The organism is Polaromonas sp. P1_F9, assembly GCF_056405615.1.
On sequence record NZ_JBFUBT010000010.1, the window covers coordinates 1 to 89,316 of the forward strand.

The 89,316-nt window shown below is 61.8% G+C and carries 82 protein-coding genes and 1 pseudogene; 48 read left to right on the forward strand and 35 right to left on the reverse strand.

The window, feature by feature from the left end:
• The first annotated feature begins 55 nt into the window (after positions 1-55).
• Positions 56-310, forward strand: coding sequence for a thioredoxin domain-containing protein (locus tag AC1DYR_RS21220; protein WP_477706831.1), 255 nt, complete (start codon positions 56-58; stop codon positions 308-310).
• 175 nt (positions 311-485) lie between these two features.
• A pseudogene (locus AC1DYR_RS21225) lies at positions 486-854 on the forward strand (glutathione binding-like protein); the annotation flags it as partial.
• Positions 855-910: 56 nt separating this feature from the next.
• Here the strand turns inward: AC1DYR_RS21225 and AC1DYR_RS21230 are convergent.
• From AC1DYR_RS21230 to AC1DYR_RS21240, 3 genes are all read right to left on the reverse strand, one after another.
• A complete protein-coding gene (locus tag AC1DYR_RS21230; RefSeq protein ID WP_477706832.1) occupies positions 911-1,663 on the reverse strand; it encodes a DUF2325 domain-containing protein in 753 nt (250 codons plus the stop codon).
• Positions 1,664-1,888: 225 nt separating this feature from the next.
• Entirely contained in the window at positions 1,889-3,613 is a 1,725-nt protein-coding gene (gene recJ, locus AC1DYR_RS21235) for a single-stranded-DNA-specific exonuclease RecJ (RefSeq protein ID WP_477706833.1), read from the reverse strand.
• Positions 3,614-3,631: 18 nt separating this feature from the next.
• Positions 3,632-4,648, reverse strand: coding sequence for a hypothetical protein (locus AC1DYR_RS21240; RefSeq protein WP_477706834.1), 1,017 nt, complete (start codon positions 4,646-4,648; stop codon positions 3,632-3,634).
• Between the two features lie 128 nt (positions 4,649-4,776).
• On the opposite strand from AC1DYR_RS21240, the gene AC1DYR_RS21245 reads away from it, so the two are divergent.
• Entirely contained in the window at positions 4,777-6,030 is a 1,254-nt protein-coding gene (locus AC1DYR_RS21245) for a lipoprotein-releasing ABC transporter permease subunit (protein WP_477706835.1), read from the forward strand.
• Positions 6,023-6,757, forward strand: coding sequence for a lipoprotein-releasing ABC transporter ATP-binding protein LolD (lolD, locus tag AC1DYR_RS21250; RefSeq protein WP_477706836.1), 735 nt, complete (start codon positions 6,023-6,025; stop codon positions 6,755-6,757). The genes AC1DYR_RS21245 and lolD overlap by 8 nt, the downstream gene beginning before the upstream one ends.
• A gap of 705 nt (positions 6,758-7,462) precedes the next feature.
• Here the strand turns inward: lolD and AC1DYR_RS21255 are convergent.
• Entirely contained in the window at positions 7,463-7,834 is a 372-nt protein-coding gene (locus AC1DYR_RS21255) for a lysozyme inhibitor LprI family protein (protein ID WP_477706837.1), read from the reverse strand.
• 403 nt (positions 7,835-8,237) lie between these two features.
• Here AC1DYR_RS21255 and AC1DYR_RS21260 point away from each other — a divergent pair, with 403 nt between their 5' ends.
• From AC1DYR_RS21260 to AC1DYR_RS21275, 4 genes are read left to right on the forward strand one after another with little or no spacing between them, the layout of a single operon-like run.
• Positions 8,238-8,513: a DnaJ domain-containing protein gene (locus AC1DYR_RS21260; RefSeq protein WP_477706838.1), complete on the forward strand. Its 276-nt coding sequence runs from the start codon at positions 8,238-8,240 to the stop codon at positions 8,511-8,513.
• A gap of 45 nt (positions 8,514-8,558) precedes the next feature.
• A complete protein-coding gene (locus AC1DYR_RS21265) occupies positions 8,559-9,155 on the forward strand; it encodes a hypothetical protein (RefSeq protein ID WP_477706839.1) in 597 nt (198 codons plus the stop codon).
• A gap of 34 nt (positions 9,156-9,189) precedes the next feature.
• Positions 9,190-9,945, forward strand: coding sequence for a hypothetical protein (locus AC1DYR_RS21270; RefSeq protein WP_477706840.1), 756 nt, complete (start codon positions 9,190-9,192; stop codon positions 9,943-9,945).
• A gap of 14 nt (positions 9,946-9,959) precedes the next feature.
• Positions 9,960-11,183, forward strand: a complete 1,224-nt coding sequence (locus AC1DYR_RS21275; protein ID WP_477706841.1) for a hypothetical protein — start codon at positions 9,960-9,962, stop codon at positions 11,181-11,183.
• 369 nt (positions 11,184-11,552) lie between these two features.
• Here AC1DYR_RS21275 and AC1DYR_RS21280 read toward each other — a convergent pair whose 3' ends face one another.
• On the reverse strand, positions 11,553-12,041 hold the full coding sequence (locus AC1DYR_RS21280; protein ID WP_477706842.1) for a nuclear transport factor 2 family protein: 489 nt from the start codon (positions 12,039-12,041) through the stop codon (positions 11,553-11,555).
• A gap of 76 nt (positions 12,042-12,117) precedes the next feature.
• A complete protein-coding gene (locus tag AC1DYR_RS21285; RefSeq protein WP_477706843.1) occupies positions 12,118-12,510 on the reverse strand; it encodes a hypothetical protein in 393 nt (130 codons plus the stop codon).
• Between the two features lie 352 nt (positions 12,511-12,862).
• On the opposite strand from AC1DYR_RS21285, the gene AC1DYR_RS21290 reads away from it, so the two are divergent.
• The 6 genes from AC1DYR_RS21290 (at position 12,863) to AC1DYR_RS21315 (ending at position 15,906) form a co-directional block, all read left to right on the forward strand.
• Positions 12,863-13,156, forward strand: coding sequence for a hypothetical protein (locus AC1DYR_RS21290; protein ID WP_477706844.1), 294 nt, complete (start codon positions 12,863-12,865; stop codon positions 13,154-13,156).
• A 60-nt stretch (positions 13,157-13,216) separates the two neighbouring features.
• Entirely contained in the window at positions 13,217-13,441 is a 225-nt protein-coding gene (locus tag AC1DYR_RS21295) for a DUF2188 domain-containing protein (RefSeq protein ID WP_477648033.1), read from the forward strand.
• A gap of 114 nt (positions 13,442-13,555) precedes the next feature.
• The gene (locus AC1DYR_RS21300) at positions 13,556-14,047 is read left to right on the forward strand and encodes a VOC family protein (RefSeq protein ID WP_477706845.1); all 492 of its coding nucleotides are present in this window, start codon (positions 13,556-13,558) and stop codon (positions 14,045-14,047) included.
• A gap of 312 nt (positions 14,048-14,359) precedes the next feature.
• Positions 14,360-14,575: a glycine zipper 2TM domain-containing protein gene (locus tag AC1DYR_RS21305; RefSeq protein WP_477706846.1), complete on the forward strand. Its 216-nt coding sequence runs from the start codon at positions 14,360-14,362 to the stop codon at positions 14,573-14,575.
• Between the two features lie 82 nt (positions 14,576-14,657).
• On the forward strand, positions 14,658-15,509 hold the full coding sequence (locus AC1DYR_RS21310) for an alpha/beta fold hydrolase (protein WP_477706847.1): 852 nt from the start codon (positions 14,658-14,660) through the stop codon (positions 15,507-15,509).
• Positions 15,510-15,549: 40 nt separating this feature from the next.
• Positions 15,550-15,906 (forward strand): nuclear transport factor 2 family protein, encoded by a 357-nt coding sequence (locus tag AC1DYR_RS21315; protein ID WP_477706848.1) that lies wholly within the window; start codon positions 15,550-15,552, stop codon positions 15,904-15,906.
• A gap of 46 nt (positions 15,907-15,952) precedes the next feature.
• Here AC1DYR_RS21315 and AC1DYR_RS21320 read toward each other — a convergent pair whose 3' ends face one another.
• The 8 genes from AC1DYR_RS21320 to AC1DYR_RS21355 all read right to left on the reverse strand — a co-directional run bounded on the left by AC1DYR_RS21320 (position 15,953) and on the right by AC1DYR_RS21355 (position 24,435).
• Positions 15,953-17,050, reverse strand: a complete 1,098-nt coding sequence (locus tag AC1DYR_RS21320; protein WP_477706849.1) for a VWA domain-containing protein — start codon at positions 17,048-17,050, stop codon at positions 15,953-15,955.
• Between the two features lie 21 nt (positions 17,051-17,071).
• A complete protein-coding gene (locus AC1DYR_RS21325) occupies positions 17,072-18,022 on the reverse strand; it encodes a DUF58 domain-containing protein (RefSeq protein WP_477706850.1) in 951 nt (316 codons plus the stop codon).
• 114 nt (positions 18,023-18,136) lie between these two features.
• On the reverse strand, positions 18,137-19,159 hold the full coding sequence (locus tag AC1DYR_RS21330) for an AAA family ATPase (protein ID WP_477706851.1): 1,023 nt from the start codon (positions 19,157-19,159) through the stop codon (positions 18,137-18,139).
• Between the two features lie 21 nt (positions 19,160-19,180).
• Positions 19,181-20,125 carry a S1C family serine protease gene (locus AC1DYR_RS21335; protein ID WP_477706852.1) on the reverse strand — a complete coding sequence of 315 codons (945 nt, stop codon included), beginning with the start codon at positions 20,123-20,125 and terminating at the stop codon, positions 19,181-19,183.
• Between the two features lie 209 nt (positions 20,126-20,334).
• Positions 20,335-21,195 carry an ABC transporter permease gene (locus AC1DYR_RS21340; RefSeq protein ID WP_477706853.1) on the reverse strand — a complete coding sequence of 287 codons (861 nt, stop codon included), beginning with the start codon at positions 21,193-21,195 and terminating at the stop codon, positions 20,335-20,337.
• Positions 21,196-21,313: 118 nt separating this feature from the next.
• Entirely contained in the window at positions 21,314-22,201 is an 888-nt protein-coding gene (locus AC1DYR_RS21345; protein WP_477706854.1) for an ABC transporter permease, read from the reverse strand.
• A gap of 30 nt (positions 22,202-22,231) precedes the next feature.
• Positions 22,232-23,335 (reverse strand): ABC transporter ATP-binding protein, encoded by a 1,104-nt coding sequence (locus tag AC1DYR_RS21350; protein ID WP_477706855.1) that lies wholly within the window; start codon positions 23,333-23,335, stop codon positions 22,232-22,234.
• Positions 23,336-23,358: 23 nt separating this feature from the next.
• Positions 23,359-24,435: an extracellular solute-binding protein gene (locus AC1DYR_RS21355; protein ID WP_477706856.1), complete on the reverse strand. Its 1,077-nt coding sequence runs from the start codon at positions 24,433-24,435 to the stop codon at positions 23,359-23,361.
• A gap of 245 nt (positions 24,436-24,680) precedes the next feature.
• Between AC1DYR_RS21355 and AC1DYR_RS21360 the strand changes: the two genes are divergently transcribed.
• The 9 genes from AC1DYR_RS21360 (at position 24,681) to AC1DYR_RS21400 (ending at position 34,590) form a co-directional block, all read left to right on the forward strand.
• Complete coding sequence (locus AC1DYR_RS21360) at positions 24,681-25,526, forward strand: TatD family hydrolase (protein ID WP_477706857.1); 846 nt, start codon at positions 24,681-24,683, stop codon at positions 25,524-25,526.
• On the forward strand, positions 25,523-26,044 hold the full coding sequence (locus AC1DYR_RS21365) for a DNA-deoxyinosine glycosylase (RefSeq protein ID WP_477706858.1): 522 nt from the start codon (positions 25,523-25,525) through the stop codon (positions 26,042-26,044). The genes AC1DYR_RS21360 and AC1DYR_RS21365 overlap by 4 nt, the downstream gene beginning before the upstream one ends.
• Positions 26,044-26,811, forward strand: coding sequence for a class I SAM-dependent methyltransferase (locus AC1DYR_RS21370; RefSeq protein ID WP_477706859.1), 768 nt, complete (start codon positions 26,044-26,046; stop codon positions 26,809-26,811). The genes AC1DYR_RS21365 and AC1DYR_RS21370 overlap by 1 nt, the downstream gene beginning before the upstream one ends.
• A 54-nt stretch (positions 26,812-26,865) precedes the next feature.
• Positions 26,866-28,668, forward strand: coding sequence for a type IV pilus assembly ATPase TfpB (gene tfpB, locus AC1DYR_RS21375; RefSeq protein ID WP_477706860.1), 1,803 nt, complete (start codon positions 26,866-26,868; stop codon positions 28,666-28,668).
• A gap of 151 nt (positions 28,669-28,819) precedes the next feature.
• Positions 28,820-29,305 carry a tripartite tricarboxylate transporter TctB family protein gene (locus AC1DYR_RS21380; protein WP_477648017.1) on the forward strand — a complete coding sequence of 162 codons (486 nt, stop codon included), beginning with the start codon at positions 28,820-28,822 and terminating at the stop codon, positions 29,303-29,305.
• 13 nt (positions 29,306-29,318) lie between these two features.
• A complete protein-coding gene (locus AC1DYR_RS21385; protein ID WP_477706861.1) occupies positions 29,319-30,830 on the forward strand; it encodes a tripartite tricarboxylate transporter permease in 1,512 nt (503 codons plus the stop codon).
• A 108-nt stretch (positions 30,831-30,938) separates the two neighbouring features.
• Positions 30,939-31,907 (forward strand): Bug family tripartite tricarboxylate transporter substrate binding protein, encoded by a 969-nt coding sequence (locus tag AC1DYR_RS21390; RefSeq protein WP_477706862.1) that lies wholly within the window; start codon positions 30,939-30,941, stop codon positions 31,905-31,907.
• Positions 31,908-32,031: 124 nt separating this feature from the next.
• Positions 32,032-33,642, forward strand: coding sequence for a gamma-glutamyltransferase family protein (locus AC1DYR_RS21395; RefSeq protein ID WP_477706863.1), 1,611 nt, complete (start codon positions 32,032-32,034; stop codon positions 33,640-33,642).
• A gap of 9 nt (positions 33,643-33,651) precedes the next feature.
• Positions 33,652-34,590 (forward strand): DMT family transporter, encoded by a 939-nt coding sequence (locus tag AC1DYR_RS21400; protein ID WP_477706864.1) that lies wholly within the window; start codon positions 33,652-33,654, stop codon positions 34,588-34,590.
• A 145-nt stretch (positions 34,591-34,735) separates the two neighbouring features.
• Here AC1DYR_RS21400 and AC1DYR_RS21405 read toward each other — a convergent pair whose 3' ends face one another.
• Together AC1DYR_RS21405 and AC1DYR_RS21410 are read right to left on the reverse strand one after the other, a co-directional pair.
• A complete protein-coding gene (locus tag AC1DYR_RS21405; RefSeq protein WP_477706865.1) occupies positions 34,736-35,797 on the reverse strand; it encodes a M48 family metalloprotease in 1,062 nt (353 codons plus the stop codon).
• A gap of 22 nt (positions 35,798-35,819) precedes the next feature.
• Positions 35,820-36,389 carry an SH3 domain-containing protein gene (locus AC1DYR_RS21410; protein ID WP_457279521.1) on the reverse strand — a complete coding sequence of 190 codons (570 nt, stop codon included), beginning with the start codon at positions 36,387-36,389 and terminating at the stop codon, positions 35,820-35,822.
• 70 nt (positions 36,390-36,459) lie between these two features.
• Here AC1DYR_RS21410 and AC1DYR_RS21415 point away from each other — a divergent pair, with 70 nt between their 5' ends.
• Complete coding sequence (locus tag AC1DYR_RS21415; protein WP_477666163.1) at positions 36,460-37,254, forward strand: SDR family oxidoreductase; 795 nt, start codon at positions 36,460-36,462, stop codon at positions 37,252-37,254.
• A 16-nt stretch (positions 37,255-37,270) separates the two neighbouring features.
• A complete protein-coding gene (locus AC1DYR_RS21420) occupies positions 37,271-37,645 on the forward strand; it encodes a hypothetical protein (RefSeq protein WP_477666164.1) in 375 nt (124 codons plus the stop codon).
• 38 nt (positions 37,646-37,683) lie between these two features.
• On the opposite strand, the gene AC1DYR_RS21425 is transcribed toward AC1DYR_RS21420, so the two are convergent.
• The 3 genes from AC1DYR_RS21425 to AC1DYR_RS21435 all read right to left on the reverse strand — a co-directional run bounded on the left by AC1DYR_RS21425 (position 37,684) and on the right by AC1DYR_RS21435 (position 41,162).
• Entirely contained in the window at positions 37,684-39,675 is a 1,992-nt protein-coding gene (locus AC1DYR_RS21425; RefSeq protein WP_477706866.1) for an AAA family ATPase, read from the reverse strand.
• Between the two features lie 13 nt (positions 39,676-39,688).
• A complete protein-coding gene (locus AC1DYR_RS21430; protein WP_477706867.1) occupies positions 39,689-39,925 on the reverse strand; it encodes a hypothetical protein in 237 nt (78 codons plus the stop codon).
• 337 nt (positions 39,926-40,262) lie between these two features.
• Positions 40,263-41,162: a DMT family transporter gene (locus tag AC1DYR_RS21435; RefSeq protein ID WP_457279515.1), complete on the reverse strand. Its 900-nt coding sequence runs from the start codon at positions 41,160-41,162 to the stop codon at positions 40,263-40,265.
• Between the two features lie 140 nt (positions 41,163-41,302).
• On the opposite strand from AC1DYR_RS21435, the gene AC1DYR_RS21440 reads away from it, so the two are divergent.
• From AC1DYR_RS21440 to AC1DYR_RS21455, 4 genes are all read left to right on the forward strand, one after another.
• The gene (locus tag AC1DYR_RS21440; protein WP_477706868.1) at positions 41,303-42,298 is read left to right on the forward strand and encodes a quinone oxidoreductase family protein; all 996 of its coding nucleotides are present in this window, start codon (positions 41,303-41,305) and stop codon (positions 42,296-42,298) included.
• 113 nt (positions 42,299-42,411) lie between these two features.
• Positions 42,412-43,845 (forward strand): DUF1800 domain-containing protein, encoded by a 1,434-nt coding sequence (locus AC1DYR_RS21445; protein ID WP_477706869.1) that lies wholly within the window; start codon positions 42,412-42,414, stop codon positions 43,843-43,845.
• Positions 43,846-43,967: 122 nt separating this feature from the next.
• Positions 43,968-45,335, forward strand: a complete 1,368-nt coding sequence (locus AC1DYR_RS21450; RefSeq protein ID WP_477706870.1) for a DUF1501 domain-containing protein — start codon at positions 43,968-43,970, stop codon at positions 45,333-45,335.
• 239 nt (positions 45,336-45,574) lie between these two features.
• Positions 45,575-46,396, forward strand: coding sequence for an NUDIX hydrolase (locus AC1DYR_RS21455; RefSeq protein WP_477706871.1), 822 nt, complete (start codon positions 45,575-45,577; stop codon positions 46,394-46,396).
• On the opposite strand, the gene AC1DYR_RS21460 is transcribed toward AC1DYR_RS21455, so the two are convergent.
• The 4 genes from AC1DYR_RS21460 to AC1DYR_RS21475 form a co-directional block, all read right to left on the reverse strand.
• On the reverse strand, positions 46,393-48,051 hold the full coding sequence (locus AC1DYR_RS21460) for a Na/Pi cotransporter family protein (protein ID WP_457279510.1): 1,659 nt from the start codon (positions 48,049-48,051) through the stop codon (positions 46,393-46,395). The genes AC1DYR_RS21455 and AC1DYR_RS21460 overlap by 4 nt on opposite strands.
• A gap of 56 nt (positions 48,052-48,107) precedes the next feature.
• Positions 48,108-48,608, reverse strand: a complete 501-nt coding sequence (lspA, locus tag AC1DYR_RS21465; RefSeq protein WP_477685899.1) for a signal peptidase II — start codon at positions 48,606-48,608, stop codon at positions 48,108-48,110.
• Complete coding sequence (gene ileS, locus AC1DYR_RS21470) at positions 48,608-51,427, reverse strand: isoleucine--tRNA ligase (RefSeq protein WP_477706872.1); 2,820 nt, start codon at positions 51,425-51,427, stop codon at positions 48,608-48,610. Before ileS ends, lspA begins: the two co-directional genes overlap by 1 nt.
• A 117-nt stretch (positions 51,428-51,544) precedes the next feature.
• Positions 51,545-52,579 carry a bifunctional riboflavin kinase/FAD synthetase gene (locus AC1DYR_RS21475; protein WP_477666172.1) on the reverse strand — a complete coding sequence of 345 codons (1,035 nt, stop codon included), beginning with the start codon at positions 52,577-52,579 and terminating at the stop codon, positions 51,545-51,547.
• Positions 52,580-52,741: 162 nt separating this feature from the next.
• On the opposite strand from AC1DYR_RS21475, the gene AC1DYR_RS21480 reads away from it, so the two are divergent.
• On the forward strand, positions 52,742-53,299 hold the full coding sequence (locus tag AC1DYR_RS21480) for an HNH endonuclease (protein ID WP_092128654.1): 558 nt from the start codon (positions 52,742-52,744) through the stop codon (positions 53,297-53,299).
• Between the two features lie 120 nt (positions 53,300-53,419).
• Here AC1DYR_RS21480 and AC1DYR_RS21485 read toward each other — a convergent pair whose 3' ends face one another.
• Positions 53,420-54,535 carry an acyl-CoA dehydrogenase family protein gene (locus AC1DYR_RS21485; protein WP_477706873.1) on the reverse strand — a complete coding sequence of 372 codons (1,116 nt, stop codon included), beginning with the start codon at positions 54,533-54,535 and terminating at the stop codon, positions 53,420-53,422.
• A gap of 36 nt (positions 54,536-54,571) precedes the next feature.
• A complete protein-coding gene (locus AC1DYR_RS21490; protein WP_477706874.1) occupies positions 54,572-55,753 on the reverse strand; it encodes an acyl-CoA dehydrogenase family protein in 1,182 nt (393 codons plus the stop codon).
• Positions 55,754-55,924: 171 nt separating this feature from the next.
• Here AC1DYR_RS21490 and purN point away from each other — a divergent pair, with 171 nt between their 5' ends.
• Complete coding sequence (gene purN / locus AC1DYR_RS21495; RefSeq protein ID WP_477706875.1) at positions 55,925-56,521, forward strand: phosphoribosylglycinamide formyltransferase; 597 nt, start codon at positions 55,925-55,927, stop codon at positions 56,519-56,521.
• A gap of 161 nt (positions 56,522-56,682) precedes the next feature.
• Positions 56,683-57,237, forward strand: coding sequence for a fasciclin domain-containing protein (locus AC1DYR_RS21500; protein WP_477706876.1), 555 nt, complete (start codon positions 56,683-56,685; stop codon positions 57,235-57,237).
• 66 nt (positions 57,238-57,303) lie between these two features.
• Here the strand turns inward: AC1DYR_RS21500 and mdeB are convergent, their stop codons facing one another.
• Positions 57,304-60,000 carry an alpha-ketoglutarate dehydrogenase gene (gene mdeB, locus AC1DYR_RS21505; RefSeq protein ID WP_477706877.1) on the reverse strand — a complete coding sequence of 899 codons (2,697 nt, stop codon included), beginning with the start codon at positions 59,998-60,000 and terminating at the stop codon, positions 57,304-57,306.
• A 106-nt stretch (positions 60,001-60,106) separates the two neighbouring features.
• Here mdeB and AC1DYR_RS21510 point away from each other — a divergent pair, with 106 nt between their 5' ends.
• Entirely contained in the window at positions 60,107-60,616 is a 510-nt protein-coding gene (locus AC1DYR_RS21510) for an Lrp/AsnC family transcriptional regulator (protein WP_477706894.1), read from the forward strand.
• Here the strand turns inward: AC1DYR_RS21510 and AC1DYR_RS21515 are convergent.
• Positions 60,599-62,452: a sensor domain-containing diguanylate cyclase gene (locus AC1DYR_RS21515; RefSeq protein WP_477706878.1), complete on the reverse strand. Its 1,854-nt coding sequence runs from the start codon at positions 62,450-62,452 to the stop codon at positions 60,599-60,601. The two genes, AC1DYR_RS21510 and AC1DYR_RS21515, sit on opposite strands and share 18 nt — an antisense overlap.
• A 142-nt stretch (positions 62,453-62,594) precedes the next feature.
• Here AC1DYR_RS21515 and AC1DYR_RS21520 point away from each other — a divergent pair, with 142 nt between their 5' ends.
• Entirely contained in the window at positions 62,595-63,986 is a 1,392-nt protein-coding gene (locus AC1DYR_RS21520) for an esterase-like activity of phytase family protein (protein ID WP_477706879.1), read from the forward strand.
• A gap of 84 nt (positions 63,987-64,070) precedes the next feature.
• Here the strand turns inward: AC1DYR_RS21520 and AC1DYR_RS21525 are convergent, their stop codons facing one another.
• Together AC1DYR_RS21525 and AC1DYR_RS21530 are read right to left on the reverse strand one after the other, a co-directional pair.
• Positions 64,071-65,696 carry a peptide chain release factor 3 gene (locus AC1DYR_RS21525; protein ID WP_457279498.1) on the reverse strand — a complete coding sequence of 542 codons (1,626 nt, stop codon included), beginning with the start codon at positions 65,694-65,696 and terminating at the stop codon, positions 64,071-64,073.
• A gap of 25 nt (positions 65,697-65,721) precedes the next feature.
• On the reverse strand, positions 65,722-65,982 hold the full coding sequence (locus AC1DYR_RS21530; RefSeq protein ID WP_477706880.1) for a DUF1653 domain-containing protein: 261 nt from the start codon (positions 65,980-65,982) through the stop codon (positions 65,722-65,724).
• A gap of 55 nt (positions 65,983-66,037) precedes the next feature.
• Between AC1DYR_RS21530 and AC1DYR_RS21535 the strand changes: the two genes are divergently transcribed.
• On the forward strand, positions 66,038-67,294 hold the full coding sequence (locus AC1DYR_RS21535) for an RsmB/NOP family class I SAM-dependent RNA methyltransferase (protein WP_477706881.1): 1,257 nt from the start codon (positions 66,038-66,040) through the stop codon (positions 67,292-67,294).
• Positions 67,295-67,493: 199 nt separating this feature from the next.
• The gene (locus AC1DYR_RS21540) at positions 67,494-68,693 is read left to right on the forward strand and encodes a DesA family fatty acid desaturase (protein ID WP_477706882.1); all 1,200 of its coding nucleotides are present in this window, start codon (positions 67,494-67,496) and stop codon (positions 68,691-68,693) included.
• Between the two features lie 376 nt (positions 68,694-69,069).
• Here the strand turns inward: AC1DYR_RS21540 and rpmG are convergent, their stop codons facing one another.
• The 3 genes from rpmG to trxB all read right to left on the reverse strand — a co-directional run bounded on the left by rpmG (position 69,070) and on the right by trxB (position 70,627).
• Positions 69,070-69,237: a 50S ribosomal protein L33 gene (gene rpmG / locus AC1DYR_RS21545; protein WP_007863188.1), complete on the reverse strand. Its 168-nt coding sequence runs from the start codon at positions 69,235-69,237 to the stop codon at positions 69,070-69,072.
• Between the two features lie 11 nt (positions 69,238-69,248).
• Positions 69,249-69,482 carry a 50S ribosomal protein L28 gene (rpmB, locus tag AC1DYR_RS21550; RefSeq protein WP_293403299.1) on the reverse strand — a complete coding sequence of 78 codons (234 nt, stop codon included), beginning with the start codon at positions 69,480-69,482 and terminating at the stop codon, positions 69,249-69,251.
• 200 nt (positions 69,483-69,682) lie between these two features.
• Positions 69,683-70,627, reverse strand: a complete 945-nt coding sequence (gene trxB / locus AC1DYR_RS21555; protein ID WP_477706883.1) for a thioredoxin-disulfide reductase — start codon at positions 70,625-70,627, stop codon at positions 69,683-69,685.
• A 177-nt stretch (positions 70,628-70,804) separates the two neighbouring features.
• Here trxB and AC1DYR_RS21560 point away from each other — a divergent pair, with 177 nt between their 5' ends.
• The 3 genes from AC1DYR_RS21560 (at position 70,805) to lolA (ending at position 74,735) form a co-directional block, all read left to right on the forward strand.
• The gene (locus tag AC1DYR_RS21560) at positions 70,805-71,482 is read left to right on the forward strand and encodes a Crp/Fnr family transcriptional regulator (RefSeq protein WP_431097946.1); all 678 of its coding nucleotides are present in this window, start codon (positions 70,805-70,807) and stop codon (positions 71,480-71,482) included.
• Positions 71,483-71,730: 248 nt separating this feature from the next.
• Positions 71,731-74,085: a DNA translocase FtsK gene (locus tag AC1DYR_RS21565; RefSeq protein WP_477706884.1), complete on the forward strand. Its 2,355-nt coding sequence runs from the start codon at positions 71,731-71,733 to the stop codon at positions 74,083-74,085.
• 5 nt (positions 74,086-74,090) lie between these two features.
• Positions 74,091-74,735, forward strand: coding sequence for an outer membrane lipoprotein periplasmic chaperone LolA (gene lolA, locus AC1DYR_RS21570; RefSeq protein ID WP_477706885.1), 645 nt, complete (start codon positions 74,091-74,093; stop codon positions 74,733-74,735).
• A 54-nt stretch (positions 74,736-74,789) separates the two neighbouring features.
• Here lolA and AC1DYR_RS21575 read toward each other — a convergent pair whose 3' ends face one another.
• Positions 74,790-75,362: a class I SAM-dependent methyltransferase gene (locus AC1DYR_RS21575; protein WP_477706886.1), complete on the reverse strand. Its 573-nt coding sequence runs from the start codon at positions 75,360-75,362 to the stop codon at positions 74,790-74,792.
• 125 nt (positions 75,363-75,487) lie between these two features.
• Between AC1DYR_RS21575 and AC1DYR_RS21580 the strand changes: the two genes are divergently transcribed.
• From AC1DYR_RS21580 to AC1DYR_RS21605, 6 genes are all read left to right on the forward strand, one after another.
• Complete coding sequence (locus AC1DYR_RS21580) at positions 75,488-76,780, forward strand: replication-associated recombination protein A (RefSeq protein ID WP_477706887.1); 1,293 nt, start codon at positions 75,488-75,490, stop codon at positions 76,778-76,780.
• A 264-nt stretch (positions 76,781-77,044) separates the two neighbouring features.
• On the forward strand, positions 77,045-77,974 hold the full coding sequence (locus AC1DYR_RS21585) for a branched-chain amino acid ABC transporter permease (protein ID WP_477669667.1): 930 nt from the start codon (positions 77,045-77,047) through the stop codon (positions 77,972-77,974).
• Positions 77,975-78,008: 34 nt separating this feature from the next.
• Positions 78,009-79,127 (forward strand): ABC transporter permease subunit, encoded by a 1,119-nt coding sequence (locus AC1DYR_RS21590; RefSeq protein ID WP_477647332.1) that lies wholly within the window; start codon positions 78,009-78,011, stop codon positions 79,125-79,127.
• 11 nt (positions 79,128-79,138) lie between these two features.
• On the forward strand, positions 79,139-79,906 hold the full coding sequence (locus AC1DYR_RS21595; RefSeq protein WP_477706888.1) for an ABC transporter ATP-binding protein: 768 nt from the start codon (positions 79,139-79,141) through the stop codon (positions 79,904-79,906).
• 14 nt (positions 79,907-79,920) lie between these two features.
• Entirely contained in the window at positions 79,921-80,637 is a 717-nt protein-coding gene (locus AC1DYR_RS21600) for an ABC transporter ATP-binding protein (protein ID WP_457279484.1), read from the forward strand.
• Positions 80,638-80,799: 162 nt separating this feature from the next.
• The gene (locus AC1DYR_RS21605) at positions 80,800-81,189 is read left to right on the forward strand and encodes a DUF2845 domain-containing protein (RefSeq protein WP_477706889.1); all 390 of its coding nucleotides are present in this window, start codon (positions 80,800-80,802) and stop codon (positions 81,187-81,189) included.
• A gap of 336 nt (positions 81,190-81,525) precedes the next feature.
• Here AC1DYR_RS21605 and AC1DYR_RS21610 read toward each other — a convergent pair whose 3' ends face one another.
• Positions 81,526-82,455, reverse strand: coding sequence for a Bug family tripartite tricarboxylate transporter substrate binding protein (locus AC1DYR_RS21610; protein WP_477706895.1), 930 nt, complete (start codon positions 82,453-82,455; stop codon positions 81,526-81,528).
• A 236-nt stretch (positions 82,456-82,691) separates the two neighbouring features.
• On the opposite strand from AC1DYR_RS21610, the gene AC1DYR_RS21615 reads away from it, so the two are divergent.
• Positions 82,692-83,054 (forward strand): hypothetical protein, encoded by a 363-nt coding sequence (locus AC1DYR_RS21615; protein WP_477706890.1) that lies wholly within the window; start codon positions 82,692-82,694, stop codon positions 83,052-83,054.
• Between the two features lie 103 nt (positions 83,055-83,157).
• Here AC1DYR_RS21615 and AC1DYR_RS21620 read toward each other — a convergent pair whose 3' ends face one another.
• The gene (locus AC1DYR_RS21620; protein ID WP_477706891.1) at positions 83,158-84,210 is read right to left on the reverse strand and encodes a CDP-6-deoxy-delta-3,4-glucoseen reductase; all 1,053 of its coding nucleotides are present in this window, start codon (positions 84,208-84,210) and stop codon (positions 83,158-83,160) included.
• A 404-nt stretch (positions 84,211-84,614) separates the two neighbouring features.
• On the opposite strand from AC1DYR_RS21620, the gene AC1DYR_RS21625 reads away from it, so the two are divergent.
• Positions 84,615-85,529, forward strand: coding sequence for an SDR family oxidoreductase (locus AC1DYR_RS21625; protein ID WP_477706892.1), 915 nt, complete (start codon positions 84,615-84,617; stop codon positions 85,527-85,529).
• A gap of 304 nt (positions 85,530-85,833) precedes the next feature.
• On the forward strand, positions 85,834-89,316 hold a 3,483-nt coding region (locus AC1DYR_RS21630), incomplete at its 3' end, for a beta strand repeat-containing protein (RefSeq protein WP_477706893.1).

Genomic DNA, 89,316 nt, shown 5'->3' on the forward strand with positions numbered 1-89,316 from the left:
GCGCCGCGCCTTGCATCCCATCCCGAGAAGGCGCTTGCGCGGCCCCGTTTAGACCGTGAACAGGTTCTTTGGCAAATCGCCGGTGATCACCGACGGTGAGTTCACGCTGGCCGAGTCGGGCGCCATCATTGAATACCTGGTGGCGCGCTACGGCGCCGGCCGCCTGGCCCGAGGCCGGCACACCGGCGCACCTGCGCTACACCTACTGGATGCACTAGGGCCTGTTAACGCTATTTATGCAAATGCGAATGGGGTGAAAACAGCGCCAATCAAGGCGCGCGACGACGCCCAGACCGGGCGTCTGGGCTAGGAGCGCAACGCGGAGTGGCGCTGTTTTCACCCCATTCCCTCCGGGTTGCGATCAAAAGGGCCCTGCGCGGCGTTGCAAAGCCTTGACGGGGTCTACCCCGCCTGCGTTTTGCGCCTTGCTCATGGCCCTTTTGACTCGCAACGCATCTTGCATAAATAGCGTTAACAGGCCCTAGGCCGAAGGCTCGGCCATGCCGCCGCTTTTGCTCAAGCTGGTATTCGACAAGGTAGAAAACTCGCCCATGCCTTTTTTCGTCAAGCCGATTGCCCGCGCCATCGCCGGCAAGGTCAAGAAGACGTTTATCGAGCCGCAACTGCGGCAGCACCTGGATTACCTGGAAATGTCGCTGAGCCAGAGCGACTGGTTTGCCGGCGCCGAGTTCAGCGGCGCAGACATCCAGATGAGCTTTCCGCTGGAGGCGGCCGCCGCGCGCGGCGGGCTGAACGAGAGCCGGCCCAGGCTGATGGATTTCCTGGCGCGTATCCATGCCCGGCCCGCCTACCAGCGTGCGATTGCGCGTGGTGGGGAGTTTGCGTTGCAGTGACGATCGGCAAGATTTGCTGAGGGTGCTATTAAATCAATAGCTGCTCGCGCTCGTCCCTAAAGGGCCGGAGCCGTTTTTGGCTTGATATTCTGGGTTTCTGGAGTGATTGGCAGGCCAGGCGCCTGCCGGCTGCGCACAAACTCCATGGCTTGCGGCTGGCCCACCAGCACACACTGCTTGCCGGTGCGCCGGCAGTGGTCCTGTACACGCCAGTAGGCGTCGTGGCTTACGCAGCCGGTCTGGCAGATCACCAGGTCGGCAGTGACCAGACTGGCCTCCAGCGCGGCTGCGTCCTGCAGGTCGTCACCCGCATGGTGCAAAAAGTGTCCGCCGGCCATTTCAACAACGCGCCGGGCTGCGGCGGTGCCAGCGCCTTGCTCGCCCACGCACAGCACAGACTTTTCATGCAGGGCGGCCGTGGCTTCTGACGCTGATAACGCCGCCGCCAGCGTGGCGGCAGCCCGCGGCGCCGCTGCGTTCTTTTGCCGGCCCAGGCGTTCCCGCACCAGGCCCTGCAAATCATGGACACGGCCCATCAGCCACTCCACCCGGCGCGCCAGCGTCAGCCGTTTGGGCAGGCCGGGGATGGCCGCCTCCACGGCCTGGCGGTCTTCACGCTCCCAGGCCAGCGCTGTCTCCCGCACCATCGCCGCCGCACGCAGGCGCGTTGCCTGGGATTGCAGGCGCGAGATTTCTGCGGCCTGCGCGGCAATCACCGTGCTGCAGCGCTTCTGGATCTCACCGTACTGGGCGAGCAGGGCGCGGTGCTCACGGTCAAGGCCGGGCAGAGAAGTACAGGGTCCTTGCATGTCGGATCTCCAGAAGATGAAGGTGTCCCACTCAACAGCGGCGATCCGCAGCCGAAGAAAGGGGCAAAACCCATCTTAAATGAGAATTGCTCTCATTTGTAGCAAAGATTGAGCACCTCTCCAGTCAACCGATGAAGCCCGGTTTGCTATGAATTCAGGAGCTGCTCGCGCATGTTCCTATTGCCCAGAACCCCGATTTCACTTGAAATTTGGGCGCCAGGGCCGTCAGAGTTCAGCCGCTTCCACCAGAAACCGCACCCGCTTCACGCCCTGCCATTCGTCCGCATCCAGCCGGAAGGCCAGCTTGACCCGCGCGGGGAGTGATTCGGTGTGGCCAAACCAGATGCCGTCGACCGGCTGGCCCTGGTGCTTGAGCTTGAGCGCCAGGTGTTTTTCACCCACCAGCCGCTGCGACACGACTTCCACCACTTCGCTGAAGGTCGGCGCCGCAAACCCCTGGCCCCAGACTTCCTTGTGCAGCGTGTCGACCACGTCGGTGCGGCGGTATTCGGCCGGCAGCGGGCCGTCGGTGTCCATGCGGCGCGTCAGCGTGGCGGCGTCCAGCCATTCGTGGGCTACCTGCTGCAGCGCGCTTTCGAACACCTCAAAGTGCTCTTCGGCAATGGTGCAGCCGGCCGCCATGGCGTGGCCGCCAAAGCGCAGCAGCACGCCGGGGTGACGCTTGGCCACCAAATCGAGCGCATCGCGCAAATGAAAGCCGGGAATCGAGCGGCCCGAGCCTTTGAGCTCGTGCTCTTTGCCGTCGGCCTGGCTGGCGGCAAACACGAACGTCGGCCGGTGCAGCTTGTCTTTGACGCGTGAGGCGACGATGCCGACCACGCCTTCATGGAACTCGGGGTCGAAGATGGCAATCGCCGGCGGCGGCTCCTCATCTTCGTCAATCATTGCGTCGGCCGCCAGTTGCGCCTGCTCGCGCATGCCGGCTTCGATGTCGCGGCGCTCGCGGTTGATGCCGTCCAGCATTTGCGCCAGCTCATCGCCGCGCGCCGCGTCGTCGGTCAGCAGGCATTCAATGCCCAGCGTCATGTCGCTGAGCCGCCCTGCCGCATTGATGCGTGGGCCCAGCGCAAAGGCAAAGTCAAACGTGGTGGCCACCGGCGCCTGCCGACCCGCGGCCTTGAACAAACTCGCCAGGCCTGCAGGCAAATGGCCCGTGCGTATGCGCTTGAGACCCTGCGCCACCAGCCGGCGGTTGTTGGCATCCAGCTTCACCACGTCGGCTACGGTGCCCAGCGCAACGAGCGGTAGCAGCGTATCAAGCTTCGGCTGTGTGGCTGCATTAAAGGCACCACGTTCGCGCAGCTCGGCCCGCAGCGCCAGCAGCACATAAAACATCACGCCCACGCCCGCAATCGATTTGCTTTCAAAGCTGCAGGCGGGCTGGTTCGGGTTGACGATCACGTCGGACTCGGGCAGCACCACTTCGCCGTCTCTCAGCGCGGGCAGGTGGTGGTCTGTCACCAGCACCTGCATGCCCAGCGCCTTGGCGCGCGCCACACCTTCGATGCTGGCGATGCCGTTGTCCACCGTCACCAGCACGTCAGCGCCAGCGGCTTTCACGCGCTCGGCAATCGGCGGTGTGAGGCCATAGCCATCGGTGACGCGGTCAGGCACCAGGTAGCTGACATGCTGCGCACCCAGCAGCTTGAGGCCACGCAGCGCCACGGCGCAGGCGGTGGCGCCGTCACAGTCGTAGTCGGCCACCACGCAGATTTTTTTGCCGGCCGCCATCGCGTCGGCCAGCAAGCGCGCGGCCTCAGCGGCGCCGTGCAGTGAAGCGGGCGGCAGCAGCCGGGCCAGGCCGTCGTCCAGCTCGTCTGCCGCATTCACGCCGCGCGCGGCATACAGCTGCGCCAGCAGCGGGTGAATGCCGGCCTGCTGCAACGCCCAGACGCTGCGCGGGGGCACATCGCGTACCTGTATTTTCATATGTGTTCACTATCTTTTTTATAGCTGCTCGCGCAGGTACCATAAGGGCTGTGGCATCAAAAGGCTTGAAATTTTGGCCATGAAGCCGGCCTGGTGCGTCTCAAAAATCTGCCAGCCGCGCTCGCCGCACAGCGTCAGCCGCACGGCCTCGCCTGCGCGCTGACGGGCCAGCAGCTGCGCAATCTCGCCTGCATCCAGCGCAGCCCAGACCTGGGCATAGGCTTGCCAGTCGTCAGCAAAAACGGCTTGCGCCAGGCTGCGCGGCACGGTCGGCGCCTGGCTGGGAGGTTCATACCCGGCGGGCAGGGCACCGCTGCCGCTCAGCCAGAAAGAATTGACCGGTAGCTGGCGGCGCTCGGCGCGTTCATCGTTCAGCGCGTGGGTGTACAGCAGCATCTGCATTTCGTTTTGCAGCAGCTTCATCTTGCGGGCCGTAGCGTTGGTGTCGTCCTTGTTCTGCTTGGGCAGCCAGGGGTCTACGTTGCGGCCCAGCACGCGATCCAGCGAGGCGGTGGGCAGGGTGCGAAACAGCTCACCCTCGGCCAGCCAGCGCGACGGCCCCAGCGCCGGCACGTAGTGCATCGTGATGCCGTCGCCATCAAAGTAAGGTTGCATGGCCGCCAGCAGCGCGCGGGATTCGGCTTCAGTCAGGCCCAGTGCAGCCGGGTCCGTCAGCGTGGCATGCTCGCGGCCCATGGCCCAGTGGCAGGGCGTTACCCAGGCCCAAGCCTTGCCGGCGCCGGCTTTCAGGTGCTGCGCCGCGTCCCGCGCTGCCCACGGAATCAGCCCGTCAGGCGTATCCGTGGTGGCAAGGCCCAGCGCCTGGCCCAAGGCCCGCTCATGCGGTGGTGACAGCGTGTGTGCGTCTGCCATATCAGTGTGTACTGACTTCATGCCCTTGAGCAATTGCTTGAGGTTGCGCGTGCTGTCGGCCGGCAGCGCCTTCATCGTCGGCAGCCAGGCCTCTGCGCTGCAGGCCGCAAAGGGAAGCAGCAGCTGCGGCCCTGCAAAAGGAGTGGGGGAATTGGCTGACATGGGGCTATTGTCCGGGATGCCACAATTGGCGTTCAAATTTGGGCGCTCAATTTGGGCGCTTAAATCGCACCCTATAAGAATCCGTTCGAGCTGGCCACCCGTGGCCCGCAACGACTACCAGGTTGAGTATGCAAATTCCTTATGAGCTGATAGTGGGCTGGCGCTACACCCGCGCCGGCCGCGCCACCCGGCGCAACGGCTTTATCTCTTTTATTTCAGGCGTTTCCATGCTGGGCATTGCGCTCGGTGTGGCCGCGCTCATCATCGTGCTCAGCGTGATGAACGGCTTCCAGAAAGAAGTGCGTGACCGCATGCTGGGTGTCATCTCGCACATCGAGGTGTTCGCCCCCAACGGCGTGGCCCTGCCAAACCCGCAAAAAACGCTGGCAGAAATCAAGGCCAACCCGCAAGTCGTCGGCGCCGCCACCTTCATCGCCGCGCAGGCCCTGCTGGCGCGCGGTGAAGACATGAAGGGCACCGTCGTGCGCGGCATTGACCCGGCGCTGGAAGGCCAGGTCACCGACCTTGCCGTGACGTCTGGCCCCACGCTGGCCAAGCTGGTTCCCGGCGCGTTCGGTGTGGTGCTGGGCGGCGAGCTGGCCCGTGCCATGGGCGTGCGCGAGGGCGACAGCGTCACGCTGATCGCGCCCAGCGGCCAGGTCACCCCGGCGGGCGTGGTGCCGCGCCTCAAACAAATGACGGTGGTCGGCACCTTTGACTCCGGCCATTTTGAGTACGACTCGGCGCTGGTCATGATGCACCAGGACGACGCCGCGCGGATCTTCCGCCTCGAAGGACCTACCGGCATCCGCATCAAGCTGAAAGATCTGCACCAGGCGCGCGAAGTCGCATTTGAGCTGTCAAGAAGCCTGAGCGGTGATTTGCTGATTCGCGACTGGACACGCCAGAACAAAACCTGGTTTGCCGCTGTGCAACTTGAAAAACGCATGATGTTCATCATCCTCACGCTCATCGTGGCGGTGGCGGCCTTCAACCTCGTCAGCACGCTGGTCATGACGGTGACCGACAAGCGCGCCGACATCGCCATCTTGCGCACGCTGGGCGCCAGCCCCAAAAGCATCATGAAAATCTTCATGGTGCAGGGCGCGCTGGTCGGCGTCATCGGCACGCTATCGGGCCTGATTCTGGGCCTGGGCATTGCCTTCAACATCGACGTCATCGTGCCGGCGATTGAGCGCGCCCTCAACGCCAGCTTTTTGCCCAAAGACATTTACCTCATCAGCCGCATGCCGAGTGAACCGCAATACGCCGACATCATGCCCATCGTCGTCATCTCTTTAGTGTTGTCCTTCCTGGCCACCATCTACCCCAGCTGGCGCGCCAGCCGCGTGAACCCGGCGGAGGCCCTGCGCTATGAGTGAACTCAAGAACGATATGACCGCAACGCTGCAAAGCGCCAATGCCAACGGCGAAGTGGTGCTGAAAGCCAGCGGCCTCACCAAACGCTTCCACGAAGGCCTCATAGACCTGACCGTGCTGCACGGTGTAGACCTGCAAGTGCACGCCGGTGAAACCCTGGCCATCGTCGGCGCCTCAGGCTCCGGCAAAAGCACGCTGCTGCATTTGATGGGCGGCCTCGACGCCCCCACCAGCGGCCAGGTTGAACTCAAGGGCCAAACCCTGTCGTCGCTGTCACCCCAACAACAAGGCGACCTGCGCAACAAACACCTGGGTTTTGTCTACCAGTTCCACCACCTGCTGCCCGAATTCAGCGCACTCGACAACGTAGCCATGCCCCTGTGGATCCGCCGCGAATCCCCCGCAGAATGCGCACGGGTCGCCACCAAGATGCTGGCAGCTGTGGGGCTGCAAGATCGCATTCACCACCGCCCTGCAGAACTCTCAGGCGGTGAGCGCCAGCGCGTGGCGATTGCGCGAGCGCTTGTCACGCAGCCCGCATGCGTGCTGGCTGATGAGCCGACCGGTAATCTGGATCGATCGACCGCCGACGGCGTGTTTGAGTTGATGCTGCAATTGGCACGCGACTTCGGCACGGCCTTTGTACTGGTCACGCACGATGAAACGCTGGCCTCGCGTTGCGGGCGGCGCTTCAGGCTGGTGTCGGGGCGCTTGTCGGAGTGGGGTTGATTTGCTGCGTCGATAAGTGACGTGCTTGTCGAGGGTCGTGTTCTATATCGCTCTCAACGTGAGGTAACGTTGGCGCTGCCTGACGGGCAGCCAACGACGCGAAGCGGCATTCGGAGGCTGCACGTCCGCGCCGAGCGACGGGTTAGCTTTCATTTCGCCCCGAGAAACTTATGCTCAGCTAGCGCTTGAATGTAAGCAAACCCCCATAGCGTGAGTTGGGGCTTAAATTTGTCAAAAACCGTGGCTGTGCGAACATGCTCCAAACCGCGCATGACGATACCACTTGGTTCACCCAAACCACTTAGAAATACTTTGGGTTTTATGCGCTCCAAATCAAGCGGCCTTAGACCCAGTACTGAACCGCCAGTTTCACGTATGCACTTCACGTGTGCCTTGCCTTGGGCTAGGCATTTAGCTCCTGCAATGGTGCTTTCGGTAGGCGCAACATTCTTGTGCCAATCCATTAGGCCAGCCAGAAAGATTACGCGTGAGGCACCAGGGCGCTGCACAGCCGGTTGAAGAACTCGCCCGCACCCGAACGACCCGTCACGGAGCGGTACGGCCCAAAACTCGCCAGCGGATAGCGAAACAGCAGATTTCGGGACGAATGGGTAAGAGGTGGCAGCCATGGAAGCTAACGTTTGACTTAAGCGGCGCCGGCAGGCGTCCGTTTGAAGGAGGGGTTAGGTCTGAGGCGGCGATGGCTCATCGCTTGCTGCCTTCCTTGCGTAGCTGCTCCGTACGCCTCTCGGTTTGCTCCGTTTGGCACTGCCTTTCAGCGTTCACGCACCACGTCGTGTTGCATTGGCCTCCCCATTCGCGCTCCGCTTGTGCCAAGCACGAACTGTCACGCTCGAGTATCCATGCGCGCTGAGCGGCCCGGAGGTCTGCGCGCTTGGCCTTCGGCAAACGTGTTATTACCCTTTTGTATTCGGCGTTGAGCTCAGCGTCGGCACGCGCATAGCTGGCTTCGAGCCGACTTTGGGCGCAAAGGGCACTGCTCGCAGGCTCGCATTCCTGTGCCGCAACAACAGCTGAATAGACAAGCACCAATGAGCCGATGAACGTGCGGAGCATCGAGGCCTAACGTAATGTATACCGCAAGGTCTGCGGTATAACATCGCGCCTGCGGTATACCCTGGCCGCCAAAAAACCAGCCAAGTGCTTGTTATTAAAAGACTTATTGTCCATTGTGAGTTTCGGTCAGGTCGATAAAAAGAATACCAAACACCGCAAACCGATTCTAGGCGGGCAGCGTGGTTACCGCCTCCTCAATATTGACGAGCGCAGCTGTACCTGTGGCGAACTACGGGCGGCAAGTGCCAAACAAGGCCATTTACCTCCCGCCAGCCTGCACAGCGTTAGATAGGCATAATCCTTGATCCCTCCGCCGTGCGCGCAGGCGTATCCCCTCACTCCGTGAGTCTTTCAACATGCCGTGCAGCTCCCTGCCTGCGGTCCAGGACACAGCCACCTTCGCATGACCGATCACTACACCGCCCTCGGGCTGGACAGCGCAGCAACGCTGGCCGATATCAAAAAAGCCTTTCGCCTGAAGGCCTCCTTCTGGCACCCGGACAAAAATCCCAGCCCCGAGGCGCCCGAGCGTTTCAGGGCGGTGCAGCAGGCCTATGAGGTGCTGTCGGATGCGGACAAGCGCCAGGCCTATGACGACAACCGCCGCCGCAACCTGCTCGACAGCCCGATAGACACGGCGCGTGCCATCTGGGCCGACTATCTCAACCCGCTACTGTGACCCTTGCTGACCGAAAGAAGAACACCCTATGAAAAACCCGGCAGCATGAGCGTCTCCCCCTACTTCCTCGACCTGCGCTCAGCCTACCAGTCCGAGATGGATGACCTGCGATTCGACTCCGAGGGGCGTGACGTGCTGCACCATCGCCTGGCGGGCAAACGCCAGGAGATGGCCTTTCTGGTCCAGATGATGGACACCAGCCCCGAGATGGTGGCGGTGGTGTTTCACCAGGGTTTTGATTTCACGGAAAAAGCCGTGATGGACCACCTGCTCACCCACGATAGCCACGACGCCGATGGCTTTCCGGCCTGGGGCAGCCTGGCGAGTGGCTTTGTGCTGGCGCCCTGGGCGCAGGACCTGGCGCACATCGTTCTGCAGGCGCCCGGCGGGGAGAAATTCCTGACGCTGACGGCGGGGCTGGAATACATGGCCGGTCTGCCGGTGGCCGCATCCATCATGAACGCCGAAGCAGATGGTGACGGCGACGACTGCGATGACGACGAAGACAGTGATGAGAACGGCGACGGCGCCCCGGTGATGTTTGAGGGCGATGACGATCGTGAGCAAAGCGCCGATGCCCGGGCACGCCACGAGGCAGGTTCCGAATGGCTGGTCCAGCAGGGCTTTGACGCCAAAGACTGACGCAATCACGCATGAACTGGAAGGTAAAACCCTGATGACGAAGCATCTCGCCTTGATCGAAAAAACCCAAAGCCTGATTGCGGCCGGCGACATCGTCGGCGCCGAGGCTGCGCTGGTCGCGCTGGCCGACGACGAAGGTGATGCTGCGCTGATGGTGGTGCTGGAGCAGTTGCCGCCCAAGGACGTCCTGGCTGTCATTCGCGAGTATGACAACTCCAAGGAGTCGGTGGTCAGCCTGCTGGTCACGCCCGCGCAGTTTGCCCGCGCCGTGGTGATTGAAAAGCTCTACAAGGACCTGACCCGCACGCACCTGCGCGGCATGGTCAATGCGGTGATCTTCCGGGAAGACGCGGACCCGCTGGAATTTCTCACCGCGATCGGCGACCTGGAAGGTGGCAGCGAAGCCCTCGCCGATTATTTTTCGGACCAGTGGAGCCGTGTCGAGGCCTTTGCGCGCAGCGGCAGCTTTGAGCTGGCCGACGAGTACGGCAAGATGCTGTCCCAGTCCGCCCTGCTGGCTTCGGCCTACGAGAGACCGCGTGTCCAGCTGGATGAAATCGCCGACCAGGACTGGATGCAGCTCGCCTGGCTGCTGCGTTACGAGCTGCCGGACCTCTTCATTGAAATGCTGATGGTGCTGCGCGCCAAGGGCAGTGCCCACAAGGCAGCTTCCGATGAGGAGGATGAGGACGATGCGCAGGACGACGACGGCAAGGTCGAGACCGGCGACACCGATCGCGGCAAGGCCACACCGACGGCGCGCGAGTCCGACGAGGAATCGGCGATCTGAACTTGCAAACGCCCATGTCCTCGCCTTCCGTCATCTCGCTCTACGATACGCGCGCTTTTTTTGAAAAGGCGCTGCAGTACGGCGTGCAGCACGGCATCATTGGCACCGAAAAAATCGAAGCCATGCGGGTCGAAGGCCCCAAGGGCATGGTGCAGATTGCGCGTTATTTCGGCAATGAGTATTTGCGCCCGGACCTTGAAAAAGCCCGCGATCGCATGGTGAACCTGATCAGCCTGTACCTTGAACATTCCTGTGAGGGTGACCTCCACCAGGCGGCTGAATCGCTGCGCGATTTCTCGCTGCTGTCTCGCTCCAAGGGCGGCTCGGACATGCTCAAGGCCCTGATCGCCATGCCGCAAAACAGCCACTTCGGCATGAATGAACGCGGCGGCTTCACCGACGAGCACATTCCGCTGCTGGCCAAATGGTCGCTGCGCAACCTGGCCGACTACCAGGCCGAACTTGCCAGGCGCAGCCACGTGGCGCAGGTGGTGGATGCGGCCGTCTGGCTTGCCGGCGAGCTGGGCATGGACGCCGCCGAACTCGAAGACGCGGGCAAGGATGCCGAAGCGGTGATTCGCACCGCCTTGCTGGTGCTGGCGACGAGCCGCACCGAGATGCCCGACTGGGTCGCGTTCGAGAAGATGATTGCCGCCTTACGCAAAAAACACGGGGCCGTTCCGACTGCGGTTACGGCTTCGCTGCCACTCGCCGTTCCGAAAAAGCTGCCTGCCCACCTGCGGGATGTGGTGGAGGCGGTGCGGCAGTCCGTGATGGCCGACGTGCCAAAAATACTCGATCCGGCCTTGCCGACGCGCCAGCTGTTTGACCGCAGCCCGGCCTTCATGGGCCGGTATTTCTGGGTGGAAGACGGCCTGAACGAGGTGGATCACCATGATCGTCAGGCATCCGCTGTGTGGAGCAAGGTGACCGGCGGCAATGCGGACGATGGTTCGCTGCTAACCCTTTTCCTGTGCGTGGCCGCCGGGTCCGCGCCCAAGACCCTGCTGACCGAGAAAAGCGCCGCAACCCTCCTGCGCAAGATCCGCAAATCCGGTTTCGAGCCCGCGCTGGCCCACCAGTACATCGTGGACCACGCGCCGGTGCAGCACCAGGACGCCTACGCCAGCTTGTGGGATGACTTTGTGGACGATGCGCAGGTCACGCTACAAAGCGATGCCGTTCATGCGCTCCACGACGCGCTGGCGTTGCTGCGGCGGGAATGCCACGTGCAATAGGCGGTTTGAGCCTGCGGTGGCGGCCCGTAATACACGACAGCTACTCTCTGCCTCGAATCGCGACCCAGAACATCAAACCGGCGAGTGCAAGCAGGAGTCCGCGTATACCCCAAGGGCCAAGAAAATAGTAGGCGGCTTGAAATAGCGGCTCCAGCAGATTGCCGCAACCGGTTGCGCAGAGAGTTGGCTTGGCGAAGCTTAGCAAGGCAACGCTGAGGAGAAAAACTCCGAGCAATGCCGCGATGAGTCTCGAATTCATTGAGCCGAGATCCGATGTTTGGGTTGGGTGCTCACATCCGAACAGCGACCAAGACGGCGTAGCTGGCCTGGCATCCGTTTGATGGGTCGGTTAGGTTGCTGCGACAAGGCCTACGGCTTTACGGCCGGATCCCAGTGCTCCGCAATCTTGCCGGCCTCAATGCGGAACATGTCAAACCACGTCGTCGTGTACTTCTTCGACGGATCTTTGGGATCCGTCTGCTCGCGCACAAAACTAAGGATGACCAGGTTTCCTTCAGCCGTAATGGCCACGAGTGGAGCTGCGACCTTGGTTTCTATCGGCTTCGGCTTCTTGAACTTGCCGAAGAACTCGACAAACGCTGCGCGGCCAGTGGGAACGTTCGGGTTGTGCTGGATGTAGTTTTCAGCCAGGTACTTCTCTGCCAGCTCGAGCTGGCCGGCTTCGAAGACTTCGCGCCAGAAGTCATAGACCAGGCGCTTGTTTTCCAAAAGTTTTGGATCTGCGCTTTGCAGAAGGGTGGAATGATCCGGCGCCGGGGTAACAGCAACTTGTGCGAAGGCTGCACTGGCAGCAGCAGCGCCAAGAAGAAGGGCAACGATGGTGTTTCTCGTACTCATGAATTACCTCGGTTGTGATTTGGAATACCTGACATTTGGCATGAGCGGCGGCTGGAGACACGCCAAGCTCGCGTAACTATCGAAGCTTGGGATCCGGAAATGGCAACTGATCCTGCGAGCTGCTCGGCTGGGCCACCCATTTATTGCCGCGACGGAAAAAATCTGCCTGGGTTTCAGAACTTCCAGCCCCAATTTTCAATGACACCGTGCAAGCGATTTGACCTGGGTGCTTGGCATCAACAGCCGGGATGCAGGTGCCGAGCTTGAGTTCGGCAGTTTTGTACTCTTGCATCTCCATCATCAGAAGGAATGCTTGTGTAGCCTCTTTTGCGTCGGGCAATACGAGTGCAGTGGCAGCGGCGGGTGCGGTGGCGGGCACTGTGGGCGTAATGACAGCGGCAGGTGGAGACGATGTCTCGCTGCAGGCGGAGCAAAGCAGCAATGTTGACAGGATGACTGTGTAACGCATGAAGAATTCTTTGCTTTTTAGTTCGATAAAAGAGGGGGCCTACGCTTCGCGAACGATTCTAGGCGGACAGCCTGCCAACTGCCTCTTCAATATGAACGACCGCACGTAAACAGCTCATTCCCTTTTTGACCATCGACGCCTATAACCGGTCCGAAAGCCATGATCATCAGAATGCTTCCAGCGCCTTTGCGCCCCGCAGCAACTGGCTCGTGTCTTACAGCTGCCAGTTCGATACCCTTACAAAGCAGCCGCTGAAGTCAGCGTGCAATAGCATTAACCGCTTGTCGGCTGTGCGACAGCCCCCGTCGAGCCCGTGGCAAATGCCACTCATCTGTCTCGAAGGGGAATCAACATGTCAACCAAAGAGCGCAAGGAATGGCGCAGAAGTTTTACGGAAACCATCATGGGTCTGGCCGGAGGCACGGTCGATGTGCTCGAGGCGGCAATCTGGGCGATGGAGGCGCAGCATGCGCAGGGCCACCGCGATCCGCAAGAGGCGGCGTACGAGCAGTTCAAGAACGTTGCGATGCCCATACCGGCAAACCGCAACGGCCCCCAAGACGAGCCCATGTCTACGCTGGCCGCGACCCCGGAATTTTTTCAGCACCGGCCTGCTGAAAGTCGACTTGATGTCGGCAATCCATAGGCGCCGTCCTACAGCGGAGTTTCGAAGCCTGCCAATACGATGGCTTTTTTTGGAGACCGTATGGACAACTATCACATCAAGACGCACAACGGCCACTGGGATCTGACGCGGCAGGGCGCCGACCGCGCGGCCATCAGCAAGCCCACGAAGGCGGAGATTCTGGAGGCAACGCGAGAGTTCATGGTGGGCAAAACTGCCTCGGTCAAAATCCATCGCGCCGACGGAACGTTCGAAGAAGAGCGGACCTATCCAGGCTCTGCTGACCCTTCCAGGTCGAAAGGTTAGGAACAGCCAGGAACCGGCGCCGGGACCTTTGGCCCCGGTGCCCGAAATTGAATACGATGGGAGTCCTTTGCACTCTGGCGGGCGCCGGGTGCCCAACCTTTCAGGAGACACGACATGGCCAGCAAAAAGACCAGCAAGAACACGATCTGCCTGTGGTACGACGGTGGCGCCGTTGAGGCCGCAAACTTCTATGCCAAGACCTTCCCAGACAGCACTGTGGGCAAACTCTTTTATGCGCCGGGTGACTACCCCGACGGCAAGCAGGGTGACGTGCTCACGGTCGAGTTCACCGTTGCCGGCATTCCCTGCATCGGGCTGAACGGTGGCCCGCTTTTCAAGCATAACGAGTCTTTCTCTTTCATGATTGCCACCGATGACCAGGCGGAAACCGACCGCTTGTGGAACGCGATCGTCAGCAATGGGGGGCAGGAAAGCGAATGCGGCTGGTGCAAGGACAAGTGGGGCCTGTCATGGCAGATCACCCCGCGCGCGCTCACTGACGGTATAGCCGACCCCGACCCCAAGGTGGCCAAGCGCGTGTTCGACGCGATGATGACCATGAAAAAGATCGACGTCGCCGCGATAGAGGCGGCACGGCGGGGCTGAGACGCTTGATGGAATGACGCGCGTTTGCGTCCCGCTGCGCATGCGCTCCTGTTCAGGCTTGAGAAGTGGTCTGGGCGTGATTTGCATGCGAAATTTCCTCCGAAGGTACCGGGCGTAGTACGTACCGATATCGGGAGTTCGTCCTACACCGCCGAACGCGCAGCCTCCTAGCATGAAGACACCAGCAATGAAAAGCCCACCCCGGCGTGCAGCCGGTAACGGTGTGCGATTCATTCACGTGAAGAAGGGTTTGATGACGTGGTCAAGCGGCATTTGCTCTTCACTTTCATCAACGTTCTCAAGGAGACCGAAATGACTGGAATCAAACAAGCTGCGCTTTGCGCGCTGATATTGGCAGGCTTGGCGGGCTGTAGCGGCATGACCCAGCAAGAGAAAAACACAGCTATAGGCGCCGGTGTCGGCGGCGTAGCCGGCTCGGCCCTTACCGGCGGCAGTCCCTTGGGAACCGTAGGCGGCGCCGCAGTCGGCGGTGTGATCGGGCATGAGGTCAGCAAGCCCAAAAGGTAAACCAACCCGGTTCACAGATTGGCTCATACGCGCGTGAGGCACCTCTTTGGCGCTCCATGCGCGTGCATTTGTACATTGCCGTATGCGCGTCGACACCGTAAAGCATGAAGGCCTGAGCCTGGGTGTGCTGGCGGCGGGTGATTCCGCCAGGCCTGCTATCGTTTTATTGCACGGCTGGCCCCAGTGCAAGGAAGTCTATACACCAGTGGTCGATGCATTTGCCGCCGAACACTTTGTCCTGGCTTTTGACTTGCCGGCGATAGGAGATTCGCGCGGCGCGCCGCCCTCTGCTGAAAAAACCATCCTGGCCGACATTGTCGTCAGTGCGGCAGAACGCGCCGGCGCGCGCTCAATGGTGGTGGCTGGCTTTGATGTCGGCGGCATGATCGCCTATGCAGCCGCACGTGACCATGGGCACCGCATCGCGGGGGCTGTGGTCATGAATACCGTCATCCCGGGCATAGATCCCTGGGAGAAGGTGCTGTCGGATCCTCGTATCTGGCACTTTGCATTTCATGCGTTGCCGAAGCTGCCAGAGCTCCTGGTTTCAGGCCACCAGCGTGCCTACTTCGATTTTTTCACGGACTTCCTGGCAGGCAACAAGGAGGCCGTGACCGAAGCACATCGCAACGCGTTTGCACGCGCCTATGAGCGCCCAGAGGCGCTGAAGGCCGGCTTCGACTGGTACCGTACCTTGCAGTCCGACGCCCAGCACAACAGCCGGCACAAGAACATCGAAACACCGATGCTCTACCTTCGCGGCGACGCCGACGGGCGTTCGCCGGACGACTATCTTCCCGCCTTGAAGGCCGCCGGCGCCAGGCGCATCAAAGGCGAAGTACTGCGCGGCAGTGGCGAATTCGCGCCGCTGGAGGTCGCTGAAGCCTTCACGCAGGCGCTGACTTCGTTCGCGAAGGAATGCCAGAAGCATTGAACGGGTAGAACTGCGGCAGTCTCAAAAAGGGGATTTTTTGATGTCAGAGAGGCACAGAGAGATTCTGAAGAAGGCCAACGCGGCTATCGCCGAGGGCGATGTTGAAGGATTCCTGAAGTTCTGCACGGAAGATTCAGAATGGATTTTTGTGGGCGACAGGACGATCAAAGGGAAAGAAGCCGTTCGCCAGTGGATGATGACCGCGTACCAACAGCCACCGAAGTTTGAAGTCCACCACATGATCGCCGAGAACGACTTTGTCGCGGCGCTCGGCGAAATCACCTTGAAGGACGAAGAGGGGAAGGCGGTCCGCCATGCCTACTGTGATGTCTGGCGCTTTCGGGATGGAAGGATGGCCGGGCTGCGGGCCTTTGTCATCAAGGCTGGATCGACCTGATCCGATCACTTTTGCGTCGTAATCGCCGCTGCCTGGGGGCTTTCCCTCAAAGAATCCGGTTAAACCACAGCAGCGATAAACTCGCCGACACCAGCGCCAGCGCGGCGGCAAGAAGCGCCAGCAACCCCGAAACCTCGGTTTCCTTTTTCTCAATCGCGATGCGCGAACTGAGGGTTTCATAGACCTTCTTCAAATCGGCCGCCGTACCTGCGTAAAAGTACTCGGCCTGTGTTGCACGGGCAATGCCCTTGAGGGTTTCTTCGTCGAGCTTGACGCGCATGGACCAGCCTTCAAAACCAATCGTTTCGCCATCCACCGTGCCCACCCCGACGGTGTAGATACGGACACCGCGGTCTGCTGCGAGCTTGGCGGCGTCGATCGAATCCACACCCGTGGTGCGCTGGCCGTCGGTCAGCAGGATGATGGCGGCCGACGTGTAGGAACCGGGAGCGACGGGGGTGAATTCTTTCTTCGCGTTCTTGTCGGGGTTCAGGGCCTGGTCCAGCGATGTGCCGCGGGGTTTTTCCCTTCCGTATTGCATGGAGGCGATGTCGATGCCTGCGTCGGGGAACAGCTCGGCCAGCGACACGACAATGCCGTTGCCGATGGCGGTGCCGCGCTGCAACTGGAATTTGTCAATGGCTGCCGTCAGGTCTTCGCGGCTGAGGGTGGGCTGCTGCACGACGGCGGCGGTGCCGGCAAACGCAACGATGCCGACGCGTACATTGCGCGGCAAATCGGCCAGGAAAGCCTTGGCGGCATTTTGTGCGGCGACCAGGCGGTTGGGCTGCACGTCGGTGGCGCGCATGCTGCCTGAGACGTCCATGGCGAGGATGATGGTTTCGCGTTGAGAGGGAAGGCTGATCACGGCAAAGGGGCGTGATGCCGCCACCAGCATGGCGGCGATGGACAGCAAAAACAGCAGGGGCGGAACATGCCGGCGAAAGCTTTGGCCGCGGCCCATGGCCTCGCGCACGATGGAGAGGCTGGCGTAGCGCAGCGCCATTTTTTTCTTGCGGCGCAGCAGCCACACATACACGGCCACCAGCAGGGGAATGGCCAGCAGCAGCCACAAAAATTCCGGCCAGAGGAAAGTCGGCAGGGGAAGCTTTGACATGAAAGAGGTCAACCAGCTGAAGTTCATGGATGTTCCTTGGCGGCTTCTTCAGGCGGCGTGTTTCAGGTGGGCCGGCAGCTTGCCGCCTGCTGCGTTGGCGCCTGATGTACGGCTGCGCCGTTTGCGGAGCTCGGTAAACCGCAGGATGGCGTCAACCAGGTTGTCGTCGGTGGAAAGCTCCAGGGTGTCCACGCCGGCGCGCGCCAGCGACTGCCGCAGCTCCGCCTCGCGCTGGGCGGCGATGCGTGCAAAACGTTTGCGGAAGCCCGCGTCGTGTGTGTCGACCAGCAGTTGCTCGCCGGTTTCGACATCACGGATGGGGATCAGGCCCAGGTCGGGCAAGTCCAGCTCCAGCGGATCGAGCAGGCGCACGGCGACCACTTCATGCCGGCGGGCGAGTTGGCCCAGCGGCTTTTCCCAGCCGGGCTCGCTGATGAAGTCGGACACCACAAACACGGTGGAGCGCCGGCGTATGAAGCTGGCCGCGGACTCGAGCAACTCATGCAGGCGTGTAGGGCCGAGCTGAGTGGTTTCGGGCCGGGCCTGCAAGGTGTGCAGCAAATGGAGAACGTGGTGGCGGCCGCCGCGTGCGGGAATCACGGCATCAACACCGGAGCCATAGAGCATGGCGCCCACCCGGTTGCCGTGGCGCGTCAGCATGCGGGCCAGCACGGCGACAAATTCAGCGGATACGTTGCGTTTGCGAAGCTCGCTGGAGCCAAAGTCCATCGAGGGACTCAGGTCCAGCAGGAACCAGGCGCTCATTTCGCGGTCTTCGGTGAAGACGCGCACATGGGGTTGCTCCAGCCGGGCGGTGACGTTCCAGTCGATATGGCGCACGTCGTCGTGGTGCTGGTACTCACGCAGGTCGGCCAGGTCCATGCCGGTGCCGCGCAGCAGGGTGCGGTAGTCGCCCTGCAGCAGGCCGTCGAGCCGGCGCAGCACAGTCCACTCCAGCCGGCGCAGCAACTGCTCTGCGTTGGATGAAGGTGCGCTCATGGCGATCCTCCGAAACCAGCATGAGCCGCGGAACCGGCTTTGCCGGGCCGCAGGCGGGCGGCCCCCTCGGGGGGCAGCGACCCGCGGAGCGGCAGAGCGTGGGGGCTCACATTTTTAGGCTGCGAGTTTTTCATGCTCTAGGGGTTTGGCGGGCGGGGGAATCTTGGCCATGATTTTGGCGACCAATCGATCGGCGGAGAGCCCTTCAGACAGCGCTTCATACGACAACACCAGCCGGTGGCGCAGCACGTCGGGCACCAGGTCGGTCATGTCTTCGGGCAGGGCGTAGCTGCGTCCGCGCAGCATGGCCAGCGCACGGGCGCCTTCGGTCAGGTTGATGGTGGCGCGCGGGCTGGCGCCAAAGGTGATGAAGCGCTGCAAATCCTTGAGCCCATGCTTGACGGGTGTGCGGGTGGCCGAGACCAGGCGCACGGCGTACTGCACCAGCGAGGGGTCGACGTAGATGCGGCGACATTCGGCCTGCAGCGCGGCCAGCTGTTCGGTGGTGGCGACAGCGCTTACGGCGACGGCCGGGCCGGTCACGCGCTGGACGATGACAAATTCTTCCTCGTCGGTGGGGTAGTCCACCAGCACCTTCATCATGAAGCGGTCGACCTGCGCTTCGGGCAGCGGGTAGGTACCTTCGGTTTCAATCGGGTTTTGTGTGGCCATGACCAGGAAGGGCTCGGGCACCTTGTGGGTGATGCCGGCAATCGTGACCTGGCGCTCCTGCATCACTTCCAGCAGCGCGCTTTGCACCTTGGCGGGCGCGCGGTTGATTTCGTCGGCCAGCAGCAGGTTGGTAAACACCGGCCCGAGCGAGGTGGTGAACTCGCCGGTTTTCTGGTTATAGATGCGCGTGCCCACCAGATCGGCCGGCACCAGGTCGGGGGTGAACTGGATGCGCTTGAAATTGCCCTGCACGGTGTTGGCCAGCGTCTTGATGGTCAGCGTCTTGGCCAGGCCGGGAACGCCTTCCACCAGCAAATGGCCCTGAGCCAGGATGGCGACCATGACGCGTTCGAGGAAGCGGTCTTGCCCCACCACCACGCGTTTGACTTCATAGAGAATCTGCTCCATCAGCTGCGCGGTGGCGTCGTGGCCGGTAGCGGAATGTTCGGGCGTGTGCTGTTCCATGCGTCGATGTCCTTAAAGTCTTCAGAAGGGGGGCATGCCGGCGGCCGAGGCTGCGTTTTCAATCGGCACCGCAAAACCGATGCCGACAAACGTGCGCTGCTGGTTGGGGTTGAAGATGGCGGTCACGATGCCGACCACTTCGCCGTCCATGGTGACAAGCGGGCCGCCCGAGTTGCCGGGGTTGGCGGCGGCGTCGAACTGGATCAGGTTGCTCATCATCTGCTTGCCTTCGGGCGAGCGGAAGTTGCGCTTGAGCCCGGAGATCACGCCCTGCGAGGCCGAGGGGCCTATGCCGAAGGGGTAGCCCACGGCCATGACCTGGTCGCCGGGGGCCAGGTCGGCGGTGGAGCGCATGGTGGCGGCAATCAGGTCGTCGGGAATCTTGTGGGCCTGCAGCACGGCCAGGTCGTTTTCGGGCTGCACGCCGGTGATGCTGGCGGTGGATTCGAGGCCGTCTGCGAACGTGACCTTGATGGTTGTGGCGCCCTGCACCACGTGCAGGTTGGTCAGGATGATGCCCTTGTCGACGATGACCACGCCGGTGCCCACGCTGCGCTCGCCATCTTCCTTGCCGTCCTTGTCTTTTCCCAGCCCCACGATACGCACGACAGAGGGGATGATGGTGTCGTAAGCCCGGGTTCCGGGGGAGGGCAGGACTGTGGTCTCCAGCGTTTTGAGGACGGCCGCGTTGATGTCTTCCTGCGTCAGCTTGCGGGCCGCAGGCCGCAGCGGAGAGGCAAAGCTGATGGCCAGCAACAGGGCCAACAGGCCGACGACCGACCAGAGCAGGTAAAGCTGGTTTTGGGCAAGCCGTTTGGCCAGGCGGGAGGCGCGGGGGAAGCGGGAAGGTGCGGGGGCCGGAACGGCGCCGTCTGGGCCGGCAGCCTGCTCGGGTGGCTGCGTCTGGGCATCACCCGCGCCCTGCGCCGGACGGTTTGAACTGCTGTAAAGGGCTGGCCTGCGCATCCGTTCACCTGTGAGGTCAATGTCAAAACCGGGCTGATACCACCGGGCGTGAAAACCTGCTTCAGGCCCCGTATTTACAGTTGCACCGTATCACGATTTGTGCATCCGTGCACGTGATTTGGGTATAGGCGTAGGGGGCTTTGTAAAGCGCGTGTTACTGCGCAGTCTGGGCTCGATTCGAGCCCGATTTTGGGGCGGCCTGGACTGTTTCAGGCGCCGGGGCTGTCGGCGGGCTTGCGCAGCAGGGTCAGCGCCAGGGCCGCCGAGGCCAGCATGAGGAACAGGCTCACGGCATTGAGCACCGGCGTGGCGCCCTCGCGCATGCGGCCGTACATCATGACGGTCAAGGGCGCGTCCGAGCCGACCAGCATCAGCGTGGTGTTGAAGTTCTCGAAGGACATCAAAAACGAGATCGCAGCGGCACCTATCAGCGCAGGCTTCAGGTAAGGCAGGGTGATGGTGGCGAAGACCGCGGCGCGTGAGGCCCCCAGGTTGTAGGCGGCTTCTTCCAGCGTGATGTCAAAACGTTTCAGGCGGGCGGAAATGATGAGCGTGGCGATGGATACGATGTAGGAAAACTGGCCCAGCACTACCAGCGGCAGCCCCGGCCGCAGGAAATCCAGCTCCAGTCCCCACCAGTCGTCGGCAAACTGGGCCAGGCGGCTGGCAAAGGCCAGGATCGAAATACCCAGGATGACGCCGGGAATCACCAGCGGCGCCAGCATCAGCATCGACAGCACCTGTTTGCCCGGAAAGCGGCTGCGTTCAATCAAAAAGGCGTTGGTCGTGCCCACCAGCACCGCCAGCAGCGTGACCCAGCCGGCCACCACCACGCTGGTCCACAGGCTGGCGAGCATGGGGCGATCGGCAAAAAGGCCTGTGCGTCCGGACTTGCTGCCAAAAAACCAGTCGAGCGTGAAGCCGCGCCAGGGCGGTGCCGGATAGGGGGCGTCATTGAAGGCAAACACCGCGACCACGACCAGCGGCAGGAACAGGAAGGCAAAAAAGGCCAGCCCATACACGACCGTGCCGGCGCGCAGCCAGGCGGGGCGGGGCAGGGAGGCGATCATCTAACACTCTCCCCAAGTCTTCGCCAGTGACGGCGCGGAACCGGCTTTGCCGGGCCGCAGCGGTCGCCCCCTGCTAGGGGGGAGGGAGCTACACGCAGTGAGGTCCAACGGGGGTGTGTCATGTTTTTCTCATCACTTCACCGAACTTCTGGCCAGTTAGCTTGAGCCCTAGCCAGACGATGGCAGTGGACAAACCCAGCAGCAAAAAGCCGAAAGCCGCGCCTTGCTCCCAATTGAAGCGCGTGATGAACTGGGTGTAGATCTGCTCGGTGAACCAGAGCGAATTTTTTCCACCCAGCAAGGTAGGCGTGAGGTAGTTGCCCAAGGTCAGCATGAAGACCACAATGCAGCCGGCCAAAATGCCGGGCGCGGCATGCGGAATGACGATTTGCCGCAGGATGGAAGGGCCGTTGCCGCCCAGGTCATACGCCGCTTCAATCAGCGTGTCGTCCAGGCTTTCAAGCGCGCCGATCAGCGGCACCACCATGAACAGCATGGAGGTATAGACCAGGCCGACCAGGATGGTGGCGTCGCGATAGAGCAGCTCTACAGGTGCATCAGTGAGGCCCAGCTGCACCAGCACGGCGGGCAGCACGCCCGATTCGCGCAGCAGAATCATCCAGCCCAGGGTACGCACGGTTTCGCTGACCCAAAAAGGAATCAGGCACATCACCAGCAGCAGCGACTTGGCACGGCCGCGCACCAGCTTGGCAATCGTCCAGGCGATGGGAAACGCCAGCAGCAGTGTGATCAGCGTGGCCAGGATGGACATGACGGCCGTGCGCACAAAGGTGTGCCAGTACAGCGGTTCGTCGATGAAGGTGCGGTACTGCGCGATGCTGGGTGCGTATTGCCGGGGTGCGATGCGTTCGCGCAGCGACAGGATGGCCAGGTCGATATGTGGCAACACGATGAGGCCCACCAGCCAGATCAGCGCCGGCGCGAGCAACAACAGCAGGATGAGCCTGGCCTGCGCCGATGCGGGTCCGGCATTTGCTGCGGGCATGGCGGCTGCGGCTTGCATCGTTTGCGGGCGCTAGGCGCCGGCTGTCCCGAAACAGGTGGCTTGTGCGGGGTCGAAGCTGAAGGCCACTGTTTCACCGACACGCAGGTCGGCAAAGCGGCCGGTCTGCGGCAGCGCAATGCGAAATTCTGTACGGCTGGTGGTTTCGCGCAGCAAGACGGCCGAGTTTGCACCGTCGAAGAGCAGGCTCTCGACCTGGCCCGCATAGGCGGTGTGGTCAGCGGGCAGCTCTGCGGCGTCGCGGGCCAGGCTGATCGCTTCGGGCCGTACAAACGCCTGCACGGACTGGTCGGTCAGGATTTTGCCGACAGCGCGGGCCCGCATGGCAAGGCCCTGGCCGGTCGTCAGCGCCACCACGTTGCCGGCTTCCGTGCCGGCGGCGGCACTGCCCTGCAGCTTGTTGTTGGCGCCCACAAAGCCCGCCACAAAAGGCGTTTGCGGCTGGTAGTACAGCTCTTGCGGTGTACCCACCTGCTCAAAACTGCCGGCATTCATGACCGCGACATGATCGGACAGCACCAATGCCTCGGATTGGTCGTGCGTGATGTAGACAAAGGTGGTGCCGAAGGCGGCCTGCAGCTGCTTGAGCTCGACTTTCATGTGCTCGCGCAGCTTTAAATCCAGCGCGCCCAGGGGTTCGTCGAGCAGCAGCAGGGTGGGCTCGAGCACCAGGCTTCGCGCAATCGCCACGCGCTGCCGCTGCCCGCCCGATAGCTGGTCGACCCGCTTGTCCTGCATGCCGGGCAGGCTCACGCGTTCGAGCATGGCGCCGACCTTGGCAGCGATGTCTGCGCGTGACAGGCCGCGCCGCGCCAGGCCATAGCCTACGTTTTCACCGACCGACATCATGGGAAACAGTGCCAGGTGCTGGAACACCATGTTGACGGGCCGCTGGTTGGGCGGCACGCCGTTCATGGGTCTGCCGCCGATGTGGATCTGGCCCGCATCGGGCGACAGAAAGCCGGCGATCATGCGCAGCAGCGTGGTCTTGCCGCAGCCCGAAGGGCCGAGGATGGAAAAGAAGCTGCCGCGCTCCACGGTAAAGGACAAGTCCTTGACCGCGGGCTGGCCGGCGTAGGTTTTACCGACGTGTTCGGCTTGAAGGTCTGCGTGCACCGGGTGTTGGAGCCGGTGGCTGTTTACTGTGCGGCCTTAATACGGTCGAGCACGCGGCCTTCGATGTCTTCGATGCCGGCGGGAACGGCTGGGTACCACTTCACATTTTTCAGAGCAGCCTCAGGGAAGCTGGCAGCGAACTGGGCTTTCAGCTTGGGGTCGGCCAGCTGGTCGGCACCCTTGGAGGCGGTGAAGTTGCCGGCAGAACCCGCGACCTTGGCAGCGATCTCGGGGCGCATGTTGAAGTTGATCCAGGCGTAGGCGGCGGCATCGTTGCGGCCTTTGGCCGGGATGGCGAAGGTGTCGATCCAGCCGAGTGCGCCCGACTTCGGTGCGATGTATTGGATTTCAGGTTTTTCGGCATTGAGCTTCCAGCCGCCGGTATCCCACATCATGGCTCCTACCACTTCGCCGGCGCGCATGCCGTTGAGCAGCTGGTCTTTGTTGTCCCAGTAGAACTTGATGTTGCTCTTGCAGGCAATCATGGTCTTGCCGACTTCATCCATCAGCGCACCATAGGCCTTCGGGTCCTTGTAGAGCGCAAACGGGTCTTTGCCGGACGCAAAGGCGAAGGCCAGCAGGGTGGGGCGCTTCAGGCGCACGGCGGTTTTTCCCTTGACGTCGGCCTTGCACAGGTCAGGGTAGTCGGTCATCTTGGCCAGCTTGGTATTGACGACAAGGCCGTCGGTGCCCCAGATGTGCGGCAGGCCATAAACCTTGCCATCGAGCGTGGTGTTTTTCTTGGTGGCTTCCAGCATGGACGGGATAAACAGATCAGACTTGATCTTGCTGAGGTCCATGGGCTTGTAGATGCCGAACTCCTGCTGCGGGCCGGTGATGCGGTCCTGCGAGGGCTGGGCCAGGTCAAAGCCGGCGCCGCCGGTAGCGCGCAGCTTGGAGATCATTTCTTCGTTGTTCGAGAGGGTTAGCTCCACGTCGATCCCGGTCTCTTTCTTGAACTGCGCCACGACATCGGCCGGCACATAGTCGGCCCAGGTAATCAGCCGCAACTTCTGGTCTTGTGCCCAGGCGGGGCTTGCCATGCTTGAAACAACGAGGCCGGCTCCGAGAATGTGGCTCATCAGACGGGATAATTTCATGTTGGCTTTTCCTTGGGTTATCTATCAGTCGATGGTGGTTGACAGAGGTTGACGAAAAGAGATCGGGGGCAAAAACGGCAACGAAAAAACGGTAACGAATTGCGCGTGCATTTCCTCAAAAAAAGCATAGCGTGTCCCGATTTCATTTCTGTGTCAATATCTTCCGCAAGCAAGGCCTGCGCCAGGTCGTTCCTTTTTCTGTACCTTTTCTTTTCACATCCCGGGTGCCCTGCCGCATTGACTGAATGACTTTCTGGGTAGACACACACTGCCATCTCGACGCCGGTGAACTGGCCGCCGATGTCGCCGAAGTTCGTGCGCGGGCAGCCGCTGCAGGCGTTGGACACTGCGTGCTGCCGGCGGTGGGCGTGTTCAATTTCGAGGAAGTCCGTGTGTTGGCGCACCGGTTTTCCGACAGCTATGCGTTGGGCATCCATCCGCTGTGTGTGCCCCAGGCACAGGACGCCGACCTGCAGGCACTGGATAACGAACTTGCGTTGAGGCGGTCTGATCCGCGATTGGTCGCGGTGGGTGAAATCGGCCTTGATTATTTTGTGCCTGCCCTCACGCAAAGCCCGATGCGGGAACGCCAGGAGCACTTCTACCGCGAACAACTCAAGCTGGCGCGCAAGCACGGCCTCCCGGTCATCCTGCACGTGCGGCGTTCGGCTGACAAATTGCTCAAGCACCTGCGGGACCTGGCGCCCGAGGGCGGCTGGCACGGCATCGGCCATGCGTTCAACGGCAGCGAGCAACAGGCGGGGGAATTCATCAAGCTGGGCCTGAAGCTGGGCTTTGGCGGCGCCGTGACGTTTGAGCCTGCCTTGCAACTCAGGCGCCTGGCGGCAGAACTGCCCCTGGAGGCGCTGGTGATGGAAACGGATTCGCCTGACATTCCACCCCACTGGATCTACAAAACCGCGGCGGAGCGCGAAGCGGGCCAGGCCCAGGGCCGCAATGAACCGGGCGAGTTGCCGCGCATTGCGCAGCAGGTGGCGGATTTGCGCGGGATTCCGCTGGCAACGCTGGCAAGCGCGACGACAGCCAACGCGCTGCGGGCGCTGCCCAAACTGGGCGCGTTGCTGGAATGAAAAAGGATACGGAAAAGCCCGTGCTGGCGGGCCTGGCGCCGCTGGTTTCTCCCGACACCCGCCTGCTGGTACTGGGGAGTTTTCCGGGCGCCGCCTCGCTGGCTGCGCAGCAGTATTACGGGCACCCCCAAAACCATTTCTGGAGGATTTTGAAAGCCATTTGGCCAGATGGCCCAATAGAAACAATCCTGAGTAGCTATCAAATTCATAGCAAATGGCTGCTGTCCAAAAGGCTTGGCCTGTGGGACGTGTACGCTGTCTGTGAGCGCGAGGGCAGCCTGGACAGCGCGATTCGCAATGCGCAGGTGAACGACCTCGCAAGCCTGCGGCGGCTGTGCCCGGCGCTGGAAGCGATTGCCCACAACGGCGGCGAAAGCTTCAAGCATTCGAAGCACACTTTGCAACTGGGCCTGCCGGTCTACAAACTTCCTTCCACCAGCCCGGCCAATGCGTCCTGGAGCTTTGAGCGCAAACTCGCTGCCTGGCGTGAAGTTTTTCAAAAGCATGGACTGGTTTGATGTCAAAAAAAGAAACAGCGAAAACGGTGGCTGAATTGCCCGAAGTCAATTTCTCCGACTACGGCGAGGTGCGCTTTTTGCATCTGGGTACCGAATGGGTGCAAGGCTCCATGCTGCGTGATGCACCGTATGACATCGAACTGGAGTATGTGCAGCGCATGATGGCGGGGCTGCTGTTCACCGACGCGGCGGCTGTGTCTAAAAAGCATGCCATGCAGCTGGGCTTGGGCTCTGCCGCGCTGACCAAGTTTTGCTATAAAAAGCTGCGCATGAAAACCACGGCGATTGAAATCAATCCGCAGGTGATCACGGCCTGCCGGCTCTGGTTCAAGCTGCCGCGGGACGACTTGAGGCTGCATGTCATTGAAGCCGATGCGGCACTGGAAATCAAAAAACCTGCGCACCAGGGAACGGTAGATTTTCTCCATGTCGACCTGTATGACCACGAAGCGGCGGCCCCGGTGCTGGACAGTTCGGATTTTTATGAGGACTGCCGCGGGCTTCTGGCGGAAGACGGCGTGATGACGGTGAATCTTTTTGGCCGCGATTCCAGTTATGTGCAGTCGCTGACAAAAATCGCAGAAGCGTTCGGGCCCGAGGCGGTCTGGGCGTTCCGGCCGACGCGCGAAGGCAACACTGTGGTGCTGGCCCAACGTGACCCGACGCGTCCCGAGCGGGCCGACCTGCTGCAGCAAGCCGGTGTCATCGAGTCGCGCTGGGACCTGCCTGCAAAAAAATGGCTGCGGCTCTTCGCGCCGGCGGCTTAATGATGCGGCCGGGCGGATGGTAAAGACCCGGGTGGATGGGGTACAGTGCGACCCATGAGCGCCGTGACGCACCCCAAACACCCCAAAGACCTGCACGTGAAAAAGACCCACACCGGGCTGCTGGACTGGCGCATGCTGGTTGAATGGCTCAGTGAAGATGGTGTCATTAGCGCCGCCGAAGCACAGCGAACGATTGCGCGCTGCTCGCAGGTGCAAAGTGCGCAGCCGCCCCTGACCCGGCTGGCCAGTGTCGGCATGACACGTGTGGCCGACGGCAAACCCCTGGACATGGAAACAATTACGCAGTGGCTGGCCGGACGGGCCGGCCTCGCCTACCTGCGGATCGACCCGCTCAAGGTGGATGTGGGCAAGGTGGCGGACACCATGTCGGCCATGTACGCCGAACGGCACAAGGTGCTGCCGGTGCAGGTGACGTCCAGCGAAGTGGTCATTGCCACCTCGGAGCCTTTTGTGACTGACTGGGTGCAGGAGGTCGAACGTCAGGCCAAGCGCAGCGTGCGCCTTGTGGTTGCCAGCCCCCTCGAAATCACCAAGTTCACCGCCGAATTTTTTGCCCTGGCCAAATCCGTCAAGGCAGCGATCAAGGCCGGCGGAGGGTCGACATCGGCGAGCTTTGAACAACTGGTTGAGCTGAACAAAAGCAACAAGCAGCTGGACGCCAATGACCAGGGCGTGGTGCAGGTGGTGGACTGGCTCTGGCAGTACGCCTTTGATCAGCGCGCCAGCGACATCCACCTGGAGCCGCGGCGTGAGCAGGGCGTGATCCGTTTTCGCATCGATGGCGTGCTGCATCCCGTGTATCAATTGCCCATGGGCGTGCACAACGCCATGACAGCCCGCATCAAGCTGCTGGGCCGCATGGATGTGGTGGAAAAGCGCCGGCCGCAGGATGGCCGCATCAAGACCCGCAACCCGCGCGGCGACGAGATTGAAATGCGCCTGTCTACCTTGCCCACAGCCTTCGGCGAGAAGATGGTCATGCGTATTTTTGATCCGGACACCACGGTCAAGGACCTGGATGCGCTGGGTTTTTCGCAGCACGACGCCGAGCGCTGGGAGCAATTGGTCAAGCGGCCCTATGGCATCGTCCTGGTCACGGGGCCCACCGGTTCCGGCAAGACCACCACACTTTATTCCACGCTCAAGCGGCTTGCGACTGAAGAAGTCAACGTCAGCACGATTGAGGACCCGATCGAAATGATCGAGGCCTCCTTTAACCAGACGCAGGTCCAGCCGCATCTGGATTTCGATTTTCCCGAAGGGCTGCGCGCGCTGATGCGGCAGGATCCGGACATCATCATGGTGGGCGAAATCCGCGACCTGCAGACGGCCGAGATGGCCGTGCAAGCCGCGCTGACCGGCCACCTGGTTTTCAGCACGCTGCATACCAATGATGCCCCGTCGGCGGTGTCCCGGCTGATGGAGCTCGGTGTTCCTTCCTACCTGATCAACGCCACGCTGCTGGGCGTGCTGGCCCAGCGGCTGGTGCGCACCTTGTGCAGCAATTGCCGACAGCCCGACGAGGCCGCCTCACGTGAAACACTCGCCGACCTGGTCAAACCCTGGCAAATCAGTGGCGGCTACCGGCCGTACAAGCCGGTGGGCTGTGTGGATTGCCGGATGACCGGTTTCCGTGGGCGCATGGGTCTTTATGAGCTGCTGACGGTCACGGAAGGCTTCAAGGAAAAGGTCTCGAAAGAGCCCAACATCGATGCGCTGCGCCGCCAGGCGGTCAGTGAAGGTATGCGTCCGCTTCGGTTGGCCGGCGCGCTGAAAGTGGCAGAGGGCCTGACAACCATCGAGGAAATTTTGGCCTCCACCCCGCCTTTGGCCTGAGTCCTTGCGGCCTATTACAGCGGTCGGCCCGTTGTAAGCAAGAGGTAAGCCAAAAGATTACGAAAGGTAAGTGAAAGCCACATGGCGGGGGCCGGGTGATTGAATGCACAATCCACCGATTCTTTCTTTTATATGTATTGAGGAGACAGCCGTGAATATCAAGAGTCAGAAAGACTTTTTCTCCGGCCTCATGTTCATGGGCGTCGGTGTGGCGTTCGCATGGGGGGCTACCACCTACAACGTGGGTGAAGGTGCCCGTATGGGACCGGGGTACTTCCCCCTCATGCTGGGTATTTTGATGACCGTTCTGGGTGCCGCGATCACTTTCAAGGCACTGGTTGTGGAAACCGTGGGCGGCGACAAGATCGGCAAGTGGGCATGGAAGCCCCTTTCCTTCATCATCCTGGCCAATCTGGTATTCGGCATTTTGCTGGCCGGTTTGCCGAGCATCAAGATTCCCGCCATGGGCATGATCGTGGCAATCTATGCGCTGACCTTCATTTCCAGCATGGCTGAAGAAGGCTGGAAGGTCAAAAACACCTTCATTCTTGCGACGGTGCTGGCCATCGGCAGTTACCTCGCTTTTGTCGTTCTGCTCAAGTTGCAGTTCCCGGTCTGGCCATTCTTTATCGGCTAAGGAGATTAAAAAAATGGAATTGCTGTCTCACCTGTCGATAGGCTTTGGCGTGGCATTCACGCCGATCAATTTGTTGTACTGCCTGATCGGTTGTATTTTGGGTACCCTGATTGGTGTTCTGCCGGGTATCGGCCCTGTGGCTACGATCGCCATGCTGCTGCCGGCAACCTATGCGCTGCCACCCGTGTCGGCACTGATCATGCTGGCTGGTATTTATTACGGCGCCCAGTACGGTGGTTCCACCACCGCCATTCTGGTGAATCTGCCAGGGGAGTCGTCTTCAGTGGTGACCTGTATTGACGGGTACCAGATGGCGAGAAAAGGCCGGGCCGGGCCGGCGCTTGCTGCGGCGGGTCTGGGATCTTTCTTTGCCGGTTGCGTGGGCACCCTGATCCTGGCGGCTTTCGCCCCCCCGCTGACCGAACTGGCCTTCAAGTTCGGCCCTGCTGAATATTTTGCCCTGATGGTTCTGGGCCTGATCGGCGCCGTGGTGCTGGCTTCCGGTTCGTTGCTCAAGGCCATTGCCATGATCGTGCTGGGCCTGCTGCTGGGCCTGGTCGGCACCGACGTGAATTCCGGCGTTGCCCGCTTCAGTTTTGACATTCCCGAACTGACCGACGGCATCGGCTTCGTGACCATCGCCATGGGTGTGTTCGGTTACGGCGAAATCATCAGCAACCTGGCGCAGCCTGAGCATGAGCGCGAGGTGTTCACCGCCAAGGTGTCGGGCCTGTTCCCGACCAAGGAGGACTTCAAGAACATGTTGCCGGCCGTGCTGCGCGGTACCTTCCTGGGTTCTGCACTGGGCATTTTGCCGGGCGGCGGCGCGCTGCTCGCGGCCTTCGCTGCCTATGCACTGGAAAAGAAGATCAAATCGAAGCCGGGCGAGGTGCCTTTCGGCCAGGGCAACATCCGCGGCGTGGCCGCCCCCGAGTCGGCCAACAATGCCGGCGCGCAGACGTCCTTCATTCCGTTGCTCACTTTGGGTATTCCGCCCAATGCCGTGATGGCCTTGATGGTGGGCGCCATGACGATTCACAACATCCAGCCCGGCCCGCAGGTCATGACAAGCAACCCTGAACTGTTCTGGGGCCTGATCGCTTCGATGTGGATCGGCAACGCGATGCTCGTGATCCTGAACCTGCCGCTGATCGGCATGTGGATCAAGCTGCTGACCGTGCCTTACCGCTACCTGTTCCCGGCCATCGTGCTTTTCTGCGCGATTGGCGTGTATTCCACCAACAACAACACCTTCGACATCTGGATGGTGGGCATCTTTGGTGTGATCGGCTACATGTTCGTCAAGCTCGGCTGCGAGCCAGCTCCCTTGCTGCTGGGCTTCATCCTGGGCCCCATGATGGAAGAGAACCTGCGCCGGGCCCTGCTGCTGTCGCGCGGCGACTGGAGCGTGTTTGTGACGCGTCCGCTGTCGGCCGGACTGCTGGGAGCTGCCTTGCTGCTGCTGATCATCGTGTTGCTGCCGAGCATCAAAAACAAACGGGAAGAAGCTTTCGTCGAGGAGTAATCGACAGAGCCGGCGCGAAAGCGCATGCGAAAAAAGGCACCTTCGGGTGCCTTTTGTTTTGCCTGTTTGCTACATAGTCAGCGCTCAAAATCGTTGCACAATGGCCAGATGAAACGTAGACATATTATTTCCCTGGCTGCGGCTTCCGCCGTGACTCTCGCGGGCCCCGTCATGGCCCAGAACTATCCGTTCAAACCCATTCGCATGATCGTGCCGTTTCCGGCAGGCGGCGCGACGGACATCCTGGCACGGGCTCTGTCGCAAAAACTGGGCGAGAAAATCGGCCAAACGGTCGTGGTCGAAAACCGGCCGGGCGCCGGTGGCACGATAGGGGCAGATGCGGCGTCCAAATCTGCGCCGGACGGTTACACGCTGCTGCTGGCCACATCCAGCACCCACAGTATCGGGCCGGCCATCAATCCGCGGATTCCCTACAACGCAGAAACCGACTTCACGCCGATTGCCTATGTGGCAAGTTCGCCCAACGTCGTGCTCGTGCCCAACACGTCCCCGGCAAAGGCCATGGGCGAATTCATCGACCATGCGCGCAAAAATCCCGGGCGCCTGAACTATGCCTCCAGCGGCAACGGCACCATCATCCACCTGACGAGTGAGTACTTCAAGGCGCAATCGGGGACCTTCATCCTGCACATCCCTTACCGCGGCACGGCGCTGGCCATGCCGGACCTGATCAGCGGCAAGATCGACGTGCTGTTCGACTCTTTCGTCACCGGTATGCCGCATGTGAAAGACGGAAAGCTGCGGGCCCTTGCGGTCACCAGCCTCAAACGAACGGCGCTCGCTCCCGATCTGCCGGCGGTGGCGGAGACCCTGCCGGGGTTTGAGTCAGTCACCTGGTTCGGGGTGTACGGCCCGAAAGGCATGCCGCCAGACCTGGTGGGCAAGGTCAACCAGGCCGTGAACGCAGCCCTGGCCGATACCGATGTGAAAGACCGTTTTGCCAGACTGGGCGCGGAACCCACAGGCGGCACCCCGCAGGCCTTTGCGGCCATGGTGAAGACGGACACGGCCAAGTGGAAGAAAATCATTATCGAGCGGAAAATCAGCGCCGATTGATGCCTTTCACCGCATCGCGTCACCGGTGGTGACGATGCCGGTCAGTTTGACTTTCCCGCCTGCGGTTGCACACCATGACCGCCAGCACCCATTTTTTCTTTGCCTTGCCTTCAACAGGTGAACCATGAATTTCAACTACAGCAACCCCTACACCTCCACCCGCCTGCCGCTGTTTGCCCGCAACGTTGTTTCGACTTCGCACCCGTTGGCCGCGCAGGCCGGTTTGCGCATGATGCTCAAGGGCGGCAATGCGGTGGATGCCGCGATCGCCGCCGCCGCCGCCATGACCATTGTCGAACCTGTCAGCAACGGCTTGGGCAGCGATGCTTTCTGCATCCTCTGGGACGGCAAGGAACTGCATGGACTGAATGCATCGGGCCGCGCGCCGCAAAGCTGGACGCCGGATTACTTCAAGCGCAAATACGGTAGCGATGCGCAGACGCCGCCCAAGCGCGGCATGGATTCCGTGAGTGTGCCGGGCGCGGTGGCCAGCTGGGTAGCCTTGAGCGAGCGTTTCGGCAAGCTGCCCTTCGCCGACCTGATGGAGCCTGCAATTGAAATCGCCGAGCGCGGCTATTTGTTGCCGCCTGTGGTGCAGCAGAAGTGGGCGGCCGCTACGGGGGAGTTGAAGTCGCAGCCGGGTTTTGCGCAATCTTTCCTGCCCTGGGGCCGTGCGCCGAATGTCGGTGAACTGTTCCAGTTCAAGGCGGCTGCCAAAGCGCTGCGGTCGATTGCGCAAACCAATGGCACGGCGTATTACGGCGGCGCCATTGCCCAAGCCATCGAAAAATTCTCTTCACAAAACGGCGGCAGCATCACCGCCAAAGACTTTGAAAGCTACAAGCCGGAATGGGTCAAACCCATCGGCAAGGATTACCGGGGCTACACCCTGCACGAGATCCCGCCCAACGGGCAGGGCATCGCTGCGCTGATTGCGCTGGGCATCCTCGATAAATTCGATGTGGCAGGGCTGCCGGTTGACGGCGTGGATTCCCAGCATTTGCAGATCGAAGCCATGAAGCTGGCTTTTGCCGATATTTACCGGTACGTGGCAGAGCCTTCGTCAATGGAGGTGACGGCCGAGCAAATGCTCGATGACGCGTACCTTGCTTCCCGTGCCAAACTCATCGACATGAAAAATGCACAGGACTTTGGCGCGGGCAACCCCGTCAAGGGCGGAACGATTTACCTCACGGCAGCCGATGAAAACGGCATGATGGTGAGCTTCATCCAGAGCAACTACATGGGTTTTGGTTCGGGCTGCGTCGAGCCCGAGTTCGGCATCAGCCTGCAGAACCGTGGGCATGCCTTCAGCCTGCAACCGGGCGCCAACCAGGTCGCACCGGGCAAGCGGCCTTTCCACACCATCATTCCGGCTTTCCTCAGCAAGGACGGCCAGCCGGTGATGAGCTACGGCGTGATGGGCGCGAACATGCAGCCGCAGGGCCACATGCAGACACTGGTGCGCATGCTGGACTACGGCCAGGGCCCACAGGTGGCTTGCGATGCACCGCGCTGGCGCTACAACGCCGGCCTGGAGATCAATGTGGAGGCCACGATGGACGCGGGCACTGTGCAAGGCCTGGCCGACCGCGGCCACCGCATGGAAGTCATCAACGATTCCTACCAGGACTTCGGCGCCGGCCAGTTCATCTGGCGTGCCGGCAATCCCAAGGTCGAGGGTTATGTCGCGGCAAGCGATCCACGCCGTGACGGCCAGGCCGTGGGCTTTTAAGAAACGACCTTGAGCGATAAATCTGATACAAACAGGCCGACAGCCCAGGAAGAACGAGCGCAAACAGCTACAAAAAGCATAGCGCCCGGCTTGCTGCTGGCCACTTTCGGCGCCATCGCGTTCAGCGGCAAGGCCATCATTGTCAAGCTGGCCTATCGCTACGGCGTCGACGCCGTCACGCTGATCATGTACCGCATGCTGTTTGCCTTGCCGATCTTTGCCGTGATGGCTTGGTGGGCCAGCCGGGGCAAGGCGCCGCTGTCGCGCAAGGATTGGCTGGGCGTGCTCTGGCTGGGCTTCACGGGCTACTACCTCGCCAGTTTCCTGGACTTCGCCGGCCTGGCGTTCATCAGTGCGTCACTGGAACGGCTCATCCTCTATCTCAACCCCACGCTGGTGTTGCTGCTGGGCCTGGTGATGTACAAGCGCCGGGTTGGCGCGCTGCAAATCATCGGCATGGCCATCAGCTACTGCGGCGTGGTGCTGGTGTTCGGCCACGAGATCACGCTGCAGGGCGCGGACGCTGCCTGGGGTGCGCTGCTGGTGTTCCTGAGCGCGGCGAGCTATGCGCTCTATCTGGTGTACAGCGGTGAGATGGTCAGGCGGCTCGGCTCATTGCGGCTGGTGGGGCTGGCTACCACCGTGGCCTGCCTGTGCTGCCTGCTGCAGTTTGTGTTGTTGCGGCCCCTGAGCGCCGCCGCCGTCGCGCCCGAGGTCATCTGGCTGTCGCTGCTCAATGCCACGCTGTGCACGGCTGCACCCGTGCTGATGGTGATGATGGCCATCGAGCGCATCGGCGCCAGCATGGCCGCGCAAACCGGCATGGTGGGCCCGATGTCCACCATCCTGATGGGTGTGCTGATTCTGGGCGAGCCGTTCACGGCCTGGGTGGCGGCGGGAACGGTTTTGGTCATCGCCGGAATATTCGTCTTTACCAGAACCAGATAGCCCCCACGGTCGCTCACTTCGTGTAGCCTGCGGCTTCTCCCTGCCCCTTTTCATTACCCAGGGGCCGCTGCGCCCGCGGTCTGGCAAGGCCAGTCCCGCGGCCCCGCTTGGTGAAGAAATGCCGCCGTCGTAGGCCCGTTACGTCCTAGTTCGTTTTCTTGCCGGTGGTGCGCGTGGGTGCGGGTGCCTGCGCCGTAGGCCGGCGGTTCGAAGCGCTCATTCGCTGCGCTACCGTGACGGACGGCTGGCCCGCGTAAGCATCGAGCCGGTTACCCATGGCCTGCTCAAGCTGGTTCAGGCGCGTCTGTGCCGGTGGATGGGTGCTGAGCGACAGGGCAAATAGCGCATCGTCCGGCGCTGCGCTGCGCAGTTGCTGCAGCACCGCCACCAGGCCGTAGGGATCGAACCCAGCGCGCGCGGCGAGAGCCACGCCGGTACGGTCGGCGTCAAACTCGTCCTGCTGGTCCAGGCCCTTGGTGTACATGTTCTTGCCCAGCGCCAGCAACTGCGACGACACCAGGCCGCCCAGGTCGTTCTTCAGCTGAGAGCTGATCACCTGCGTCAGAAGGCCGGCGCGTGCCGCCTTGTTCAGGGCGATCAAGTGGTGCTTGGCTGTGACATGGGTGATTTCATGGGCCAGGATGCCGGCCAATTCGCTTTCGTCCGCCACGCGGTCCATCAGGCCCTTGGTGACGAAGACATAACCGCCTGGCGTGGCAAATGCGTTGAACCCGGGGTCGTCGAGGATGGCGAAGGTCCAGGGCAGGTCGGGCCGCGATGACTGCAGGCTGATCCAGCGGCCCAGCTGGTTGATATAGCGCTGCGCAGCCACGTCAGGGTAGAGCGGTTTGCTGCCCAGTAGCACGGCGGCCAGTTGCTGGCCGATCTGGATTTCACGTGGTTCGTCAATCTGATCCAGCGACTGTGACAACAGCTGGAACAGGTCACCACCCTGGGCTGCCTGCTGTCCGCCCGGTGTAAGGCTGGCGCCCAGCAACGCGCCGGCCAGGCCGGCCGCAGAGTTGGGTTGCGCGGGGGCGGGCTGCGCCGGCTGGTTAGGGCGTATCAGTGACTGGAACAGGCCGCCTAGCGCCTTGCCCGCATCCTGGGCATGAGCGCCCAGAGGGAGCAAGCCGGCCAGCAGGGTCAATGCAAAAACCGCATGGCGTGCGGGCGTTGCCAGTGTTTGGAGGGTGTGAAGATTCATTGCGGTGCCTCTTGTCTTGTTTTTAGCCGCCGTATTGTTCGGTTCTGGTGCTGGGTGCGGCAGCCGGCGGTGTGGGTGTGGGCAGGGGATCGACCTGCCGGACGTTCAGCGAGGCACCGCCCGCGAACTGCCTGGCTTGCGCAGCGTTCGCACGGTTGGCGTCGGCTTGCGCCACGGCCGCCAGGTTGGGAACGGCATTGGCAAGGTCTTCCGCACCCAGGCCGCGAATGCCGACGGTGGATGTGGCCACTGCGCCGCCCGGCGCCTGTGCGCTGCCCTTGTTGAAAAAGCTCGACAGGCTGCGCAGTGCACCGGTGCCGGCACCGGCCTGCGAGCTGGGGGCCGTGATGTCAAACATGTGCACCCAGCCGCTGGTGCCGTCGGCCATGCGGACCTTGATCCACGCGCCGTTGCGCTCGCCCAGCCGGGTCACCGAGGTTTGAACCGGCAGCGGGGCCAGGCTGCGGGCCGATTCGCCCGGACCTTCGCGCAGTTGGGCTGCGCGCTTGATCAGCACGGCCTCGCCTTGCGGCTGGGCCTGTGTCGCCGCACTGAAAACCAGCAGCGATGTGAGCAGGGGAGCGATAACCATTCCCGCCTGCATTTTGTATTTACTCAGTATCATGAGCCGCTCTCCCCCGTGGTTGTAATGAGGAATTATTATGGATTTGGGTATTGCAGGCAAATGGGCGCTGGTCTGCGGCGCCAGCAAGGGTTTGGGTCTGGGTTGCGCCGAGGCGCTGGTGCGCGAAGGCGTGCATGTGCTGATCGTGGCGCGCGGCGAGGAAACGCTGAAGGCCGCGGCTGAAAAACTGAAGACGGATAAGGGCAAACCCGCAGGCGCCAGCGTCCAGTATGTCGCCGCCGACATCACCACACCCGAAGGCCGCGCCGCGGTGTTCGCGCTGCGCAAGGACTTCGACATCGTGGTGACCAATGCCGGCGGCCCGCCGCCCGGTGACTTCCGCGACTGGGACCGTGACGCCTGGCTCAAGGCGGTGGACGCCAATATGCTGACTCCCATCGAGCTCATCAAGGCCACGGTCGACGGCATGGCGGCGCGCGGTTTCGGGCGCATCGTCAACATCACCTCCAGCTCAGTCAAGTCGCCTATCGACATCCTGGGTCTGTCCAACGGCGCGCGCAGCGGCCTGACCGGCTTTGTGGCCGGCGTGGCACGCACCAAACTCGCGGCGCAAGGCGTGACCATCAACAACCTGCTGCCGGGCGCTTTCGACACCGACCGCCTGCGCGGCACCATGAGCGGCGCTGCGCAAAAAACCGGCCAGCCCCTGGAAGCCATCATGGATGCGCGCCGCAAGAACATCCCGGCCCAGCGCTTCGGCACGCCCGAAGAATTCGGCGCCATCTGCGCCTTCCTGTGCAGCACGCATGCCGCCTACATGACGGGGCAAAACGTGCTGGCTGACGGCGGGGCTTATCCGGGCACTTATTGAGCACCAGGCGCTTCCCTTGAGCCTGGACTACCTCCAATTCGATTACGCCGAGAGCAGCGACGGCACGGGCACGCTGGAAGCCATGGCCTCCACATGGCCGGACCAGGTGCTGGCCGTCCATGCTGAAGCCGTCCAGGTATTGGCATGGGCCCACGCGGAATTCCCCGGGCGGCGCGGCCCGCTCGAGGAGGGTTTTGACTGGGATTACGACCTGCACGGCATGCAGGAGCTGACGGCGCCCGAGGCCTTGCACTATGACGAGGTTTCGCGACGGTTGGAGGTGGAAGCCGGCCTGCCCGGCAAGCCGCGGCATACGCTCACCCTGTCCCTCAGTGGGACTGTGGAGTTTTGCGATGCCTTCAGGCGGAACTTCGGCCTGGACCTGGATTGAATGCCCCAGCGCTCAAGTTAGCGTTAACGTTCAGGCAATCATTCAAGCGCAGGTTCGACAGCCTCCACTGCAGTAGCGCTAACCCGCTGCATCAGCCCGTGTTGCAGGCTGAACAGCTGGAGCTGCTCGGCATAAGGCATGAGCATTCTCTCTTCTGTCGCGATGCCCACTCCCAGCAGGCCGGCCATCTTCTCCTTGCTCACCTGGCCGTGCGCCAGCAGTTCGTCCACGATGCTCAGTAGCAAGGCCGAATCGGTTCTGAGAATCTCCTGTGCGCGCGCGTACGCCTGCGCGAGCAGGGCCTCGATCTCGGCGTTGGTCGGCTCAACATCGGTGTTGAGGTTGTCGTCCATGTCGTGGGTCACGTCGGTGTGGCTCAGCCGGTTGCCGAAACCGAAGTGGCGCACAAAGCGCGCGGCCAGGGCGGTGGCGTTCTTGAAGTCGCTCTCGCTGCCCGTGGTGCAGGCGTCTTCGCCAAACACCAGCGCTTCGGCGGCGCGGCCGGCCAGACCCACGCAGAGGCGGTCCAGGCAGCTTTGACGTGATTCGGCCTTCATGCGCACATAGCTGTTGTAGCCGCCCTCGAAAGACGCCACGTTGATCTTGACTTCCTGCGGCGCATGGCCGAACAGGCGGCCGTAGGCCAGGCCGTGGCCTGCTTCGTGCACGGCCAGCAAGGCCCGAAAGTCGGGGCTGGCGCGCTGCTTGAGCTGGTTGAGGTCCAGCGGCACGGGGTAGGCGATGCTCCCGCCCCCGCACTCGCCATGACTGACGTGCAGGGATTGCGTGGCGGCGTCCAGCCTCACGTGCAGCGTGGTGTCCGCCGGCACATCATGCTCAAACGCCCACAGCACGGCATTCACCAGCGGCGCACTCAGGATGGCGTGAATCGACGAGAACAGCGGGCGTGTGCCCTGGGCCGGGAAGACCGCATTGGCATAAATTCCCTGGTACACCGATTCATGCAGATCAAAAGACAGTCCTGCACTCGCCTGCATTTCACCAACGTATCTGGCACAGGTGCTGCGGATCAGCCGCTCATACGTGGCCTGGCTCAGCGAGGGGTAGATCACATGGTTGTTCCCCAGCCGGGCGATCTGCTCGGGCTTGAAGCGCTCTCCCAGGGCCTTCTTGACGTCAATGACCGACAGTTTTTTCGTCAGTGCATGAAAGATGTCGGCATCGGTGTCGCAGTCTTCCACGCGTTTGGCGGTTCCCTCATACATCTCGTCGAGGTTGCCCGAAACGATGATGAGCAAGCGGCTGTAATCCGTTTCCCACGAGTCGGTCGATGCCCTGAACGCCAGCATGCGCTCCTGCAGTTGCTGGGGTGTCCAGGTCATCACCTCCTGTAGTGGTTCCTTGAGCTTGAGGCTTTGCTTGAATTCCTGAGCCTGGTAGGGCGAGAGGGCGAACTTCAGCTTTTTGGCCTGGACGCCGTCCTTGGCAGGCTTTTCATCAGCCTGTTCCTCGCGTTCGTGGTCATACAGCGAGAAAGCCAGAGACGATTCCAGCTCCTGCAGAAAAGACAGCGACGGCGGCAGGCGCCCGTCGGACAGCAACTGCCACACGTCCTGGTAGCGTTTGACGGCGACCTCATCGCCCTTTTCGTTGATGGTGCGAAAGCGCTGGAATTCATCCAGCACCAGAATGCCAGGCTCGCTCTCGGCAACGGCGGACTCCGCCAGCATGCCGCTGATGGAGTCGGCGCTACGCCAGCTGCTGCCGTTGCTGAAGCCGTCCATCTGCACTTCGACAAAGCGATCGTAGAAACCCAGCTTCTGCGCCAGGCGGCGCGTGAGCTGGGTCTTGCCGGTGCCGGTCAGTCCCCACAGGCACACGATCACCGGGCGGCGAATGATGTGCGGCAGCACATACCAGGCGCGGATCGACTCGATCACCCGGTCGATGATGTCGTCAATACCGAACAGCTCGGTCTTCAGCTCGGTGGCGACGAGGGCCAGGTGGGCACTGCGTTCGCGCATGAGCTCGGGCGGCACGCGGGCTACGGCCACCGTCTCGGTTGTCATATCGTTCTTCATGTCAGTCAGTCAAATTTTTGAGGGCTTTTTGCAAAGCCACGGTTTCAGCCCGGCGATGGGCGCCGGCGCTGCGAATATGTTTGCCCGCACCCGACGTGATGGCACGCTGGACGAGGGCCCGCACCACGGGATTGCGCGGTGTGGGTGACGGCAAGGTCAAGGCAAGCGGCTGCTTCATGCGCCGCAAATGCTTGACCTTGCCTGCGGCAAAGTCACGGGAAAAAGTTTTTGCACTCATGTGCACGCTCCGAAAAAGCAAAACCCCGGCGAAAAATCAGCCTGGGGTTTTCGGAGCGCGCTTCACACGTGAAGGCACAGCACCGACTGCCCGCAGGGCTGGGTATGGTTGACACCACATCCAGCCGGGGGCAGTGGAGGGTGCGTCAGGTGTGAGTGAACAAAGTCATGGTCTTGAGGGCTTCAAGGTGTTTACTGCGCAAGGTTATTCGTTGCACAGTGGCTCAAAGCAAGGAACGGATTCTGAAGAGCCCACGCGGGCTTGGCAAGTTTTATGCAGCGATTTCTCACAATGTGTTGTGAAAATCAAACCGCTGCTGCGCTAATTGCTGCGCGCTTCAGCGCCGCGACGACACCACGATGCCGCCCACGATCAGCATAAAAGCCAGCGCGTGGTAGAGGTGCGGCAACTCACCGAGAAAGGCCGCCGACAGCAATGCAGCGAACAGCGGCGTGAGGTTGGAAAAGAAGCCCGCAATCGCCGGCCCGACACGCTGCACGCCCATGCCCCAGCAACGATAGGCAATCACCGCGGGTCCCACGGCCACGTACAGCAGGGCTGCGGCCAGCGGCCAGCCCCATTGGATGTGCGCGTCGGTCAACGCCCATTCGCCGGCGGCAAACGCACCCGACCAGGCCAGTCCGAACACGATTTGCGCGAGCAGGAAGGCCGCCCAGTCGCGGCGGATTTCCGCCGGTTCTTTGGGTTGCGACAGCAGCCAGCTGTAAAACGCCCAGGCCAGCGTGGCCAGCAGCACGTACAGGTCACCGGGCACCAGCTGCACCTGCATGAGCAATTCCCGTTGGCCACGCGACAGCACCACCAGCACGCCGGCAATCGACAGCACGGCACCTGTGGTCTGTCGCTTCGACACAGTCTGGCCAAAAAACAGCGCCCCCACGACCAGCATCCAGATCGGCACGCTTGACGCCACCAGCGTCACGTTGAGCGGTGTGGAGGTTTTCAGTGCCAGATACTGCAAGGCGTTGTAGCAACCCACACCCAGCAGGCCCAGCACCGCGAAACGTTTCCAGTGAGGCCACAGGCTGCTGCCCGGTTTGAGCAGGCGCCAGGCCAGCGGCAACAGGATCACGAAGGCCAGGGCCCAGCGCAGGAAGTTGAGCGTCATGGGCGGCACAAGGCCGGTGACGAGGCGGCCGACGACGGCGTTACCGGCCCAGAGCAAGGGAGGGACCACCAGCAGCGTGGCGGTGGCGGGCGTGAGGCGTTGGGTCATGACGGGGACTTTATCAAGCACGACCGTTTTCCTCTCGCCGCGCGGGGTTCAACCCTCGGCGCCTGCGGCCCATTTCGATTCATGGCACCATGACGGCCACCCCTTTTCTTTCTCCATCTGCAACCTTTGCAAGGAAATCCATGGCCTCCATCACCTCCAAAGCCGTACGAATCAACCAGCACGGCGGACCTGAAGAACTCACACTGGTAGACGTGACGGTAGGCGACCCCGGCCCGGGCGAAATACGCATCCGTCACAAGGCCGTTGGCTTGAACTACATCGACGTGTACCAACGCAGCGGTGTCTACCCGCTTGCCATGCCGCTTCAGCTAGGCATGGAAGCTTCCGGCATCGTCGAGGCTGTTGGTGAGGGCGTGGCTCACCTGAAAGCGGGTGACCGCGCGGCCTATGCCAGCCAGCCGCCCGGCAGCTACTGTGAAGTGCGCGTGATGCCGGCCAAGTGCGTGTGCAAGCTGCCCGATGCGATCTCGTTTGAAACCGGCGCGGCCATGATGCTCAAGGGGCTGACCACGCAGTACCTGCTGCGGCGCACGCAGCCACAGGGCGGCTTGCACGCCGGCGACCATGTGCTGTTTCACGCGGCCGCCGGCGGCGTGGGCCTGATCGCTTGCCAGTGGGCCAGGGCCATGGGCCTGCAACTCATAGGCACCGCCGGCTCTGATGAGAAATGCGCGCTGGCGTTGTCGCAGGGCGCGGCCTTTGCCATCAATTACACCAAGGAAGATTTCGTGGCCCGCGTCAAGGAGATCACCGGTGGCAAGGGCGTGAAGGCGGTGTACGACTCGGTCGGCAAGGACACCTTCCTCCAGTCACTGGACTGCCTGCGCCCCTTCGGCCTGCTGGCCAATTTTGGCAATGCCTCGGGCAAGACGCCGCCGCTGGACATCGGCCTGCTGGCAGCCAAGGGCTCGCTCTACGTATCACGGCCGACGCTCTTTACCCACATTGCGACGCGTGAGACCACACAGGAAATGGCGGATGAATTGTTCGCCATGGTCATCAGCGGCAAAGTCCATATCCCCATAGACCAGCGTTTTGCCCTGGCCGACGTGGCCGAGGCGCACCGTGCGCTTGAAGCCCGCAAGACCACGGGCTGCACCATCCTGACGCTGTAACCACCGGCCCTGGGGCGGTAAACCTGTGTAAAGCCACGGGCGGCATTCAACGCAAGGCGTGGCGGATGCGTTACAAGGGGCGAGGGCCTGCTAACAGACCCCAGGAGAACACGATGCCCACAGCGATCACCCAGGCCGGCATGCTCGCGGCCTTCCTGGCTTGCCTCGCCGCCCCGGCGGCGCAGGCGCAGGCCGATGCCGTGCCGCCGCCGGCCAAGCTTGCCGCCACATGGCGCGCCGCTTCGCGCCTGGGGTATGCACCCACGCCGGCCTCGACGCAGGCCGCCGCGGCCTCGCCGCGCGCCTGGGCGCTGCAGCAACTGGATGCGGCCTATGCCGCAAGCCTGCGCCCTCCCACCCTTCCTGCCGAAATCGCCGGCATCAACGCACCGCTCAATGACATCGCGCGCAGCTTCCAGGCCGAGCGCGAGATGCGCCGGGCTGCGCGCGAAACGCCCAAGCCCGGCATGGCCGCCGCGGCCGATACAGGCGGGGAAAAATTCAGCCGCGAGATGGCTCAGGGCGCGGCCGCCTGGCGGCTGATGTCCTGCAGCGATCCGGCGCTGGAAAATCCGCTGCTGGCCCGCATGACCGAGTTCTGGTTCAACCACCTCAATGTGTTCGTCGGCAAGGGACCGGTGCGCCCCTTTGTCGGCCACTACGAGATCAATGTGATTCGCGCCAACGCCCTGGGCCGTTTTGAAGACTTGCTGCTGGCCAGCGCCAGGCATCCGGCCATGCTGTTCTACCTGGACCAGGCGCAGAGCAACAGCCGCGGCCTCAATGAAAACTACGCGCGTGAGTTGATGGAGTTGCACACCCTGGGCGTGAACAGCGGCTACACGCAAAAAGACGTGCACGAACTGGCCCGCATCCTCACCGGCTGGACGGTGAACCTCAAGGACGGCGAGGGTTTTCGTTTTGCCGAGCGCCTGCACGACAAGGAGGGCAAGGTGCTGCTGGGCCGTACGTTCGGCAGTGAGGGCGTTGCGGAAGGCGAGGAAGCCATTCGCTTCCTGGCACGCCGGCCCGAGACGGCACGGCGTGTGTCCATCCGGCTGGCCAGTTTTTTTGTGGCCGACAAACCCTCGCCCGCGCTGGTCAACCGGTTGGCGACTGCCTTCACGGCTACCCAGGGAGACATCCGCGCGGTGATGCGCACCCTGATCGAATCACCGGAATTCTGGGCGCAAGACAACCAGTTGTTTAAAACCCCGCTGGACTTTGCCTGTTCGGCGCTCACTGCGGCCGGGGGTGTCAAGGAGCGCCGCGATATCGTGCAAACCCTGGGCTTCCTGGCGCAGGCCGGCCAGCCCATGCATGGCTGGCAAACGCCCGACGGCTACAAAACCGATGCCGGTACCTGGCTTGCGCCTGAGGCTTTGACGCGCCGCGCCGATTACGCCATGGGCCTGGCCCAGCGCACAGCTGAGCCGTCTTACCTCAACGCCTTTTTCAGCATTGCGACGCGCGAGCGCATTGCGCAGGAACCCGCGCAGAAGCGCACCGGCCTGATGCTGGCCAGCCCTGACTTCATGCGCAAATAATTCCATGTCCAAATCAAACGTGCACTTTGTCGGCCCGCCTTGCCGTGCTGTAGCACTGTCTGCAGCGGGCCTTCGCGTTCACGCTTGATCTGGACATGGAATATGCCGCAACAAGGACTCCTATGAATTCCAATTTTTCTTCATCGGCGAATCTGCTGCAACGCCGCCGGCTGGTGGGCCTGGGCGCGTTGTCCGCCTTGTCGCTGGCAGCGCCCGGCGTGTGGGCGCAAGCCTTGCCCGCAAGCCGATCAGGCCTGGACGGCGGGCGCCTTATCGTCGTCTTCCTGCGCGGCGCGTATGACGGTCTGTCGGCCTTTGTGCCCTACGCAGACAAGGACTACTACGCTTTGCGCCCCAACATCGCGATTGCGGCGCCCGACGGCACGACGCAAACCGCCTTGAAGCTCGACAGGACTTTTGCCCTGCATCCCGCGCTGGCTCCACTGCTGCCGCTGTGGCAGCAAGGCGTTCTGGGCTTTGTGCCCGCGGCCGGCCTGCCTGCGCCCAACCGTTCGCATTTCGATGCACAGTACCAGATGGAGATCGCGCAGGGCGGCAAGACCAGCAGTGCGCCCGGGTGGCTCAACACCACAGCGGGCCTGGGCAAAGCCGCTGCACCGGGCGCCACCGCTCTCGGCGTGGGCGAGGCCAATCCGGCCATTCTGGGCGGGCAGGCGGCCGTCAGGTTGATACCGCGCGGCCAGTCGGCCGAGCGCACCGGCGTGCTGGCCAACGACAGAACCCGCCAGGCGCTGATGGACCTGTATGCCGGTGACGACAAGATCAGCGAAGCCTTCCGCCAGGGTGCGGGTAGCCGCATGCAGAGTGCGCAGGAGCTCACGGAGCAGAAAAACGCCAGGGCCGAAAAAATGGCGGAAGACAGTAAACGCATGGCAGACAAGCGCCTGGACCGCGATGGCACGCCCGGCAATCCGCAGGCGCTGAACGCGCAAATGCAGGCGGCCAGCAACGGCGCGGCCGACCCGGTGGGCCTGCAACTCGATGCGCAGCACCTGGGCACGCTGATGCGCAACGACCGAAAGTTGCGCATCGGCTTTTTGTCGGCCGGCGGTTGGGACACCCATGCCAACCAGGGCGCTGCCACCGGCCAGCTGGCCAACAACCTCGGCAACCTGGCGCGCGGCATCGCGCAGTTGCGCCAGGATTTTTCCGAACCCGGCGATGTCGTCGTGGTGATGAGCGAATTCGGCCGCACCAGCGCCGAAAACGGCACACGCGGCACCGACCACGGCTTTGGCAATGCCATGTGGCTGATGGGCAACCGTGTCGCCGGCGGACGCTGGCATGGCCAATGGACGGGCCTGGCCCAGCTCAACGAAGGACGCGACTTGCCGGCGCACCATGATTACCGCGCGGTGCTGGCTCAGGTGCTGCGGGGGACTTTTGCATTTGGCGATGCGCAGCTGGCTGATGTGTTGCCGGGAGCCAGGTGGGACAAGCGCCTGGACGGTTTGTTCGTCAAAGCCTAGCTTCGCAGGTTTGCGCCCGAATTCAAGGGTTTTGGCCGTTTTATCCAATAGGCGTAAGCGCGAGCAGCTATTAAATTAATAGCAAATAAATTTCCGGAGCTGATGCTTCCCGCCTGGCCGGCAGGTTTGCACTGTCCGGTTGGTGTGGGCGAAGTAAACTGCGCAGCAGAATCCGGGATGGCCCGCTGCCCCGGTCTTTTCGCATATCAATGGCCTGCCAGCACGGGCCCCAAGGACGCATGATGATGCCGCCTGCTTTTGATGCCCAATGGCTGCAAGCCCTGCGCGCCGGAGCGATCCAGCCGCCGCTGCGCCCACGTGTGCCGCTGTGGGCCGGTGAATCGGTAATCGGCTCGGTAGAACCCGGCTTCTTCCACAAGCTGGCCCTCCACACCATGACCGACGGCGACCATCCGCTGCTCAAGGAAGAGCGCCCCTCAACTTTGGGCTGGCGCGTGATGGGTGACGTCACGACCAGTCTGAACAAAATCGCGGTGGCGCTGCATGAAGCGGGCCTCGCCGGTGCCTGGCGCGACGAGCAGCTCGCGGTGCCCGACCAGTTCGGCCACCGCAAGGGCACGGTGGAGCGCGCGGCTGTGCGGCCGCTGGGCATCACCACGCTGGCGGTGCACCTGGTGGGGCAGTCACCTGACGGGCGCTTCTGGGTGCAGCAGCGTGCTTTCAACAAATCGAATGATCCGGGCCTGTGGGACACGCTGATGGGCGGCATGGTGTCGGCGGCCGATACGGTGGAAACCGCGCTCGTGCGCGAGACCTGGGAAGAGGCCGGCCTGCACACGGCCGCGCTGCAGGCTATGCGCTACGGCGGGCGCCTGGCGGCGCGGCGGCCGGCCACCGACGGCAACGGCGCGGGTTATGTGGTGGAGGACATCGACTGGTATGTCTGCACCGTACCCGAGGGCATGGTGCCCGACAACCAGGACGGCGAGGTCGAGCAGTTTCGCTTGATGGGGGCCGGGGACTTGCTCGAGGCCATGCAGCGCGGCGAATTCACGGCCGAAGCGACGCTGATTCTTTCAGACGCCATGGGCCTTACTTAGGCCTGGTCGGTCAGTGCCGGCTGGCGCAAGCGGTTGGGGGCCAGTGCGCCGGCCGAATCCAGGATCGGGTAGGCGATCGAGCAGATGTGCGAGTTGATGCGCTTGAGTTCGCTGATGAGGTCAATGTGCAGCGAGCTGGTTTCCAGGCTCTGCACCGTATTGGCTGATAGCCGACCCAGGTGGGTCGTGGCATATGCCCGCTCCAGGTCGCGGAAACGGGCTTTTTCTTCCAGCAGCTTTTGCGCGTCGCGCACCGTGCCATTGAGGAACACGCTCATGCCCAGGCGCAGGTTGGCCACCAGGCGCTCGTGCAGTTCGACGATTTCAGCCATGCCGGCGTCCGAGAAGTTGCGGCCCGGCTTGATTTTTTTGTCTTCAATGTCGATCAGTACGCGCTCGATGATGTCGCCGATCTGCTCCATGTTGATGGTGAAGCTGATGATGTCGGTCCAGCGGCGGCTTTCTTCCTCGGCCAGCGCTTCGCGTGAAATCTTGGTGAGGTAGTACTTGATCGACGAATACAGCTCGTCGACGGCATCGTCCATCTTGCGCAGGTCTTCGGCCAGCTTGAGGTCGTTCTTCTGGATGACCGCCAGCACGCCCAGCAGCATGGTTTCCACCACGTCGGCCTGGTGCAGCGCTTCACGGGCCGCGCAGGAGATGGCCAGCGACGGCGTGGCCAGTGCGGAAGGGTCGAGATGATGGGGGCGGCCGCCGGCCTTGTTTTTGTCGGGCTTGGGCAGCAGCTTTTCCACCCAGCGCGCGATCACCTGCGTCCAGCCAATGAATATGGCACCCACCACCATGTTGAAGGTGAGATGGAACAGCACCACTACGGTGGCGGCTTCGCCAAGGTAGGGGCGCACGTGGCGCAGCCACAGGCCGATGAAGGGCGCTGCGACGATGATGCCCAGCAGCTTGAAGAACAGGTTGCCCAGCGGAACCTGCCGCACTTCAACGGCCGAGCGCAGTGTGGTGAGCACCGCCAGCAGCCCGCTGCCGAGGTTGGCGCCCAAGACCAGGCCCAGCGCCACGTCAATGGGGATGACGGCCGAGGCGGCCAGCGTGGCCGTGAGCAGCACAATCGCCAGGCTGGAGTACGACACCACGGCCAGGAAGGCGCCCGCTGTGATTTCGAGCAGCAGGTCGCTGCTGAGGGAGCCCAGCAGGGCTTTCACGGCCGGTGCCTGGGTCAGAACTTCAGTGGAGGCCGTGACCAGCCGCAAGGCCAGCAGCATGAGGCCCAGGCCGATCAGCACCCGGCCGAAGCGGCCGACATTGGTGTCTTGCCGCGAGATGAACAGCACGACGCCGACAAAGATAAAGAGCGGCGACAGCCAGGACAGGTCAAAAGAGAACACCACGGCCATCAGGCTGGTGCCGATGTCCGCGCCCAGCATGACGGCCAGCGCCAGCGGCAGGGTGACCAGGCCCTGCCCGACAAATGACGAAACGATAAGGGAGGTGGCGGTGCTGGACTGCACCAGGGCCGTCACCCCGATGCCCGAGACGGCCGCAGCCAGCCGGTTGCTGATGCTGACTGCGAGCACGTGGCGCAGATTGGCACCGAACACCCGCAGGATGCCGGTACGAACGAGATGGGTGCCCCACACGAGCAGCGCAATGGCTGCCAAAAGATTCAACAAATGCTTCATAAGGTCGGAACCACTATACCCTTGAACCGGATGGCTGCAAGCGGTCCGACTCCGGTTTATCGGGTACGCCGAACCCGGAGCAGCTCATCCAGGATGAGGCAAACCGCGCCAACGGTGATGGCGGCATCGGCGATATTGAACGATGGAAAATACCAGCCGTGCCAGTGGAACTGCAGGAAATCCACCACATAGCCATGCAGGGTGCGGTCAACGACGTTGCCGACCGCACCGCCCAGGACGCAGGCCAGCGCGAAGGAAAACAGCTTTTGCCCGGCATGCGAGCGCAGCATCCACACAATAAAGAGCGCCGCGGCAACCCCGATGGCGGTGAAGAACCAGCGCTGCCAGCCAGAGGCTTCGGCCAGGAAGGAAAACGCCGCACCGGTGTTGTGCACGCGCACGACGTTGAAGAAGCTCGTCACATAGGTGGAGTCGCCCAGGCGGTAGTAGCCCAGGATCAATACCTTGGTGAACTGGTCAGCGATCAGGATCAGCAGTGCCAGGCCCAGCCAGGGGAGCATGCTGCCCTCTGATTTGATGAAGGTCATCTTGGCCATCAGGCGAACTTCCTGTCTTCACCGGCGCCATACAGGTTGCTGGTGCAGCGGCCGCAAATGGTCGGGTGGGCGGGGTCGTGTCCCACGTCACTCCGGTAGTGCCAGCAGCGCTCGCATTTGATGTCAGAACTGGCTGAAACCCGCGTTGATACTGCGCTAGCAGCTATTAAATCAATAGCGGATGTGATGAAGACAAATTTGAGGTCTTCACCGAGCGAGGCCAGCAGTGCATGGTCTTCGGCGGCCACTTCCAGCGCGACATTGGCCTGCAGCGAAGAGCCTACCTTGCCGTCGGTGCGCAGGGCTTCGATGTCCTTGTTGACCGCATCGCGGATTTCGCGGATGCGTGACCACTTGGCCAGCAGCGCTGCGTCGGGCGCGGGGAACTCGGCATAGGTTTCCATGAAGATGGACTCGGACTGCCCGAACACCTTCCACGCTTCTTCGGCTGTGAAGCTCAGGAAGGGCGCCATCCAGCGCAGCATGGCGTGCGTGATCTGCCAGAGCGCAGTTTGCGCGCTGCGGCGGGCCAGCGATTTGGGGCCGGTCGTATACAGCCGGTCTTTCAGGATGTCGAGGTAGAAGGAGCCCAGGTCTTCGCTGCAATAGATCTGCAGCTTGGAGACCACCGGGTGGAATTCATACACCTCGTAATGCGCCAGGATGTCGGCCTGCAGTTGCGATGCACGGCTGAGCGCGTAGCGGTCGATTTCCAGCATCTGCTCAAACGGCACGGCGTCTTTGGCTGGGTCGAAGTCGCTCACGTTGGCCATCAAGAAGCGCAGCGTGTTGCGGATGCGGCGGTAGGCGTCCACCACGCGGGCCAGGATCTTGTCGTCGATGCCCAGGTCGCCCGAATAGTCGGTCGAGGCGCACCAGAGGCGGATGATCTCGGCGCCCAGCTTGTCGCTCACCTCTTGCGGTACCACGACATTGCCTTCGCTCTTGCTCATCTTGCGGCCCTTGCCGTCGACGGTGAAGCCGTGCGTGAGCAGGCCCTTGTACGGCGCATGGTCGTACATCGCGCAGGCGGTGAGCAGCGACGAGTGGAACCAGCCGCGGTGCTGGTCGTGGCCTTCCAGGTACAGGTCTGCCGGCCAGGTCGATTGCGCGGCGTGACTATGGCGCAGCACATGGTCGTGCGTGGTGCCCGAGTCAAACCAGACGTCGAGGATGTCGGTGCTCTTGATGTAATCCGGCGCATCGGCGCCGATGATGGACTCGGCCGTGGCCTTGCTCCAGGCCTCGATGCCGCCGGCCTCCACCATGGCGGCTGCCTGGTCCATGATTTCCATGGTGCGCGGGTGCAGCTCGCCGGTGGCGGTGTGGATGAAAAAAGGCAGGGGCACGCCCCAGTTGCGCTGGCGGCTGATGCACCAGTCGGGCCGGCCGGCAATCATGTCGCGCAGCCGGACTTTGCCGTTTTCCGGGTAGAAGCTGGTTTCTTCGATGGCGGCCAGGGCCAGCTTGCGCAGGGTTTGCGGTGCCTTGTCCTTGGTGAAAACGCCTTCGCCCTCGTCCATGCGCACAAACCACTGGGCCGCCGCGCGGTAGATCACCGGCGTCTTGTGGCGCCAGCAGTGCGGGTAGCTGTGCAGGATGTCCTGGGTGGCAAAGAGGCGTCCGTGTTCGCGCAGTTTGTCGATGACCAGCGGCGCGGCCTTCCAGATATTGAGGCCGCCAAACAGCGCGAGATCGTCGACATAACGCCCGTTGCCCTGCACCGGGTTGAGGATGTCGTCGTAGGCAATGCCGTTGGCCACGCAGGAGTTGAAATCCTCTACGCCATAGGCAGGAGAGGAGTGCACGATACCGGTGCCGTCGTCGGCGGTGGCGTAGTCGGCCAGAAAGACCGGGCTGAAGCGCCGGTAGCCTGCATCGACGTCATAAAAGGGATGCTGGAATTTCAGCAGCGCCAGGTTTTTGCCCAGCGTGGTGGCCAGCACGGTACCGCTCAATTGGTAGCGCTCAAGGCATTTCTCGACCAGCACTGAAGCCAGCAGCAAGATACCGCGCTCTGTGTCGACCAGTGCGTATTCGAGTTCCGGGTTCAGGTTGAGCGCCTGGTTGGCCGGGATGGTCCAGGCGGTGGTCGTCCAGATCACCGCGAAGGCGTCTTTGGCCAGGCTCTTGAGGCCGAAAGCGGCCGCGAGCTTCTCCGGCTCAGCGCACTTGAAGCCGACATCCAGCGTCTGCGACTTCTTGTCGGCGTATTCGATTTCAAACTCGGCCAAAGACGAGCCGCAGTCAAAGCACCAGTACACGGGCTTGAGGCCACGGTAGACAAAGCCGCGTTCCATGATGCGTTTGAGGGCGCGGATTTCATTGGCCTCGTTGGCAAAATCCATCGTGCGGTAGGGGTTGTCCCATTCGCCGAGCACACCCAGGCGCTTGAAGTCGGCCATCTGGCCGGCGATCTGTTCGGTGGCGAAGGCGCGGCTCCTGGCCTGCACCTCATCGCGCGGCAGGTTGCGGCCGTGCAGTTTTTCAATCGCGTTCTCGATCGGCAGGCCGTGGCAATCCCACCCCGGCACGTAGATCGCGTCCAGGCCCTTGAGCTGACGCGCCTTGACGATCATGTCTTTCAGGACCTTGTTGACGGCGTGGCCGATGTGGATCTTGCCGTTGGCATAGGGCGGGCCGTCGTGCAACACGAACCTGGGCTTGCCGGCGCGCACGTCGCGCAGCTTCTTGTAGATGCCTTTTTCGTCCCATTCCTTGACCCAGCCGGCTTCGCGCTTGGGCAGGTCGCCGCGCATCGGGAAAGGTGTGTCAGGCAGGTTCAGGGTGCTGCGGTAATCGGTTTTGGTTTCGGACATGGGATGCTTCTGGGATGCTGTTGTTGGGGCGGCCTGAAAAAGCGGGCCGCCGGAAATACGGTGGGGAGAAGCCGGTCGCCAAAAAATGAAAGGCGAGGCCAGAGGCGACGAGATCGTCTAAATTCGGTCGCGCGTGGTCTGGCGGCTGGTTTCCGTGTGCATGGAGGCTGGAAACGACTTGGGCGGCTGGGCAAAAAACGCCCGCGCTTCGTCACAGTCTTTGGCGATGCCTGTTTTCAGGCTGTCCAGGCTGTCGTACTTCAGTTCGTCGTGCAGTTTATGAAGCAGTTCCACACGGATGATTTTACCGTATGCCCCCTCGGGGCCCAGGCTGGCCGGCCATTCGAGGCAATGCGTCTCCAGGAGCACGCGCCCGCCGTTGATGTCGGCCGGGTCCAGCGAGGGCCGGATCCCCAGGTTGGCTACGCCGGGAATGGGCTGGTCGGCCAGGCCAAACACCTGCACCGCAAAAATCCCGCTGGCTGCCGGTTTCCAGTGGGAAAACCGGAGATTGAGCGTGCGAAAACCGAGGTCGCGACCCAGTTTTCGGCCATGCACCACATGGCCCGAAATACTGTAAGGTCGGCCCAGCAGGCTGGCCACGCGGGTCATCTGGCCCTGCGCCAGCGCCTCGCGCACCGCAGAACTGGACACCCGGGTGTTGCTGACTTCATAGCTGTTCATGCGGGCGACGTCAAAACCCAGGCGGTCGCCGGCGGCGTCCAGCATGGCGTAGTCGCCCACCCGTTTGGCGCCAAAGCGGAAGTCGTCGCCCACCAGTACGTACTTCACGCCCAGGCCTTTGAGCAACACATCTTCAATAAACGATTCGGCCGGCTGGGATGCGAGTGCTGCGTTGAAGGGCAGCACAACGCATTGGTCGATCCCGCAGCGGGCCAGTTCAGTGAGCTTGTCGCGCAGGGTGGCAATACGCGCGGGGGCCAGTTCGGGCTTGCGGGCCACACCTGCGAAGTAGTCACGCGGATGGGGCTCGAAGCTCATGACGCAGCTGGGAACCCCGCGGTGCTGTGCCTCATTTTTCAGCAGCGCCAGCATGGCCTGGTGGCCACGGTGCACACCATCGAAATTGCCGATGGTCAGGGCGCATTGCGCCGCCAGCTGGGGATGGTGGTAGCCGCGGAAAATTTTCATGGGGGCAATTATCGTTTTTATAGCGCTGGAGGCCGTCTCAACGGGGCTTCAAAGTGGTTTATGGGGGATTTGAACCTGTTTGCCATGATTTCACTGTATATTGATACACAGTCAGCCGAACGCCGTGTTTCCATGCGTCATCCACCATGATGGAGGTTCGTTTTGAAGGTCTTGAAGCTCTCAGCCCAGGGATTGCCGCAATCCTGGATCAGCCTTGAACAAGCCGTGTTGCATTACGCGGCTGACGAGGTGCGCTGGGAGATGGGCGCGCGAGTCGTCACCTTCCATGGCGGGCACAACGCCATCACGGGCGAGCAGTCCATCATCACCGTCAACAGCATCATCGGCACCAAGGGCGTGCCCAACATCAACCCGTTTGACCTGAAACCGGGCCTGACCAACGGCAAGCTTTTCGCCCGCGACCGCAATGTGTGCGCCTACTGCGGCGGTCATTTCCATGAAGAAGACCTGACGCGCGAGCACATCATCCCGTTTGCCCAAAAAGGCATAGACACCTGGATGAACGTGGTGACGGCCTGCCGCGCCTGCAACCACCGCAAAAGCAGCCGCACGCCCGAGCAGGCGCACATGCCGCTGCTCTATACGCCTTATGTGCCCAGCCTCTGGGAAGACTTCATCCTGCGCAACCGCCGCATCCTGGCGGACCAGATGGAGTTTTTGATGGCGCATATTCCCAAGACCTCACGCTTGCACGCCTGACGCGTCCTGATACGGTCACGTGCGAGGTCCAGTGTCACCGCGGAACCGGCTTCGCCGGGCCGCCAGGGGCGCCCCTTGAGGGGGAGGCGGCCGCAGGCCGCATCGGGGGTGAGTGTTGCTCTAGGCGAAAACGCCAGCCGTCTCCTGCATCCGGCTCGACACCTCGCCCAGCTGATGCAGCGTGTCGCCAAAGGTCATTTCCAGTTGCGTCAGCTTTTTGAAGTAGTGGCTCACGATGTACTCGTCGGTCACGCCGATGCCGCCGTGCAGCTGCACGGCCTGCTGGCCCACAAAGCGCATCGATACGCCCAGCTGGTACTTGGCGCGCGCCAGCGCCCGGGTACGTTCGTCGGCCGGGGCGTTGAGCTTGAGCGAGGCGTAATAGCTCATCGAGCGCGCCAGCTCCAGTTGCATCTTCATGTCGGCCACGCGGTGGCGCAGCGCCTGGAAGCTGCTGATGGCCACCCCGAACTGCTTGCGGGTGTTCATGTACTCGACGGTGATGGCCAACGTTTTGTCCATCACGCCCACGGCTTCGGCGCAGGTTGCGGCGATGCCGATGTCGACCGCGTGGGCCAGGGCCGCCAGGCCGTCCAGCGTGATCAATGCGGCCGGCGTGTTCTTCAACGTCACTTCAGCGGCACGTCCGCCGTCTTGCGTGCCGTAGCCGCGGGTCGTCACGCCGGCCGCCGTGCGCTCGACGAGGAAGAGCGCCAGCTTGCCGTTGGCCATGGCCGGGACGACGAAGGCATCCGCCTGGTCGCCTGCCGGTACTATGCTTTTTGTAGCAGTAAGTGCATATGAATCCTGGGCTGGAGCCGCTTTTGCTTCACATTTTTCAAAGTCGTAGCGGGCCGCGCGTTCCTGGTAGGCCAGCACCACCAGCGCCTCACCGGAGGCGATTTTCGGCAGCCAGGCGGCCTTGACGGCGGCGGGTGCATAGCCGGACAGCACGCCGCCGCCAATCAGCGCTTGCGCAAACGGCTCCAGCACGATGCCGCGCCCCAGCTCTTCCATCACCACCATGCCCTCAACAGGGCCCATGCCGAGGCCGCCGTCGGCTTCTGGGATGTAGAGCCCCGTCAGGCCCAGTTCGGCGATCTGTCCATAGGCCTCGCGCGAGAAGCCGCCCGCCTTGGCGATGCCGCGGCGGCGTTCAAAGTCGTAGCCCTTGTCGACCCATTTGCGCACGGCGTCGCGCAGCTGTTCCTGGTCGTCGGTGAAATCGAAATCCATGATGCTTTCCTTTAAACCGGAATGAACTGATCGGGCTTAGCCGAGAACGACTTGCGAGACGATGTTGCGTTGGACTTCGTTGGAGCCGCCGTAAATCGTGGTCTTGCGCATGTTGAAGTAAGTGGACGCCAGCGGCGCATCACCCGGCAGGCCGCCGGGGAAGTCGCCTTGCCAGCCGGCTTCCATGGCTTCTTCAATAAAGGGCAGGCTGAAGGGGCCGGCGGCCAGCATCATCAGCTCGCTGTAGCGCTGCTGGATTTCACTGCCGCGAATTTTCAGCAGGCCCGCGATGTCCAGGGAGTTCTTGCCCGACTTCTCGGCCGACAGCACGCGCAGCACCAGCATTTCCAGCGCGACCACGTCGACTTCCAGCTTGGCGATTTCGTCTCGAAAGCGCAGGTCGTCGTACACACCTTCAGCTTTGGCGATGCGTTTGAGGCGCTCCAGCTCGCGCTTGGCGCGGTTCACATCGGCGATGTTGGTGCGCTCGTGGCTCAGCAGGTGCTTGGCGTAGGTCCAGCCCTTGTTCTCTTCGCCGATCAGGTTTTCAGCCGGCACCTCGACGTTGTCGAACCAGACTTCGTTGACCTCGGCCTCGCCGTCCAGCAGCACGATGGGGCGCACTGTCACGCCGGGCGACTTCATGTCAATCAGCAAAAACGAAATGCCGGTTTGCGGCTTGCCTTCGGTGCTGGTGCGTACCAGGCAGAAAATCCATTCACCGTACTGGCCCAGCGTGGTCCAGGTCTTCTGGCCATTCACGATGTATTTGTCGCCCTGGCGCTCGGCCCGGCATTTGACGGACGCGAGGTCAGAGCCCGAGCCCGGCTCGCTGTAGCCCTGGCTCCACCAGACTTCGCCGCTGGCAATGCCGGGCAGGAAGCGCTTTTGCTGCTCGGGGCTGCCAAAGGCCATGATCACGGGCGCGACCATCACCGGGCCGAAGGGCACGACGCGAGGCGCACCGGCCAGTGCGCATTCTTCTTCAAACAAATGTTTTTGCACGGCGTTCCAGCCCGGGCCGCCGAACTCCTTGGGCCAGCCGTGGCCCAGCCAGCCTTTTTTGCCGAGTATCTTGGCCCAGCGCTGCATGTCGTCACGCGACAGGCGCAAGGCGTTGTGCACCTTGTGCGAGATGTCTTTGGGCAGGTTGGCGTGAACCCAGGCGCGTATTTCTTCGCGAAAGGCCTGTTCTTCAGGGGTGAAAGCTAAATCCATGGTGAATGTCTCCAGGCCGGTTGGCAGGTATATCTACGGTCGATTTTCTATTTTTAGCACGGTCGTTCGCAATTTTATGTCTCAGTTGGGACATTCGTGCCGTTGGGGTTGGCGGGGTGCGATAACACACGCTGGCGGGCCGCTATCTGCCGCGTTCTAAACTAGAGGGCTATGGCAACTGCGCAGAAAAATATCGTCATCCTGATTTCGGGCGGCGGCTCCAACATGGCGGCCATCGCCCGCGCCGCCGAAAAAGAGTGCTGGCGCAGCAAATGGGGGGTGAGGGTTGCCGCCGTCATCAGCAACAAAGCGGACGCCCCGGGGCTGGCCGTGGCCCAAAGCCTGGGGATTGCCACCGAAGCCGTGCCCCACAAGTCTTTCGACTCGCGAGAGGCATTTGATGCCGAACTCATGGCCCGTATCGACCGGTATTCGCCCGCACTGGTGGTGCTGGCCGGTTTCATGCGCATTTTGACACCGGGCTTTGTGCAGCACTACGCCGGCCGCTTGATCAACATTCATCCTTCGCTGCTGCCGGCCTTCACGGGGCTGGACACCTACCAGCGCGCCATCGATGCGGGCTGCAAGGTGGCGGGCGCGACGGTGCACCAGGTCACGGAGGTACTGGACCACGGCGCCATCCTGGCGCAGGCGGTGGTGCCTGTGTTGCCGGGCGACACCGCCAGGATGCTGTCTGCCCGCATCCTCACGCAGGAGCACCTGATTTTCCCGCAGGCTGTGCGCGCTTTTTTTGAACCTGCCGCCTGAGCTTTGCCCGCGCGCGCGGCGAAAGCGTTGATGCGCCCTGATTGATACGTTTGATTTGAATCCAGCCGGTCCTCGGCCCCGTATTCATGTCAGCCGCTTTGAAACCCTTCCGGTTGCGGCTTGCGTATCCATTTCATCAACATCAGTTCAAAGGTATTCACATGCAGACAAAACACAAACTGGCATCCGTCGGCGTGGCCATCGCCCTGTCATTGGCTGCCGCATCTTCCTTCGCCCAGGTCATGGTGGGCGGTGCGCCCATGCTCGCCAGCAAGGACATCATCGACAACGCCGTCAACTCCAAGGACCACACCACGCTGGTCGCCGCCGTCAAGGCAGCGGGCCTGGTCGATACGCTCAAGGGCCCGGGCCCGTTCACCGTGTTCGCGCCGACCAATGCGGCCTTTGCCGCATTGCCCGCTGGCACGGTCGACACCCTGCTCAAGCCCGAAAACAAGGGCATGCTCACCGGCATCCTGACCTACCACGTCGTGCCCGGCAAGTGGGACGCCGCAGCCATCAGCAAGATGATTGCCGACGGCAAGGGCATGGCTTCGATCAAGACTGTGGCCGGCGGCACGCTGGTGGCCAGGTCGGCTGGCGGCAAGGTCACGGTGACCGACGAGAAGGGCAGCGTTGCGACTGTCACCATTGCTGACGTGTACCAGTCCAACGGCGTGATCCACGTGGTCGACAAGGTATTGCTGCCCAAGTAAGCAGATCGCTGCTTCTTGCCAGGGCTCGTGCGCGATTTGACTGCGCACGAGCCTTGCCGTTTGCGATTACTTTTGCTCCAGCATATGCAGCGCCGCCTTCACGATGCTTTGCGCATCGACGCTGAAGAATTCACGCAGCGCGGCGCGTGTGTCGCTGCGGCCAAAGCCGTCGGTGCCCAGCGTCAGGTAGCGCCTGCCTTCGGGCACAAAGGCACGAATGCTTTCCGGCACGGCGCGCACATAGTCGGTGGCGGCCACGATGGGGCCGGTGCTGCCCTGCAACTGCTGAGCGATGAAGGGCGCAGTCACAGCGCCGTCATTGATCGCCTCTTGCTGGCAAGCTGCACCATCACGCGCCAGCTCACTCCAGCTGGTCACGCTGAAGACCGTGGCCTCGATGCCCTGCGTGGCCAGTTGCTGCGCAGCCTTGATCACCTCGGTCAGGATCGCTCCCGAACCCATCAAAACGACTTTTTGAGCCTTTTTTGGAGATGTTTCAGGGCTGTGGGGCAATAAGGAAGTGCGCGGCCAGCTATTGAATTGATAGCATCCACGAATAATGTCCGTCTCGGAGCCGGCTTGCAAATCAGGCTGGGCGTAGTTCTCGTTCATCAGCGTGACGTAATAGAAGACGTCTTTTTGTTCGACCATCATCTCCTGCATGCCGTGGTTCAGGATCACGGCCAGCTCGCCGGCAAACGCCGGGTCGTAGGCCTTGCAGTTGGGAATGGTCGCGGCGATCAGGTGGCTGGTGCCGTCCTGGTGTTGCAGGCCTTCGCCGCCCAGCGTGGTGCGGCCCGAAGTTGCGCCCAGCAGGAAACCGCGGGCGCGCTGGTCGGCGGCAGCCCAGATCTGGTCGCCCACGCGCTGAAAGCCGAACATCGAGTAATAGATATAGAAGGGCAGCATCGCCAGGCCGTGCACGCTGTAGCTGGTGGCCGCGGCCGTCCAGCTGGCCATGGCGCCGGCTTCGCTGATGCCTTCTTCCAGGATCTGGCCGTCGAGCGCCTCGCGGTAGCTCAGCACCGAGCCGATGTCTTCCGGCGCGTAGCGCTGGCCCACGCTGGAGTAAATGCCCACCTGCTTGAACAGGTTGGCCATGCCGAAGGTGCGCGCCTCGTCGGCCACGATGGGCACGATCTTCGGGCCCAAGGCCGCGTCTTTCAGCAAGCCGCCCAGCATGCGTACAAAGGCCATGGTGGTGCTCATTTCCTTGCCGTCGGCCGCCAGCGCGAATTGTGCGTAGGAGGGCAGGGCCGGGATGTTCACGATGTCGGCCGCCGTTTCACGCCGCGGCAAATAGCCGCCCAGTGCTGCGCGTTTGGCGTGCATGTATTGCATCTCGGCGCTGTCTGCAGCGGGCTTGTAGAAAGCCAGGGTTTTGGCTTGCTCGTCAGACAGCGGCAGGTTAAAGCGATTGCGGAATTCGATCAGCTCTTCGCCGTCGAATTTTTTCTGCGAATGCGTGGTCATCTTGCCCTGGCCGGCGCTTCCCATGCCGTAGCCCTTTTTGGTGTGCGCCAGGATCACCGTGGGCTGGCCCTGGTGGCTGGCCGCCGCGGCGTAGGCGGCGTGAATCTTCACCAGGTCATGGCCGCCGCGTTTGAGGCGGTCGATCTGTTCGTCCGTCATGCCCTGCGCCAGGCGTGCGAGTTCGGCGTTCTGGCCGAAGAAGTTGTCGCGGTTAAAGCGCCCGTCTTTGGCGGCAAAGGTCTGCATCTGGCCGTCTACCGTTTGCGCAAAAGTTTTTGCCAGTGCATCCGTCAGGTCGCGCGCAAAGAGACCGTCCCAGTCGCTGCCCCAGACCAGCTTGATGACGTTCCAGCCGGCGCCGGCAAAAAGCTTTTCCAGCTCGTCGATGATGCGGCCGTTGCCGCGCACCGGGCCGTCGAGCCGTTGCAGGTTGCAGTTGACGACCCAGACCATGTTGTCCAGGCCTTCGCGGGCGGCCAGGGTCAGCGCGCTCATCGATTCGGGCTCGTCCATCTCGCCATCGCCGAATACGCCCCAGACCTTTCTGCCCGTGCAGTCCAGCAGACGGCGGTGCGTGAGGTAACGCATGAAGCGCGCGTGGTAGATCGAGCTGATCGGGCCTATGCCCATGGAGCCGGTCGGGAACTGCCAGAAGTCAGGCATCAGGTACGGGTGCGGGTAGCTGCACAGGCCTTGCGCACCCTGGCTGGGCGCGGTGAGTTCCTGGCGGTAAAAGCCCAGGTCTTTTTCGTCCAGCCGGCCTTCAAGGTAAGCGCGCGCATAAACGCCGGGCGCGCTGTGCGGCTGGAAGAACACCAGGTCGCCGCGATGTTGACCCTCACCCACGCCTTCCCGTGCGCGAAAGAAATGGTTGAAGCCGGTTTCAAACAGGTCGGCTGCGCTGGCATAACTGGCGATGTGGCCGCCAAGTTCGGCCGAGCCGCCGGTCTCGGCCTGGTTGGCACGCACCACCATGGCCAGCGCATTCCAGCGCATCAGCGAGGCCAGGCGCTCTTCCATCGCCAGGTCGCCGGGGAACACGGGTTGCTCGTCTACGCCGACGGTGTTGACGTAAGGCGTGGCCAGTTCAGGCTGCCAGCCGATGCGCTGCTTGCGCGCGACGCGGGTCAGCTCGTGCAGCATCTCCCGAGCGCGGGCCGGGCCCTGCGTGAGGGCCAGGGCTTCAAACGCCTCACGCCATTCGGCGGTCTCCTGCGGGTCAGGGTCAGCGGAAGGATTGGTATGAGAAGCGGCCTGCATCAGTAAATGGTGGGGTGTGGAATCGTTCATGGCAGCGATCACTTTACGCAGAATCATCCGGAAGGTGTTGCTTCAATATCGGGGCGTGACACCATTTAAAAGCATAAAATGCTGTAAATAACGAATTTTGAAGATGATGCAGCTGGATAACCTTGATTTGAAGATTCTGGACGAGTTGCAGCGGGATGGCTCGCTGACCAACGTGGAGCTGGCGCGCCGCGTGCACCTGAGCCCTTCGCCGTGTCTGGCCCGCGTCAAGGCGCTGGAGGCCGGCGGCGTGATCGATCGCTACGTCGCCATTGCCAATGCGGCGGCGCTGGGTTTGGGCCTGAATGTCTTCATCTCCATCAGCTTGCGCACGCAAAGCAAGGAGTCGCTGGCCGACTTTGAACGGCGCATCGCCGAGCACGACGACGTGATGGAGTGCTATTTGATGTCGGGAGACAGCGACTACCTGATTCGTGTGGCGGTGGCCGACATCGGTGCGCTGGAGAAGTTCATCCTCGAGCAGTTGTCGCCGATCCCGGGCATTGAAAAGATACGCTCGAGCTTTGCGCTCAAGCAGGTCAGGTACAAGACGGCCTTGCCCTTGCCTGTGGCAAGGGCGCCTGAACCCATCGCCAGGGTATCAGCGGCCCGGGGCTGACGACTGTTCGCTGGCCAGGGCCGGATGCGAAATTTCAATTTCGTTGATCTTGGCCAGCAGGTCTTCCCGACGGCTCACGTCTTCCCCTGCGGGACTCACGGTATCGCTCGGTGAATCGACAAACTGCACATAGCGCTTTGTTCCAGAGGCCATCTGGTGCAGGCGGGACTTGAGCCTTTCAACCACTTCCTGTGCGGTCGTCTGGGAGCTGGGCGTGTCATGCCACAGGGCGACGTGCAGGTTAAAGGCATTTGCGTCGCCCAGCTTTTCAGAAGCGCGTATGCAGTCGGCCAGAATTTTGGTTGAAACTTCCGACAGGGTGGTGCGGTTGACCGGACCCTCGATCAACATCATGAAGTCGTTTTCGCCATGGCGAACCACGGTGTCCACGTCGCGTGCTGCCCCGCGCAGGATTTCGCCGATGCGGGAAAGTGCGGCACCGCGCTTCTGGTCGCTTGCCGCGTCATGGCTCGGGGCCTGGTCGAGCCACCGCAACATCAATACGCCGAATGCCGACTTCTGCCGCCGCGCGCGAAGCAGCATGGGCGGCAGCCTGTCGTCGATGATCCGCGGCAACATCAGCCCGCTGGCCGGGTCGTAAGTCGCCAGTGCGGCGCTGCGATGGTTGGCAAACAGTGCTGCCCGGCTGCGCCATGCCAGCACGAGGAAAACCCAGAGCAGGCCGATCATTGCCGACAGGACACCGGCTGCCTGTGCCGCTTCAACATTCCAGACCCAGCCCGCGTTGTAGGAAAGCCGGGCCAGCGCGGCCAGCCCGATGGGCGCGGCGCCCAGCAGGATGAGAAGGTTCCAGGTCTGTCCCCGCAAAGACATCCACAAGAGGCTTCCCATGATGGCCAGAGTGGAAAACGCCAGCCACAGGTTGCGAAGATCACGCGGCACGAGGTTCTGGCCGGCAGCCATCAGGCAGGCCATGAACAGGCTGCCCGCCGTCACGGTGAGCAGCAGGCGGTATATGCGCGGGTAGCCGCTCTTGGCATAGCTGGCCTGGGTGCAAAACCATGCACCGGCGCCCATGCTCACCGAGGCCGACACCCAGCCCATGACCTGGTTCAGGTGTGCGCTGTGCGGCCAAATGCGCCAGCCGCCATAGCCGATCAGCACCAGTTGCGTGAACATGAGCGTGACCACGACGGCGCCGAACCACAAAAATACCTTGTTATGCGCCATGACGAACGCGGCCAGGCACAGAAAGGCCAGCAGGCTGAACATGCCCCACATCAACCCGATCACCACGCCAACCCGGGACGCGCCGTCGATGTACTCGATGGGCGACAGCAGCATGGGCCGCTCCGTGAGGGCCCTGCGGTGCTCAAAGCGCAGGTAGTAGGTCTGGATTCCGTCGCCGCGCGTTTGCAGCTCAAAACTCGGCACGCGGGTGCGCAGCGCCCACGCGGCCGGGGCAATCGCTTCGCCTGCGGACTGGACCAGCCAGCCGCCTTGCGGGTTGCGCGAAAAAAGGCTCACCCTGAAGATGGCCTGGCCCGGCATCCGGATGTACCAGGTCTGCAGGGCTTCGGTGGCCGGCAGTGAAAAACTGGCCCAGACGTCCTGCGTGTTCGAGGTGGGAAGGATGGAGTCGTCTGTATAGGGCTGAAAGTTCCACGGCCCGGTTGCGGGATCAGCGGTTGTCAAGGCATCAGGTGACTCGATGGAATCCTTGGGCACCGCGACCCATTGCAGCGGCTGGGCCAGCGTGATTGTGGGACTGTCTTCGTACAGGCGGTCAAAGACCTGTGCATGGGCTGCGCCGAAGAATGCGCAGAGCAACATCAGGAAAAAACCACGCAGTCTTGCCGTTCGATACATCTGCATAGCTTATTGCAAAAAGCCGGACCTGCACGGAAGGCCATAGTCCTGCCGTGCGAACGTCCGATGCGGATGCGGAGCCGCTGTATGTAATCAGCGCGTCACATGCGTTGGCCACCATCCGGCTTTCTTCAACTGTGGATTTCCCATGCCTTCTTCCCGTTTTGTCGCCAAGCGGCGCCCCGCATTCAGCTCTCTCTTCAAAGCCATCTTTCCTGCGCTGGCAGCCGTTGCGCTGGTCGCGCCGCTGCAAGCCCAGACCGCCTTTCCGGCCACGCTGGCCGGCCATGTGGTGGCGCCCGCCCAGTCGTTTATTGCAGCGCCCAAAGATGCGCCGCAGGACCTGCAGGTCAGCGGCAAGTTCACCAATGGCAAGCGCACGGAAGCGCTGGGCACGGTGGAGGGCCTGTCTGCCGGCAGGCCCACGGGTGTGAGCCTGCCTTTCAAGGGCCAGCCGCTGCAAGGCCACTCCGGCATCAAGAAAATGCCCGATGGCAGCTTCTGGATCCTGACCGACAACGGCTTTGGCTCCAGAGCCAATTCGCCGGATGCCATGCTGTACCTGAACCGCTACAAGGTCGATTTCAAGGCCGGCGCCATGAAGCGGCTGGAAACGATTTTTCTGCACGATCCCGATAGAAAAGTGCCGTTCCGCATCGTTCATGAAGGCACGAAGCAGCGTTACCTCACGGGCAGCGACTTTGACACCGAAAGCTTCCAGTTCGCCGGTGGCGCCTTGTGGATTGGCGACGAGTTCGGCCCTTTCCTGATCAAGGCCGATATGAAAGGCAAAGTGCTGGCGGTGTTTGACACGCTGGTCGACGGCAAGGCCGTGCGTTCGCCCGACCACCCGGCTGTGACGACGCCCGGCGTGCCGGGCGGGGCGGTGGATTTCCAGGTTCGCCGCTCCAAGGGCTTTGAAGGCATGGCCGCTTCGAAAGACGGCAGCAAGCTGTATGCGCTGCTTGAGGGCGCGCTGTATGACGCGGCCACCAAAGGCAATGAAAACGTGGGCGGCAAGGACTACCTGCGCGTGCTGGAGTTTGATGTGAAGAGCGAATCCTGGACCGGCCGCCACTGGAAGTACATGCTGGAGAGCAACAGCCACGCGATTGGCGACTTCAACATGATCGACGGCACGACCGGATTGATCATTGAGCGCGACAACGGCGAAGGCACGGCCGACAAGGCCTGCCCGGAAGGCCAGAAGCGCACCGACTGCTTCCACGACATCGCGAAGTTCAAGCGTGTCTACAAGGTGGAACTGAGCGACGCCAATGCCGGCGGTGCGGTGCGCAAGATCGGCTACATCGATCTGATGGCCATTGCCGACCCGGCGAAGCTGGCGCGCAAGCCCCTGAACAACGGCGTGCTGACTTTCCCGTTCTTCACCATTGAAAACGTGGACGTGGTGGACGCCGCGCACATCGTGGTCGGCAACGACAACAACCTGCCGTTTTCCAGCAGCCGCGAACCCAACAAGGCGGACGACAACGAGCTGATCCTGCTGGAAGTGGGCGATTTCCTCAAGGCGCGGTAAGCGCGCGCATCAGGCGTGAGCGAAGTTGCTATTACTTTTATAGCGACTGGCGCACGTTCTGATTGGGCTGCGGACCAGAACTGCTTACATTTTTGACTGGAAAACCAGCCCGGCGTGCTCGCGCAGCGCGTGGAACTTGATCTTGGGCCACTGCTGCTCCACCGCGCGCAGGGTGGCGCTGTGGTCCACCAGCAGGGTGGGCGCATCGACCGCATCCAGCGCCACGCGGTGGGCGTTGGCGTCCATGAATTTCTTCAGTTCGTTCGGGTCCTCGGACGTCACCCAGCGGGCCAGGTTGAAGTTGCTGCCCATGATGCGGGCCTTGACGCCGTACTCATGCTCGAGCCGGTGAGCCACCACTTCAAACTGCAACTGGCCGACGGCGCCCAGCAGCAGTAATGAACCGGCAATCGGGCGGAACACCTGGATCGCGCCTTCTTCACCGAGCTGCGTGAGGCCGGCGCGCAGCTGTTTGCTGCGCAGCGGGTCGGCCACCTCGACGGCGCGGAACATTTCAGGCGCAAAGAAGGGCAGGCCGGTGAACTGCAGGGCTTCGCCTTCGGTGAGCGTGTCGCCCAATTGCAGCACGCCATGGTTGGGAATACCGATGATGTCGCCGGCAAAAGCAGTGTCGAGCAATTCGCGGCGCTGGCTCATGAAGCTCACCACGGTGTTGGGCCTCAGCTCCTTGCCGCTGCGCACCACCTTCAGGCGCATGCCGCGGGTGAACTCGCCGCTGGCGACGCGCAAGAATGCGATGCGATCGCGGTGGGCCGGGTCCATGTTGGCCTGGATCTTGAACACCACGCCGGAGAATTTTTTCTCTTCGGGGTGCACCACGCGCTGGATGGCTTCGCGCTCGGCAGGCGCGGGTGCCAGGTCGACCAACGCGTCCAGCACTTCCTGCACGCCGAAGTTGTTGATGGCCGAGCCGAAGAACATGGGCGTCTGTTTGCCGGCCAGGAATTCGGCGCGGTTGAATTCGGGCGTGGCGCCGGCGACAAGTTCGATCTCGCCCTGGGCTTGGGCGTATTCGGCGCCAAAGCGCTTGGCGGCTTCAGCGTTGTCCAGGCCGGCCAGGATTTCATCGTCGCCGCCGGCTTTTTCTTCGCCGGGGCTGAAGACGCGCATGCGGTCTTCGCGGCGGTCGTACACGCCGTGAAAGAGCTTGCCCATGCCGACAGGCCAGGTGAAAGGAATGACCGTCATGCCAAGCTCGCGTTCGATCTCGTCCATCACGCTCATCGGATCCTGCACCTCGCGGTCCATCTTGTTGACGAAAGTCAGGATGGGCGTGTTGCGCGCGCGGCAGACCTGCAGCAGGCGGCGGGTTTGCGGCTCCACGCCGTTGGCCGCGTCGATCACCATCAGCGCGGCGTCCACGGCGGTCAACACGCGATAGGTGTCTTCGGAGAAGTCCTGGTGGCCGGGGGTGTCGAGCAGGTTGATGACGCAGTCGCGGTATTCCATCTGCATGACCGAGCTGGCGACCGAGATGCCGCGCTGCTTTTCAATTTCCATCCAGTCGGAGGTGGCATGGCGCGCGGCCTTGCGGGCCTTCACGCTGCCGGCGATCTGGATCGCGCCCGAGAACAGCAGCAGCTTCTCGGTCAGCGTGGTTTTACCCGCGTCGGGGTGGGAGATGATGGCAAACGTGCGGCGGCGCTTGACCTGTTTTTCGATTTCAGTGGAAGCTTGGGTTTCGGACATAACCCATGATTATCGATGACGGCGCTTATTGGGGCACCGGGCCCGGTTGCACGGCGAAACGCGGTTGTTTCACCCCGTCGATCACGACCTCTTCATTGAACATGCCAGCAGGCCGCACCCATAGCCCTTTTTCGCCGTAGAGCGCGCGGTACAGAGTCATGGGCTCCAGGCTTTCGCTGTGGCGCACGGTGCCGACTACCTCATACAGCATGCCCTTGTAGTGGCGGTACAGACCGGGCGGGGTTTCTATCAGGGGAGGCAATGCGTGTGCGGTGGCTTCTGGCATGAGGGATCAGGGGTTTAAAAATATTGCGCGGTGGCTCGGTGGGACAATGGAGGCTATGCATCCTAAAGCCTTACTCGACAGTTGTTCCGAGCTTCTCAAGCAGGTCCTTAAATTTGATCATCCCGCCGACATGGTGGTGTCGCGCTATTTTCGCGACTATCGCCTCGGCCCCCGCGAACGCGCCACCGTGGCGGAAACGATTTACGGCGTTCTGCGCAAGAAAAATCTTTATTCCTATCTGGCCCAGCATGGCAGCGGCGCGCCGGAGCGGCGTCTTGCGATTCTCGGTTTTGCGGCAGACCGCGACTTTCTTTTAGGCGCGCTGACCGACCAGGAAAAAGACTGGCTGGCGCGTTGCGACCAGGTCAAACCATCGCACCTGATGGAGCTGCATCGCCACAACCTCCCGCAGTGGCTGGTTGATCCGTTGAAAGAGCAGCTGGGTGATGATTTCTGGCCGCTGGTCGAAAGCCTGAACGCGCCGGCCGGGCTTGATTTGCGCGTCAACACCCTCAAGGATAAACGGGCTGAAGTCCAGAAGGAGCTTGCGAAAGCGGCTATCAAAACCGTAGCGACACCGTATTCGCCCTGGGGCCTGCGCATTGCCGACGGCAAGCCTCAACTGGGCAAACTGGATGCTTTCACGCGTGGCGCCATTGAAGTGCAGGACGAAGGCTCACAGCTGCTGGCCCTGCTGGTCGACGCCAAGCGTGGTGAGATGGTGGTCGATTTTTGTGCCGGGGCGGGTGGCAAGACCCTGGCGCTGGGTGCTTCCATGCGCAATACCGGTCGCCTTTATGCGTTTGATACGTCCGGGCACCGGCTGGACGCGCTCAAGCCGCGGCTGGCGCGCAGCGGTCTTTCCAATGTTCATCCGGTGGCCATTGCGCATGAGCGTGACGACCGTATCAAGCGCCTGGCCGGCAAGATAGACCGGGTCCTGGTGGATGCCCCGTGTTCGGGGCTCGGCACTTTGCGGCGCAATCCTGACCTCAAATGGCGGCAGACGCCCAAGGCGATTGAAGAGCTCAGGGTCAAGCAAACTGCCATTTTGCAGAGCGCTGCGCGGCTTCTAAAGCCCGGCGGACGCCTGGTTTACGCGACCTGCAGCGTTTTGCGTGAAGAAAACGAAGCCATCGCTGAAGCCTTCAGTGAGGCGAATAAAGAGTTCAACGTCCTTGAAACAGGGCCCTTGTTGACTCATCTGGGGGTGGAACACGCGGAAAAGCTCTGCCGCGGACCCTACCTTCGGCTCTGGCCTTACCTGCATCAGACGGACGGGTTTTTCGCAGCAGTATGGCAAAAGTCGTGATATTTTTGGCGACAAAAGACGACAGATAAGCCGAAGTTACATATTCATTCGTGATTTTTCGCACTGTTTTGACCTTGGATCCTGTGCCGAAAGTGACTTGGTATTTATGGGGGATCGCCTTACAATAAGTGGTTATTTTTTGCAGCGCCTGGAGACACATCTGGATGGGCGACTGCTTCAGATTGTTTAAAGGATTTTTATGATCTTGTTTGATGCGGCCCTCGACTGGCTTGCCAATGGGTTGCTTGCCGCCAGCTGGTGGCAAATCGTGTTGTACACGCTGGTGACCACCCATATCACCATTGCCAGCGTCACCATCTATCTGCACCGTCACCAGGCGCATCGCGCCATGGACCTGCACGCGATTCCTTCGCATTTTTTCCGTCTCTGGCTCTGGCTGGGTACGGGCCAGGTCACCAAGGAATGGGTGTCCATTCACCGCAAGCACCACGCCAAGTGCGAAACCTCTGAAGATCCGCACAGCCCGCAGGCTTACGGCATCAAGAAGGTTTTCTGGGAAGGCGCCGAGTTGTACCGCGCCGAAAGTAAAAACAAGGAAACCATGGCCAAGTTCGGCCACGGCACGCCCAATGACTGGATTGAGCGCAACGTCTACACCCGCTATAGCTGGCAAGGTGTGGGTCTGATGATGATCATCGACCTGGCGCTCTTCGGCGTGGCAGGCCTGGCTGTCTGGGCCGTGCAAATGGCCTGGATCCCCGTGACGGCGGCCGGCATCATCAACGGCATTGGCCACTATTGGGGCTATCGCAATTTTGAGGCGCCTGATGCCAGCACCAACATTTCGCCCTGGGGCATCATGATTGGCGGCGAAGAGCTGCACAACAACCATCACACCTACCCGACGTCGGCCAAGTTCTCGGTCAAGCCCTACGAATTCGACATCGGCTGGGTGTATATCCGTGCCATGGAAAAAGTTGGCCTGGCCTCCGTCAAGAAGGTCCCGCCCAAGCTCCAGCTGGGTTCCATCCAGCCTGTGGCAGATGAAAAAACCCTGGAAGCCCTGATCGCCCATCGCTACGAAGTCATGGCGGGTTTCGCGCGCGAACTGCGCCGCGCCGGCAGGGCCGAAATCGAAGTGCTGAAGGCCAAGAAAGCCGACGTGTCCGTGTTGCGCGCAGCCAATCGCTGGCTGCACCGCGATGACGACAAGGTGCCGGCCGCCGCCAAACCCCAGCTGGCGCAGGCCCGCGCCGAACACCCCGTGCTGGACAAGATGGTCACCATGCGGGAAGAACTGCGCCAGATGTGGCTAACCACCTCGGCGTCCCGTGAGCAGCTGGCTGCGGACCTGCAGGCCTGGTGCCACCGCGCTGAGGAAAGCGGTATTGCTGCCTTGCGCGAATTCTCGATGAAGCTGCGGGCTGCCCGCACCTGACCTGACACTACATATCCGACCGGTCGCCCGGTCGGAACTTCAAGGCCGCTTCCGGAGAAATCCAGGGGCGGTTTTTTATTGTCCGGGAGCCCGGCGAAGGTGGCCAGAAAAGTCCGGAGCCCCTGCTGGATGCCCGCCTTGTTGTGATGCTGCGTTGCAGGCTTTCTGAGGCCGGTGTCCTGTGCGAAGTGGCGGGCGGGGATGGTAACTGCTAATTTGCCTGTGAAGCTTCGGCGTTGCCGAATTACCGACTTTTCATGTTCCCCTGCCGGAAGGTCTGAGGCCGCAGGTGTGCGACACAGGCGTAAAAAAACCCGCTGTAAGACAGCGGGTTTTTTGGGGTAGCGCGCATGGCGCTGCAGGAATCAAGTCTGAATTACTTCAGCTTGATTTCCTTGTATTCCACGTGCTTGCGTGCCTTGGGATCAAATTTCATGATCAGCATCTTGTCGGGCGTGGTTTTCTTGTTTTTGGTGGTCGTGTAGAAATGACCCGTGCCGGCAGTCGATTCCAGCTTGATTTTTTCGCGTGCGCCTTTAGCCATGATGCTTCTCCTTAGACTTCACCGCGGGCACGAAGGTCCACCAGGACTGCATCGATGCCTTTTTTGTCAATCAAGCGCAGACCGGCGCTGGTGATGCGCAGGCGCACCCAGCGGTTTTCGCTTTCGACCCAGAAGCGGCGGTACTGCAGATTAGGCATGAACCGGCGCTTGGTTTTGTTGTTTGCGTGAGAAACATTGTTTCCCACCATCGGGCCTTTGCCCGTTACCTGACAGACGCGTGCCATGAGCACTCTCCGTAAAAAATTAGAAATCGGATGCTGGCAAAGGGTAAATCTGCACGAGACAGACCTGCAAATGCTCAGCTAAGCCATAGATTATAGCCTGAAAACTGATTTATTCCAATTCCGCCGATTGAGAGCTCGGCAGAGCGGCAAAAGAGCTGGAAAAAAGAGACAAAAAGAGGAAGTCAGCGCTTCCTCCTTTTTCAGGAGCCTTGTTCCAGGAAGCGCTGGGCATCCAGCGCCGCCATGCAGCCCGTTCCGGCGCTGGTAATCGCCTGGCGGTAAATATGGTCCTGCACATCGCCGGCAGCGAAGACGCCCGGAACGCTGGTCATGGTGGCAAACCCCTGCAGCCCGGTTTTGGTGATGATGTAGCCGTCTTTCATTTCCAGCTGTCCTGCAAAGATGTCTGTGTTCGGCTGGTGGCCGATCGCGATAAAACAGCCTTTGAGGGTGATGTCCTGCGAGGCATCGCTGGTTGTGCTCTTCAGACGGACGCCGGTCACCCCCGAAGCATCACCGAGCACCTGCTCCAGCGTGTGGTGCAGTTTGAGCTCGATCTTGCCTGCGGCCACTTTTTCGTGCAGCTTGTCGATCAGGATGGCTTCGGCCTTGAATTTGTCGCGGCGGTGTACCAGCGTGACCTTGCTGGCGATGTTAGAGAGATAAAGCGCCTCCTCCACCGCCGTGTTGCCGCCGCCCACGACGCAGACCTCTTCCCCTCGGTAGAAGAAGCCGTCACAGGTGGCGCAGCCGGAAACGCCGCGGCCCATGAATGCCGTCTCCGACTCCAGGCCCAGGTATTTGGCAGAGGCGCCGGTAGCGATGATCAGCGAGTCGCAGGTGTAAGTCCCGCTGTCGCCCGTCAGGGTAAAGGGGCGTTTGCTGAAGTCGACCTTGTTGATGTGGTCAAAAATAATCTCGGTCTTGAAGCGCTCGGCGTGCTCCAGAAAGCGCTGCATCAGGTCGGGCCCCTGCACGCCATGTACGTCGGCGGGCCAGTTGTCGACCTCGGTGGTGGTCATGAGCTGGCCGCCTTGCGCAATGCCGGTGATCAATACCGGGTTGAGGTTGGCGCGCGCTGCGTAGACGGCTGCGGTGTAACCCGCAGGCCCTGAACCGAGGATGAGGACTCTGGAATGTTTCATGATGAAAAACTGATTGGGAAAGTGTAAGAACTCATGTAGAGTCGTGCCGCATAAGTGCAGCGTCAAGTAAAAACAGCTGCTGGTACTTTTCAGGCATTTTGATTTCTTATGAGATTGCGTGCCATTGTAAGAACTCGCACGACTAGCCGTCGTATGTGAGGTTGGGAGATATCTGCTATGACAACGATGGTGTCTAACCTGGAATTGATTCGCCGGGTCCCTCTTTTTTCCGTGTTGACTGCCAGCCAGGCTGCATCGGTCGCCGATACCGTGGTCAAGCGCCGATTCAAGCGCGGCGAGCCTATCGTGGAGCAGGGCAAAAAATCCAACGCCCTTTCCATCATCCTGACCGGCCGCGCGCGCGTCATCACCACGGATTCCCGGGGCCGCGAGGTTATTCTGGCCACCATGCACCCCGGCGACTATGTGGGTGAAATGAGCCTGATCGACAACGAACCTCACTCCGCCACGGTGCGCGCCGAGATCCAGACCGATGCCCTGATCCTGGGCCGCCTGGAGTTTGCACGTTGCCTTCCGGAAAACAGTTCCATGGCCTATGCCGTGCTGAAGGGGCTGGTCCAGAGACTGCGCCATGCAGACCGGCAAATTGAGTCGCTGGCCCTGATGGATGTGTATGGCCGTGTGGCCAGGGCATTGCTCGAATTCGCCAATGAAGACGGCAGCGGAAATGCCGTGATCCGCGACAAGGTTTCAAGGCAGGATCTGGCCAAGATGGTCGGCGCTTCACGCGAAATGGTCAGCCGGGTGATGAAGGATCTTGAAGAGCGCGGATTCATCGAAACCCGCGACGATGGCTCGCTTTTGGTGAAAGAGCGTCTTCATACGCTGGGATAGGGCCCTGGCAGACCCCTGCCGTACGGTCTGGCGTCTCTGGTGCCCCTCAAGGCCCTTACCCAACTGCGGTAAGCTTGGTACCGCAACCCGGAAATACCGAAACATGAAAGCGCGTCTTCGTACCCATGGCGGCGTTGCAAGCCTTGCGAAGGCATCTAGCCTTCACTGCGGCTCGCGCCTTGCCCTGAGCACGAATCCATCCTTTTCATTGTGTCTCGCTATTTCCGGCTTGCAGTACTAGCCGGGCCATGACTTACTCACTCGATACCCTGAACTCCAGAAATTCCCCAGCCGCGGGCGCGCCCAGCGGTATCAAACGCTTTGCCCATGAAGTCAGCCTGATTCTGGGTCTGCTCGGCCTGATTTTCTGGCTCGCGGCACTGCTCAGCTATTCACCGCAAGATGCAGCCTGGTCAACATCCGGTACCTCGGACGTCCTGGGCGGCGCCCAAGCGGTGGCCCGCAATTGGGGGGGGCGCGTGGGCGCATGGCTGGCAGATGCGAGCTATTTCCTGTTGGGCTTTTCCGTCTGGTGGGCATTGGCGGCAGGCGCACAGGTCTGGCTGTCTTCACTGGCGCGCTGGCTTCGCGGCGAACCCCTTGCTGCCGATTCATCCCACTCCGCCGGTCGGATCCGGTTCTGGCTGAGCCTGCTCCTGCTTTTGCTGGCCAGCGCGGCGCTGGAATGGTCCCGGCTGTATCGTTTTGAATTCAGGTTGCCCGGCCACGCTGGCGGCGTGCTGGGTTACCTGGCTGGAATGCAGGGCGAGAAATGGCTGGGCTTTGCTGGTTCAGGCCTGGTTTTCATTGCGCTCGGCGTGATTGCCGTGTCCGCCGTGTTCGGCTTTTCCTGGGCGCATGTGGCCCTGCGTGTCGGCGCGTGGATTGACAATCTGATTGATTCCCGGCGCGAAAAGCGCGAAATCGCCGAAGACCTCGCCTTCGGCAAACTGGCCGCGCGTGAGCGTGAGGAGACTTTGATCGACGAGCGCATCGAGATTGAAGAGCACCACCCGGTTCCGGTCCTGATCGAGCCCGTGCTCGTGGACATTCCCAAAAGCGAGCGCGTGGCAAAAGAACGGCAAAAACCGCTCTTCAGTGAAATGCCCGATTCCAAGCTGCCGCAGGTTGATCTGCTCGATGGTGCGTTGACCCGCCAGGAGACCGTGGCCCCTGAGACGCTGGAAATGACCTCGCGCCTGATCGAGAAAAAGCTGAAAGATTTCGGCGTCGAGGTGCGTGTCGTGGCCGCCGCGCCAGGCCCCGTCATCACCCGTTATGAGATCGAACCCGCCACGGGCGTGAAGGGTTCGCAAGTCGTTAACCTGGCCAAAGACCTGGCCCGCGCCCTGAGCCTCGTTTCCATCCGCGTGATCGAAACCATTCCCGGCAAAAACTACATGGCGCTGGAGCTGCCCAATGCCAAGCGCCAGTCCATCAAGCTCAGTGAAATTCTGGGATCGCAGGTCTACAACGAAGCCAAGTCGATGCTCACGATCGGTTTGGGCAAGGACATCAGCGGCGCTGCGGTGGTGGCCGACCTTGCCAAGATGCCGCACTGCCTGGTGGCCGGTACCACCGGCTCCGGCAAGTCGGTCGGCATCAATGCGATGATCCTGAGCCTGCTCTACAAGGCCGATGCGCGCGACGTGCGTCTGCTGCTGATCGACCCCAAGATGCTCGAAATGAGCGTCTATGAGGGCATTCCGCATCTGCTGGCGCCGGTGGTCACCGACATGCGCCAGGCCGCCCACGGCCTGAACTGGTGTGTGGCCGAAATGGAAAAACGCTACAAGCTCATGAGCAAGCTGGGCGTGCGCAACCTGGCCGGCTACAACGCCAAACTCGACGAGGCCAAGGCCAAGGGCGAATTCATCTACAACCCCTTCAGCCTCACGCCGGAGCAACCCGAGCCGCTGGAGCGCCTGCCTTACATCGTGGTGGTGATCGACGAACTGGCCGACCTGATGATGGTGGTCGGCAAGAAGATTGAAGAGCTGATCGCCCGCCTGGCGCAAAAAGCCCGGGCCGCCGGCATCCACCTGGTGCTGGCTACCCAAAGGCCAAGCGTGGATGTGATTACCGGCCTGATCAAGGCCAATATCCCGACGCGCCTGTCTTTCCAGGTCAGCAGCAAGATCGACAGCCGGACCATTCTTGACCAGATGGGTGCTGAGGCATTGTTGGGAATGGGTGACATGCTTTACATGCCGAGTGGTACAGGCTTTCCAATTCGGGTGCATGGTGCGTTTGTGAGTGATGACGAAGTGCACCGCGTGGTGGCCTACCTCAAGCTGCAGGGCGAACCCAATTACATCGACGGCGTGCTGGAAGGCGGTACCGTCGATGGCGAGGACGGCGACTTGCTGGGTGATGGCAGCAGTGGCGGCAACGGCGGCGGTGAAAAAGATCCGATGTACGACCAGGCTGTGGAAGTCGTGCTGAAAAACCGCAAGGCCAGCATTTCGCTGGTGCAGCGTCATCTCAAGATCGGCTACAACCGCGCGGCGCGGCTGGTCGAAGACATGGAAAAAGCCGGACTGGTCAGCGCCATGAGTGGCAGCGGCCAGCGCGAAATCCTGGTGCCCTCACGGGCGGAGTGACGATCATGAAGAAATATTTTGCTACTGTTTTGATAGCTGCTTGCGCACATTCCGTATGGGCTGGCGGCCTGGAAAGCCTCGAAACTTTCGTGAAGACCGTCAGCAGCGGCCGCGCCGAGTTCACCCAGGTGGTGACGGCGCCCGGCAAGGACGGCCAGGCTGCACGCAGCAAGACGTCGAACGGTACGTTTGAGTTTTCGCGGCCCAACCGTTTCCGCTTTGTCTATAAAAAGCCTTTTGAGCAAACCATCGTGGCCGACGGCCAGACCTTGTGGCTCTATGACGCAGACTTGAACCAGGTCACCTCGCGCAAGCTGGCCCAGGTACTGAACGGAACCCCGGCCGCCGTGATCGCCGCTGCTGCAGACCTCAAGGGCCTGCAAGCCGATTTCAATCTGGCTTCCTTGCCTGACAGAGATGGCTTGCAGTGGATACAGGCCAAACCCAAAACCAAAGACGGCCAGTTGCAGAGCATCAGCGTCGGTTTCAAGCCGACCGGGAAGGGCAGCGAACTCGCCATGCTGGAAATCCTTGACAGCTTCGGCCAGAAATCCGTGATGACCTTCAGTCAGTTCGAGATTAACCCTGCACTTGGCCCTGCAAGCTTCCAGTTCAAGACGCCGGCTGGGGCGGACCTGATTCGCCAGTAAACGCCTGCGGTGGTTTTTCCATGCCGGTTTCAATTCCCGGATTCATGGTGGTGATCAAACCTGGTTTTCTGGCTTTCTCACGGAGAGTTTGATTCTGTATTCCGAGAGGATATTGTTTTTTTCGCGCGCCATGATTTCCAGCTCTTCGCCTGAAATCTTCCCGTCCGAAAACATCTGGCTATAAGGATCGGCGATCACTACTTCCACATCAGTGGTCACAAAATCCACCCCCAGATAATGGGCAAAGGGTGAGTTGGGGAAGCCCTTCAATTTCCACTCATCATTGTTTTTTTTATCGAACAGTGCAAACAGGGCGGGCGTGATGATTCGCACGTGCGTAGGATCGCTGATGAAATTGTCGTGCCTGGGATGGGGTACGTTAATTTCAATGACAGCATTGTTTTTGCATACGCGATAGAGTTCTTTCATGATTCCCAGAAAAACACTGGATTGCTGGCCCATGTGTTCAAGAGAATGATTAAAGATGACGGCATCGACTGAACTGTCGTCCCAAATCCACGGAGTCACTTCCACGTTAAAAACTACATCCGGGTTGCATTCCTGAAATGCGTCCACGTTGACACACCCGGCAAACTTGTTGTGGCCGCAACCAAGATTTAATTTCATGAAGAGTTACCGCAGGTTTTGATGAATTAATGAGTCAGTAGCGATTATCAGGGTGCGACCTCAAGGCGGTTGCTGATCAAACACCAAGGCTCTCGCGCAAATCATATGTCGCATATATACCCCTTATGCCAACGAAAAATCAACCTCTAGCAGAACGTTTGCGCCCCCAGTCACTTGGGGAGGTCATCGGCCAGCAACACCTGCTGGGTGAAGGCATGCCACTGCGCATCGCGTTCGAATCGGGACAACCGCACAGCTGCATCCTCTGGGGACCGCCCGGCGTTGGCAAGACCACGATCGCACGGCTCATGGCGAGCAGCTTCGACGCCCACTTCATCACTATTTCCGCCGTGCTGGGTGGCGTCAAGGACATCCGGGAAGCGGTTGAGCAGGCGTCCATCTGGCAAGGGCAGGGCGGCAAGCGCACCATCGTGTTTGTGGATGAGGTGCATCGCTTCAACAAAAGCCAGCAGGATGCTTTTTTGCCGCATGTGGAAAGCGGTCTTTTTACGTTCATCGGCGCCACCACGGAAAATCCGTCATTCGAGGTGAATTCGGCCTTGCTCTCGCGCGCGGTGGTGTACGTATTGCAGCCGCTGGGTGAAGCGGATCTCAAACAAATAGTGGCCAAGGTGCTTGCAGAGCGTGCGCTGCCAGCTATCGAAACCATAGCAAGCGAGGCCGTTGACCGGCTCGTGGCCTATGCCGATGGCGATGCTCGCCGACTGCTTAACACGCTCGAATCCCTCAGCGTGGCAGCCAAAGCCGAAAAGGTGGCCGGCGTTACCGATGCCTGGCTGCTCAAAGTACTGGGCGAACGTCTGCGCCGTTACGACAAGGGTGGCGAACAGTTCTACGACACCATTTCAGCCCTGCACAAGTCGGTGCGCGGCTCCGACCCCGACGCCGCGCTCTACTGGTTCATGCGCATGCTCGACGGCGGCGCCGAGCCGCGCTACATGGCGCGCCGGCTGGTCCGCATGGCCAGCGAAGACATCGGGCTGGCCGACCCGCGTGCCTTGCGCATGGCGCTGGACGCCGCAGAAGTTTATGAACGCCTTGGCTCCCCCGAGGGCGAACTGGCGCTGGCCCAGTGCGTCATCTATCTGGCAGTCGCGCCCAAGTCCAATGCCGTCTACAAGGCCTTCAACGAGGCCAAGGCCTTTATCGCCAAGGACGGCACCCGCCCGGTGCCCCTGCATTTGCGCAATGCACCAACAAAGCTCATGAAACAGCTGGATTACGGCAAAAACTACCGTTACGCCCACGACGAGGAAGACGGCTTTGCCGCGGGTGAGAATTATTTTCCGGAAGGCATGCCGCCTCCAGGCTTCTACCGTCCCGTCAACAGAGGACTGGAGATACGCATAGCGGATAAGTTAAATGAGTTGAAAATTAAGAACAATAAGAAAAACTGATAAAAAACAAAAGCCGCTGATAAAGGCTGATCCAGCGCCGAAAATACCCTTCCTCAAGGGTAAACCCCGCGAAAACCGCACCGCTGGCTCGATTCTCGCTAGAGACGCTTGGCTACAATTTGCGGATTAGCTCGCCAACTTCACCAGCCATCCGGCTTTGATAGGCGGGCTTTTTGTTAACTCAAGCCAGTCACCGGCGATCCCGGTGGGTGGTGGCCGCCAGGCGGAGTTCGCAATTTCATCAATTGGACGGGAGAGTGAGTTATGGAAGTTTTGCTACAGCAGATCATCAATGGTCTGGTGCTGGGCAGCATGTATGCCTTGATCGCCCTGGGCTACACCATGGTGTACGGCATCATTAACCTGATCAACTTCGCACACGGCGAAGTACTGATGGTGGGGGCTTTGACCAGCTGGACCATCATCGGTCTGATGCAGGATTCCATGCCGGGCACGCCGGGCTGGATTATTTTGCTGATTTCGCTGCTGATCGCCTTTGTCGTGTGCGGCGCCCTCAATTTCGCGATTGAGAAAATCGCCTACCGGCCCCTGCGAAACTCGCCCAAACTGGCCCCGCTGATCACCGCCATCGGCATGTCGCTGCTGCTGCAGACACTGGCCATGATCATCTGGAAGCCCAACTACAAACCCTATCCCACGCTGTTGCCTTCCGAGCCCTTCCAGGTCGGCGGTGCCGTCATCACTGTGACCCAGCTGTTCATCCTGGGTGCAACCGTTGTCTCCCTTTCCGTACTCATGTGGCTGGTGCATTACACCAAGCTGGGCCGCGCCATGCGTGCCACCGCTGAAAACCCCCGTGTTGCGGCGCTTATGGGCGTACGCCCCGACACCGTCATCTCGGCCACCTTCATCATCGGCGCCATCCTCGCCGCACTGGCCGGCGTCATGTACGCCTCCAACTACGGCACGGTGCAGCACACCATGGGCTTTCTGCCCGGCCTGAAGGCCTTCACGGCGGCTGTGTTCGGCGGCATCGGCAACCTGGGCGGCGCTGTGCTTGGCGGCATTTTGCTGGGCCTGATCGAGTCCATCGGCGCCGGCTACATCGGCCCGCTGACGGGCGGCGTGCTGGGCAGCCAGTACTCCGACATCTTTGCTTTCATCGTGCTGATTTTTGTGCTCACGCTGCGGCCTTCAGGCCTGCTGGGTGAGCGTGTAGCGGACCGGGCGTGACGCCGCGTCCATCCGGTACACAAGGAGAACATTCATGAATTCTGTCAAATCGAAAAAACTCATTACCTTCCTGATCGTCGCGGCGGCCCTGCTCGTGCTGCCCCTGATCCTGCAGCAGGGCGGCAATGCCTGGGTGCGCATTGTCGACATGGCGCTGCTGTATGTGCTGCTGGCCCTGGGCCTGAACATCGTCGTCGGCTACGCCGGCCTGCTGGACCTGGGCTACGTTGCCTTCTTCGCCGTCGGCGCCTACCTTTTTGCGCTGCTGGGTTCGCCCCATCTGGCCGACGCTTTCCCCTGGATTGCGGCGCAGTTTCCGAACGGGCTGCATTTGCCGATCTGGGCCATCATCCCGATGGCTGCGGCATTGGCGGGCTTTTTCGGTGTGGTGCTGGGCGCACCGACCCTCAAGCTGCGCGGCGACTACCTCGCCATCGTCACGCTGGGCTTTGGTGAAATCATCCGCGTGTTCCTGAACAACCTGGACCGCCCCATCAACCTGACCAATGGACCCAAGGGTATCAACCAGATCGACTCGATGAAGTTTTTCGGGTTCGACCTGGGCAAGCCGCATGAGTTTTTCGGCTTTGAGGTCAACTCGGTGTCGATGTACTACTACCTCTTCCTGGTGCTGGTGATCGTTTCGGTGGTGGTTTGCCACCGCCTGGAAAATTCCCGCATCGGCCGCGCCTGGATGGCCATCCGCGAAGACGAAATCGCCGCCAAGGCCATGGGCATCAACACCCGCAACCTGAAGCTGCTGGCCTTCGGCATGGGCGCCACCTTCGGTGGTGTGTCAGGCTCCATGTTTGCCGCCTTCCAGGGTTTCGTGTCTCCCGAGTCCTTCAGCCTGATGGAGTCGGTCATGATCGTCGCCATGGTGGTACTGGGCGGCATCGGCCATTTGCCCGGTGTCATCCTGGGCGCCTTGCTGCTCGCGGCTTTGCCTGAAGTGCTGCGCCATGTGGCCGGCCCGCTGCAGGCCATGACCGATGGCCGGCTCGACTCCGCCATCCTGCGCCAGTTGCTGATTGCACTGGCCATGATCAGCGTCATGCTGATGCGTCCGCGCGGCCTGTGGCCCGCTTCCGAGCACGGCAAGTCGCTGAACAAGCCCGTCGGCCCGGACCCTATCCAGTCAATCAACCCCTAAGGAGAATGGACATGAGCGAAACCATTCTTAAAGTCTCGGGTGTCTCCAAGCGCTTCGGCGGTTTGCAGGCCCTTTCCGATGTCGGCATCCATATCGAGCGTGGCCAGGTGTATGGCCTGATCGGCCCCAACGGCGCCGGTAAAACCACCTTCTTCAATGTGTTGACGGGCCTTTACACGCCCGACAGCGGCACCTTCGAGCTCGCCGGCAAGCCCTACAAGCCGACGGCGGTCCATGAAGTGGCCAAGGCCGGCATTGCCCGCACCTTCCAGAACATCCGCCTGTTTGCCGACATGACCGCCCTCGAAAACGTCATGGTCGGCCGTCATATCCGTACCAGCTCGGGCCTGATCGGCGCCGTGCTGCGCACCCCCGGTTTCAAGCAGGAAGAAGCTGCCATTGCCAAGCGCTCGCAGGAGCTGCTTGACTACGTGGGCATCGGCAAATACGCCAACTTCAAGGCCCGCACGCTGAGCTACGGCGACCAGCGCCGCCTGGAAATTGCCCGGGCCCTGGCCACCGACCCGCAGCTGATCGCGCTGGACGAGCCGGCAGCCGGCATGAACGCGACCGAAAAAGTGCAGCTACGCGAGCTGATCGACCGGATTCGCAAAGACAACCGCACCATCCTGCTGATCGAACACGACGTGAAGCTGGTCATGGGTCTGTGCGACCGGGTTACTGTGCTCGACTACGGCAAGCAGATCGCCGAAGGCGCGCCCGCGGACGTACAAAAAGACGAAAAAGTGATCACCGCCTATCTGGGCACAGGTCATTGAAGGAAAGCAAGAACATGGCAAACACACTCCTTAAAGTGACCGGCCTGAAGGTCGCCTACGGCGGCATCCAGGCGGTCAAGGGCGTTGACTTCGAAGTCAACGACGGCGAACTGGTCACCCTGATTGGCTCCAATGGCGCCGGCAAAACCACCACCATGAAAGCCATCACCGGCACGCTGCCGATGCTGGGCGGCGACATCGAATACCTGGGCAAAAGCATCAAGGGCCGCGGCGCCTGGGACCTGGTGAAGGAAGGCCTGGCCATGGTGCCGGAAGGCCGCGGCGTCTTCACCCGCATGACCATCACCGAAAACCTGCAGATGGGCGCTTACATCCGTAGCGACAAGGCGGGCATCGCCGAAGACATGGAAAAGATGTTCGTGCTGTTTCCCCGTCTGCGTGAACGCAAGGACCAACTGGCCGGCACCATGTCGGGCGGCGAACAGCAGATGCTGGCCATGGGCCGCGCATTGATGAGCCGGCCCAAGGTGCTGCTGCTGGACGAGCCTTCCATGGGCCTGTCGCCCATCATGGTCGACAAGATCTTCGAAGTGGTCAAGGACGTTTCCGCCCGCGGCGTGACGGTGCTGCTGGTCGAGCAGAACGCCAGCCGCGCGCTCGGCATTGCCAACCGCGGCTACGTTATGGAGTCGGGCAACGTCACCATGAACGGTGACGCGAAAGCGCTGCTGAACGATCCGCGCGTCAGGGCCGCTTACCTCGGCGAATAAGTGAGCGTCCGCTGGCCGTCAGGCGCCGCGGGACGCACGTTACCCCGTAAATCTGACCAGCCGGCGCAGGGCATAAATGCCTTGTGGCGCCAAATATTTACGCATAAAGTTAAGAAGGGACGCGCACCACGCGCATCCTTGTTTAACTTGGGGAAGCCAAAAATGAACAAGTATCTTGTCCGCACTGCTGTCGTGATGTTCGCCTTCCTGGCCTCATCCTTTTTCACCGGGGCTTCGGCCCAGTCACTGCGCTGCAAGGGTGACCTGGCGCAGATCGGCAATTCCAAAGGCACGATCCTGCAAAAATGCGGCGAGCCTGTCATGAAGGACACGTTCTGCAAAGCCACGCCTGACACAGTGCCCAGCTCGACCGTTGTGACGCCAAATACCGCAGGTTCCACCGCCAGCACCACCACCAACGTGACGATCAATACCTGCCAGCAGGTGGAAGAGTGGACTTACAACCCGGGTTACGGGCAGTTCATGACCATGCTGCTGTTTGAGGGTGGTTCCCTGAAGAGCATTCGATACGGGGAGCGTGTGACCAGGTGAACCCCCACGGTGGTGATGGAGCCCCCACGGTCGCTCACTGCGTGTAGCTCCCTGCCCCCCGAGGGGGCCGCCCGCCCTACGGCCCGGCAAAGCCGGTTCCGGGGCTCATGCTGGGTTTAAGAATTCTTTGGGCACTATCGGCGGAGGTATTCACCAGTGGGTGCCGCGGAACCGGCTTTGCCGGGCCGCAGGCACCGTCCCCTGCAAGGGGAAAGGGGACTACACGCAGTGAGTCCGATAGGGGTGTGCCAATTTTTCGGCTTCGCCGGCCCCAGGCGCCGCCCCCTGAGGGGGAACAGGCTACACGCAGTGAGCCTGGAAGGGGGTGGACCTATTTCAATCCACCTTGGCGCCTGACGCCTTCACCACTTTTTCATACTTCGCCATTTCGCTCTTCATGAAGGCGCCGAACTGCTCGGGCGTGTTGCCCACAGGTTCGGCCATCAGTGCGGCAAAGCGGGTTTTGGCTTCGGGTGAATTCAGCGCGGCGACGAATGCCTGGTTGAGTTTGGTGATCACGTCTTTCGGGGTGCCCGCAGGCGCCACCAGTCCCCACCAGGTGTCGATCTCAAAACCCTTGAGCGTTTCGGCCACGGTAGGCACATCGGGCAGCATGGCGCTGCGCTTGGCCGTGGTGACCGCAAGCGCCTTGAGTTTGCCGGCCTTGATGTTGGCCGATGCCGTGGCCAGGTTGTCAAAGTTGTAGTCCACCTGGCCGCTCAGCAGCGCCAGTTGCGCCGGGTTGCCGCCGTTGTAGGGAATGTGCAGCGCGAAGATGCCGGCCTGCGCCTTGAACATTTCGCCGGCAAGGTGCCCGGCGCTGCCGTTGCCGCCGCTGGCGTAATTGAGCTTGGCCGGGTTGGCTTTGGCGTACCTGATCAGATCGCCCAGCGTGTTGATGTTCAGGCGCCGCGCAGAGTCGGCGTTGATCACCAGCACGTTGGGCACGCGCACCAGCTGTGTGATGGGCGCGAAGTCGGTCGCCGCGTTGTACGGCATCCTGCTGTAAAGCCAGGGGTTGATGGCGTGCGTGGCGACGGCGGAAATGCCGATCGTCATGCCGTCGGGTTGCGCCTTGGCGATGGCGTCGACACCAATGTTGCCGCCGCCGCCGGGCTTGTTTTCAATGATGACAGGGCCCAGCGTGTCCTTGACGCGTTCGGCCATCAGGCGGGCCGTCACGTCAATCGGGCCACCGGCAGCATACGGCACGATGATACGCATGACTTTGGGCTGGGCGTGTGCCAGAGGGGTTGACAGTGCCATGCCTGCAATGAAAAGGGCGCCCAGGCATTTGCCGAGCAGGGAAGGCTGGGTGAGGGAAGGTCGAATGTTCATGCCCCTATTGTTGCAAAAAGTTAGCCACGCCTTGGGGCAGAGCCTGATGCATGCCGTTACGGGATCTTTACAAACCGGACATGGCTGTTCGGGGGCCGCGCCGCGTTGGAGGTTCATGAGGCGCCTGCTTCATGCCTTCTCAACCCTCACCTCAAGGAGATCCCATGAAGATCCGCACCCTTGCCGCCACCCTTGCACTGACTGCCGTCGGCGCTGCCTTTGCCCAGGCGCCCGCCGCTCCTGCTGCCCCCAAAGACCCGCTGGCCACTCCCCGCATCGACCAGCGCCAGGCCAACCAGGAAAAGCGCATCGACCAAGGCATTAATTCTGGCGCGCTGACCGCCAAAGAGACAGCCAAACTCGACAAGCGCGAGACAAAAATTGAATCCGACAAGTTGGCCGCCAAATCTGACGGCAAGGTCACGCAGGCCGAACGCCGCAAACTCAAACGTGAAGAAAACCGCGCCAGCGCCGCCATCCGCCGCCAGAAGCACGATCGGCAGGTCGCGCCCGCAAAGGCCGGCTGACCTCACGTCACGCGTGATCCGCGCATAAAAAAGCCCCGCTGAGGAATCAGCCGGGGCTTTTTTTCTTCTTTTGTTCTTCTTGTTTGTCGGGTGCGTGCGCTGCTCAGGTCTCTGCGGGCACGGTCGCCTGCGCTTTTTCTTTTTCGGTCACAAAAGAATCGGCATAAAACTCGTCCTCCGGCAGGCCCGCAGCCGTGTAGGCGGCCTTGGCTGAGTCCACCACGATGGGCGCGCCGCAGGCATATACCTGGTGGCCGGACAGGTCGGAAAAATCTTCCAGCACGGCCTGATGGACAAAGCCCGTGCGCCCCGTCCAGTTGTCTTCAGGCAGCGCGTTGGAAATCACCGGGACATAGCGCAGATTCGGCATTTCCGCGGCCTGGGCCTTGACCCATTCGTCCATGTACAAATCGGCCGGACGGCGGCCGCCCCAGTACAGCACGGCCGGGCGCGTGATGCCCTTGTGTTGCAGATGCTCGATCAGCGCCTTGATGGGCGCAAAGCCAGTGCCGGAAGCCAGCAGCACCATGGGCTTGTCGCTGTCTTCGCGCAGGTAAAAGCTGCCGAAGGGGCCTTCGATGCGCAGGATTTCTTTTTCCTTCATGGGGCCGAATACATGCTCGGTGAATTTGCCACCCGGCATGTGGCGAATATGCAGCTCGACGCCCGGGTTGTCGACCTGGGTGTGTGGCGCGTTGCCCATCGAATACGCGCGCCGGTCGCCGTCGCGCAGCAAAAACTCCACGTACTGGCCGGCGTGGTACTTGAACACATCACTGGCCGGCAATTGCAGGCGCACCACCATGACGTCGTGCGAGGCTTTGGCCAGGCTGTTGATGCGCACCGGCATTTTCTTGACCGGGAAGGCGCTTTCATCCGTGACGTGACGTGATTCGAGGACGATATCGCTCGTCGCCCTGGCGCTGCAGGTCAGGATGAAGCCGTTCGCCTCTTCCTCGGGTGACATCGCCTTGACCTGGTGCGCGCCATGGAGGACGGTGCCCTCCAGCTTTTTGGACTTGCAGGAGCCGCAGGCGCCATCCTTGCAGCCGTAGGGCAGGCCGATGCCCTGGCGAATGGCGGCTGCCAGCAGCGGTTCATCCGCCTCGGCGATGAATGTCCGGCCACTGGGTTGCACGGTCACGTTAAAGCTCATATTCGTTATCCTTGCGGTATCTGTTCTCGACCTGGCTGGCTTTTTCCAGCAACCCCCAATTTTGCCCTCAAACCTGAACCCTAGAGCCTGGTCATGATCCATTTGGAGCCACGTTGGGGTGCAATCGGGATGAGTTGGTGGCCCAGCGCCCGCTGCATGGGCTTATGCCCATGCAAGGGCTGGGGGCGCCAAATCGTCCGACCGCCCAGCCGGGCGGCTGGGCGTCGTGCAGCTGCCCCAATGGGGATGCAAACGCGGCCGCGTTTGCGTCACCCCAACCCGAAGGGCAAGCGCCTTTTCGGGCGGCCTGCGGCGTTGCGCTGCTTTCCAATAGCCAGCTATTGGCGGCGCACCGCGCCTTGCATTCCATCCCGAAAAGGTGCCTGCGTGGCCCCAAATAGATCATGACCAGGCTCGGTGCTCTGCCTTTCCGCTTCCGCCGCGAGCGGGTTTTGATCGTCGGTTGCGGCGATGTCGGCCAACGCGTGGCCCGCCTGCTGCCGCGCAATGTCCGCCTGATGGCGCTGACCTCGTCGCCGGAACGCTCGCCGGCCTTGCGCGCGCAGCGCATCACGCCGCTGCAGGGCAACCTGGACAATGCTGCCTCGCTGCGGCGCCTGGCCGGGTTGGCGACGCGGGTGGTGCACCTGGCGCCGCCGCCCGGCGACCAACCCGACTGGCATACCGACCCACGGACGCTGGCGCTGCTGCGCGCCCTGCGCCTGCGCAGCCTGCCGCAATCGCTGGTGTACGGCTCCACCAGCGGGGTGTATGGCGACTGCGGCGGCGAATGGGTGCGCGAAACGCGGCCATTGAGCCCCCACACACCGCGTGCCCAGCGGCGTGTGCATGCCGAGGCGCATCTGCGGCTTTTTGGCCGGGCCACTGGCACCCGTGTGCACCTGCTGCGCATCCCGGGCATCTATGCGCCTGACCGCGAAGGCGGCACGCCGCGTGGCAGGTTGCTCAAAGGCACACCCGTGCTGCGTACCGAAGACGACGTCTATACCAACCATATCCACGCCGATGACCTGGCCCGTGCCTGCCTGGCGGCGCTGTGGCGCGGCAAGCCCCAGCGCGCCAGCAACGCCAGTGACGACACGCAGCTGAAGATGGGCGACTATTTCGACCTGGCAGCCGACCTCTACGGCCTGCCGCGGCCGCCGCGCCTGGCACGGGGCACGGCACAGGAAGAGTTGCCGCTGATGCTGCTGAGCTTCATGGGCGAGTCGCGCCGGCTGGACAACACCCGCCTGAAGCAAGAGCTGCGGCTTCGTTTGCACTACCCGACAGTAGCAATTGGCCTGCGCGATCGGTGAGCACGCCGACCGCGCGGCGCACCGCAATAAATGCCGTTGAACGCCTGAAATGACCGGGTTGCCGCCATGGCAGCCCGTTTTTTCATTCTCTGGTGTCTTTTTTTGGCAACGGCACTGCGGTCGAATGTTACAACCAAAGCGGTAACAAATTGCAACTAACGTGGTCGACCTGGAGCACGTTTCCATTAACTGCAAAAAGAACTTTTTTTAACCCGATGTGCCGGGTTTCCTTTGTGAATACCATCACATCGAGTGCCTCTTTCTTGCAACCGGCTGACGCAAGGGGACTCGCGGGATGTGAAAAATGCACAAAAAAAGTTCGAAAAATGCGCGTACGGCAGCGCAATTTGTAACAAACATCGGCCAGCGCGCACCCACCGCGGCGCCGCCGTTTTTTGATGCACTGGGACGGATGGCTGGCAGCGCCGCAGGCAGATGGACCCTGCGCAAGCCCGTAACGGCTGTTTTGCTGCTGGGAGCAGCCACAGCGCAGGCCGGCCCGGTAGACGGCCAGGTTACTTCGGGCGCAGCCAGCATCTCGCAGAGCGGCTCCGCCACCACCATCAATCAATCCAGCCAGAACGCTTCGCTGACCTGGAAGAGCTTTAACGTAGGTGCGCAGGAAAGCGTGAACTTCGTGCAGCCTTCGGCCAGTGCGATTGCGGTCAACCGCATCCTGGACACCCACGGCAGCCAGATCCTGGGCCAGCTCAATGCCAACGGGCAGGTCTTCCTGATCAACCCCAACGGCATCCTGTTCGGCGCCGGCGCCCAGGTCAATGCGGGCGGGCTGGTGGCGTCGACACTGGATGTCAAGGATGCGGACCTGAGCAGCGGAAAGCGCAGTTTCAGCGGCGCAGGCGCAGGCAGTGTGGTGAACCAGGGCAGCATCAATGCCGCCACGGGCGGCTACGTTGCACTGGTCGGCAATACCGTGCGCAACCAGGGCACCATCAACGCCCCGCAGGGCAGCGTGGCGCTGGCGGCAGGCAGCGCGGCTACTTTGACCTTCCAGGGCAACCAGCTGCTCAAAATCGAAGTGGACCAGAGCGTTCTCAACAGCCTGGCCGAAAACGGCGGATTGATTCTGGCTGACGGCGGGCAGGCGCTTATGAGCGCCGGTGCCAAGAATTCCCTGCTGGCCAGCGCAGTCAACAACACCGGGGTGATCCAGGCGCGCACCGTGGAAAACCGCAGCGGCACCATCATCCTGCTGGGTGGCATGGCTGCCGGTACCACTAACGTTGCGGGCACGCTGGACGCTTCGGCGCCCAACGGCGGCAACGGCGGCTTTGTGGAAACCTCGGGCGCGCAGGTGAACATTGCCGATGGCGCCCGGATCACCACGGCGGCCCCCGCGGGCCAAAGCGGCACCTGGCTGATCGACCCTGTGGACTTCACCATCGCCGCTGCGGGCGGGAACATCACGGGTGCAGCCCTGAGTGCCAACCTGGCCTCAGGCAACGTCGTCATCCAGAGCAGCAGCGGGAACACGGGCACGGCGGGCGACGTCAACGTCAACAACGTGGTGAGCTGGAGCGTCAACCAGCTGACGCTCAGCGCGCAGAACAACATCAACATCAATGCCAACCTCAACGCCTCGGGCACGGGCAAGCTGGCGCTGGAGTATGGCCAGGGAACGGCCAACGGGTCTGTCAACGGAACTGCCAATACCTACAACTTCAACAATGGCGCGAAGATCAACCTGCCGGCGGGCAACAACTTCAGCACCAAGCAAGGCAGCGCCGGCACGCCCGTCGTCTACACCGTGATCACCGACCTGGGCACCGCAACCAGCGCCACCGGCACCGATTTGCAGGGCATCAGCGGCAATCTCAACGGGAACTATGTGCTGGGCGCGGACATCGATGCGTCGCCGACCAGCACATGGAACGGCGGGAGTGGATTTCAACCGCTGGGCGACAGCACTACAAACTTCAACGGTACCCTGGACGGTTTGGGCCACACCATCAGTGGCCTCACCATCAACCGGCCCACCACCGCCGATATCGGCTTGTTCGGCAGCGTGAGCATCTTCGGCCGCATCAACAATCTGGGCCTGGTTGGCGGCAGTGTTTCGGGCCAATTCAGGGTGGGCGCGCTGGTGGGATGGAACCGCGGCAAGATTTACAACAGCTATGCCGACAACACGCCTGTGACGGGCAGCTCAAGCGTGGTCGGCGGGCTGGTTGGGCTGAGCCAGGGCTCCATCACGAACAGTCACGCTGGTAGTGCGGTCAGCGGCGGCGGGACCCACGTAGGTGGGCTGGTCGGTTGGGGCCAGGACATCATCACCAACAGCTACGCCACCGGCAATGTCACTGCCACGGGCTCGCAGGTGGGTGGATTGGTCGGCGACATGCTTAACAGTGGGGCCATCAGCGGCAGCTACGCAAGCGGCAACGTGACCAGCACCAGCGGCGAGGTAGGCGGGCTTGTGGGGTCGTGGAACAGCAATGGCGCCGTCAATGCTGCGATCAGCAACAGCTACGCGACCGGCACTGTGAGCGGCACCGACAGTGTCGGCGGCCTGGTGGGACACAAGTTCAATGCGGGTGGCACCGTCGACAACAGCTACGCGACCGGGGCCGTGAGCGGCACCAGCAATCTGGGTGGGCTGGTCGGCTTGTGGGACGCGGGAACGGCGATCAACAACAGTTTCTGGGACACCGTCACAACCGGGCGGGCCACCAGCTCGGGCGGCGGCATGGGCATGACCACAGCCCAGATGCAACAACAGGCCAATTTCAGCTCGGCCACGGCTGCCAACGGCAACGTCAATCCGAACTGGGATTTCACCAGCGTCTGGCGTATTTATGAGGGAAATAGCCGTCCCCTGCTCAAGGCACTCCTGAAGGCCACCACGGTCACCGTCGGCAGTACCAGCAAGACCTACGACAAGCTGTCCTGGAATGGTGGAACCGGCATCAGTTGCTCCAATACGGCTTGCGGCAGCTTGTCGGGAAGCATCAGTTTCGGGGGAACCGCCCAGGGTGCGGTCAATGCCGGCAGCTACACGGTGACGGGTTCCGGCCTGTATTCCAACCAGCAAGGTTACGACATCAGCTACGCCAATGGCACACTGACAGTGAATCCCGCCAGCTTGACGGTCACGGGCGTGGGCGCGGACAACAAGGTGTATGACGCCGGCCTGGGTGCCACCTTGAACGGCACAGCCAGCGTCACGGCCATTGCCGGCGACACGGTGAGCGTGGCCGGCACCGGCAGCGGTGCTTTCGCCAACAAGAACGTGGGCAACGGCAAGGCTGTGACTGTGACCGGCTACACGCTGGGCGGTGCCGATGCCGGCAACTACGTCATCGTGCAGCCCACGGGCCTGACCGCGAACATCACACCGGCCAGCGTTGTCGTTGGCGGTGTGACGATCCAGGACAAGGTGTACAACGCCAACGACGCCTCCACCATCAGCGGCACGGCCAGCGTTGCAGCTTTCGCCGGTGATACCGTGAACGTGCTCGGCACGGGCATCGGCCGGTTTGCCGACAAGAACGTGGGCAACGGCAAGGTAGTCACCGTGACCGGCTACACACTGGGCGGCGCCGATGCCGGCAACTACACCGTGGTGCAACCCACAGGGTTCACGGCCAACATCACACCGGCCAGCCTGGCGGTTACGGGCGTGGGCGCGAACAACAAGGTGTACGACACCACCACCACCGCCACGCTCAATGGCACCGCAAACGTCGCGGCCCTGGGCGGCGATGTGGTGACGGTGGGCGGTGGCAGCGGCACCTTCGCCGACAAGAATGTGGGCAACGGCAAGGCT

What these genes read in the sequence shown, in the direction of transcription:
- AC1DYR_RS21305 (WP_477706846.1), top strand. Translation starts at nt 14,360, where the DNA reads ATGACTGGAATCAAACAAGCTGCGCTTTGCGCGCTGATATTGGCAGGC.
- AC1DYR_RS21405 (WP_477706865.1), bottom strand. Translation starts at nt 35,797, where the DNA reads ATGAATCTTCACACCCTCCAAACACTGGCAACGCCCGCACGCCATGCG.
- recJ (WP_477706833.1), bottom strand. Translation starts at nt 3,613, where the DNA reads ATGAAAATACAGGTACGCGATGTGCCCCCGCGCAGCGTCTGGGCGTTG.
- trxB (WP_477706883.1), bottom strand. Translation starts at nt 70,627, where the DNA reads ATGAAACATTCCAGAGTCCTCATCCTCGGTTCAGGGCCTGCGGGTTAC.
- AC1DYR_RS21575 (WP_477706886.1), bottom strand. Translation starts at nt 75,362, where the DNA reads ATGAAATTAAATCTTGGTTGCGGCCACAACAAGTTTGCCGGGTGTGTC.
- AC1DYR_RS21565 (WP_477706884.1), top strand. Translation starts at nt 71,731, where the DNA reads ATGACTTACTCACTCGATACCCTGAACTCCAGAAATTCCCCAGCCGCG.
- AC1DYR_RS21270 (WP_477706840.1), top strand. Translation starts at nt 9,190, where the DNA reads ATGACGAAGCATCTCGCCTTGATCGAAAAAACCCAAAGCCTGATTGCG.
- AC1DYR_RS21415 (WP_477666163.1), top strand. Translation starts at nt 36,460, where the DNA reads ATGGATTTGGGTATTGCAGGCAAATGGGCGCTGGTCTGCGGCGCCAGC.
- AC1DYR_RS21280 (WP_477706842.1), bottom strand. Translation starts at nt 12,041, where the DNA reads ATGAGTACGAGAAACACCATCGTTGCCCTTCTTCTTGGCGCTGCTGCT.
- AC1DYR_RS21625 (WP_477706892.1), top strand. Translation starts at nt 84,615, where the DNA reads ATGACCAGGCTCGGTGCTCTGCCTTTCCGCTTCCGCCGCGAGCGGGTT.
- AC1DYR_RS21410 (WP_457279521.1), bottom strand. Translation starts at nt 36,389, where the DNA reads ATGGTTATCGCTCCCCTGCTCACATCGCTGCTGGTTTTCAGTGCGGCG.
- AC1DYR_RS21290 (WP_477706844.1), top strand. Translation starts at nt 12,863, where the DNA reads ATGTCAACCAAAGAGCGCAAGGAATGGCGCAGAAGTTTTACGGAAACC.
- AC1DYR_RS21385 (WP_477706861.1), top strand. Translation starts at nt 29,319, where the DNA reads ATGGAATTGCTGTCTCACCTGTCGATAGGCTTTGGCGTGGCATTCACG.
- AC1DYR_RS21320 (WP_477706849.1), bottom strand. Translation starts at nt 17,050, where the DNA reads ATGAACTTCAGCTGGTTGACCTCTTTCATGTCAAAGCTTCCCCTGCCG.
- AC1DYR_RS21345 (WP_477706854.1), bottom strand. Translation starts at nt 22,201, where the DNA reads ATGCCCGCAGCAAATGCCGGACCCGCATCGGCGCAGGCCAGGCTCATC.
- AC1DYR_RS21425 (WP_477706866.1), bottom strand. Translation starts at nt 39,675, where the DNA reads ATGACAACCGAGACGGTGGCCGTAGCCCGCGTGCCGCCCGAGCTCATG.
- AC1DYR_RS21585 (WP_477669667.1), top strand. Translation starts at nt 77,045, where the DNA reads ATGGAAGTTTTGCTACAGCAGATCATCAATGGTCTGGTGCTGGGCAGC.
- ileS (WP_477706872.1), bottom strand. Translation starts at nt 51,427, where the DNA reads ATGTCCGAAACCAAAACCGATTACCGCAGCACCCTGAACCTGCCTGAC.
- AC1DYR_RS21595 (WP_477706888.1), top strand. Translation starts at nt 79,139, where the DNA reads ATGAGCGAAACCATTCTTAAAGTCTCGGGTGTCTCCAAGCGCTTCGGC.
- AC1DYR_RS21530 (WP_477706880.1), bottom strand. Translation starts at nt 65,982, where the DNA reads ATGCCAGAAGCCACCGCACACGCATTGCCTCCCCTGATAGAAACCCCG.
- purN (WP_477706875.1), top strand. Translation starts at nt 55,925, where the DNA reads ATGGCAACTGCGCAGAAAAATATCGTCATCCTGATTTCGGGCGGCGGC.
- AC1DYR_RS21560 (WP_431097946.1), top strand. Translation starts at nt 70,805, where the DNA reads ATGACAACGATGGTGTCTAACCTGGAATTGATTCGCCGGGTCCCTCTT.
- AC1DYR_RS21360 (WP_477706857.1), top strand. Translation starts at nt 24,681, where the DNA reads ATGACTTTCTGGGTAGACACACACTGCCATCTCGACGCCGGTGAACTG.
- AC1DYR_RS21295 (WP_477648033.1), top strand. Translation starts at nt 13,217, where the DNA reads ATGGACAACTATCACATCAAGACGCACAACGGCCACTGGGATCTGACG.
- AC1DYR_RS21285 (WP_477706843.1), bottom strand. Translation starts at nt 12,510, where the DNA reads ATGCGTTACACAGTCATCCTGTCAACATTGCTGCTTTGCTCCGCCTGC.
- AC1DYR_RS21610 (WP_477706895.1), bottom strand. Translation starts at nt 82,455, where the DNA reads ATGGCACTGTCAACCCCTCTGGCACACGCCCAGCCCAAAGTCATGCGT.
- AC1DYR_RS21275 (WP_477706841.1), top strand. Translation starts at nt 9,960, where the DNA reads ATGTCCTCGCCTTCCGTCATCTCGCTCTACGATACGCGCGCTTTTTTT.
- AC1DYR_RS21600 (WP_457279484.1), top strand. Translation starts at nt 79,921, where the DNA reads ATGGCAAACACACTCCTTAAAGTGACCGGCCTGAAGGTCGCCTACGGC.
- AC1DYR_RS21260 (WP_477706838.1), top strand. Translation starts at nt 8,238, where the DNA reads ATGACCGATCACTACACCGCCCTCGGGCTGGACAGCGCAGCAACGCTG.
- AC1DYR_RS21240 (WP_477706834.1), bottom strand. Translation starts at nt 4,648, where the DNA reads ATGTCAGCCAATTCCCCCACTCCTTTTGCAGGGCCGCAGCTGCTGCTT.
- AC1DYR_RS21255 (WP_477706837.1), bottom strand. Translation starts at nt 7,834, where the DNA reads ATGCTCCGCACGTTCATCGGCTCATTGGTGCTTGTCTATTCAGCTGTT.
- AC1DYR_RS21435 (WP_457279515.1), bottom strand. Translation starts at nt 41,162, where the DNA reads ATGACCCAACGCCTCACGCCCGCCACCGCCACGCTGCTGGTGGTCCCT.
- AC1DYR_RS21395 (WP_477706863.1), top strand. Translation starts at nt 32,032, where the DNA reads ATGAATTTCAACTACAGCAACCCCTACACCTCCACCCGCCTGCCGCTG.
- tfpB (WP_477706860.1), top strand. Translation starts at nt 26,866, where the DNA reads ATGAGCGCCGTGACGCACCCCAAACACCCCAAAGACCTGCACGTGAAA.
- AC1DYR_RS21310 (WP_477706847.1), top strand. Translation starts at nt 14,658, where the DNA reads ATGCGCGTCGACACCGTAAAGCATGAAGGCCTGAGCCTGGGTGTGCTG.
- lspA (WP_477685899.1), bottom strand. Translation starts at nt 48,608, where the DNA reads ATGGCCAAGATGACCTTCATCAAATCAGAGGGCAGCATGCTCCCCTGG.
- rpmG (WP_007863188.1), bottom strand. Translation starts at nt 69,237, where the DNA reads ATGGCTAAAGGCGCACGCGAAAAAATCAAGCTGGAATCGACTGCCGGC.
- AC1DYR_RS21540 (WP_477706882.1), top strand. Translation starts at nt 67,494, where the DNA reads ATGATCTTGTTTGATGCGGCCCTCGACTGGCTTGCCAATGGGTTGCTT.
- AC1DYR_RS21525 (WP_457279498.1), bottom strand. Translation starts at nt 65,696, where the DNA reads ATGTCCGAAACCCAAGCTTCCACTGAAATCGAAAAACAGGTCAAGCGC.
- AC1DYR_RS21510 (WP_477706894.1), top strand. Translation starts at nt 60,107, where the DNA reads ATGCAGCTGGATAACCTTGATTTGAAGATTCTGGACGAGTTGCAGCGG.
- AC1DYR_RS21520 (WP_477706879.1), top strand. Translation starts at nt 62,595, where the DNA reads ATGCCTTCTTCCCGTTTTGTCGCCAAGCGGCGCCCCGCATTCAGCTCT.
- AC1DYR_RS21620 (WP_477706891.1), bottom strand. Translation starts at nt 84,210, where the DNA reads ATGAGCTTTAACGTGACCGTGCAACCCAGTGGCCGGACATTCATCGCC.
- AC1DYR_RS21365 (WP_477706858.1), top strand. Translation starts at nt 25,523, where the DNA reads ATGAAAAAGGATACGGAAAAGCCCGTGCTGGCGGGCCTGGCGCCGCTG.
- AC1DYR_RS21580 (WP_477706887.1), top strand. Translation starts at nt 75,488, where the DNA reads ATGCCAACGAAAAATCAACCTCTAGCAGAACGTTTGCGCCCCCAGTCA.
- AC1DYR_RS21330 (WP_477706851.1), bottom strand. Translation starts at nt 19,159, where the DNA reads ATGGAACAGCACACGCCCGAACATTCCGCTACCGGCCACGACGCCACC.
- AC1DYR_RS21430 (WP_477706867.1), bottom strand. Translation starts at nt 39,925, where the DNA reads ATGAGTGCAAAAACTTTTTCCCGTGACTTTGCCGCAGGCAAGGTCAAG.
- lolA (WP_477706885.1), top strand. Translation starts at nt 74,091, where the DNA reads ATGAAGAAATATTTTGCTACTGTTTTGATAGCTGCTTGCGCACATTCC.
- AC1DYR_RS21500 (WP_477706876.1), top strand. Translation starts at nt 56,683, where the DNA reads ATGCAGACAAAACACAAACTGGCATCCGTCGGCGTGGCCATCGCCCTG.
- AC1DYR_RS21265 (WP_477706839.1), top strand. Translation starts at nt 8,559, where the DNA reads ATGAGCGTCTCCCCCTACTTCCTCGACCTGCGCTCAGCCTACCAGTCC.
- mdeB (WP_477706877.1), bottom strand. Translation starts at nt 60,000, where the DNA reads ATGAACGATTCCACACCCCACCATTTACTGATGCAGGCCGCTTCTCAT.
- AC1DYR_RS21445 (WP_477706869.1), top strand. Translation starts at nt 42,412, where the DNA reads ATGCCCACAGCGATCACCCAGGCCGGCATGCTCGCGGCCTTCCTGGCT.
- AC1DYR_RS21485 (WP_477706873.1), bottom strand. Translation starts at nt 54,535, where the DNA reads ATGGATTTCGATTTCACCGACGACCAGGAACAGCTGCGCGACGCCGTG.
- AC1DYR_RS21590 (WP_477647332.1), top strand. Translation starts at nt 78,009, where the DNA reads ATGAATTCTGTCAAATCGAAAAAACTCATTACCTTCCTGATCGTCGCG.
- AC1DYR_RS21440 (WP_477706868.1), top strand. Translation starts at nt 41,303, where the DNA reads ATGGCCTCCATCACCTCCAAAGCCGTACGAATCAACCAGCACGGCGGA.
- AC1DYR_RS21475 (WP_477666172.1), bottom strand. Translation starts at nt 52,579, where the DNA reads ATGAAAATTTTCCGCGGCTACCACCATCCCCAGCTGGCGGCGCAATGC.
- AC1DYR_RS21230 (WP_477706832.1), bottom strand. Translation starts at nt 1,663, where the DNA reads ATGCAAGGACCCTGTACTTCTCTGCCCGGCCTTGACCGTGAGCACCGC.
- AC1DYR_RS21450 (WP_477706870.1), top strand. Translation starts at nt 43,968, where the DNA reads ATGAATTCCAATTTTTCTTCATCGGCGAATCTGCTGCAACGCCGCCGG.
- AC1DYR_RS21340 (WP_477706853.1), bottom strand. Translation starts at nt 21,195, where the DNA reads ATGATCGCCTCCCTGCCCCGCCCCGCCTGGCTGCGCGCCGGCACGGTC.
- AC1DYR_RS21490 (WP_477706874.1), bottom strand. Translation starts at nt 55,753, where the DNA reads ATGGATTTAGCTTTCACCCCTGAAGAACAGGCCTTTCGCGAAGAAATA.
- AC1DYR_RS21535 (WP_477706881.1), top strand. Translation starts at nt 66,038, where the DNA reads ATGCATCCTAAAGCCTTACTCGACAGTTGTTCCGAGCTTCTCAAGCAG.
- AC1DYR_RS21300 (WP_477706845.1), top strand. Translation starts at nt 13,556, where the DNA reads ATGGCCAGCAAAAAGACCAGCAAGAACACGATCTGCCTGTGGTACGAC.
- AC1DYR_RS21315 (WP_477706848.1), top strand. Translation starts at nt 15,550, where the DNA reads ATGTCAGAGAGGCACAGAGAGATTCTGAAGAAGGCCAACGCGGCTATC.
- AC1DYR_RS21335 (WP_477706852.1), bottom strand. Translation starts at nt 20,125, where the DNA reads ATGCGCAGGCCAGCCCTTTACAGCAGTTCAAACCGTCCGGCGCAGGGC.
- AC1DYR_RS21355 (WP_477706856.1), bottom strand. Translation starts at nt 24,435, where the DNA reads ATGAAATTATCCCGTCTGATGAGCCACATTCTCGGAGCCGGCCTCGTT.
- AC1DYR_RS21460 (WP_457279510.1), bottom strand. Translation starts at nt 48,051, where the DNA reads ATGAAGCATTTGTTGAATCTTTTGGCAGCCATTGCGCTGCTCGTGTGG.
- lolD (WP_477706836.1), top strand. Translation starts at nt 6,023, where the DNA reads ATGAGTGAACTCAAGAACGATATGACCGCAACGCTGCAAAGCGCCAAT.
- AC1DYR_RS21325 (WP_477706850.1), bottom strand. Translation starts at nt 18,022, where the DNA reads ATGAGCGCACCTTCATCCAACGCAGAGCAGTTGCTGCGCCGGCTGGAG.
- rpmB (WP_293403299.1), bottom strand. Translation starts at nt 69,482, where the DNA reads ATGGCACGCGTCTGTCAGGTAACGGGCAAAGGCCCGATGGTGGGAAAC.
- AC1DYR_RS21370 (WP_477706859.1), top strand. Translation starts at nt 26,044, where the DNA reads ATGTCAAAAAAAGAAACAGCGAAAACGGTGGCTGAATTGCCCGAAGTC.
- AC1DYR_RS21245 (WP_477706835.1), top strand. Translation starts at nt 4,777, where the DNA reads ATGCAAATTCCTTATGAGCTGATAGTGGGCTGGCGCTACACCCGCGCC.
- AC1DYR_RS21455 (WP_477706871.1), top strand. Translation starts at nt 45,575, where the DNA reads ATGATGATGCCGCCTGCTTTTGATGCCCAATGGCTGCAAGCCCTGCGC.
- AC1DYR_RS21515 (WP_477706878.1), bottom strand. Translation starts at nt 62,452, where the DNA reads ATGCAGATGTATCGAACGGCAAGACTGCGTGGTTTTTTCCTGATGTTG.
- AC1DYR_RS21615 (WP_477706890.1), top strand. Translation starts at nt 82,692, where the DNA reads ATGAAGATCCGCACCCTTGCCGCCACCCTTGCACTGACTGCCGTCGGC.
- AC1DYR_RS21605 (WP_477706889.1), top strand. Translation starts at nt 80,800, where the DNA reads ATGAACAAGTATCTTGTCCGCACTGCTGTCGTGATGTTCGCCTTCCTG.
- AC1DYR_RS21390 (WP_477706862.1), top strand. Translation starts at nt 30,939, where the DNA reads ATGAAACGTAGACATATTATTTCCCTGGCTGCGGCTTCCGCCGTGACT.